The sequence below is a fragment of the Sulfurimonas sp. NW9 genome (assembly GCF_051132275.1).
Lineage (GTDB): Bacteria > Campylobacterota > Campylobacteria > Campylobacterales > Sulfurimonadaceae > Sulfurimonas > Sulfurimonas hydrogeniphila.
The window spans coordinates 1,659,108-1,774,450 of record NZ_CP093236.1 but is presented as its reverse complement, the minus strand read 5'-3'; the positions used below and the strand labels follow the sequence as shown (position 1 = coordinate 1,774,450).

106 protein-coding genes, 7 tRNA genes, 3 rRNA genes and 13 pseudogenes (2 of these 129 cut by a window edge) are annotated in these 115,343 nt (G+C 38.0%); 101 read left to right on the top strand and 28 right to left on the bottom strand.

Annotation, left to right across the window (positions count from 1 at the left end; all coding sequences use genetic code 11):
* Both purL and MLC44_RS10035 read left to right on the top strand, forming a co-directional pair.
* Nucleotides 1-126, top strand: partial view of a phosphoribosylformylglycinamidine synthase subunit PurL gene (purL, locus tag MLC44_RS10040; protein WP_418640554.1) — the 3' portion only. The gene continues 2,091 nt to the left of window position 1, outside the view; 126 of the gene's 2,217 nt are visible here — the last part of the coding sequence; its start codon lies beyond the left edge, outside the window; its stop codon occupies nt 124-126.
* 76 nt (nt 127-202) lie between these two features.
* Nucleotides 203-790 carry a DUF302 domain-containing protein gene (locus MLC44_RS10035; RefSeq protein ID WP_151899850.1) on the top strand — a complete coding sequence of 196 codons (588 nt, stop codon included), beginning with the start codon at nt 203-205 and terminating at the stop codon, nt 788-790.
* Here the strand turns inward: MLC44_RS10035 and MLC44_RS10030 are convergent.
* The gene (locus MLC44_RS10030) at nt 787-1,764 is read right to left on the bottom strand and encodes a 6-phosphofructokinase (protein ID WP_434657168.1); all 978 of its coding nucleotides are present in this window, start codon (nt 1,762-1,764) and stop codon (nt 787-789) included. The two genes, MLC44_RS10035 and MLC44_RS10030, sit on opposite strands and share 4 nt — an antisense overlap.
* 90 nt (nt 1,765-1,854) lie before the next feature.
* Between MLC44_RS10030 and purH the strand changes: the two genes are divergently transcribed.
* The 3 genes from purH to MLC44_RS10015 all read left to right on the top strand — a co-directional run bounded on the left by purH (nt 1,855) and on the right by MLC44_RS10015 (nt 4,784).
* Nucleotides 1,855-3,393: a bifunctional phosphoribosylaminoimidazolecarboxamide formyltransferase/IMP cyclohydrolase gene (gene purH / locus MLC44_RS10025; RefSeq protein WP_151899852.1), complete on the top strand. Its 1,539-nt coding sequence runs from the start codon at nt 1,855-1,857 to the stop codon at nt 3,391-3,393.
* Nucleotides 3,394-3,497: 104 nt separating this feature from the next.
* Nucleotides 3,498-4,394 (top strand): DnaJ C-terminal domain-containing protein, encoded by an 897-nt coding sequence (locus tag MLC44_RS10020; protein WP_434580117.1) that lies wholly within the window; start codon nt 3,498-3,500, stop codon nt 4,392-4,394.
* A gap of 15 nt (nt 4,395-4,409) precedes the next feature.
* Nucleotides 4,410-4,784 carry a heat shock protein transcriptional repressor HspR gene (locus tag MLC44_RS10015; RefSeq protein ID WP_151899854.1) on the top strand — a complete coding sequence of 125 codons (375 nt, stop codon included), beginning with the start codon at nt 4,410-4,412 and terminating at the stop codon, nt 4,782-4,784.
* 5 nt (nt 4,785-4,789) lie between these two features.
* On the opposite strand, the gene murA is transcribed toward MLC44_RS10015, so the two are convergent.
* Complete coding sequence (gene murA / locus MLC44_RS10010) at nt 4,790-6,052, bottom strand: UDP-N-acetylglucosamine 1-carboxyvinyltransferase (RefSeq protein WP_434657165.1); 1,263 nt, start codon at nt 6,050-6,052, stop codon at nt 4,790-4,792.
* 240 nt (nt 6,053-6,292) lie between these two features.
* Here murA and MLC44_RS10005 point away from each other — a divergent pair, with 240 nt between their 5' ends.
* The 22 genes and pseudogenes from MLC44_RS10005 to MLC44_RS09900 all read left to right on the top strand — a co-directional run bounded on the left by MLC44_RS10005 (nt 6,293) and on the right by MLC44_RS09900 (nt 27,023).
* Nucleotides 6,293-6,724 carry a hypothetical protein gene (locus MLC44_RS10005; RefSeq protein ID WP_434657163.1) on the top strand — a complete coding sequence of 144 codons (432 nt, stop codon included), beginning with the start codon at nt 6,293-6,295 and terminating at the stop codon, nt 6,722-6,724.
* Complete coding sequence (locus MLC44_RS10000) at nt 6,717-7,280, top strand: hypothetical protein (protein ID WP_434580111.1); 564 nt, start codon at nt 6,717-6,719, stop codon at nt 7,278-7,280. Before MLC44_RS10005 ends, MLC44_RS10000 begins: the two co-directional genes overlap by 8 nt.
* Nucleotides 7,274-7,975, top strand: a complete 702-nt coding sequence (locus MLC44_RS09995; RefSeq protein WP_151899858.1) for an exonuclease domain-containing protein — start codon at nt 7,274-7,276, stop codon at nt 7,973-7,975. Before MLC44_RS10000 ends, MLC44_RS09995 begins: the two co-directional genes overlap by 7 nt.
* A 4-nt stretch (nt 7,976-7,979) precedes the next feature.
* Entirely contained in the window at nt 7,980-8,354 is a 375-nt protein-coding gene (locus MLC44_RS09990) for a hypothetical protein (protein WP_151899859.1), read from the top strand.
* Nucleotides 8,344-8,943 carry a 16S rRNA (guanine(966)-N(2))-methyltransferase RsmD gene (gene rsmD, locus MLC44_RS09985; protein WP_151899860.1) on the top strand — a complete coding sequence of 200 codons (600 nt, stop codon included), beginning with the start codon at nt 8,344-8,346 and terminating at the stop codon, nt 8,941-8,943. The genes MLC44_RS09990 and rsmD overlap by 11 nt, the downstream gene beginning before the upstream one ends.
* Before the next feature lie 36 nt (nt 8,944-8,979).
* Nucleotides 8,980-10,026, top strand: a complete 1,047-nt coding sequence (locus MLC44_RS09980) for a flagellar basal body P-ring protein FlgI (RefSeq protein WP_434657160.1) — start codon at nt 8,980-8,982, stop codon at nt 10,024-10,026.
* Nucleotides 10,026-10,334 carry a rod-binding protein gene (locus MLC44_RS09975; RefSeq protein WP_151899862.1) on the top strand — a complete coding sequence of 103 codons (309 nt, stop codon included), beginning with the start codon at nt 10,026-10,028 and terminating at the stop codon, nt 10,332-10,334. Before MLC44_RS09980 ends, MLC44_RS09975 begins: the two co-directional genes overlap by 1 nt.
* A gap of 76 nt (nt 10,335-10,410) precedes the next feature.
* Entirely contained in the window at nt 10,411-10,617 is a 207-nt protein-coding gene (locus tag MLC44_RS09970; protein WP_151899863.1) for a flagellar biosynthesis anti-sigma factor FlgM, read from the top strand.
* A gap of 23 nt (nt 10,618-10,640) precedes the next feature.
* Nucleotides 10,641-11,069, top strand: a complete 429-nt coding sequence (locus MLC44_RS09965) for a hypothetical protein (RefSeq protein WP_346389917.1) — start codon at nt 10,641-10,643, stop codon at nt 11,067-11,069.
* 1 nt (nt 11,070) lies between these two features.
* Nucleotides 11,071-12,951, top strand: coding sequence for a flagellar hook-associated protein FlgK (gene flgK, locus MLC44_RS09960; protein WP_151899865.1), 1,881 nt, complete (start codon nt 11,071-11,073; stop codon nt 12,949-12,951).
* 4 nt (nt 12,952-12,955) lie between these two features.
* The gene (locus tag MLC44_RS09955; RefSeq protein WP_418640547.1) at nt 12,956-13,753 is read left to right on the top strand and encodes an ABC transporter permease; all 798 of its coding nucleotides are present in this window, start codon (nt 12,956-12,958) and stop codon (nt 13,751-13,753) included.
* Nucleotides 13,754-13,764: 11 nt separating this feature from the next.
* Complete coding sequence (locus MLC44_RS09950) at nt 13,765-14,808, top strand: AI-2E family transporter (RefSeq protein WP_151899867.1); 1,044 nt, start codon at nt 13,765-13,767, stop codon at nt 14,806-14,808.
* A gap of 61 nt (nt 14,809-14,869) precedes the next feature.
* A complete protein-coding gene (locus MLC44_RS09945; RefSeq protein WP_151901488.1) occupies nt 14,870-15,436 on the top strand; it encodes an anthranilate synthase component II in 567 nt (188 codons plus the stop codon).
* Nucleotides 15,433-16,626 (top strand): hypothetical protein, encoded by a 1,194-nt coding sequence (locus MLC44_RS09940; RefSeq protein ID WP_434657156.1) that lies wholly within the window; start codon nt 15,433-15,435, stop codon nt 16,624-16,626. The genes MLC44_RS09945 and MLC44_RS09940 overlap by 4 nt, the downstream gene beginning before the upstream one ends.
* A gap of 87 nt (nt 16,627-16,713) precedes the next feature.
* Entirely contained in the window at nt 16,714-18,054 is a 1,341-nt protein-coding gene (locus tag MLC44_RS09935) for an ATP citrate lyase citrate-binding domain-containing protein (protein WP_151899869.1), read from the top strand.
* A gap of 9 nt (nt 18,055-18,063) precedes the next feature.
* Nucleotides 18,064-19,875: pseudogene (locus MLC44_RS09930) on the top strand (citrate/2-methylcitrate synthase).
* 85 nt (nt 19,876-19,960) lie between these two features.
* Complete coding sequence (locus MLC44_RS09925; RefSeq protein WP_418640545.1) at nt 19,961-20,671, top strand: prepilin-type N-terminal cleavage/methylation domain-containing protein; 711 nt, start codon at nt 19,961-19,963, stop codon at nt 20,669-20,671.
* Between the two features lie 445 nt (nt 20,672-21,116).
* Nucleotides 21,117-22,636, top strand: a 16S ribosomal RNA gene (locus MLC44_RS09920).
* Between the two features lie 142 nt (nt 22,637-22,778).
* Nucleotides 22,779-22,854, top strand: a tRNA-Ala gene (locus MLC44_RS09915).
* A 287-nt stretch (nt 22,855-23,141) separates the two neighbouring features.
* A 23S ribosomal RNA gene (locus MLC44_RS09910) occupies nt 23,142-26,029 on the top strand.
* 249 nt (nt 26,030-26,278) lie between these two features.
* A 5S ribosomal RNA gene (gene rrf, locus MLC44_RS09905) occupies nt 26,279-26,394 on the top strand.
* The 16S, 23S and 5S rRNA genes sit together here with 1 tRNA gene alongside, the layout of an rRNA operon.
* Nucleotides 26,395-26,507: 113 nt before the next feature.
* On the top strand, nt 26,508-27,023 hold the full coding sequence (locus tag MLC44_RS09900) for a uracil-DNA glycosylase (RefSeq protein WP_434657154.1): 516 nt from the start codon (nt 26,508-26,510) through the stop codon (nt 27,021-27,023).
* 141 nt (nt 27,024-27,164) lie between these two features.
* On the opposite strand, the gene MLC44_RS09895 is transcribed toward MLC44_RS09900, so the two are convergent.
* From MLC44_RS09895 to MLC44_RS09840, 12 genes are all read right to left on the bottom strand, one after another.
* Complete coding sequence (locus MLC44_RS09895; RefSeq protein ID WP_434580095.1) at nt 27,165-28,112, bottom strand: endonuclease/exonuclease/phosphatase family protein; 948 nt, start codon at nt 28,110-28,112, stop codon at nt 27,165-27,167.
* 53 nt (nt 28,113-28,165) lie between these two features.
* Nucleotides 28,166-30,118: a M3 family metallopeptidase gene (locus MLC44_RS09890; protein WP_434636582.1), complete on the bottom strand. Its 1,953-nt coding sequence runs from the start codon at nt 30,116-30,118 to the stop codon at nt 28,166-28,168.
* Between the two features lie 12 nt (nt 30,119-30,130).
* Nucleotides 30,131-31,219: a trypsin-like peptidase domain-containing protein gene (locus MLC44_RS09885; RefSeq protein WP_151899875.1), complete on the bottom strand. Its 1,089-nt coding sequence runs from the start codon at nt 31,217-31,219 to the stop codon at nt 30,131-30,133.
* A gap of 152 nt (nt 31,220-31,371) precedes the next feature.
* A complete protein-coding gene (locus MLC44_RS09880) occupies nt 31,372-32,535 on the bottom strand; it encodes a hypothetical protein (RefSeq protein WP_434657151.1) in 1,164 nt (387 codons plus the stop codon).
* Nucleotides 32,536-32,558: 23 nt separating this feature from the next.
* Nucleotides 32,559-33,395, bottom strand: a complete 837-nt coding sequence (locus MLC44_RS09875) for a serine/threonine protein kinase (RefSeq protein WP_434657148.1) — start codon at nt 33,393-33,395, stop codon at nt 32,559-32,561.
* Nucleotides 33,364-33,654: a hypothetical protein gene (locus tag MLC44_RS09870; RefSeq protein WP_434657145.1), complete on the bottom strand. Its 291-nt coding sequence runs from the start codon at nt 33,652-33,654 to the stop codon at nt 33,364-33,366. Before MLC44_RS09870 ends, MLC44_RS09875 begins: the two co-directional genes overlap by 32 nt.
* Nucleotides 33,624-34,196 (bottom strand): PP2C family protein-serine/threonine phosphatase, encoded by a 573-nt coding sequence (locus tag MLC44_RS09865; protein ID WP_434657142.1) that lies wholly within the window; start codon nt 34,194-34,196, stop codon nt 33,624-33,626. Before MLC44_RS09865 ends, MLC44_RS09870 begins: the two co-directional genes overlap by 31 nt.
* Before the next feature lie 58 nt (nt 34,197-34,254).
* Nucleotides 34,255-35,046 carry a formate/nitrite transporter family protein gene (locus MLC44_RS09860; RefSeq protein WP_151899878.1) on the bottom strand — a complete coding sequence of 264 codons (792 nt, stop codon included), beginning with the start codon at nt 35,044-35,046 and terminating at the stop codon, nt 34,255-34,257.
* Nucleotides 35,047-35,120: 74 nt separating this feature from the next.
* Nucleotides 35,121-35,678, bottom strand: a complete 558-nt coding sequence (locus MLC44_RS09855) for a hypothetical protein (RefSeq protein WP_434657139.1) — start codon at nt 35,676-35,678, stop codon at nt 35,121-35,123.
* Nucleotides 35,679-35,710: 32 nt separating this feature from the next.
* Entirely contained in the window at nt 35,711-36,823 is a 1,113-nt protein-coding gene (locus tag MLC44_RS09850; protein ID WP_434657137.1) for a hypothetical protein, read from the bottom strand.
* A 48-nt stretch (nt 36,824-36,871) separates the two neighbouring features.
* Nucleotides 36,872-37,039: a hypothetical protein gene (locus MLC44_RS09845; RefSeq protein WP_434657134.1), complete on the bottom strand. Its 168-nt coding sequence runs from the start codon at nt 37,037-37,039 to the stop codon at nt 36,872-36,874.
* Nucleotides 37,040-37,059: 20 nt separating this feature from the next.
* Entirely contained in the window at nt 37,060-38,340 is a 1,281-nt protein-coding gene (locus MLC44_RS09840) for an MFS transporter (protein ID WP_151899880.1), read from the bottom strand.
* 214 nt (nt 38,341-38,554) lie between these two features.
* Between MLC44_RS09840 and MLC44_RS09835 the strand changes: the two genes are divergently transcribed.
* From MLC44_RS09835 to MLC44_RS09765, 15 genes and pseudogenes are all read left to right on the top strand, one after another.
* On the top strand, nt 38,555-39,169 hold the full coding sequence (locus tag MLC44_RS09835; RefSeq protein WP_151899881.1) for a hypothetical protein: 615 nt from the start codon (nt 38,555-38,557) through the stop codon (nt 39,167-39,169).
* On the top strand, nt 39,166-40,854 hold the full coding sequence (locus tag MLC44_RS09830; RefSeq protein WP_434657132.1) for a cbb3-type cytochrome c oxidase subunit I: 1,689 nt from the start codon (nt 39,166-39,168) through the stop codon (nt 40,852-40,854). The genes MLC44_RS09835 and MLC44_RS09830 overlap by 4 nt, the downstream gene beginning before the upstream one ends.
* A 166-nt stretch (nt 40,855-41,020) precedes the next feature.
* Entirely contained in the window at nt 41,021-41,626 is a 606-nt protein-coding gene (locus MLC44_RS09825) for a hypothetical protein (protein WP_434657129.1), read from the top strand.
* Nucleotides 41,619-42,107, top strand: coding sequence for a hypothetical protein (locus MLC44_RS09820; RefSeq protein ID WP_434657126.1), 489 nt, complete (start codon nt 41,619-41,621; stop codon nt 42,105-42,107). The genes MLC44_RS09825 and MLC44_RS09820 overlap by 8 nt, the downstream gene beginning before the upstream one ends.
* A gap of 174 nt (nt 42,108-42,281) precedes the next feature.
* Complete coding sequence (locus MLC44_RS09815; RefSeq protein WP_434657124.1) at nt 42,282-43,847, top strand: DmsC/YnfH family molybdoenzyme membrane anchor subunit; 1,566 nt, start codon at nt 42,282-42,284, stop codon at nt 43,845-43,847.
* Nucleotides 43,844-45,112, top strand: coding sequence for a molybdopterin oxidoreductase family protein (locus tag MLC44_RS09810; protein WP_434657122.1), 1,269 nt, complete (start codon nt 43,844-43,846; stop codon nt 45,110-45,112). The genes MLC44_RS09815 and MLC44_RS09810 overlap by 4 nt, the downstream gene beginning before the upstream one ends.
* Entirely contained in the window at nt 45,109-45,738 is a 630-nt protein-coding gene (locus MLC44_RS09805) for a molybdopterin oxidoreductase family protein (protein WP_434658878.1), read from the top strand. Before MLC44_RS09810 ends, MLC44_RS09805 begins: the two co-directional genes overlap by 4 nt.
* Nucleotides 45,708-46,130 carry a molybdopterin dinucleotide binding domain-containing protein gene (locus tag MLC44_RS09800; protein ID WP_434657120.1) on the top strand — a complete coding sequence of 141 codons (423 nt, stop codon included), beginning with the start codon at nt 45,708-45,710 and terminating at the stop codon, nt 46,128-46,130. Before MLC44_RS09805 ends, MLC44_RS09800 begins: the two co-directional genes overlap by 31 nt.
* A 116-nt stretch (nt 46,131-46,246) precedes the next feature.
* A complete protein-coding gene (locus tag MLC44_RS09795) occupies nt 46,247-46,840 on the top strand; it encodes a GGDEF domain-containing protein (RefSeq protein WP_434657117.1) in 594 nt (197 codons plus the stop codon).
* A 66-nt stretch (nt 46,841-46,906) separates the two neighbouring features.
* A complete protein-coding gene (gene pyrH / locus MLC44_RS09790) occupies nt 46,907-47,617 on the top strand; it encodes a UMP kinase (protein ID WP_151899887.1) in 711 nt (236 codons plus the stop codon).
* A gap of 19 nt (nt 47,618-47,636) precedes the next feature.
* Nucleotides 47,637-47,858, top strand: coding sequence for a DNA-directed RNA polymerase subunit omega (locus MLC44_RS09785; RefSeq protein ID WP_151899888.1), 222 nt, complete (start codon nt 47,637-47,639; stop codon nt 47,856-47,858).
* Nucleotides 47,859-47,877: 19 nt separating this feature from the next.
* On the top strand, nt 47,878-50,016 hold the full coding sequence (locus MLC44_RS09780) for a RelA/SpoT family protein (protein ID WP_434581633.1): 2,139 nt from the start codon (nt 47,878-47,880) through the stop codon (nt 50,014-50,016).
* A gap of 19 nt (nt 50,017-50,035) precedes the next feature.
* Nucleotides 50,036-51,236 (top strand): annotated as a pseudogene (tyrS, locus tag MLC44_RS09775) (tyrosine--tRNA ligase).
* 1 nt (nt 51,237) lies between these two features.
* Nucleotides 51,238-52,329: a nitronate monooxygenase gene (locus MLC44_RS09770; protein WP_151899891.1), complete on the top strand. Its 1,092-nt coding sequence runs from the start codon at nt 51,238-51,240 to the stop codon at nt 52,327-52,329.
* A 6-nt stretch (nt 52,330-52,335) separates the two neighbouring features.
* The gene (locus MLC44_RS09765) at nt 52,336-53,721 is read left to right on the top strand and encodes an N-acetylmuramoyl-L-alanine amidase (protein ID WP_434657114.1); all 1,386 of its coding nucleotides are present in this window, start codon (nt 52,336-52,338) and stop codon (nt 53,719-53,721) included.
* 14 nt (nt 53,722-53,735) lie between these two features.
* Here MLC44_RS09765 and MLC44_RS09760 read toward each other — a convergent pair whose 3' ends face one another.
* The 3 genes and pseudogenes from MLC44_RS09760 to MLC44_RS09750 all read right to left on the bottom strand — a co-directional run bounded on the left by MLC44_RS09760 (nt 53,736) and on the right by MLC44_RS09750 (nt 57,435).
* Entirely contained in the window at nt 53,736-54,815 is a 1,080-nt protein-coding gene (locus MLC44_RS09760; protein WP_151899892.1) for a DHH family phosphoesterase, read from the bottom strand.
* Between the two features lie 10 nt (nt 54,816-54,825).
* Nucleotides 54,826-57,010, bottom strand: a pseudogene (gene flhA, locus MLC44_RS09755) (flagellar biosynthesis protein FlhA).
* A 20-nt stretch (nt 57,011-57,030) separates the two neighbouring features.
* Nucleotides 57,031-57,435, bottom strand: coding sequence for an RrF2 family transcriptional regulator (locus MLC44_RS09750; RefSeq protein ID WP_151899894.1), 405 nt, complete (start codon nt 57,433-57,435; stop codon nt 57,031-57,033).
* 162 nt (nt 57,436-57,597) lie between these two features.
* Here MLC44_RS09750 and rpsO point away from each other — a divergent pair, with 162 nt between their 5' ends.
* Nucleotides 57,598-57,873, top strand: coding sequence for a 30S ribosomal protein S15 (rpsO, locus tag MLC44_RS09745; RefSeq protein WP_151899895.1), 276 nt, complete (start codon nt 57,598-57,600; stop codon nt 57,871-57,873).
* Between the two features lie 63 nt (nt 57,874-57,936).
* Here the strand turns inward: rpsO and kdsB are convergent, their stop codons facing one another.
* Nucleotides 57,937-58,653, bottom strand: coding sequence for a 3-deoxy-manno-octulosonate cytidylyltransferase (gene kdsB, locus MLC44_RS09740; protein WP_418640534.1), 717 nt, complete (start codon nt 58,651-58,653; stop codon nt 57,937-57,939).
* Between the two features lie 55 nt (nt 58,654-58,708).
* On the opposite strand from kdsB, the gene MLC44_RS09735 reads away from it, so the two are divergent.
* The 39 genes and pseudogenes from MLC44_RS09735 (at nt 58,709) to MLC44_RS09545 (ending at nt 88,356) form a co-directional block, all read left to right on the top strand.
* Nucleotides 58,709-59,092 (top strand): methyltransferase, encoded by a 384-nt coding sequence (locus MLC44_RS09735; RefSeq protein ID WP_434657112.1) that lies wholly within the window; start codon nt 58,709-58,711, stop codon nt 59,090-59,092.
* 26 nt (nt 59,093-59,118) lie between these two features.
* On the top strand, nt 59,119-59,403 hold the full coding sequence (locus MLC44_RS09730; protein ID WP_434657110.1) for a hypothetical protein: 285 nt from the start codon (nt 59,119-59,121) through the stop codon (nt 59,401-59,403).
* Nucleotides 59,391-59,771: a YkgJ family cysteine cluster protein gene (locus tag MLC44_RS09725; RefSeq protein WP_151899898.1), complete on the top strand. Its 381-nt coding sequence runs from the start codon at nt 59,391-59,393 to the stop codon at nt 59,769-59,771. Before MLC44_RS09730 ends, MLC44_RS09725 begins: the two co-directional genes overlap by 13 nt.
* Nucleotides 59,764-61,059: a hypothetical protein gene (locus MLC44_RS09720; RefSeq protein WP_434657107.1), complete on the top strand. Its 1,296-nt coding sequence runs from the start codon at nt 59,764-59,766 to the stop codon at nt 61,057-61,059. Before MLC44_RS09725 ends, MLC44_RS09720 begins: the two co-directional genes overlap by 8 nt.
* A pseudogene (trpC, locus tag MLC44_RS09715) lies at nt 61,056-61,858 on the top strand (indole-3-glycerol phosphate synthase TrpC). Before MLC44_RS09720 ends, trpC begins: the two are co-directional and overlap by 4 nt.
* A complete protein-coding gene (locus MLC44_RS09710) occupies nt 61,845-62,195 on the top strand; it encodes a hypothetical protein (protein WP_151899900.1) in 351 nt (116 codons plus the stop codon). Before trpC ends, MLC44_RS09710 begins: the two are co-directional and overlap by 14 nt.
* Nucleotides 62,196-62,198: 3 nt before the next feature.
* Nucleotides 62,199-63,300, top strand: a pseudogene (gene dapE, locus MLC44_RS09705) (succinyl-diaminopimelate desuccinylase).
* On the top strand, nt 63,300-63,731 hold the full coding sequence (locus MLC44_RS09700) for a DUF255 domain-containing protein (RefSeq protein ID WP_434657105.1): 432 nt from the start codon (nt 63,300-63,302) through the stop codon (nt 63,729-63,731). The pseudogene dapE and the gene MLC44_RS09700 overlap by 1 nt, the downstream one beginning before the upstream one ends.
* Nucleotides 63,709-64,101 (top strand): RidA family protein, encoded by a 393-nt coding sequence (locus MLC44_RS09695; RefSeq protein WP_434657103.1) that lies wholly within the window; start codon nt 63,709-63,711, stop codon nt 64,099-64,101. Before MLC44_RS09700 ends, MLC44_RS09695 begins: the two co-directional genes overlap by 23 nt.
* A gap of 170 nt (nt 64,102-64,271) precedes the next feature.
* Nucleotides 64,272-64,607: a cytochrome C gene (locus tag MLC44_RS09690; RefSeq protein ID WP_434657100.1), complete on the top strand. Its 336-nt coding sequence runs from the start codon at nt 64,272-64,274 to the stop codon at nt 64,605-64,607.
* 71 nt (nt 64,608-64,678) lie between these two features.
* Nucleotides 64,679-66,061, top strand: coding sequence for a DUF3373 family protein (locus MLC44_RS09685; RefSeq protein WP_434657098.1), 1,383 nt, complete (start codon nt 64,679-64,681; stop codon nt 66,059-66,061).
* A 13-nt stretch (nt 66,062-66,074) separates the two neighbouring features.
* Nucleotides 66,075-67,520, top strand: coding sequence for an NAD(P)/FAD-dependent oxidoreductase (locus MLC44_RS09680; RefSeq protein WP_434657095.1), 1,446 nt, complete (start codon nt 66,075-66,077; stop codon nt 67,518-67,520).
* A gap of 322 nt (nt 67,521-67,842) precedes the next feature.
* Complete coding sequence (gene rplU, locus MLC44_RS09675) at nt 67,843-68,151, top strand: 50S ribosomal protein L21 (RefSeq protein WP_013326568.1); 309 nt, start codon at nt 67,843-67,845, stop codon at nt 68,149-68,151.
* A gap of 25 nt (nt 68,152-68,176) precedes the next feature.
* Nucleotides 68,177-68,434 carry a 50S ribosomal protein L27 gene (gene rpmA, locus MLC44_RS09670; protein WP_151899904.1) on the top strand — a complete coding sequence of 86 codons (258 nt, stop codon included), beginning with the start codon at nt 68,177-68,179 and terminating at the stop codon, nt 68,432-68,434.
* Between the two features lie 149 nt (nt 68,435-68,583).
* A pseudogene (gene obgE / locus MLC44_RS09665) lies at nt 68,584-69,684 on the top strand (GTPase ObgE).
* Nucleotides 69,685-69,688: 4 nt separating this feature from the next.
* Nucleotides 69,689-70,446, top strand: a pseudogene (gene proB, locus MLC44_RS09660) (glutamate 5-kinase).
* Between the two features lie 2 nt (nt 70,447-70,448).
* Complete coding sequence (gene fmt / locus MLC44_RS09655; RefSeq protein WP_434657093.1) at nt 70,449-71,363, top strand: methionyl-tRNA formyltransferase; 915 nt, start codon at nt 70,449-70,451, stop codon at nt 71,361-71,363.
* A pseudogene (locus MLC44_RS09650) lies at nt 71,308-71,978 on the top strand (biotin--[acetyl-CoA-carboxylase] ligase). The gene fmt and the pseudogene MLC44_RS09650 overlap by 56 nt, the downstream one beginning before the upstream one ends.
* Nucleotides 71,975-72,757: a ParA family protein gene (locus MLC44_RS09645; RefSeq protein ID WP_151899909.1), complete on the top strand. Its 783-nt coding sequence runs from the start codon at nt 71,975-71,977 to the stop codon at nt 72,755-72,757. The pseudogene MLC44_RS09650 and the gene MLC44_RS09645 overlap by 4 nt, the downstream one beginning before the upstream one ends.
* Nucleotides 72,757-73,603 (top strand): annotated as a pseudogene (locus MLC44_RS09640) (ParB/RepB/Spo0J family partition protein). The gene MLC44_RS09645 and the pseudogene MLC44_RS09640 overlap by 1 nt, the downstream one beginning before the upstream one ends.
* Nucleotides 73,604-73,687: 84 nt before the next feature.
* Nucleotides 73,688-74,110 (top strand): FoF1 ATP synthase subunit B', encoded by a 423-nt coding sequence (locus MLC44_RS09635; protein WP_151899911.1) that lies wholly within the window; start codon nt 73,688-73,690, stop codon nt 74,108-74,110.
* Between the two features lie 9 nt (nt 74,111-74,119).
* A complete protein-coding gene (locus tag MLC44_RS09630; protein ID WP_151899912.1) occupies nt 74,120-74,632 on the top strand; it encodes a F0F1 ATP synthase subunit B in 513 nt (170 codons plus the stop codon).
* A 1-nt stretch (nt 74,633) separates the two neighbouring features.
* Nucleotides 74,634-75,167 carry a F0F1 ATP synthase subunit delta gene (locus MLC44_RS09625; protein WP_151899913.1) on the top strand — a complete coding sequence of 178 codons (534 nt, stop codon included), beginning with the start codon at nt 74,634-74,636 and terminating at the stop codon, nt 75,165-75,167.
* Nucleotides 75,168-75,190: 23 nt separating this feature from the next.
* Nucleotides 75,191-76,708 (top strand): F0F1 ATP synthase subunit alpha, encoded by a 1,518-nt coding sequence (gene atpA, locus MLC44_RS09620; RefSeq protein WP_151899914.1) that lies wholly within the window; start codon nt 75,191-75,193, stop codon nt 76,706-76,708.
* A gap of 10 nt (nt 76,709-76,718) precedes the next feature.
* Complete coding sequence (gene atpG / locus MLC44_RS09615) at nt 76,719-77,609, top strand: ATP synthase F1 subunit gamma (protein ID WP_151899915.1); 891 nt, start codon at nt 76,719-76,721, stop codon at nt 77,607-77,609.
* An 11-nt stretch (nt 77,610-77,620) separates the two neighbouring features.
* Nucleotides 77,621-79,015, top strand: a complete 1,395-nt coding sequence (atpD, locus tag MLC44_RS09610) for a F0F1 ATP synthase subunit beta (protein ID WP_151899916.1) — start codon at nt 77,621-77,623, stop codon at nt 79,013-79,015.
* A gap of 27 nt (nt 79,016-79,042) precedes the next feature.
* Nucleotides 79,043-79,435, top strand: coding sequence for an ATP synthase F1 subunit epsilon (gene atpC / locus MLC44_RS09605; protein ID WP_151899917.1), 393 nt, complete (start codon nt 79,043-79,045; stop codon nt 79,433-79,435).
* A 7-nt stretch (nt 79,436-79,442) separates the two neighbouring features.
* Nucleotides 79,443-79,994: a MotA/TolQ/ExbB proton channel family protein gene (locus MLC44_RS09600; RefSeq protein WP_434657091.1), complete on the top strand. Its 552-nt coding sequence runs from the start codon at nt 79,443-79,445 to the stop codon at nt 79,992-79,994.
* A gap of 18 nt (nt 79,995-80,012) precedes the next feature.
* The gene (locus tag MLC44_RS09595; protein ID WP_346389010.1) at nt 80,013-80,405 is read left to right on the top strand and encodes an ExbD/TolR family protein; all 393 of its coding nucleotides are present in this window, start codon (nt 80,013-80,015) and stop codon (nt 80,403-80,405) included.
* Nucleotides 80,398-81,114 (top strand): TonB C-terminal domain-containing protein, encoded by a 717-nt coding sequence (locus MLC44_RS09590; RefSeq protein ID WP_434657088.1) that lies wholly within the window; start codon nt 80,398-80,400, stop codon nt 81,112-81,114. The genes MLC44_RS09595 and MLC44_RS09590 overlap by 8 nt, the downstream gene beginning before the upstream one ends.
* 3 nt (nt 81,115-81,117) lie before the next feature.
* On the top strand, nt 81,118-82,368 hold the full coding sequence (gene tolB / locus MLC44_RS09585; protein WP_151899920.1) for a Tol-Pal system protein TolB: 1,251 nt from the start codon (nt 81,118-81,120) through the stop codon (nt 82,366-82,368).
* A 72-nt stretch (nt 82,369-82,440) separates the two neighbouring features.
* A complete protein-coding gene (pal, locus tag MLC44_RS09580) occupies nt 82,441-82,998 on the top strand; it encodes a peptidoglycan-associated lipoprotein Pal (protein WP_151899921.1) in 558 nt (185 codons plus the stop codon).
* 9 nt (nt 82,999-83,007) lie between these two features.
* Complete coding sequence (locus MLC44_RS09575) at nt 83,008-83,913, top strand: tetratricopeptide repeat protein (RefSeq protein WP_151899922.1); 906 nt, start codon at nt 83,008-83,010, stop codon at nt 83,911-83,913.
* Between the two features lie 75 nt (nt 83,914-83,988).
* Nucleotides 83,989-84,512: pseudogene (locus MLC44_RS09570) on the top strand (FKBP-type peptidyl-prolyl cis-trans isomerase).
* Nucleotides 84,475-85,263 (top strand): Fis family transcriptional regulator, encoded by a 789-nt coding sequence (locus MLC44_RS09565; protein WP_434657086.1) that lies wholly within the window; start codon nt 84,475-84,477, stop codon nt 85,261-85,263. The pseudogene MLC44_RS09570 and the gene MLC44_RS09565 overlap by 38 nt, the downstream one beginning before the upstream one ends.
* The gene (gene fabD / locus MLC44_RS09560) at nt 85,260-86,198 is read left to right on the top strand and encodes an ACP S-malonyltransferase (protein WP_418640527.1); all 939 of its coding nucleotides are present in this window, start codon (nt 85,260-85,262) and stop codon (nt 86,196-86,198) included. Before MLC44_RS09565 ends, fabD begins: the two co-directional genes overlap by 4 nt.
* 1 nt (nt 86,199) lies before the next feature.
* Nucleotides 86,200-86,922: a nitrilase-related carbon-nitrogen hydrolase gene (locus tag MLC44_RS09555; protein ID WP_151899925.1), complete on the top strand. Its 723-nt coding sequence runs from the start codon at nt 86,200-86,202 to the stop codon at nt 86,920-86,922.
* Nucleotides 86,923-86,924: 2 nt separating this feature from the next.
* Nucleotides 86,925-87,617: a 5'-methylthioadenosine/adenosylhomocysteine nucleosidase gene (locus MLC44_RS09550; RefSeq protein ID WP_434657084.1), complete on the top strand. Its 693-nt coding sequence runs from the start codon at nt 86,925-86,927 to the stop codon at nt 87,615-87,617.
* 16 nt (nt 87,618-87,633) lie between these two features.
* The gene (locus tag MLC44_RS09545; RefSeq protein WP_434658877.1) at nt 87,634-88,356 is read left to right on the top strand and encodes a tRNA 2-thiocytidine biosynthesis TtcA family protein; all 723 of its coding nucleotides are present in this window, start codon (nt 87,634-87,636) and stop codon (nt 88,354-88,356) included.
* Here MLC44_RS09545 and MLC44_RS09540 read toward each other — a convergent pair.
* Entirely contained in the window at nt 88,340-88,843 is a 504-nt protein-coding gene (locus MLC44_RS09540; protein WP_346389002.1) for an RDD family protein, read from the bottom strand. The two genes, MLC44_RS09545 and MLC44_RS09540, sit on opposite strands and share 17 nt — an antisense overlap.
* Before the next feature lie 86 nt (nt 88,844-88,929).
* Here MLC44_RS09540 and MLC44_RS09535 point away from each other — a divergent pair.
* From MLC44_RS09535 to MLC44_RS09520, 4 genes and pseudogenes are all read left to right on the top strand, one after another.
* Nucleotides 88,930-89,301, top strand: a pseudogene (locus MLC44_RS09535) (TonB-dependent receptor); the annotation flags it as partial.
* Between the two features lie 521 nt (nt 89,302-89,822).
* Nucleotides 89,823-90,980 carry a TonB-dependent receptor domain-containing protein gene (locus MLC44_RS09530; protein WP_434658876.1) on the top strand — a complete coding sequence of 386 codons (1,158 nt, stop codon included), beginning with the start codon at nt 89,823-89,825 and terminating at the stop codon, nt 90,978-90,980.
* On the top strand, nt 90,974-91,270 hold the full coding sequence (locus MLC44_RS09525) for a hypothetical protein (RefSeq protein WP_434657082.1): 297 nt from the start codon (nt 90,974-90,976) through the stop codon (nt 91,268-91,270). The genes MLC44_RS09530 and MLC44_RS09525 overlap by 7 nt, the downstream gene beginning before the upstream one ends.
* 104 nt (nt 91,271-91,374) lie before the next feature.
* Complete coding sequence (locus tag MLC44_RS09520; RefSeq protein WP_434657079.1) at nt 91,375-92,316, top strand: PepSY domain-containing protein; 942 nt, start codon at nt 91,375-91,377, stop codon at nt 92,314-92,316.
* Here the strand turns inward: MLC44_RS09520 and MLC44_RS09515 are convergent.
* The 7 genes and pseudogenes from MLC44_RS09515 to ileS all read right to left on the bottom strand — a co-directional run bounded on the left by MLC44_RS09515 (nt 92,309) and on the right by ileS (nt 101,496).
* Nucleotides 92,309-94,795, bottom strand: a complete 2,487-nt coding sequence (locus MLC44_RS09515) for an EAL domain-containing protein (RefSeq protein WP_434657077.1) — start codon at nt 94,793-94,795, stop codon at nt 92,309-92,311. The two genes, MLC44_RS09520 and MLC44_RS09515, sit on opposite strands and share 8 nt — an antisense overlap.
* A gap of 80 nt (nt 94,796-94,875) precedes the next feature.
* On the bottom strand, nt 94,876-96,321 hold the full coding sequence (guaB, locus tag MLC44_RS09510) for an IMP dehydrogenase (protein ID WP_151899932.1): 1,446 nt from the start codon (nt 96,319-96,321) through the stop codon (nt 94,876-94,878).
* A gap of 65 nt (nt 96,322-96,386) precedes the next feature.
* Nucleotides 96,387-96,677, bottom strand: a complete 291-nt coding sequence (locus MLC44_RS09505) for a hypothetical protein (RefSeq protein WP_434657075.1) — start codon at nt 96,675-96,677, stop codon at nt 96,387-96,389.
* A gap of 145 nt (nt 96,678-96,822) precedes the next feature.
* Nucleotides 96,823-97,023 (bottom strand): hypothetical protein, encoded by a 201-nt coding sequence (locus MLC44_RS09500; RefSeq protein WP_434657073.1) that lies wholly within the window; start codon nt 97,021-97,023, stop codon nt 96,823-96,825.
* Between the two features lie 2 nt (nt 97,024-97,025).
* Complete coding sequence (locus MLC44_RS09495; protein ID WP_434657071.1) at nt 97,026-97,229, bottom strand: hypothetical protein; 204 nt, start codon at nt 97,227-97,229, stop codon at nt 97,026-97,028.
* A 51-nt stretch (nt 97,230-97,280) separates the two neighbouring features.
* A complete protein-coding gene (gene gatA, locus MLC44_RS09490; RefSeq protein ID WP_434657069.1) occupies nt 97,281-98,621 on the bottom strand; it encodes an Asp-tRNA(Asn)/Glu-tRNA(Gln) amidotransferase subunit GatA in 1,341 nt (446 codons plus the stop codon).
* A 108-nt stretch (nt 98,622-98,729) separates the two neighbouring features.
* Nucleotides 98,730-101,496, bottom strand: a pseudogene (gene ileS / locus MLC44_RS09485) (isoleucine--tRNA ligase).
* Nucleotides 101,497-101,610: 114 nt separating this feature from the next.
* Here ileS and MLC44_RS09480 point away from each other — a divergent pair.
* The 7 genes from MLC44_RS09480 (at nt 101,611) to MLC44_RS09450 (ending at nt 103,811) form a co-directional block, all read left to right on the top strand.
* A complete protein-coding gene (locus MLC44_RS09480; RefSeq protein ID WP_434636541.1) occupies nt 101,611-102,699 on the top strand; it encodes a CinA family protein in 1,089 nt (362 codons plus the stop codon).
* 74 nt (nt 102,700-102,773) lie between these two features.
* Nucleotides 102,774-102,849: transfer RNA gene (locus MLC44_RS09475), tRNA-Lys, on the top strand.
* A 15-nt stretch (nt 102,850-102,864) separates the two neighbouring features.
* Nucleotides 102,865-102,940, top strand: a tRNA-Val gene (locus tag MLC44_RS09470).
* A 252-nt stretch (nt 102,941-103,192) separates the two neighbouring features.
* A tRNA-Asp gene (locus MLC44_RS09465) sits at nt 103,193-103,269 on the top strand.
* 32 nt (nt 103,270-103,301) lie between these two features.
* Nucleotides 103,302-103,377, top strand: a tRNA-Glu gene (locus MLC44_RS09460).
* 28 nt (nt 103,378-103,405) lie between these two features.
* Nucleotides 103,406-103,481, top strand: a tRNA-Val gene (locus tag MLC44_RS09455).
* Nucleotides 103,482-103,734: 253 nt separating this feature from the next.
* A tRNA-Asp gene (locus tag MLC44_RS09450) sits at nt 103,735-103,811 on the top strand.
* Nucleotides 103,812-103,950: 139 nt separating this feature from the next.
* On the opposite strand, the gene MLC44_RS09445 is transcribed toward MLC44_RS09450, so the two are convergent.
* A complete protein-coding gene (locus MLC44_RS09445; protein WP_434657066.1) occupies nt 103,951-105,033 on the bottom strand; it encodes a glycosyltransferase family 9 protein in 1,083 nt (360 codons plus the stop codon).
* Between the two features lie 92 nt (nt 105,034-105,125).
* Between MLC44_RS09445 and MLC44_RS09440 the strand changes: the two genes are divergently transcribed.
* Entirely contained in the window at nt 105,126-106,838 is a 1,713-nt protein-coding gene (locus MLC44_RS09440; RefSeq protein ID WP_434636537.1) for an ABC transporter ATP-binding protein, read from the top strand.
* Nucleotides 106,839-106,847: 9 nt separating this feature from the next.
* On the opposite strand, the gene MLC44_RS09435 is transcribed toward MLC44_RS09440, so the two are convergent.
* Entirely contained in the window at nt 106,848-107,960 is a 1,113-nt protein-coding gene (locus MLC44_RS09435) for an FtsW/RodA/SpoVE family cell cycle protein (RefSeq protein WP_151899939.1), read from the bottom strand.
* Between the two features lie 53 nt (nt 107,961-108,013).
* Here MLC44_RS09435 and MLC44_RS09430 point away from each other — a divergent pair, with 53 nt between their 5' ends.
* The 7 genes and pseudogenes from MLC44_RS09430 to thrC form a co-directional block, all read left to right on the top strand.
* A complete protein-coding gene (locus tag MLC44_RS09430) occupies nt 108,014-108,988 on the top strand; it encodes an RluA family pseudouridine synthase (protein ID WP_151899940.1) in 975 nt (324 codons plus the stop codon).
* Entirely contained in the window at nt 108,936-110,321 is a 1,386-nt protein-coding gene (locus tag MLC44_RS09425) for a fibronectin type III domain-containing protein (RefSeq protein WP_434657062.1), read from the top strand. The genes MLC44_RS09430 and MLC44_RS09425 overlap by 53 nt, the downstream gene beginning before the upstream one ends.
* Entirely contained in the window at nt 110,321-111,493 is a 1,173-nt protein-coding gene (gene trmB, locus MLC44_RS09420; protein ID WP_151899942.1) for a tRNA (guanosine(46)-N7)-methyltransferase TrmB, read from the top strand. Before MLC44_RS09425 ends, trmB begins: the two co-directional genes overlap by 1 nt.
* Entirely contained in the window at nt 111,486-112,157 is a 672-nt protein-coding gene (locus MLC44_RS09415; RefSeq protein WP_151899943.1) for a cell division ATP-binding protein FtsE, read from the top strand. Before trmB ends, MLC44_RS09415 begins: the two co-directional genes overlap by 8 nt.
* A complete protein-coding gene (locus MLC44_RS09410) occupies nt 112,144-112,956 on the top strand; it encodes a cell division protein FtsX (protein WP_418640514.1) in 813 nt (270 codons plus the stop codon). Before MLC44_RS09415 ends, MLC44_RS09410 begins: the two co-directional genes overlap by 14 nt.
* Nucleotides 112,956-114,182, top strand: coding sequence for a murein hydrolase activator EnvC family protein (locus MLC44_RS09405; protein WP_346388989.1), 1,227 nt, complete (start codon nt 112,956-112,958; stop codon nt 114,180-114,182). Before MLC44_RS09410 ends, MLC44_RS09405 begins: the two co-directional genes overlap by 1 nt.
* A gap of 40 nt (nt 114,183-114,222) precedes the next feature.
* Nucleotides 114,223-115,343 (top strand): annotated as a pseudogene (gene thrC, locus MLC44_RS09400) (threonine synthase) (it continues 351 nt past the right edge of the window).

The following is a 115,343-nucleotide window of genomic DNA, read 5'->3' as shown; positions in this document are numbered from 1 at the left end:
TCTGTTGAAAAAATTGGAACAGTCGGCGGAGATACTGTACGAATAAATGATGTAAATATGAGTATAAAAAGCCTCAAAGAGAATTATTTTACTACTTTTAGAAAAATAGTTGAACAAGATTTATAGTAATAGCAAAATCTTATAAAACTTTAATCCGTTTAGGTATATAATAATCACGAAAATATCACAAAGGAAAAGATAAATGAGAAAAAACATAATTACTGCAATAATTGCACTGAGTGTTGCATTTTTTGCAACAGGATGTTCTACAATGCATATGGGCTGGGTGGCAGTTACGAGTCAACACAAACTTGACGACAAAGCTATGGATGCGTATGATGAAATGTTTACAAAAGTTGCAAAATACGGTGACCCTGCACGTGCAATGATGAAAGAGTGGAAGGTTGAAGAAGGTGTGAGCGGTGATGATGTAAAAGAGTCAATAGCTGCACTTACTGAAGAGTATAACATGAGACTTACAGGCTATGTTAAGATGTATACAAAAGAGGATGCAAAACCAAATGAAGTGGCAGAAGCAAGAATCTGGTCTTTGTGTAACCTTACGACTGCAAAAATATTCTTGAATTATTCACGTTATTATGGTGGTTTTATGCCATGTAGAATTATGTATGTTCGTTATGGTAATGGAGACGCTTTCTTAATCAGTATGGATATGACTCTTGCAATTCATGGCGGATACCCGTTACCTCCAAAAATGCTGGAAGCTGCTTTAAAAGTAAAAGACGCAATGGAAGGAATTCCTGCTCGTGCTGCACAAGGTGATTTCTAGTCACCTGTTGCTTCTGGAGAGTTTATAAATTTTATAAGCTCTTCATCTAACTGATAGGGTGTATTCACAACCGCATCAATCTCTTTATACCTGAACCCCTCTTTTGTATAACAAACAATAGTTTCGTTTTTATTACCCAGCAAAGCATCTATCGCATACGTAATAAATTTATATGCCATAAGTCTGTCTTTTACTGTCGGATTTCCTCCGCGCTGCAGGTGACCAAGTACATTTACTCTTGATTCAATGCCGATTTTTTCTTCAAACCATCGTGCTATCTCTTCAGAATCCTCATTTATCCCCTCTGCTACAATAGCAATAAAATATCTTCGTCCGTTTTGTATCTCTTGTTTGAATTTTTGCTCATACGCGTTTAAATTATAGGCTGTTTCAGGAATTAAACAAAGCTCAGAACCGGATGTCAAATGAGATACAAGTGCAAGGTAACCGCATTTGTTTCCCATGGTCTCAATAATGAAAGCCCTTTTGAAAGAAGATGCCGTATCTCTGATGGAGTCTATTGAGAATTTTATCATATTGAGTGCCGTATCTACTCCCAAACAGTAGTCTGTGCCTGAAATATCATTATCAATAGTAGAGGGAATACCGCAAAACTTTATGTTATGCTCTTTGTAAAACTGATGTAAACCACGAAAAGAACCATCTCCCCCAAGCACAATAAGCATTGTTACATGTAATGCATCAAGGTTTTGTTTTGCTATGTTTCTATACTTCGCCTGCATAAATCTTTTGCTTCTGGCACTTCCTATTTTAGTGCCTCCACGGTTAATAATGCCCGAAACATCACAATAACTCGCTTTTTGAATATTGTTGTCAATCAGTCCTTCGTATCCGTCATACACGAAGTAGGGCGTTAAATTATTTTGTAAACTGTATTCAACAAATCTTTTCAATGCCGGATTCATGCCGGAGACATCTCCGCCAGAACAGAGTATGGCAATATTTTGCTTCATTATAGCTTCCTTAAATTGTTTTTTTAAGTTTACCATCTTCTAAACTCTATTTGGATAAAATAGCAGTAATATTTTAAATCAAGGCGTCAAATGAAAAAAAGAGCATTAGTAAGTGTAAGTGACAAAAACGGTGTTGTAGATTTTTGTAAATCATTGGTAAAAAATGAGTATGAGATAATTTCTACCGGCGGAACATACAGGTTGTTGAAAGAAAATGGGGTGGATGCTATTGAAATTGATGAGATAACAAAGTTTCCCGAATGTTTTGAAGGGCGTGTGAAAACTTTAAATCCTTTTGTTCACGGTGGGATTTTGCATCGTCGTGACAAACAGTCACATTTGGACCAGGCAAAAGAGCTTGGGGTTGAAGCGATTGATCTGGTATGTGTCAACCTTTATCCGTTTAAGGAAACAATAGAAAAAACGGATGATTTTGATGAAATTATAGAAAATATTGACATCGGCGGTCCGGCAATGGTTCGCTCGGCTGCAAAAAACTTTGATGCTGTTCTAATTGTAACAAATGTACAAGATTATGACATCGTTATTGATGCGATTGAGAATGAAAAAAATACAAAAGAGTTTCGCCGCGGTTTTATGATTAAGGCGTATGAACATACTGCAGCCTATGATTCAATGATTGCAAACTACATGAATGAACGTTTCAACGAAGGTTTCGGCGAAAAACAGTTTATTGTAGGCAATAAAGTAATGAACACTCGTTATGGTGAAAATCCTCATCAAAAAGGTGCCCTCTATGAATTTGACAAACATTTTTCAAATAATTTTAAGACACTCAAAGGCGAAGCAAGTTTTAACAACCTAAATGATTTAAACGGTGCGGTTAAAATTGCAGCTGCCTTTGGGAATGAAAATGCTGTTTGTATCTCAAAACACGGTAATCCCTGTGGCTTTGCAATTAAAGATACATTACTTGAAGCATATACAGAAGCACTCAAATGTGACCCTGTATCTGCTTTTGGCGGTGTGGTTGCCGTTAATGGCACAGTTGACAAAGCATTGGCAGAAAAAATGAATGAAATATTTATTGAAGTGATTATAGCAGGACGTATTACCGAAGAAGCACAGGAAGTATTTGCAGCAAAGAAAAGAATTAAACTTTTTGAGATGGGTGCGGATAACTTAATATTGGCGAATGATAAAAAAGACTTTAAACACATTGACGGCGGATTTATTTTCCAGGATGCGGACAAGGTGCAGGATGATGAAGTGAAAAATGCAAAACTTATGAGTAAAAATGCAGCAACACCTGAAGAGATGAAAGATCTTGAAATTGCCTATAAGGTAGCATCCCTGACAAAATCAAACTGTGTCGTTTATGTGAAAAATTCCGCAATGGTTGCTGTCGGTATGGGAATGACCAGCCGTGTAGATGCTGCACAGTGTGCGCTTAAAAAAGCAAAAGATATGGGGCTTGACGTAACAGGCGCAGCCCTTGCCAGCGAAGCATTCTTTCCGTTTCGTGACTCTATAGATGCAGCCGCGGCAGCAGGGGTCAAAAATATTATAGAACCAGGAGGCTCTATTCGCGACGAAGAAATAATAGCTGCAGCCGATGAATTTGGTATGAGTCTCTACTTTTCAGGTATCCGCCACTTCTTACATTAAATCTATCAAGGTTTCTTTACCTTGATTGACATGCACTCAAGTAATATGATATAATTCCACTAATGAGAATCTATGAATAATTAAATAAGTTAGAAGGAATAAATATGAGCAAATCATTATACGAAACATTGGAAGTATCTCCAAATGCAAGTGAATCAGAAATCAAAAAAGCCTACAGAAAGTTAGCCCGCAAATACCATCCGGATGTTAATAAGGATCCGAGTGCGGAAGAAAAATTTAAAGAAATAAATGCAGCCTATGAAGTGCTGAGTGACAAAGAAAAAAAAGCACAGTATGATCAGTACGGTGATGCGATGTTCGGTGGTCAGAATTTCCATGATTTTTCTCAAAGTCAGGGTGGAAATGTAGACCTTGATGAAATACTGCGTCAGATGTTTTCAGGTGGCGGCGGATTTGGAGGTTTTAGCGGTGCAGGAGGCGGAGCCTCTGGCTTCAGCAGTTCCGGATTTGGCGGAGGGCAACGCTATCAAGAACCGAACCTTGATATAGAAGCAAATGTAACCATCCCGTTTGCCGTAGCAATCTTAGGAGGATCTCATTCTGTTTCTGTAAACGGCGAGCGTTTTGACATCAAAATTCCTGCCGGTGTAAAAGACGGTGAGAGAATGCGCGTCAAAGGCAAAGGCCATGCACAAAACGGCAGAGTCGGAGACCTCTTTTTGCGCATACATGTAGCACCGAGTCCGGAGTATGAGAGAGAGGGAGATGATTTAGTCAAAACTATTGATGTGCCTTTGTATGCGGCACTTTTTGGTGACAAAATATCTGTACAGACTCTGGAAAAAGAGATTAAACTTAAAATACCGCAAAATACGAAAAACGGACAGCGCTTTCGTGTCAAAGGCATGGGGGCTATGAATCGTAAAACGAAACAAAGAGGTGATTTGTATCTAAAAGCAAATATTGTATTGCCAAAAGTTGAAGATCTGGATCCTGAATTAGTAAAAATTATGAAAGAAAAATTACCAAAGACAGTATAAAAGGAGGGTATTGCTATGCACCATTATGATGAACCAGTCTATTTAATAAGCATTGTTGCAAAAATATTAGATATACACCCTCAAACTCTACGACAGTATGAGAGGGAAAACTTAATAAATCCATCTCGTTCTGACGGACGAATACGACTCTACTCGCAACGGGATATAGATAAAATTAAATTAATTTTGCGATTGACACGTGAACTGGGTGTGAACCTTGCAGGTGTGGATATTATTCTTAATTTGAAAGAAACAATAGATGCAATGGAAAAAGAGATAGCAGAACTTCGTCACGAAGTTGAAGTAGTCAAAAATGCACATTCTGTTGCTCCGGAAAAGTCACTTGTCACGAAAAAGAGTTTATATGAGATGATAGTTTTTAAAGAGTAGAAGATCTACTCTTTGAGTCTTTGTATATTGGCACCGACTTGGTAAAGTTTTTTCTCAAGTGAGTCATATCCACGATCCAGGTGGTAGATGCGGTGTACATGTGTTTCTCCGGTTGCAACAAGTGCAGCGAGAACCAATGCGCTTGATGCACGTAAATCCGTTGCCATGACATCAGTCCCACACAGGTTGCTTTTTCCACTCACTGTTGCAATATGACCGTTTAATGTTATATCTGCACCCATACGCTGTAATTCACTGACATGCATAAATCTGTTTTCAAAAAGTCGTTCTTCTATAATTGAAACACCGTCTGCCTGTGTTGCAAGTGCCAAAAACTGTGCCTGCATGTCTGTTGGAAATGCGGGATATTCCTGTGTGACAATTTTAACAGGTTTGATATGCGCGGCAGGGTGAATTGTAATTGTGGTGTCTGTGAGGGTAAAAGTACTGCCCATCTCTTCGAGTTTGGATATAACTGCGCCCAAATGTTTCGGTTCAACATTCGTCAATGTGAGTTGCGATTTTGTAATGGCCCCCGCACAAAGGTATGTTCCGGCTTCTATCCTGTCCGGAATGATAGAAAACTCATTGATATTGAGCAGTTGTCCGTCTGTACCGTGTATTTCGAGTATTGCTGTGCCTATACCGTTGATTTTCACGCCGCTGGCATTGAGTACTTCGCATAATTGGACAACTTCAGGTTCTCTGGCTGCATTTGTAATCGTTGTTACCCCCTTGGCAAGAGCGGCGGCCATAACAATATTTGCAGTACCTGTAACGGTGACTTTGTCAAAAATTATTTCACATCCGTGCAAGCCATTTGGCGTTCTTGCTTCGATGTATCCTGCTTTAATAGCTATTTTTGCACCCATCTGTTCCAAGGCTTTAAGATGCAGATCAATTGGACGCTGTCCAATTGCACATCCTCCGGGTAAAGAGACTTCACAATGCCCAAAACGTGCTAAAATCGGTCCTAAAACCAAAATAGAAGCACGCATGGTTTTTACTATATCATAGGTGGCTTTTGTTTCGTGTAGATCAAATGTATTGACGATAACACTGTCTTGCGAAAATTCACAGGTTGCACCAAGATTTGACAGGAGTTTTAAAAGCGTTTTTATATCTACAACCTGTGGTAAATTTTTCATATGTACACTGTTTTTGGCCAGTATGCACATAGCAATAAGAGGTAGAGATGCATTCTTTGCACCTGAGATATTTATAGTACCTTCGAGTGAAGCACTGTTTTTTATTTTTAAATAATCCATAGGTCTCTTTGTATTTTCATAAATTTTATAATTGGCATTATATCTAAGGGCACCTCTAAAAACCCTGATATATCTCAACATTATAGCAAAAGTGCTAATGCAAGGCAAAACTATGCAGGAGCTACGAGTAGCTTCTCTTTTTGGTTTTGAGGTATATCAGGGTTTTTAGAGATGCCCTGATTAATATGATTATATAAACAGTTTATTTTTGATATACTTAATTTTTTAAAGGATTTACACATGAGTTCCGCATTAGACAGATTGAAACATTTAACAAATAAAATTTCCAGTTATGAGACGGCGAGAAAGCAAAATTTAAAAATATTACAAAAGCTGTTTGGGGAGTTGGGTATAGACAAAAAAGTAGCAAAATTTGAAGATTTATTTCATTTTAAAGCTGTGAACCTTTCGGGTGTATCGCTAAATGAGGAGGATCTTGGTACAATTAAAAAAGGAAAATATTTACAGATTTTAGCAATTCATTATGACAAAAACGCAATACAAAAAAGTAAAAATATCTCTTTGGCCTATTTTGGAAGAGTTGAGAATGTTGCCACTGAACTAAAAGAGAAGGTAGTGGAATTTGTCATTCGCTACAGGTTTGAAAAAAGTTTTATGACACTTGAACATTATCATGATATGCTAAATAGATTCGGGCAGGAGAATGAGTAGATTTTATTTTTTTATATGGTTGCAGTGGGCGGTAAAACTGACATTGTATACAGCGTTGCTGACTTTTTTTATTGCTGCTTTTATAACACTGGTAATATATATAAGCCAGGGAACAACAGGTACATTAGACAATGAAATAACAAGGGCACTTTTGACTATATTTAAATTCTGGTTTATGGTGTCATGGAATTTTGCGCTTTTGATTGTTTTATTTAGAAGTCTGAAATATATTTTTAATAAATGCATAAAAGGGTATGTGTTTGTCCTGTTAGGTTGTCCCAAAGAAGAGACGAATGAAGAAACAGGAGAAATTATAGATGAGATTGGATATGGTGATTTGTTGAAAGTATGGCGAAAATGGTTTATGCTGATGATATGGACAGTTGCAGGAGAAATGATTGTGGCAGTGATTGTTATGAAGCTTTTTAGCTCATATGAGAGCGTGTTTACATGGTTTAATATGTATGTGCTGCATATATTTATACTAATTGCCGGTTTTTTTTCTTTCATTGTACTCAGTGTAAAATGTAAAAAAGTTCAGGTAAAAAAATGTTGATTTTTACAGATGTTCAGACTACAGGGATTGAAGCAGGCGATGTTGTGTGCTCCGTTGCATTATTAAAAGATGAAAAGGTATTTTACGAACTTATAAACGAAGGAAAAAAGATACCGCCGTCAGCTTCAAGTATTCATCATATTACAAATGAAATGATCAAAGATAAAAAGCTTTTTAAAATGACGCAAGTATATGAAATATTACAAAAAAACAATACTTTTGAAAATACTTTAATTGCACATAATGTACAATTCGTTTTGGAAAAATTTGCTGTTTCGGGTCTGCAATGGCAAGGAGCTGTAATAGATACATTAAAAGTCACAAAACATCTTATCAAAGAGTGCGAACAGTTTTCATTGCAGTTTTTACGCTATGAACTCAAGCTGTACAGACAAGAGAATGCGCTTAAACAGCAGTATGGAATTAAAGATGCTTTATGCTCCAATAATGCACTCAATGATGTATTTGTAACAAAATTATTGTTTGAATATCTGCTTGAGTATGCAACAGTAGAAAAGATGAAAGAATTAAGTTTTCAAAAAGTGCTTTTAGAAAAATTTCCCTTTGGAAAATATATGGGAAAATATATAGAAGAGATAGTCCAACATGATATTAATTATGTGAACTGGATGTTGTGTCTGGAAGATTTGGATGAAGATTTAAAGTACTCGCTTGAGTATTATTTGAGAGGATAGTTTTATGAAAGTAGCTGTTGAATGCCAGTCTCCGCTTTTGCAAAAGTCATTAGAACTTTTTTTGGCAAAGTATTTAAGTTCATCAAAAAAAAGTGACATAATCATTCGTGATGAAGAGTGTTTGAATGAGAGCCGATGTTTTTATATTTCAACGAAAGAAGGAGCAGACTTATTGAAACCTTTTTCAAAGTCACAGCTTATTTTGGCCTTGGAAAAAAAATATAATGAACTCTATCCTGAGAGTACAAATACTCAGCCTGAAGATGAGAACACAAGTGAGAGAATGAACTTTGAAGTATTGGAAAAAAGAATTGAGTTGTTAACAAAAGAGTATCAGGAAAATATTCTAAGAGCGGTGAAAGCATTTTATGAAAAGTAAACAACTGAGCAAGAAGATTATTGCAGGAAAATATAAGGGAAAAAAACTTTTGCTCCCGTCAAAAGTCACTACACGAAGTTCCAAGTCTATAGTTTTGGAATCTTTTTTTAATACTTTACAGTTTGATATAGTTGATGCAAACTTTGTTGAAGTTTTTTCAGGGAGTGGATCAATAGGTCTTGAAGCACTCAGCCGTGGTGCAAAAAAAATATACTTTATGGAAAAAGATAAAGAAGCATTAAAAACACTTCAAAAAAATATTTCACAGACAGACCCGTCTGCCTGTGAAGTCTTTGCCGGAGACAGTTTTGAAAATATTGAGTTAGTTCTCTCAAGACTGAAAAAATCGAATGAAGATGCATTCTTCTACATTGACCCTCCGTTCAGCATCCGTGAGGGTATGGAAGAGATTTATGAAAAAACTATGAAACTTATAGAAAAACTGCCTGCCTTACATGTAAAGATGATTATTGTAGAACATATGAGCGGTCTGAAGATTCCTGAATTCTTAGGCATATACAAGGTGAAAAAATCAAAAAAATTTGGGAATACTACGTTAACATATCTTACAAACAATAATATGGAATAAAATTTGCTGGTTTATCTTTACATGTAAGGATTGCTAATGAAATTTATTTTACTGTTTATACTTTTTTTCTCTACTCTTTATGCTACAAAGATATCGGATGTGTCAAATATTGTAGGAGTAAGAGACAATCAGGTTATAGGCTATTCCCTTGTTGTCGGATTGAAAAAAACCGGAGACGGGACTACCTCAAGGTTTACTCTTCAGTCTATCTCCAATATGCTTCGTGCAATGAATATAAACATGGATCCAATTGACATTATGTCGAAAAATGTTGCTGCTGTTGTGGTAACTGCTACTATGAAACCTTTTGCCAGACAGGGTGATAAAATGGATGTGACCGTTTCTTCTATAGGAGACTCAAAATCTTTAGAAGGGGGAACACTTCTGATGACACCTTTAAAAGGGGTTGACGGAAAAATTTATGCTTTGGCACAAGGAGCCATCAGTATAGGCGGACTGAACACAAGAGGTGCAGGAAATGCGTCACACCCTACTACAGGAATTGTTTTTAACGGAGGGATAATTGAAAGAGAAATCAATATTGATCTGTTTCATCAAAAATATGCAACATTATCTCTTAAAGAATCAGGATTCAGGAATGCTGTTGGAATTCAAAAGGCAATTAATGATTATTATCATACACAGTTAGCAATAGCCATGGACTCAAGAAGTATAAAACTGAAATGTCCACAAAATCGTTCTATGATAGAGTTTTTGGCTGAGGTTCAGGAGATCGACATGGATTATCATCCAAAAGATAAAATCATAATAAATGAAAGAACAGGAACAATTGTTGCTGGAGTAAATATAGAACTCAAACCGGTAGTTTTAACACACGGAGATATTACGATAAAGATTGTTGAACAGAAAAAGATTTCAAAGCCTGCAGGTTCAATGAGTATTGATAATAATCTGGTTATCGGTTTAAACGAGAATGAAGTCTATACCAAAGAGGGAACAACAACAGTGGCAAATCTTGTAAGATCTTTGCAAAAACTCGGAGCTTCACCAAAAGATATTATATCTATACTTGAAGCGATGAAAAGTGCAGGGAGTATATCTGCAGAATTGAAGGTGATATGATGAGTTACTCAATGAATGCTGTCAATGCCCAGGCACAAATGGCTACAGCGAATAAAGCAATACCCAGGATTGACGAAAAGGCGCAGGATAAGGCTCTGAGAGAACAGACAGATGCTTTTGAAGCCGTTATAGTAAAAATGCTGATGGATAATGCGATGAAAGATGATAAGAATCTTTTTTCATCACAAAATGATCCGGGAGATAAAATATATAAATCAATGTACAGAGATGAGCTTTCTAAAGCAAGTGCCGGAAGTTTCGGATTTTCGCAAATGCTTTATGATTATTTATCTCAAAAGAATTCATAAAATCAACTTAATAAGTTCTGGTTATTGCCGATATAACAATAGCAATAAAACAAACTTATTATATAAAGGATGAATTATGATTTCAAAAGTAAATAATTCAGTGTTGGGGAGTGCCTATGTGAACAATACACTTTCAAACACACAAAAAAAAGAGAATACTTCAGTAACTGCTGTGGAAAACAAGAGCAGCAAAGTCGAACAACTCAAAGAGTCTATAGACTCAGGACAATACAAAGTAGATTTGTCTGCATTATCTAAAAAAATGGCAGATGAGTTACTTTAGAAATAAACTAACAGGAGAATGGCATGTTGAGTCATCATTTGCAGAGCGCTTTACAGGATTTAAAAGATTTAATTTCAATAACAAAATCAGATATCAAAGATATCCAAAAAGCGCAACATGACCATCAGTTTGAAAGACTCTCCATAAAAGAAGAAAAACTAAAAAGCTTTGAAGCAAAAAAAGCAATGATAGATTACGAAATTTCTGCGTTAATTACATCCCATCCGGATGTTGAACTTCCCCAATTATTAGATGAAACACAGCATCAACTATTGGATGAATTAAAACAAAGCTTGTCAGAACTCAGAACAGTGAATAAACAGTATGCAAAGTTAGTAGTTGTCGTGAGTAATTTATACAATACCTTCCTGGAAAGATTAGTACCGACTGAAATGCAGGGGTACAACAAGGTTGCATCCAAAGACTCTACAATATTGGAAGTAAGGGTTTAAAATGGCTTCAATTTTTAATACACTCAGCATCGGATACAGCGGATTAAGCGCAGCACAAGTCGGAATAAATACAACAGGAAACAATATAGCAAATGCGGAAAATGAAGGATATACCCGTCAAAGAGTGATCACTTCAGCTGCAAATCCTTTGATTACGAGTGCAGGAAATGTTGGAAATGGCGTTGAAATCCAGGATATCAAAAGAGTATTTGACAATTTTGTGTTTGACAGATACAGCAGTGTTTCTGCAGATAAAGAATACAGTGATTTTGAAAGACAAACACTTGAAGAACTCTCAACATATTTTCCTGAAATAGATGGTGTCGGAATTAAAGCGGACCTGGCCGAATACTATAATATGTGGCAGACTTTTGCTGATAATCCAAATAATGATTCCATAAAAATTGCATTGGCAAAACAGACCGAAACACTGACACAGCATATAACCCAAACACAAAACCAGGTTTTAAATTTACAAATGCAGGTAAATGACCAGCTTGATGTTAATATTACTGAGGTAAACAGTCTGGCTCAGCAGTTGGCAGATCTTAACAAGTCCATTGATGTTGCTGAAGCGGGTGGAGGATACACTGCAAATGATTTACGGGATAAAAGAAATGTTATAGAAAGAAGTTTATCCAGATTGATAGGCGCTGAAGTAAATCAAGGACAGTTGGAATCAAATATTCAGATAGATTCCAATTCAAATACAAGAACCGGAAGTTATACACTTAGTGTTAACGGTTTTAATCTTGTTGACGGCAGTACATATCATCCGCTCACTATTGAAAAAGGGAATAATCCGTATGGATTTTATGAACTCTCCTATGAACGACAGGACGGTACACTTATTCCTATGGAAGAAGAGATAACCAATGGAAAGATAGGAGCAATTTTCAATCTGAGAGGTCGGGCTGTTGATACAACAAGTGGTATGCCGACAGATGGTGTATTGCAAAATGTTGTTTCAGATCTTGATGCTTTTGCCAAGGGCCTCATAGAATCAACAAACAACCTGTATGCAAAAAGTGCCAGATCCCGAATGGAGTCAAATAACATTAATATTAATCCGGCAACTCCTTTGGTAACTTCCTCTTTAAATATTAATCCCGGTTCTTTTGATGTGACAGTGTATGATATAGATGGCAATGAGGTGGCAAAAAGGACGATAAACATTGATGCTGCAACTTCTATGTCAGGTATCAGTGGTTCCAACTCAATTGAGGGGCAAATCATCGCAAATAAAGATGACAACAGTGATGCAAATGCCAATAATGATGTTGATGATTATATGATTTTTAATTATGCACCAAATGCGAATGGTGATATAAAACTTGAACTCAGCATGAATACAGCTGCCAATTCGCAAGGCTATACATTTGCCGTTGTTGACAACTTACCTGATAATACATTTGCATCAGGAACAAATTTTGCAGGTGCTATAGGGCTTGGTTCCTTTTTTGAGGGGACTAATGCAAGAGATATTCGTCTCAATACACAATACAGGAATAATCCGACACAATTACATGCTGGCTATTCATCCAATGCAGGTGATAACAGAGTCGCTCTTGATATGGTTCAGCAACAGTTTGAATCCTATAAATTTCAGGTAGGAAATGAGCAGTATGATACGACAACATACGGGATGTTTGATATTACCAGTACCTATGTAGGCATCTCAACAAATTCAGCCATAACAAGGAATGAAACTGTTTCTACGCAATTTAATGCGACAGAGATGGAATATAATTCTATTACAAAAGTAAGTATTGATGAAGAGATGACAAATCTCATCAAGTATCAGACTTCTTACGGTGCTGCCGCAAAAGTGATTACTACTGTTGATCAAATGATGCAGACACTTTTAGGCATTAAACAATAGCTTTATGCCTAAATTCAGTATATTTATACTCATCTTTATTTTCCTGTTTTCGTTTTTCGGATCACAACTATACCATGCCAGCCCCTATGCTTTAGATGCAAAAGCAATTTTGTTGGCGCCTTCCTTGATGCACCCTTTAGGCACGGACAGGCTGGGAAGGGATATATTGGCTCGCCTTATTGCCGGAGGAGAAGTTTCTCTTGTTATTGGGGCAGGGAGTGCTTTTGTCGCTTCTTTTATTGGACTGATTCTGGGTTCGATGGCCGGATATTTCAAAGGAAGCGTGGACAGGATCTTTGTCATTACAGTCGATCTTTTTTTGACATTTCCGACATTTTTTTTACTGCTTGCATTGGTCAGTTATGTCAATGCCTCTGCTTTGGTTCTGATTGTTATTATATCAATTACAGGGTGGATGACAACCGCCAGGCTGATACGCTCTGAGAGTTTTAAAATTACTTCCCAGCCTTATATTAAAATACTCAAGATCGCAAAGGTAAATACATTAAAAATTCTTTTAAAATATTATGCCCCTGTTTTGGCTCCGATCTATTTTGTAAGTTTTACTTTCGGCGTGGGCGGTGCTATTTTGGCAGAGTCAGGATTGAGTTTTTTAGGATTGGGAATTGTCGCACCTCAGATGAGCTGGGGGACAATTTTAAGTGGAGGAAAAGATGTTATTGACATTGCCTGGTGGGTGAGTTTTTTCCCAGGTTTAATGATTTTTTTAGTCACTTTTTCACTTATTAATATTTCAAACTATTTACAGCAGATTACAAATCAGCAAGAGATTCAAAGCTAAAGGGAAAACGTATGAAAGAGCATAAAATAGGCTATTATTTTATCGTTATGGCAAGTGTGGTGATTGTCCTGGCAGGCATAAAAAGTGCATCAGTCATTATTATTCCGTTTTTACTCTCTTTGTTTATTGCAATTATCCTCTCTCCTTTGTATAATTATTTTAAGTCAAAGTCGATACCGGATATTGTGTCTGTTACTTTGGTAATAACAGTCTTTATTCTGTTTTTGGCGCTGATTGCAAAACTTGTGGGTAATTCAGTGCATGATTTTAGTGCCAATATTGATACATATGCACAAAAACTTGCGCAATATTATCAGCTTATTTCACACTATACCGCTTCTTTCGGTATAGAAATTTCAACTGAGGATATAGCAAACCTGATAAATATGAAACAGGCGATGAAATTCGCAACAAGTATTATTCAAAGTATGGGTGCTATGTTTACAAATGGTTTTATCATTATTTTAACAGTGATATTTATGCTGCTTGAATCACAATATTTTGTAAAAAAAGTGGAACTGGCTGACGGACATCAAGAGACAATGGCTCATATAGAAAGAATTTTTTCTAAAATAAAAAACTATATGGTACTCAAAGCACTCATCTCATTGTTTACCGGTGCCATCATATGGATGAGTCTCTATTTTTTAGGTACAGATTATGCCTTTTTATGGGGAGTATTGGCTTTTATGTTAAACTTTATCCCAAATATAGGTTCAATAATTGCAGCCATTCCTGCAGTTTTAATTACTTTAGTGCAGCTGGGAGGCATGAGCGCTTTGGTAGTCATGGTGTTGTACACTGTGATAAATATAGTCATAGGCTCTATTCTTGAACCTAAAATTATGGGAAAAGGTTTAGGACTGTCCACCCTGATAGTTTTTCTTTCACTCATGTTCTGGGGATGGCTTTTGGGCATAGTAGGCATGCTTTTGTCAATTCCTTTAACAATAATGGCAAAGATTATTTTTGATGCCAATCAAAATACACAATGGATAGGCGTCCTGCTTGGAACAGGTGACAATATTGCATTGAATGAAGAAACTAATAAGTAAAATACAAGAGCAATATAGCTATACTACAAAAAAATATATAGATTACTCAGTAGGAAAAATTTTGATATTAATGATAGATAATTATGACAGTTTTACATACAATATTGTTCAGTATTGCAGGGAACTTGGAGCGGATTTAAAAATTATACGCAATGATGAGATGAGTGTGCAAGAGATAGAAAATCTTCATCCGGAAAAAATTATAATTTCTCCCGGACCGGCTTCTCCTGATGAGGCAGGTGTAACCTTGGAAGTGATAAATTATTTTCAGGACAAATTGCCGATTCTTGGTATATGCTTAGGGCACCAGAGTATTGCACAGGCTTTTGGTGCAGATATCGTGCGTGCCAAAAATATGATGCACGGTAAAACATCAAAGATTAAACACTCTACATGTAAACTCTTTGACACTCTGCCGGATGAATTTACGGCAACACGTTATCATTCTCTGATAGTCGATAAAAAGAGTATACCGGAGAGTATCGAACCGACAGCCTTCAGTATGGATGATGATGAAATAATGGCACTAAAAATAAAAGATAAAGATATTTACGGCGTGCAGTTTCATCCTGAATCTATAATGAGCGAATACGGACATGAAATTATTGGAAATTTTCTAAAATTATGAAATATCGAATCATCTTATTCCTGATACTTGGATTGGATGCATCTATTCTTATTTTTCAAACTACGCAAATTTCCATCTCTCCCTCTGAAGCATCACTTTTGTACGGAGATGCTTCCTTCTTGCAGCAATTAGTGAAACTCTCATTAAAAATATTTGGACAAAATGATTTTGCATTACGGTTTGTGATGATACTTTTACATCTTTTAAGTGCATGGCTTTTATATGCGATTTCTGCAAAATACTTGGCATTAGAGAGAAACAGGTTATGGCTAGTAACAGTATTTGTACTTTTGCCTGGAGTTGTCAGTGCTGCTCTTGTTGTCAGTCATGCCGGTTTGATTATTTTTGGACTGTTTCTGTACATATATCTGAGTCAAAAACTGAATGATTATTACTTGAATGTTCTGTTGTTTTTGTATGCACTGCTAGATGCGGGTTTTGTTTATCTGTTTGCAGGACTTGCAATATTTTATTTATTTCAAAAAAATAAAATATTGTTTTTATACAATCTTTTTCTTGCAGGTTTATCTGTTTATATCTACGGTTTAAATATATCGGGTGTACCAAGTGGTCATTTTTTAGACACAATCGGAGTTTACAGTGCTATTTTTACCCCTGTTATATTTATATATATTTTTTATACGCTGTATCGTGGTTACCTTAATGACGAGAATGACAAAATATGGTATATAGCATCAACTGCTTTATTGTTTTCTTTACTCCTGTCATTTAGACAACGTGTCGAACTTGAGTTATTTGCACCTTATCTGATTTTAGCGCTGCCCTTGGCGGCGAAAACTTTTGCACATTCATACAGGGTGAGACTGACAAACTTCAGGAAAAGATACAGAGCAATATTTGTGTTGGCCTTTGTATTTTTAATTTTTAATACTCTAATTGTAATGTTTAACAAAGAACTGTATTTACTTTTAGACAATCCAAAAAAACATTTTGCATATAAAATGCATATTGCCAAAAAACTTGCAACCGAGTTAAAAGCAATGAATATATTGTGTGTGAAAACCAACCAGGATATGCAGAAAAGATTAAAATTTTATTTTATTGATAAATGTGATGAAAATGTTTTACAAGAATTAAAACCTCATTCAAATATTAAGAGCGATGTTACTATACGTTACAAAAATAAAATACTGTATAAGGCTAATGTTACTAAAATAAACAATAAATAAATCTATTTAATGCTTAATATAAACCAAAGATATTTGTTGGATACTTTATGCTAGAATAATCCACAAATATCAAAATAGGGAGTTTCTATGGCTCAAAAAGCGATACGAGAATATGACGCGAAGTCAATTTTAGCAAAACATTGGAATAAATACTTTCCAGATTTCACTTATGCATACGAGACGGTTCTGGTAACATCAGGTGCGGAACTGCTTGAAGCTGCAAAAGAAAAACCATGGTTAAAAGAAAAACCATTAGTTGTAAAACCGGATATGCTGTTTGGTAAACGTGGTAAAAACAACTTGGTGCTTTTTAAAGATCAAAAACCGGGTGATGTTACTTTAGAAAAAGCTGCAGCATGGATTGACGAAAAAGCGAAAGAAGATGTGGCAGTCTATTTTTCATTTGAGGGAGATACTCCGACAGGTGAGCCAAAAGTAGACAGATTGACTCACTTTATTGTTGAGCCGTTTACTCCGCATGATCAGTCTGAAGAGTATTATATTTCGGCAACTGTGGTAGGAGATGAAGATGTTCTCTACATGTCAGCTGAAGGCGGTATGGAAGTTGAAGAGGGATGGGATGAAAAAGTTACCGAAGTTGCATTCCCGATTACTGCTACAGAAGAAGAGATCGCCGAGAAAATAAAAGCAAATATTCCTGCAGACGTAAAAGAAGAAGATAAAGAAAATTTTGCAAAATTTGCAATCGGTTTCTTTAAAGCGTATCGTGAACTAAATTTTGCATACCTTGAAATTAATCCATTTGTTATGCAAGGAACAAAAATTGAGCTTTTAGACATGGTTGCAAAACTGGATGATACTGCCGGATTTATGATGGTAGAAGAGTGGGGTGATGTTGAGTATCCAACTGCATTTGGTATGGAAGCAAAATCTCCGGAAGTTGAAGCAATCGAGGAAGCAGATGCAAAAACAGGTGCTTCACTCAAGCTTACATTACTGAAGCCTGAAGCCAGAATATGGACTATGGTTGCCGGTGGTGGTGCTTCAGTTGTATACGCTGATACTATTGCTGATTTTGCAGGTATTGAAGATTTAGCGAACTATGGTGAATACTCAGGTGGTCCAACTACGGGTGAAACAAAATTTTATGCTGAAACACTTCTTGATTTAATGACAAGAGAAAAAGATCCTCAAGGGCGTGATAAAATCTTAATCATTGGTGGAGCGATTGCAAACTTTACAGATGTTGCAAAAACATTTACAGGTATTATTCAGGCTTTTGAAAATTACGCCGATAAAATGAAAGATGTAGGTATAAAAATTTATGTCAGACGTGGTGGTCCAAACTATGAAAAAGGTTTAAAAGACATCAAAGAAGCTGCTGACAGATTAGGTTTAAACATTGAAGTATATGGTCCGGAAACACATGTAACAGACATCGTGCGTATGGCATTAGAAGAGAAGTAAGGAGAAAAGATGGGAAAATTATTTACTAGAGATACACAAGCAATTTTTTGGAATAACAACAAAACTGCTATCCAGAGAATGCTTGACTATGATTACACAATCAAAAGAGAAACACCATCTGTGGCGGCAATCGTTGCACCTACGAGTTCAAACAAATTTGAAAAGTTTTTTTGGGGTGCGGATGAGATTATGGTCCCTATTTACAAAAGTACAGCAGAAGCAAAAGCTGCTCAGCCACAAGCTGATGTACTTTTAAACTTTGCATCATTCAGAACGGCTTATGATGTAACTATGGAAGCCTTAAACCTTGGCGGCTTTAAAACAATCATGATCACAGCTGAGGGAATTCCGGAAAGACTTGCCCGTGGCATGAATGCCTATGCAAGAGAACTCAATGTAACTGTTATAGGACCTGCAACTGTTGGTGCTATTGTTCCGGGTGCATTTAAAATTGCCAATATCGGTGGTACTATTGAAAATATTATCAACTCAAAATTGCACCGTGCAGGTTCATGTGGACTTGTGACACGCTCTGGTGGACTTTTTAACGAACTTTCAAATATTATTGCAATTAATGCTGACGGTATTGCTGAGGTGTTGCTATCGGTGGTGACAGATTCGTAGGATCAGTTTTTATTGACAATTTATTGCGTATGCAAGAAAACCCGGATGTAAAATATATGATTTTACTGGTGAAGTCGGTGGTACGGAAGAGTATAAAGTAATCGAAGCAGTAAAATCCGGAAAAATTACTAAGCCAATTATTGCATGGTGTATCGGTACTATTGCTAAGTATTATGATTCCGGTGTTCAGTTTGGTCATGCTGGTGCTTCAGCAAATGCTGAGCGTGAAACTGCTGAAGCTAAAAACAAAGCGATGGCTGAAGCTGGTATACATGTACCGGCTACATTTAACGATTTACCGGCAACTATCATGGAAGTTTATGATGATTTAAAAACAAAAGGCATTATTGGGGAAATTGAAGAACCTGAAATCAATGTTATTCCTAAAATGCGTCGTTCTAAAAACTTTATCTGTACTATTTCTGATGACAGAGGGGAAGAGGCTACATATGCAGGCTTTCCTATTTCATCTGTTGCGACTCCGGATACAGGTAAAGGTATCGGTGATGTTATTTCACTTTTATGGTTTAAAAAACAGTATCCAAATGGGCGACAGATTTTATAGAAACTGTTATAAAAACAGTAGCAGACCACGGTCCTGCGGTTTCTGGTGCGCATAATGCAAAAGTAACAGCACGTGCAGGTAAATCAGTTGTTGAATCACTTGTAACCGGTTTATTGACAATTGGTCCGAGATTTGGTGGTGCAATTGACGGTGCGGCAAAATATTTTAAATATGCTGATGATAACAATCTTTCTCCAAAAGAGTTTTTAGCATATATGAAAAGTGAAGGCGTACCAATTCCAGGTATCGGTCACCGTATTAAATCTCTTAAAAATCCGGATCTTCGTGTTACGGGTCTTATGAATTACGCAGCAGAACATTTTCCAAGTACTCCACTGCTGGATTATGCAAAAACTGTTGAAGCGTTAACAACATCAAAAAAAGAGAACCTTATCTTAAATGTTGATGGTACTATAGGTATCTTAATGGTTGATATGTGGAGAGCACTGGGATACTCTGAAGAAGAAATCAATGAATTTATCGAATCAGGTACTCTCAATTCATTCTTTATCGTCGGCCGTTCAATAGGTTTTATCGGGCATGTTCTTGATGAAAAACGTCTTGCTATGCCAATGTACAGACATCCGATGGATGATATTCTTTACGATGTAAAAAAAGCAGAAAAAATTTAATTATTCTGCATGAGACAAAGAGGTTACTCTTTGTCTTATCTTCATTCCTTTCCCCTTTTTTATTCTATTTTGATATACTACACTCATGAAAAAAGCTTTTACTCTTTTAGAAATTGTTTTTGTGGTGGTTGTAATTGGTATATTGGCAGCAGTTATAATTCCGCATACCAAGACCAATCCTTTACAGGAAGCAGCTATACAATTGGTTTCCCATATAAGGTATACGCAGCATTTGGCAATTATTGATGACAAGTTTGATGCGAATGAGCCATACTGGTTTAGGCAAAAGTGGCAATTGGCATTTTCCACGGCTGCCGGAACAAACTCTTACATGATATTTTCGGATTCTCCTGCTAAAATTGGTGGAGCGTATGATGGTAATCCAAGCGCGAACAATACATATACTGATGTGGAAGTAGCACAAAATCCGCTAAAAAAAGGTAAGTATTTGATTGGTGTTGCAAATAATAATTTTGACAATTCTGAAACAAAACATCTTTCAAAAGAGTTGGACATAGGCAAGAAATATGGTATTGCTGCTATTACAGTGACAGGAGGAAGCACAGGTTCAGGAGCAAGAAGAATTTTGTTTGATCATATAGGCAGACCATACAGAGGGAATACAAGTTCAACTTCTATGGTTGCTTTAAATTCTGCTGTTGATAGAATTGCGACATCAGCAATTTATATAAAGCTTTGTTTGGATGTTTGTATTAATCCAAAAACGAGTGCGAACAACAGGAATGAGATTGTAATTAAAATAGAACCGGAAACCGGGTATGCACACATATTATAGCTATAGACGTGAAAAAAATATTAAGAAACAGTAACTTCAAAAACTTTTTAAAAAACCCACCAAACATTAAGCAGTCTCTAAGCAATACTCCCCTATAATTCCCATCCACAAACAGAGAGACCTGATTTAAAAGGCCTGAAGAGACTTCGAGTAGAAGCTTTTAAAAATGTTTGAGATCATTGAAAACTAAGCAAGTAAGAGACTTTTTAGCTTTAGAGTTAAAGAGATAAATTACTTAGAAATAACTAATAAACAACAACCGTCTATTCTATTTTGAAATCCATACAGGCTTGCCTGTATGGTTCCCTTAATAGTAATAGATAACTATACAGTCTAGTAATAGAACCTTAAGCAGTTTTATTAAGACTTAAAATAACAAAGCCAATGATTTAATAATCTTGGGCAAAAGATCAGTAATAAGTTTACTTATCTTTCTGTAATAACAATTATGGAGAGTTTGATCCTGGCTCAGAATGAACGCTGGCGGCGTGCTTAACACATGCAAGTCGAACGGTAACAGATAGTAGCTTGCTACTATGCTGACGAGTGGCGCACGGGTGAGTAATATATAGATAATGTGCCCCTTGGACCGGGATAGCCATTGGAAACGATGATTAATACCGGATACTCCTTCTTATCACAAGATAAGTCGGGAAATGGATTCCGCCAAGGGATCGGTCTATATCCCATCAGCTAGTTGGTAGTGTAAGAGACTACCAAGGCGATGACGGGTAGCGGGTTTGAGAGGATGATCCGCCACACTGGTACTGAGACACGGACCAGACTCCTACGGGAGGCAGCAGTGAGGAATATTGCACAATGGGGGAAACCCTGATGCAGCAACGCCGCGTGGAGGATGACGCATTTCGGTGTGTAAACTCCTTTTATATGTCAAGAAAATGACGGTAGCATATGAATAAGCACCGGCTAACTCCGTGCCAGCAGCCGCGGTAATACGGAGGGTGCAAGCGTTATTCGGAATCACTGGGCGTAAAGGACGCGTAGGCGGGTTGGCAAGTCAGATGTGAAATCCTACAGCTTAACTGTAGAACTGCATTTGAAACTGCCGACCTAGAGTATGGGAGGGGGAGATGGAATTAGTGGTGTAGGGGTAAAATCCGTAGATATCACTAGGAATACCGAAAGCGAAGGCGATCTCCTGGAACATAACTGACGCTAAGGCGTGAAAGCGTGGGGAGCAAACAGGATTAGATACCCTGGTAGTCCACGCCCTAAACGATGTTCACTAGTCGTCGCTCTGCTAGTCAGGGCGGTGATGCACTTAACAGATTAAGTGAACCGCCTGGGGAGTACGGTCGCAAGATTAAAACTCAAAGGAATAGACGGGGACCCGCACAAGTGGTGGAGCATGTGGTTTAATTCGAAGATACGCGAAGAACCTTACCTAGCCTTGACATTGAGAGAACCTGCCAGAGATGGCGGGGTGCCCTTCGGGAGCTCGAAAACAGGTGCTGCACGGCTGTCGTCAGCTCGTGTCGTGAGATGTTGGGTTAAGTCCCGCAACGAGCGCAACCCTCGTCCTTAGTTGCTAGCAGGTTAAGCTGAGCACTCTAAGGAGACTGCCTTCGTAAGGAGGAGGAAGGTGAGGACGACGTCAAGTCATCATGGCCCTTATGGCTAGGGCTACACACGTGCTACAATGGGGCGTACAGAGTGTTGCGATACCGCGAGGTGGAGCTAATCACTTAAAGCGTCTCTCAGTTCGGATTGGAGTCTGCAACTCGACTCCATGAAGCTGGAATCACTAGTAATCGTAGATCAGCAATGCTACGGTGAATACGTTCCCGGGTCTTGTACTCACCGCCCGTCACACCATGGGAGTTGATTTCACCCGAAATCGGGAAGCCAACCTTCGGGGGGCTACCGCTTACGGTGGAATTAGCGACTGGGGTGAAGTCGTAACAAGGTAACCGTAGGAGAACCTGCGGTTGGATCACCTCCTTTCTAGAGTAAAGAGCACTCATTCGATTGAGTGGCTCAACACAAGAAAATCTCACACGAGAAATAGTTTATTAGTTGTTTCAAAAGTTAACTTACTTGCTTAGTTTTCAGTGATCTGTGTTCATTTGAATTACGATTATAAAATGGGGAATTAGCTCAGCTGGGAGAGCGCCTGCCTTGCACGCAGGAGGTCAGCGGTTCGATCCCGCTATTCTCCACCATTTCTTAGCGATTTGCACTTAAAAAAGAAACTCACATACTAAAGTATGCTTCGCTTCTTTTTTAAGCACAACTCATCTAAGAAACAAGTTTCTAAATTAAATATAAGTTCTTAAAGTCATAAGAATTTATATTTGGTTTAAAAACCAAACGATCATTAAATTACAATTGTTAAAGTCAACAACTTTAATTATAGAGATATAATTAAAAACTAAATAACTACAATAACAGATCATTCATCTTGTTTAATGTATTCATACATTAAATAAGGTAGTGAACGCAAATAGAATAAAAAGATATTAAGGGCCATAGGTGGATGCCTTGGCTAGTAGAGGCGATGAAAGACGTACTAGGCTGCGAAAAGTCTCGGGGAGCTGCCAAGAAGCTTTGATCCGGGAATTTCTGAATGGGGCGACCCACGGAGCGATTCGTGTTACCACCTTCGGGTGGGGCGAACTTGGGAAGTGAAACATCTCAGTACCCAAGGAAGAGAAATCAAACGAGATTCCGAGAGTAGCGGCGAGCGAAATTGGAATAGGGCGCATACATTTAGCATATTTGTTAGCAGAACATTCTGGAAAGGATGAGCATAGAGGGTGATACTCCCGTAAGCGAAAACATTTATGTGGAACTAAGGTATGGAACGAGTAGGTCGGGACACGTGTTATCTTGACTGAATATGGGGGGACCACCCTCCAACCCTAAATACTACTACTAGACCGATAGCGAACAAGTACCGTGAGGGAAAGGTGAAAAGGACCGCGGTGAGCGGAGTGAAATAGAACCTGAAACCTATGGCTTACAATCATTCGGAGCACTATTAAATAAGTGTGACGGACTGCCTTTTGCATAATGAGCCTGCGAGTTGTGGTATCTGGCAAGGTTAATCGAACGAGAAGCCGTAGCGAAAGCGAGTCTTAATAGGGCGACATAGTCAGATGCTGCAGACCCGAAACTGAGTGATCTATCCATGAGCAGGTTGAAGCTGGTGTAAGAGCCAGTGGAGGACCGAACCCGTAGAAGTTGAAAATTCTTGGGATGACTTGTGGATAGGGGTGAAAGGCCAATCAAACTCAGTGATAGCTGGTTCTCTCCGAAATATATTTAGGTATAGCCTCGAGCATTAGCGTATAGGGGTAGAGCACTGACAGGGCTAGGGCTGCTTACCGCGGTACCAAACCCTATCAAACTCCGAATACTATACGTGTAACCTCGGGAGTCAGGCGTAGGGTGATAAAATCCTATGTCGAGAGGGGAACAACCCAGACTAACAGCTAAGGTCCCAAAGTTTTATCTAAGTGGAAAAGGATGTGGAGTTGCTGTGACAACCAGGAGGTTGGCTTAGAAGCAGCCATCCTTTAAAGAAAGCGTAACAGCTCACTGGTCTAGCGATTCTGCGCCGAAAATATAACGGGGCTAAGATAAACACCGAAGCTTTAGATTTACAGTTTACTGTAAGTGGTAGGAGAGCGTTCCATTCAGCGCTGAAGGTATACCGGTAAGGAGTACTGGAGCGGATGGAAGTGAGCATGCAGGCATGAGTAGCGAGAAAAGAAGTGAGAATCTTCTTCGCCGTAAACCCAAGGTTTCCTACGCGATGCTCGTCATCGTAGGGTTAGTCGGGACCTAAGTCGAGTCCGAAAGGGGTAGACGATGGCAAATCGGTTAATATTCCGATACCGACATTACATCGTTTGAGTGATGGGGGGACGCATAGAGTTAAAGGGGGTCACTGATGGAATAGTGGCTCGAAGGACGTAGGTCGTAGCGTAGGCAAATCCGCGCTACATGAGACCGAGATCTGACAGGCTGGTCAATCTTTTCGGAGAGCGACCAGAACCCTTGATACTGTCGTGCCGAGAAAAGCCTCTAAACGAGATGTAATGTTGCCCGTACCGTAAACCGACACAGGTGGGTGAGATGAGTATTCTAAGGCGCGTGGATGAACCCTTGTTAAGGAACTCTGCAAACTAGCACCGTATCTTCGGTATAAGGTGTGCCCTAAGTGTTAGGAGATTTACTCTCCAAAGCACTGACGGGTCGCAGCAAAGAGTCCCTCCCGACTGTTTACCAAAAACACAGCACTCTGCTAACACGTAAGTGGATGTATAGGGTGTGACGCCTGCCCGGTGCTCGAAGGTTAAAAGGATTGCTTAGCATTAGCGAAGGCATGAATTGAAGCCCGAGTAAACGGCGGCCGTAACTATAACGGTCCTAAGGTAGCGAAATTCCTTGTCGGTTAAATACCGACCTGCATGAATGGCGTAACGAGATGGGAGCTGTCTCAACAAGGGATCCAGTGAAATTGTAGTGGAGGTGAAAATTCCTCCTACCCGCGGAAAGACGGAAAGACCCCGTGCACCTTTACTATAGCTTGACACTGCTATTGGGATATTCATGTGCAGGATAGGTGGGAGCCGTTGAATCTAGGACGCCAGTTCTGGAGGAGGCATCCTTGAGATACCACCCTTGAATATTCTGATAGCTAACTCCGTACGATTATCTCGTGCGAGGACAATGTCTGGTGGGTAGTTTGACTGGGGCGGTCGCCTCCTAAAAAGTAACGGAGGCTTACAAAGTTCGGCTCAGAAGGGTTGGAAATCCTTCGTAGAGTATAATGGCATAAGCCGGACTGACTGTGAGACATACAAGTCGAGCAGAGTCGAAAGACGGTCATAGTGATCCGGTGGTTCTGTGTGGAAGGGCCATCGCTCAAAGGATAAAAGGTACGCCGGGGATAACAGGCTGATCTCCCCCAAGAGCTCACATCGACGGGGAGGTTTGGCACCTCGATGTCGGCTCATCGCATCCTGGGGCTGGAGCAGGTCCCAAGGGTATGCTGTTCGCCATTTAAAGCGGTACGCGAGCTGGGTTCAGAACGTCGTGAGACAGTTCGGTCCCTATCTTCCGTGGGCGTAGGAACGTTGAGGAGAGCTGACCCTAGTACGAGAGGACCGGGTTGGACGTGCCACTGGTGCACCAGTTTGTCCTGCCAAGGGCATAGCTGGGTAGCTACGCACGGATGAGATAACCGCTGAAAGCATCTAAGCGGGAAGCCAACTCCAAGATGAACGTTCCCTGAAGTACGCTTGAAGACTACAAGCTTGATAGGCTGGATGTGTACGCACAGCAATGTGTTTAGCTGACCAGTACTAATAGTACGTTTGTCTTTTTACCAAGTTCTTAAATGAACACAATTGCTTCACTACCTTATTTAGTGTATATATACTAATAAGAGATATGTTAGTAGTTATTTGGAACCGGTACTTTAGTGCCGGCTGTTGTTGATTTTACCAATTCTAACTTAATGAGCAATCATTTATTCTATGTTTCGAAATGACATAGAACATACAAAAACTCACTCAACTGGTCCTTGTAAGATCAGATATAAATACATCAGTCAGATGTCTTTATATCTGATCTTGTCTAGGTGGCTATAGAGAGAGGGAAACGCCTGGCCCCATTCCGAACCCAGAAGCTAAGCCTCTCATCGCTGATAATACTGCAGGTTTCACTTGTGGGAATGTAGGTCGCTGCCTAGTTGATCAGATTTCTTACTCTTTAACTATTTTATAATCATTGATACTCTTTACATCTAACGAATAATCTTATCCATAGTATTATTTTTATATAATTGTAAAAAAATGGAAAGAGAATGTTATTGGAAAACGGGTGGAAAAATTTTCTCAATGATGAAATTCATAAAGAATATTTTATCAAACTTCTTAAAAAAGTATCTTTGGAATATAAATCAAAAACTGTATTCCCCAATTTTGAAAATATATTTAGAGCTTTTAATTTAGTAAAGCCTTCTGAAGTAAAAGTTGTAATTATAGGACAGGATCCATACCATGGAATAAATCAGGCTACCGGTCTTGCTTTTTCTGTTTGTCCAAAATGTAATATTCCACCTTCGCTAAAAAACATATACAAAGAGTTAGTCGATGATATAGGTTGTAAATATCCGAAAAACGGGGATTTGACACAATGGGCAAAAGAGGGAGTTTTGTTGATAAATGCTGTTTTAACTGTTGAACAGGGGAAGGCAAATTCTCATAAAGATTTTGGCTGGCAAAAGTTTACTGATGCCGTTATCAAAAACTCTCTGATGAAAAAGAACATTTGGTTTTTATATTATGGGGTGGACCGTCACAAAAAAAAGAATTTCTAATCGATACAACAAAACATTGTATTATTAGATCTCCTCACCCTTCTCCGCTCTCGGCATACAGAGGTTTTTTTCATTCAAAACCTTTTTCCAGAGCAAATGAGTATTTGATCAAACATAAGAAAAAGCCTGTTGAATGGTGTCTCAGTGCAGAACAAACTCTGCTATGACAGGCAGATGGTCTGAATAGCCTTTCCCTTTGTGACGTCTTAATTTGCTCCTGGTTGTCTGCCATCTGTAAATCTCTTTTCCTTTAAACAAATAGGGCTTTTCAAAAGCAGCGATACTATGTGGTTTATAATCAATGCCTTTTTTATCAAGAAGTGCGGCTGTGACTAAAATACTGTCCATTGCTTCTTTTTTGCCTCTATAGATATAGCTGTATCTTTTTTCTAATTCAGTGTCATACCATAAGTTGTAAAAATCATAAGGTGCCAGATGTATATTTAGTGATGAATTCTGATACTTTATAGTACCCAGTATATGATTGATACCTGTTATTCCATCTGTGTCATTATGTTTTCTTTTTCTTTTAAAAATTTCATACTCTTCATAATCAGAATTAAAATCACCAAGTGCAATTATATTTTTATTTTTTCCCAGTTCTTCAATTCTTTTTCTGAGTTTTTTTGCAGAGACTATACGCATGCTTTCCGGACCTGCTTTTGATTTCCAATGATTAATTAAGATATACAAATCTTCATTGCCTATTTTAAATTTCACTTCTAAAATATTTCTATATCTGTAGGAAGATGTGACAGCAATTTCATGTGTATATACAAACGGAATTTTACTCAAAATGGCTACTTTGATTGTTGTAGATTTTAAATTGGCAATTTTATAGTACTGGTAATAAACTCCTTCTCTTTTTAAAGTATATCGTAGATCTTTGAGTGCCTGAAGAGATTCTATCTCTTGGAGTCCAATGATATCGGGATTGATATCTTTGATGACTTTTGCAATATTTTTAAGTTTTTTTCTATAATTTTTATCATTCCAATTTGATTTTGCATAAGGAATATATTCTTTATACTCATGTCCGTTTCGTTGCAAATCAAAAAGATTTTCAACATTATATGTTGCAATTTTCAAAGTTGTTTCTCCATACATTAATGTGATAAGCAGAGTTAAAAGAAAGAATACTCTCACTTTATTATACCGTTGAGTCTTAATAGTTGCGTTGTATCGGCATCTCTGCCCATCAGTTCATGAAAAAGTTCTTGCATACTTTGTGAACCGCCACGGTGTAAAATGATATTTTGATATTTTTTTGCTGTAGGGGAATTGAAAATATTTTCATCTACTACGGTGTAAAAAGTATCTGCACTCAGAACTTCGGCCCATTTGTAGCTGTAGTATCCTGCAGCATACCCACCTGAAAATATATGTGAAAATCCGTTTTGGAACTTGTTGTATTTTGGTGGTTTTATCAGTGCGGTTTTTTCTCGTATGGTGTCAAGCAGATTTTGCACTTCATCTCCCTTGTAAACTTTAGTATGCAGTTTAAAATCAAAGAGTGAAAATTCCAATTGTCTGAGCATACCCATTGCAGATAAAAAGTTTTTACTTTTTACGAGTTTATCTATCATTTCATCTGAAATAGTTTCATTTGTTTCATAGTGTTTTGCAAACATTTTGAGAACCTGAGGCTCATAAGCAAAATTTTCTAAAAACTGAGACGGAAATTCAACAGCATCCCATTCTACTCCATTGACACCGCTTACTTCATTTTCATTTACTTCACTCAGGATATGATGCAAAGTATGTCCTGTTTCATGAAAAAGAGTGACAACATCATCATGACGAAGCAGTGAAGGATTTGTATCATTTGATGGAGGAAAACTGCATACTATAAAGGCTGAGGCCAGCTGTTTTTTGCCTGCTTCATCTATGCAGTGTGTTTGCCAGTTATGCATCCATGCTCCGCCCCGTTTTGATTCTCTTGCTTCTAAATCAAGATAGATACGGGCTTTGAGTATGTCATTTTCATACACATCATAGGCATAGGCTTTTTCATGCCACAATTTTTCTTTCACCTGTTTACATGTAACATTAAAAAGCTTATCCAAGAAAGTAAACATCCCTGCAATAACATTTTTTTGTTCAAAATAAGGGCGATACTCCTCTTCATCTATGTCATATTGCTCTTTTTTTAATATTTCTGCATAGTAAGAGGTATCATGACTCTCCAGTTTGTGTGGAGCGATATTTTGAAGTTCCTGCAGTTCATTTTTTGCCTGGGGAATTGAATTTTCAAGTAAATTTTCTAAAAACCCTAAAACACTTTTTGTATCTTCGGCCATTTTTGTAGCAAGAGAAAGTTCTGCATAGTTTTTGAACCCTAAAAGCTGACTCATCTCCTGTCGCAGTGCCAACAGTTCATCAATTATTTTTGCATTCTGGGGTGCGCGTGAAACATAGGCACGGTAGAGTTCCTCTCGAATTGCTCTGTTCTTTCCATAGGTCATATAGGCTATGTATGATGGCATTTGCAGTGTCAATTTATATTTTACAACGCCATCGTCTTCAAATTTGGCATTTTCTATTTCACTTTTTGGCAAACCTTCTATATCTGCTTCATCAGTAATTATATATTCGTAGGCATTTGTTGCATCAAGCAGATTTTGAGAAAAGTTATTGGAAAGTTCACTTTTTTTCAAGTTTATTTCCTGGAGCCTCTGTTTTGTTTTTTTATCTAGATGGGCACCGCTTAATTCAAAATGTAAAATATTTAATGCTAAAACTCTTTTTTGTTCACTGTTGAGGGATGTTTGTTCTTTTTGCATTATTTCTTTATATGCATTGTATATTTCAATGTTTTGTGAAAGCTGTGTCGAATACTCTGTAATAAGAGGGAGTGCTTCTGTATAGACCTTTTGTGTTTTTTCAGAGTTGTTTACCGCATTGAGATGAGACAGGGGTGTAAAAAACTGTTCAAGATACTCATCCATCATTTCCAGTGGTTTGACAAAGTTTGCATAGGTTTTTTCTTTTTGCCCAAGTAAGGTTTCTATCTTTTTGTTATTTTTATTGAGATGTTTTTGCAGTTCTTCTATAAAAGTATCTAAGTCACAATCAAATTGTAAAAATTTTGTCATCTATGTTTTCCTTTAGTCCTCAGTGTCTTTTTTCTGTCGCAGAGCACCGTATTTGTTTATGAGAATATTATCATACTTATTTGCATCTTTGATTAACTTTTCTATTGCAGTTTTTCCTTCTTCTTTTGTTAAGGAGGAGTCTACAACCAGATAGGAAAGATATACGCTGTTTTCATTGATAGAAAACTGTAAATAGGAGAGTTTGTTGTTCTCCTGGAGCAAAAAATCATACATCTTTTCAATGTTTTCTTTGGGAATACCGCAAAGCTTGGCATCTCCTATAATAATGCCGTTTTCATAATAGTTTATATTGATTCTTGCAGTTCCCTTGTCTATTCTCCAGGATGATTGGCTTCTTCTTGCCAGGGTAACATTTATGCCCAGGGACTCCAGTATATCTTCTATGAGTTTTGTCGGGCCTATAGGTGTGTAGCCTTTTCGTCTGAGTCTGGCTATTTCAAGTTCTGCTCCACATTTTGGGCAGTAGTCATTTTTTATATCTTTTTCTTGGATAAGATTTTTGCACGAAGGGCATTTAATGACATTTTCTACTCCGAGCTGTTTAAAAGCGGTGAGTGCATCTTGAAGATAATGTACAGGGAGTGCAAAACCCAAATTATTTGCATTTTGAATAATGAAAGTATTGACTCCTGTAACTTCCCCTTTGTCATTTAACAGAGGACCTCCGCTGTTTCCCGGGTTAATGGCAGCATCAATCTGAATATATTCAAGGTCTCCCATAAGTCTGGCTGCACGGGAAACAATTCCCTCTGTCGCTGTATAATTAAGACCGTAAGGGTGCCCAATGGCTATGGTGGTATCACCGTTTTCTACGTTGGTTTTGGCAAGTTTAAGCGGGTTTTTTGGTTGTTTGAATTCATATTTTATAAATGCCAAATCATAATAGGGGTCATCATAAATAACTTTTGCAATACTTCGCTCAAAGTGCTCTGCTTTGATTACAACTTCTCTCAGCCCCGAACATACATGCGAATTTGTAATAATAAGATTATCTATAATAAAACCTGTTCCGCTGCCATAGGGTGTCATTATCTGTATAATATTTTCAATGTAGGTTTCTAAAAGAGTTTGCGTATTCATTTGCTAGGCCTCATGAAAATCCAGATTTTTTAATGCACTGAAGTAACTGTTTGAAAAATCATTGAGTGAACTGAAATCAAGTTCATCACCAAAAGCGCTCAGCAGTTTATACTGATGTCTGTACCTGGAAACTGTTTCGTCAATTTGAGAGATTATCTCACTTCTAAAAACTGGTTCTTTTGCGTATCATAATATCCTTTGCATCCCAGCGCATTCATATACTCAGCATAAATGACACAAATATAAATATGGAGTAATTTTCTGGCCGCAGGGTTCAATCCGTAGTTATACAGAGCATACAAGGCTATATAACTGTAAATGGTTGGTATGATTTGAGGATGGCGGTTGTTTTTGTACCATCTGAGCTTTATAAGTGATTCTTCTATAAAGTCAACAAACTCATCATAAGAACTTTTTTCAATTTGGCTGAATGTGTATTTGGCTTCATAAAAGTTTTGACTGAAGTCATCAAAATCAAGCTTTTCAAGACTTAAAATATATTTTGCAAGTTCCGCATTTTTTACTTCTGGCAGTGCTTCTTCATCTGCAAAATAATTTTGAAGTTTTTTTGTCATTTTTTGATAGATTTTAGACTTTGGTACCAAAAGATAGTCAATTTTAAATAAAAAGTTTAGATATAGAAATGCCTGCATACCTATACTGTCCTCTGCCGGCAATGTCCGTATTTTTGCATTAAGCTCTTCTATCCAAATATGTAAATACCTATACTTTACATGTAACTCGGCAGTGTCAAGTTTTTGAATGTGGTCGATGTCCTCTAACTCTTTTTGTTCGAATTCACTAAGCATGTGTTCTTTGTCATAATCTGCATTCAGTGCCAGTTCTCTTAAAGGATAAAAAGCTTTCTTGGGGGTCATAGTAATATTGTCAAGATTGAGTTTTAATTTAATATGGTCGCCGTCACTGCAGTAATTTACATAGGTAAACTGGTAATTTCTTTCAAGTGCGTAGCGTTTGAGTGCAACATTTGCATTTTTTGCCTTGACCATAGTCACTTCGGCGTAGAGTTTTTTGTTTGTTGTGAAGCCGTTGATCTTTGCACTGCCTTGATACAGGATAAACTTCAAAGACTCCTTTTCCCGGGTGAGTATAATATTTTGATTGGGAAGACCGTTTTTGTAATTCATCAGAGAGTTGAAAAAGAATGTATAGGCATTTAAAATTTCTTTTTTTTCAAAGGCTTCGTAGGCTTTGTTAAAGAGTTCTTCTTCATTTTCTGCGATATCTGCATGAATACCTCTTCCAAAGCTTTTTGAACAATAGGACTTTGGCCGGAAAAAGTGGAACCAGTTCATAAATTTCCTTTTAGGGATGCCCTTTATTTTAATACCAAATAGATAAGTATAAAGTTTATAACTGTCATTATAGTAAAAGCCCTCTTATAAAAGAGTAAGGGTGATTTTTCAATGAGTGGTGCATTTTTAATAAAGTAGGGTTTTACCTTCTGCGGATGTGTAAGTTCATATTTCATCTCAGAGTAATGCTCATACCTTTGGTCTTTTTGAAGTGCAATAGCACGCATGATAACACTGTCAAGCCAATCAGGTATATTTGAATTGTAATAACTCGGTTTTTTGGCTTCCTTGAATGTCGGGTTTTGAAAGGGTTCTATCTCGCCGTAAGGATATTTCCCCGTAAGACTTAAATAGAGTGTCACACCAATGGCAAAAATTTCGCTTGTTTCACTTATGGACTCTCCTTGAAATCGTTCAGGTGCCAAAAAACTCGGTGTACCGGCGCGGGACTCTTCTGAAAATATCTCTGTAATACTGCCAAAATCAATAACCTTGTATTCTGTATTATCATCGTCAATTTTGGCAATCATGATATTGTTTGGCTTGATATCACCGTGTACAAGATCATATTTAAGTAAAAACTGAGACATGTTTAAAAGTGTTTGCGCAAGTTCCACAGCATCATCTATCGTTACATGTAAGTGTGATGCCAGGTAATTATTTAAATCTTCTCCATCAAAGAGCTGCATAACATAGTATCGGGCACTTCTGTTTTTTGGAATGACAGCCTTTGGGAAAAACTTTGCTTTGAGACGTTTGGCATTCCATGCTTCTTTGACAAACAGATCTAAGATCTGATTATCTTCTTTGGATTCAACCGGTGCAAATTTAATGACGTATTGCTTTGTTTTTTTCTGCAAGCCAGGTCCTTTCGTTTTGTATGAGAGGTTTTTCAAGTTTATAGCCGTCTATGGTCTGACCTGCTTTGAGTGACCGTGGAATATCCAGTTTTTGCTGTTTGAGTATCTCTATCTCATCAGCATTGAGTACTTCCAACACAACTGCTGTTGTATCATCAGGAAGATGGTCTTTTGTATGGTTACTTGCTCGCTTGACAAGAGCAATAGCTCCTTTTGAAATATTGTCTTTTATTTCATTTTCAGAAAGTACATTGTACAAACCATCGCTGCAAAGAGAATTTTATCATTTTTCTGAATAATATTTTCAAAATAGTAGGGTTCTACATCCTCACTGATACCAATAGCCTGCGTCAGGACATTTTCATATCCTTCTTCTTGCATGGCATGGTCAGATGAGAGCTGTGTCAGTGAAGCATCTCTTAGGAGATATACTCTGCTGTCTCCGACATTTACGCCGTATAAACGGTTTCCTTCTATAACAACGAGAGCAAGGGTTGTGATAAGTTCACTGCGTTCATAATTGAGTTGTGATTCTTTATAAAGAATTGTATTTATGGAATTGATAAATGTTTTTATAGATTTTTCGATTGACCATGACTTTGGGCGAATCTTAAAGTTGTTTATAAGATAGGAAGTCACTCTTTTTGCTGCTTGGGCACCTTCTTCGGCACTGCCGACACCATCACAGACTATGGCAACACTCAGGTTGCCGATAGTTGCCATATCATAAAAATCATCTCCGGTCAGTTCTTTGGTCTTTGCAAGTGAGAACCCGGAAGTTTTAATATTACCTTTTGCCATATTGCCCCTTTACATGTAAAGTAGATTATAGCAAAACGGTATTTATTTTAAAGAGTTTTTATGCCTGATTTTTTCTATGTGTGTAATATAAAGCCATACCTGTACAAATCGCTCCGCCAACAATATTTCCCAAAGTTACCGGAATTTCATTCCACAGCCACCACTGTGACACACTTACATTTGCACCAAGCATTATGCCTGCAGGAATAACAAACATATTTACAACGGCGTGTTCAAACCCCTGTCCAAAGAAAGTAAGAATCGGGAGCCACATAGCTGCAATTTTTCCTATTGTTGTTGTAGCTGTCAATGCCATAACGACACCCAAAGACACCATCCAGTTACAAAAAACAGCTTTTAAAAAGACGGTATAGATACCGTCTGCACCTATTTTTTCATATCCGATTGTTTTTGCTTCTGCAATATGCTTAATCATGTCTATGACAGGAGATGATTCCACATGTCCGAATTTTGTAGCAACCAGGCTGTAAAGAGCTGCAAAAAGCAGGCTGCCCAGCAGATTTCCTGTAAAGACCCAGAACCAGTTTACAGAGAGTTTTGCGAACCCGATTTTTTTGTCAAACAAAGATGTCGTCAATAAAGCAAAACTTCCGGTTACAAGCTCCAATCCCAGCAAAACAATCATAACAAAACCGACAGGGAAAATAAGCGCTCCGACAATAGGCAGATGTGTCTGAGTAGAAGCAACAATAGCCAGGGTTGTAGCAACCCCAAGAAGAGCACCCGCAAGGGAACCGCGTATCAATAAATCTTTTACACCCAATCCTGATTTGTATACTCCGGCTGTTACCATTCCATCTACAACTATCTCTGGTTTTACATAACTCATATGAATTCCTTATAATTTTATTTAATAAGTATAGCTTAAATCTGTATACTTAATAGGTTTATAATGATTAATTTTTAATCATTGTCAGCCAAGTTGATTAATGGAAGCAATTCAGAAAAAACAACGGCTCTTTTTGCTTCAACATCCAGCATCTTAAAAACGAGTTCATTGATGTTCTTATCAATATCGGAAACTATTTTATTGAGAGGTATCAGTTTTTCTCTTGGATTTTCATTTGTAAATCTGTTGTATGCCGTATACGGTTCTTGTTTGGAGAGAGCAAAATAGAGCTTACGTCCAAGTTCAAAAAGTTCAAACTCTTCAATATGTCCTGTTTTTGGAATTTTATTGATATTTAAATCAATAGAAATGTTTTTTAATCGTAAATAAGCTTGGAGTTGCATATAAAAACCGATATATGCATGAGAATACTGTGCTAAAATTCTGTCATGAAATGCTTCAAATGATTCGTTTTTTAAACGCAGTTTTTTATATTCCAACACAAGAGTCTCAACAAAGTATTTAGAAAATTTCAGTGGAGCAGATTTGATAACGGTATACCCGTTCTTCCCCTCACTGACGATTTTTCCGCCTATGGTTATGTGGACACCGTCCTCGGTTTGTCCTTTCACTTTTGCTTTACAGCCTTCAAAACCGATGTCTCCTATTCATGTGTTCCGCAGCCTTTGACACAGGCAGACCAGTACATTCGTACTCTCCCTGATTCAAGAGGAACGGCCTTACTTAAATATGCAGCCATTTCTATAGCATCCTCTTTGTTTTCAATAACGCCAAATGCACAGTGTTTGGTTCCTGCACAGGCGACAAGGTTGTTAAAGTAAGGCGTGTTTATATTTTTATATTTTGTAAAAAAAGAATCTTCTAAAAGTGCAGCCGTGTCTTTGACACCTAGAATGTAGATATTTTGTTCAACACTGAATCTGATTTCGTTATTGCCGTGATTTTGGCTTAACTCGGATACTTTTATCAGATCGCTACCTGTAAATATTCCCGAAGGTACAATAATCTGTACTCCAAATGAACCGTCTCGAAGTTGGATTTTTCCGTGTTCTGAGTCTACAGGATCTATTTGTGTCATTGTGTCACCGGCGGTGGCAAAATTTACGCCTGCAACATCACGAATGGCTGCAGAAATTTCAGCCATGCCGACAGCCTCAATGAGAAAGTGCAGTCTGTTTTTGTTTCTGTTGTCACGGAAACCATACTTTTGAAAGATTGCTATAAGTGCACCGTAGGCCTGTAAAACCTCTTCTTCGTTTGCCAAAAATATGTCTGCATTTTTTGCAATCATACCGACTCTGCCACCAAGAAACATATTGTAGCCGTATACTCCGTCTTTTTGTGCAAGTACGAGAGAACAGTCATGTCCAAAAACATTACATCTGTTTGCGAGGGAGCCTGAAATCCCGGTATTGAATTTTCTTGGCAGTGTTGAGATCCAATCCGGATTTTTTAAAAATGTTTTTTCGATTTTTTTAAGTAAATCATACGAAGGAAGCACATTGTCAAAACCGTCTTTGTCAAATGGGTCTGTGACGATATTTCTAAAGTTGTCCACACCTGTCTGGTAGGAGGTGAGTCCAACTTCTTCAAGTCCGTTTAAAACAGCAGGCATATCTTCGATATTTAAAAAACGAAGTTCAATTTGTGCTCTGGTTGTGATATCAATATAATCCTGACCGAAATTTTTTGCAATTTCTCCGATTTTTTTTGCCTGAATTGCGTTGAGGTGTCCCCCTGCAACTCTGACTCTCATCATAAACTGTTTAGGTGAGACCGTCTTTGTCAAAGATCCCAAAACATTTCAAAAATATTTTTTGTCTTCATCCTCAATTGCATCATATCCCTCTCGTGCATACTCTGTTATCTTTTCAAAAGCCTCCATAGGATTTTTAAGGTTTTTGACTGTTTCAATTTTATTAACTTTTTTACTTCTAGCTTCATATGCTTTTTCTAATACTTGTAATTGCAAAATATTCTCCATTTTCTCATTTATATTCTTCCGCCGGCTGCAACGCCCCAGGTTGTTCTCCATCGTGTTTTTACCAAACTTATTCCCATGATAGCTACAAGTACAACACCGGCAAATATCATAAAACCAGCCGAATAGCCGTCAAAGGCACCTTTTGACCATCCAAGCGTTTTAATAAGGGCTGTACCCCCGAGTCCGCCGGCTGCACCGATAATCCCTGTCATGATTCCAATATCTTTGCCAAATCGCTGAGGCACAAGTTGAAAAACTGCCCCGTTCGCCATGCCAAGGTTTGCCATTATTGCAAAGAGTACTGCAATTGCAACCCAAAACGGCAGAGTGACAGTTGCATTTACAATTGCCAATGCGGCTACAATACCAAAAAAGATATAAAGTGATTTGACACCACCCATTTTATCTGCAACAGCACCCCCGACAGGTCTCAAGACTGCACCGGCAAAAATTGTAAGCGCTCCAAAATAACCGGCAATGACTTTAACATTGGGTTCATTAAATACACTGAGTCCAAAACTACTCATATCGGCTTGATAGGTGTTCATAAGATAAACTTTCATATATCCTGCAAATCCGACAAATCCTCCAAAGCTTACTGCATAAAAGAGGTTAAACCACCAAGTGTCTCTGTCACGTAAGAGTTTGGCATAATCTTTGAGTTTTTTAGGACGGGGCGTGTAAACCTCTTTTGGTGCATCTTTTGCCAAAAAGATGTATGTTACAAAGATTAAGGTTGATAATGCTCCACCAACTAAAAAGACTGCCTGCCACCCCCAAAGTTCTGCTATTTTTGGAGCAAACATAAAGTCAACAACAACACCAATATTGCCGGCACCTGCAATTCCCAAAACGACTCCCTGCAGTTTTGGCGGATACCACTGTCCTGCCTGTGGCAATGCAACCGCAAAAGAAGCACCTGCAAATCCGAGACCGACAGCTACAATCAGGAGTTCATTATAGGTAATGGTCTCTCCTCTGAAATAGGCGTAAAACAGCACAGATATAACAACTGCCTGACTCATAAGCGCTGTTTTTTTCGCACCGAATTTATCAACACCGAATCCAAGTACAATACGAAGCAGTGCTCCTGCCAAAATCGGAATAGAAAGCAGTGTGGCTTTTTGTGAGGCACTCATTATAAATCCGTGCATTGCCAATGATTCACTGATTTCTGTTGCCAATGGGCCTAGCATGGTCCAGACCATAAAGCTAAAATCAAAATAAAGAAAAGCTGCAAAAAGTGTTTTTGCATCGCCTTGACCTTTGAGGGCTTTAAAACTTGCCATATTATACATTCTCCAATGAAATTTAATAGTGTAATTATAGTGAAAAATATTTCCGATTTAAAAATATTATTGATTAAAAAGTAATCAATTTAGAATTTTCAAAAGATTAGAAATTATACAATTTTCATATTAAAGAGTGATTTTCTTGATATATATCAATTTTATCAATTCTCGTTTTTTATACAATTTGTGAAAATTTAAGGAGAGCATTATCATGACATTTACAAATTCGGCTGAATTGTTGTCTTTTCACTGGGTTGCTTACTCTATATATGCTGCAATGATTATTTCTGTTGTTGCATGGTTTGGGTATAACCTGACAAAAAAAGATGCCAAGTCAGTTTTTCGTATTCCATTTTACTGGTATATGGCATTTTTGGTTGCAGGCGGTGTGGGACACCATATTTTTACATACAATACAATTCCGTGGGTGTCACAGGATATTGACAGACATAACATCAAACCGGATGCAAAGTATGAATTTGAGATTAAAAATCATAAGTGGCTGGGTTTGCCAAAACAGATAGTTATACAGTGTGGACAAACGGTTGAGTTTGATGTACACAGTAGAGATCTGGTGTATGGGTTTGGACTCTTTCGTCAAGACGGTTCCATGGTGATGCAGATGCAGGTCAATCCCGGCACGGATGTCAACGGTATCTTGGACTCCAATGATATTTTATGGACATTTAATCATAACGGTGTTTTTGATTTAACATCCACTGAATATTCCGGACCCAGACAGTACAGCGAAGACGGTAAAGATTTAATGCTGGTGAAAGATTTCGTTAAAGTCGTAGGCTGTAAAGATAATGGAGGCATTCAATGAGTTATATAAATACATTAATAAATGGTACAAATTTTGACCATAAAGGCTTAAATGCTTTGCAAAAGGTAACACTCAGACCGGTTGTCATGGCATTTTTATTTTACGGACTGGTCGCTTTGGAGGGTATGATTATGAGAATGGTTGAGGTCGGACATGTGCCGCTTAATCCTCTGCCTGAGCAGTTTTTTCATCCGGAACATTTCTTTTCCATCATGACGGTACACCCGATTGTCGGTATATTCGGTTCGACCTATCAGCTGGTCTTTGGTGCTTTTACCTTTTTGGTGCCATATCTTACGAAAAAACCGCTTTACAGTGTAAAACTTGCCAACTGGACCTGGATATTGATTACTTTAGGGACTGCTTTGGCATGGATAGCCGCATTTGTATGGCAGTATGCACCGTTATATACATTGTACTGGCCGCTTCCTGCCGATACACACCAGTTTAATGTTATTGGCGGTATTGTCTTTATTCTGGGTATTGCTCTCATTATGGTTGGAACTTTAGGCTTTATCTACAATATATATGCAACAATTTTTGCGCGGGTAGGTATTCATAAAAACAAGACAACAAAAGAACTTTTAATCTCAGGATTTGGTATAGACGGATTTTTAAATCTTATCAACAAGCTGAGAGGAAAACAGCCTTATACAAAAGAGCCGGCTTTGGCACTTCCTGTTGTGGCAATCTTCCGCGGTACGGTAGATACTTTCCTGGATGCACTGGTGATTTTGGGTGCAGGTATTTTAATCCTGGTTTATTTGGTTTTTGATGCAAGCGGACATGCACTTGATGTCACGGCGATTGATGCCCTTTTGTACAAGAACTTTTTTTGGTGGGGGCTTGATTTGGTTGCGGATGGTCTGGTTCTGATTTATGTGGCAGGTTCGTGGTATTTGCTTGCCACATTAATCACCGGACAAAAGCTTTTTATGGAAAATGTTGCCCGTGCGGCGTTAATGCTTGAGCTTTTGGTTTCCTGGATGGTCTGGTCGCATCACCTTCTTGGTGATCAGGGACAACCTGAAATGATGAAACTTATCTCCGGTGAGATGGTGACTGCCTTTGAACTGCTGACCCAGGGACTGGCACTCTTTATTACCCTTGTGACACTTTGGAAGGCCCGTCCTCTGAAAATGACTATGGAACTAAAATATCTTCTCGGCGGACTTGTAGGGTTTGGTCTGGCTGTGCCTGCTGCAATTATCCAGGCAGATATGGGGATGAACAGAGTGTTGCACAATACACAGTGGATTATCGGTGCGCATGTGCATATTGCTTTGATTGTCGGATTGTATATGACACTCTATTCGGCTCTGTATGTTTTATGGCCATTGGTAACAAACAACACAAAACTCTATTCTCACAAACTGGCAAATACACATTTTTGGCTGCATCTTATTGGCGGTATCGGTATGGGCGCATTTATGGGAATGGCAGGACTTGACGGGATGCTCCGTCGTCACCTTTATGTGGATGGGCAGTTTAATCCAGACATGATATTTGCCGCTATTTTTGGAACGATGCTGCTTGTCGCCTGGGCAGTATTCTTATACAATATTATTATGAGTGTGGGTATCAAAGGCTTAATCGGTATATTTTTGCCTGCAAAAGATGCAACGGCTTCTTATGGGATAGAAGAAGAGTTGGAACCGGCAGATGATCCGGCATTTGCGCAGTAAAAGTTTCATATTTTTTTCGGAATTCAGATAGGGCTTAGTCTTTACAGACACAAAGCCCGTATTAAAGTACGGGTTCCGAACAGATTGCAAACATAATAATCTTGTTTGGAAAGTTTTAAGATTTAGAATTTATTCAGTAAGAGATTAAAATAATAGGAAAAAACAGTTGATAAACTTAGACCGGGTTGCACGTGAAATCAAGACTATAGGACTGTACGATTTGGTTTTGCAGGATGTGCAAAGAATTGCCGGGAAAAACAGAGTAGATGAAGAAGAAATTCTTCAGATATTAGAGAAAAATCCGGAAATTCTGCAAGATTACATGCAGACAAATGTCGAATACAATTTGAGCAATATCCATCTCAAAGATATCAATGTGCAAAATCTCAAAGATGAATGCAAACAAGAAGCGCAAACCTTTAATGAAAATCTGGCAAAATTGCGTGTCTTGGAAAAATATACACTTGATTTTGAACAGAGTGCCACGCTTGTCATCATTTTTTCCATTGAGTTTTTTGTTCTTTTTTCTGTGCAGTATTTTATAGTATTGCTAAATCTCAAAGCGTGGCAATGGTGGATATATACACTCTTTGCCTCCTCTGTTGCTTTTGCCTACTGGTATGGTAAAAAGCAGAGCAGACTGTATGCAAAAAACAAACAGCGTTACGAAATGCTTTATCTGCAGACATTACAACTCTTGGAAGCACTGGAAGAAAAAGAGTGTATCAAAAAAGAGGACTTATTGATTCATGAGTGTGAAGAACATGTCTAAAACAATCAGTGTTGATTATATTTGGAACAAAGAACTGGCGCTGCAGACAAGCAAGCTTTTTTATGATTATGATATGCGTCATTCTGCCAAAAGATATATAGGCTGGTTTTTTGTCGCTTTGGTGCAGTTTGGTATTGTCGGTGCTTTGAAGCATGAAAGTTACGGTATTTTGTATCTTTCAACCTTTTTGGTCTTTTACTGGTATTTTGGAAGATGGTTTCTGCGAAAAAGAATGTTGTTAAATTTTTACAAAAAAAATATGCCTCAAGATACACAAGTGCATTTTATTATTGACACAGAAGGCTTGCATAAAGATAAAAAGCGCATTCCCTGGGAAGAAATTGCAAGGATAATAGAACTTGAAAACGGGATTTTGGTACAAAGCCTGCATGATACACTTTTTTTTCAAAATTCTGCCTTTGGATCTGTTGATGAACGCAAAGAGTTTTTGGCGCTGGCCAAAGACAAAGGAAAATGCTAATGCACTATTTTTTTATTGGAGCAGTAAGCCTGTTTGTCATAGGATTGCTCATTGTCGGGGCAGTTATGGACAAAGAGGATATAGAAGATGATGATTAAAAATTAAACAAAGAATTATAAAAATATTCATTTGCATAGAGTATAATTTCATCACTTTTATATGGAGATACCTTACATGCAGACACCTTTAGAAAATTTTATAGAGTATAAAGCCGATACAGGTATGCAATGTGGGAATTACTCTATAGATATACCGCCGTTAAAAGAGGGGGAACAGTACCGTTTTCATTTTGATGCTGTTGCCTGTGTCGGGTGTCGGTGCTGTGAAGTTGCCTGTAACGAACAAAACAACAATCCTGCCGATATAAAATGGCGTCGTGTCGGGGAGATGGAAGGCGGAGATTTTCCGGCTTTTACCCAGATGCTCAATTCTATGAGTTGCAATCACTGTATAGATCCTGAATGTCTCACAGGCTGTCCGACGGAATCATATATAAAGATAGCCGAAACAGGCATAGTCGTGCATGATGACGATACCTGTATCGGCTGTCAGTACTGCACATGGAACTGCCCGTACGGTGTTCCTGTTTTTCATGAAGAGAGAAATATTGTTACAAAATGTCATATGTGTCATGAACGGCTTGATGTCGGAGAGTCTCCTGCCTGTGTGCAGGCCTGTCCTGCAGGAGCTATTGAGATTGAGGTTGTCAATGTCAAAGAGTGGCTGGAACGTGACATAGACGAACAGGCAAACATGCCGTTTTTGCCGGATGCACGCATAACAAATTCTACAACGCGCTACACGCTTCCCGAGAATCTGCCGGATGATATGAAAGAGATGGATGAACACATCTTAAAACCTGCACATAAAGAACTGCCTCTTGTTTTTATGACAGTTTTGACGCAAATTTCACTCGGTGGGTTTTTGGCGCTCTTTTTAGGAGACTTTATGAGTCTGTTCGGATTTGAGAGTACCAACTGGATTATGGCACTGCTTGTGATGCTTCCCGCGGCAATCGGGCTGCCTCTCTCAGCCTTGCACCTCGGACGTCCGTTTTTGGCGATGACAGCCATGAAAAATATAAAAACCTCGTGGCTCTCCCGCGAGGCTTTGGCTTTGGGTGTTTTTACGGGGCTTATGAGTGCTGTGGTGGCAGTATACTTTTTCGATATCTCCAATATATTGCGTTTGTTCCTTGAAGCACTGACTTTAGCTGTGGGAATCTATGGAATTTATGCACAAAGTATGATTTACCGTATTCGTGCCCGTCCTTCCTGGAACAGGATTACAACGAACTTCAAGTTCTTCGGTGTGGCATATATCGGAATCTTTTTGGTTGCATTTATCAGCTCCGTATCAAGCGTGCATGAAGCGATTATTCCTTTGACAACCTTGGGTATGCTCGGTGCTTTGGCACAGCTTTTTTTCTCTTATGAAGATATAAGAACACTTGATGTCAAAGAGAATGCATACCAACTGCAACGGACAAAAAGACTTTTAAATGAAAATTTTCATAAGCTCAAAATGATTCGTTTCGTCACGTTGATACTCGGTGGTGTGGTACTGCCGCTGTTTACTTTGGTCTTTGTAAGCGCTTCGTTACATGTAACGGCTTCTGTGATGCTTTTTTTGGCAATCATTATTGCCTTTGTGAGTGAAATAAGTGATAGATTTTTATTTTATACCACGGTTGTTCCTCTTGGAATGGCAGGTGGATTTTTTGTAGGGAAACAACGATGATAAGTAAATTAAAAGATTTTTTAGGGTTTGATATAAAAGAAGAGAAATACAAACTCTCACATGATGAAACATTCGGCATGATAGCCGATGCAAAAAAACCCGATAAATGGGTCTTTTCAACCTGTGGATACTGCGGGGTCGGCTGTGGACTTTACATCGGTGTCAAAGACGGTAAAGCTGTTTACACAAAAGGCAATCCAAAACATTTTGTCAATCAGGGAACACTCTGTCCAAAAGGTTTGAGTGAACATCAAATGCTTAACTCTCCCCATAGAATTCAAACCCCGTTGATAAAACAAAACGGTGAGCTGAAACCTGCAACTTGGGATGAAGCCTTCACGAAAGTAAGCAGTGAATTTAAGAGAATTCAAAAAGAACACGGAAACAAAGCCGTTGCTGTCATTGGCACAGGGCAGTTTTTGACAGAAGAATTTTACACTTTGGGTAAATTTGTCCAGCTTGGTCTTCGCACAAATAATTATGACGGCAATACAACCTTGTGTATGGCATCTGCTGTTATGGGTTACAAACAGTCTCTTGGCAGTGACGGTTCGACAAGCTCATATGAAGATTTTGCACTTGCCGATACTATTTTTTTGGTGGGAGCCAATATTGCGGACAATCATCCGATACTTACCTTACATGTAAACAAAAACCCAAAAAAGAAAGTCATCGTTATAGACCCCAGGGCCTCGAAAACATCCCAAATGGCAGATGTGTATGTGCCTGTAAAACCGCGTACAGATCTGGCGCTTTACAACGGTCTGGCTTACATTGTGATGGAGCAGGGATGGGAAGATGAAGGTTATATAAAAGCAAATACAAACGGATACAAAGAGCTGAAAAAGCATTTGCAGGATTATCCGCCCCAGGAGGTGGCAAACATTACAGGCATTGATGTCAAAACCCTGTATGAACTCGCACGTGAATTTGTCTCAAGTAAAAGTGTTATCACCGGTTGGACAATGGGTGTGAACCAGTCTTTTATGGGAACAGATACTGTCAGTGCCATCATTAATCTGCATCTTTTGACAGGGCATATCGGTCGAGAGGGAACGGGGCCTTTTAGTATAACAGGGCAGTGTAATGCGATGGGAACACGTGAGACAGGGTTCACTTCATCTCTTCCGGGATACAGAAACTTTGGGGATGAAAAGGCTTTAAAAGAATATGCGGAAATTGTCAATGTTCCTCAGGAAATTATTCCGCGTGAACGTGGCTATAAATATGCCGAAATTATTGATGCCATAGACAGAGGTGAATAAAAGCGCTTTGGATAACGGCGACAAATCCTCTGGTCTCTTTTGTCAATCAGGACAAACTGCGAAAAACACTGAAAAAACTTGATTTGCTTGTCGTGCAGGATGCTTTTTTAGGCGATACGGCACAAATAGCAGATGTTGTTTTCGCTGCTGCGACCTGGGGTGAGAAAGAGGGCGTTTATACGAATTCTGAACGTCGCTGCAACAAGGCGAACAAAGCAGTAGAACCCATAGGTGAGGCAAAAAGCGATTTTGATATTATTCTTGAATTTTCAAAATATTTTGAAGGTGTGAATGAAATGCTTTTTCCAAACTGGAGCCAGCCTCGTGATGCTTTTGAGGAGTGGAAAAAAGTCTCAAAAGGACAGTTGTGTGACTACAGCGGTATGAGTTATGAGCTTATAGAAGAGTTGGGCGGGATTCAATGGCCATGTAACGAACAGTTCCCAAAAGGGAGTAAAAGACTCTACACCAAAGATATTCCTTTTAGAACATCCGATAAAAAAGCGAAACTTGTATGTGTGCAATGGCATCCGATGGCAGAGCCTGTAAGCCCTGAGTTTCCTGTTATTTTAAACACTGGAAGGACGGTTGAACAGTGGCATACACGAACAAAGACAAGGATATAGCAATTCTTGACAATTTGGCTCCTGAAGCCTGGGTGGACATAAATCCAAAAGATGCGGTCAAACTCAAAGTAAAAAGCGGTGACAGAATGAGTCTTTCATCTCCAAGGGGGCGCATTGATGATGTTATTGTACGGGTGACATCAAGTGTACGCGAAGGCACGGTATTTGTCCCGTTCCATTTTAATGAACAGCTTGTCAATACGTTGACTAATGAAAGTTTTTGTCCAAAGTCAGGGGAACCTAATTTCAAACAAACGGCAATACAGCTTCACTCAGAAGAGGTACCGGAGGGTCTGATACTTGAAGAGGAACAATCAAGCGGAGCGATTGCACATCACAAGGTCGTTTATGAAGGGGTTGCCTATAAAGAAAAAGAGGCTTTTTTGCAATAATAAAAATTATGTTATAATCATTTATGGGTACCTTCAAATCCCATTAAGCTAAACATTTTTTTTCTTAACTTAATGGCGTTGCCTCCCAAAAACTTCAAAGAACGGCGGTCATAATTATGCAGGAATGTGAACTGTATCAATACACTTTTTTTACAGGCAGTATACTTTTGCTTGCAAGTCTGTTTTTTAATATAAAATACAGAAAAAAGATAAAAAAACGCTTGGAAGATGAAAACAGACTCATAAAAAATGCCTACTATCATCCTGTCACCTCTCTCCCAAATAAAGAAAATGTTAAAATAGTAATTTCTGAACAGATACAAAGAGCTTTGCGACATAATAAATCTTTTTTGGTTATGGTAATAAAAATAAAAAATTTTCATGAAGTTCAGCTGCATTCCAAAGTGCTGGCAGAGGAATTTATGCTTGAAGCAAGTAACAGACTGCTGCAAAGTACACGGAGTGAGGATATAATCGGACATATCAGTGATGACTCTTTTATAATTGTTTTTAATGAATATTTACAAGAAGAAAATTACAGGAGAGTATGTCAAAGAGTAGAGGAATCATTTGCACAGGCTCCCGAACTCAATACAAAATATACTATAGATTTTAAGGTTTCCATAGGTACATCTGTGTATCCGGATGGGGCTGCAAATCCGGATGCCTTAATGGAAAAAGCGAGAAAGGCTGCAATTGATAGAGATTGAATAGTTCAAAGCAAAACAAAAGCCAATTTTAAGTATAATTCACGGATTTTATAAAAAGGTATATGCATGGCAAACAAACGTGTTTTAGTTAAATTTTCGGGTGAAGCTCTTGCTGGAGAAGCAGGTCATGGAATCGATACAAAGATTTTAAAGTATATTGCCCAGGAGATTAAAACTCTTGTTGATGCAGGTATAGAAGTCGGTATAGTCATTGGAGGCGGGAATATCATTCGTGGTGTGACTGCTGCCCAAGACGGAATTATTAAGCGTACATCCGGAGATTATATGGGAATGCTTGCAACTGTGATAAACGGTGTAGCAATGCAGGAGGCCTGTGAGCATGCCGGAATGCAGGTACGTATGCAAACCGCTATAAAAATGGAACAGATTGCTGAACCGTATATTAATCGTAAAGCGACACGCCATCTTGAAAAAGGACGTGTTGTTATTTTTGCAGCAGGGACGGGAAATCCGTTTTTTACTACAGATACGGCAGCAACACTTAGAGCTGTTGAAATCGGTGCAGAAGTTATTATCAAGGCCACAAAAGTTGACGGTGTCTATGACAAGGACCCTGCCAAATACCCGGATGCGGTGAAATTGCCCGAACTGACCTATGACCAGGCATTGCAGGATCATATAAAAGTTATGGATGATACCTCAATAGCACTGGCAAAAGACAACAGTCTGCCTATTATTGTCTGCGATATGTCCAAGCAAGGTAACTTATTGGATATTTTAAATGGCAATATGAGCAACTGCTCAATAGTAAAATAAACTAAAGGAAAAACAGAGAATGAAAGTTGAAGAATTAACAGCGAAAGTTTTAGATGAAAATCCAAGTATGGATAGATATCAACTGGCAATTGCAGTTGCAAAAAGATGTGATGAACTGGAAAACGGTGCTCCAAGCAAATTAAATGTCAATACAAGCAGTATCAAGTCAACTGATTTGGCGCTTATGGAAATAGCTGAAGGACTTATTAGAGTCAAAGGCTTTAGCGACAAAGAGAAATAAGTTTTTGCCTTTGAGTCAAATGGATATAGAACAGGTAAAACACATCAATGATGTTGAATCTGCAATAGCTTATCTTTTTTCTCAAATACCCCAAAGTGAACCACTTGAAAAAGCATTAGACTTTTCTATAAAAGCACACGAAGGGCAGTATAGAAAAAGTGGTGAAGCTTACATAATCCATCCCATTTTAGTAGCCTCCATTGTTGTTTCTATAACAAATGATGAGTCGATGGCTATTGCTGCCTTATTGCATGATGTAGTTGAAGACACTCCTGTTACTATTGAACAGATAGAAGATTTGTTTGGTAAGGATGTTGCCCATTTGGTGGAGGGACTTACAAAAATAGATACGATTAGAGATCATGAACTCATTCCCTCCAATTCTGATGAAAAGCTTGTTGTATCGGCACTCTCTTTTAGAAAAATGCTTATTGCCAGTATTCATGATGTACGGGTGCTTGTTGTCAAACTGTGTGACAGACTGCACAATATGCTCACCCTTGATGCCTTGCCCGCTCACAAGCAAAAACGAATTGCCGAAGAGACATTGGTTGTGTATGCCCCTATTGCACACAGATTGGGGATTTCATTTTTAAAAAATATACTTGAAGACTTAAGTTTCGGCTATTTGTTTCCCAAGGAAAAGCAGGAAATAGAAAATTATCTTCAGACAAACTATCATGCAATTGAGATGAAACTTGATGCAATCAAAGAATCAATAATGAAGATTCTTGTGAAAAATGGCTTTTGTGAAGATGATTTTGAGATTTTGTCCAGAATAAAACATAAATATTCTATTTATCTGAAGATGCAGAGAAAAGGTGTGAGTATTGATGAGGTGCTGGATCTTTTGGCTGTTCGGATTCTTACAAAAGACCCTGTAAAGTGTTATACGATTTTGGGGCTTATTCATCTTAATTTTCGTCCGCTTGCCTCACGTTTTAAAGATTATATTGCTGTTGCAAAAGACAATGGATACCAGACCATTCACACAACTGTTTTTCATGATGCTGCAATTTTTGAAGTACAGATTCGAACCTATGATATGCATAAAACTGCTGAACTCGGAGTTGCCGCACACTGGAAATATAAAAGCGGCGGCAACAATATCAAGCTGGACTGGTTAGACAGTCTGCAGTACCAAAATGAGTCTGTAGAGGATTTTTATGCACTCATTAAAAATGATTTGTATTCTGAAGATATTTCGGTTTTTTCTCCGTCCGGTGATGCTTTTACCCTTCCCCGCGGAGCAGTGGCACTTGATTTTGCTTACGCTGTACACTCAGAAGTCGGAAATAAAGCTGTGAGCGCTTTAATCAACAAAACAAAAGCCTCTTTAATGAGCGAACTCAATAATGGTGATATAGTAAAAATAATTACCGGAGATGAAATTGTTACAAGATGTTCCTGGATTGATGCGGTCAAAACATCAAAAGCCAAAACAAATATGAAACTAAACTGCAATGCAAGAATACGCGATCTTAATGCAAAAGTGGCTGTGAGTATTGTTGCAACTGCAATGAAGCTGAATTTCGCGAGAGTGCAGGAATGGTTTTTGAAACATCATTGTGACAGTGTGACCTCTATTCCTAACGACATAGAACATTTTAAGAATGTTATTCATAAATATATAGTAGAAATCAGTAAAAACAACAGATTTAAAAAGTTTATTTCCCGACACAGATTCAAACTCAAAGGGTATGAAATTGCAGGTATTGAGATATTCTCTACAACAAACATTACCGATATAGTGTTTGATTACTGCTGTCATCCTAAACACGGGGATGAAATTATGGGATTTTTGGATAAAACAAAGGTGCATGTCCATCACAAACTGTGCAACAATGCTACAAAAATGCTCGATGCACATGATCCGATGGTCTTTGTCCGCTGGAAGCAGGAAAAAATTTACCGATACAAACTGATTGCCTCTTTGCATAATGAAAAAGGTGCTTTGGCTGAGTTTTTAAGTTTCCTGGTTAAATTGGATGTGGATATCAATGCAATTGAGCTGGGTAAAGAGAGTGCTGATTATATTAAGTACTGTGAGCTTGTTTTTGAGGCAAAAGAAGCTGATATTAATTCACTTCGTGCTAAAATAGAGTCTAAAATAAAAGTTGTCAATTTGGTGAGAACTGATGATGCTTATAAAAATTAAATAAATATAGAGAGAAAAAATGATAGATGAAGCTTTAAGAGAGATAAACAGAGGTTGTGCAGAGATTATTGACAACGAAAGAATAGAAAAACTTTTAAAAGCTTATTTTCAAGAGGGAAAGACATATACGGTAAAAGCCGGTTTTGACCCGACTGCACCGGATTTGCATCTTGGACATACTGTTCTTTTGCAAAAACTTGCAACCTTTCAGAAATATGGTGCAAGAGTACAGTTTCTTATAGGAAGTTTTACGGCAACAATTGGTGATCCGACAGGGAAAAATGCCACACGAAAAGTATTGTCAAAAGAAGATATAATCAAAAATATTGAGAGTTATACGACACAGGCTTTTAAAATTTTAGATGAGAGTAAAACTGACATAGTCTACAATGATGACTGGCTGGGAAAAATGAGTGCAGCTGATTTAATAGCGCTTGCCTCAAATTTAACAGTGGCACGTATGCTGGAGCGTGATGATTTTTCAAAAAGATTTAAAACAAATGTCGCAATTGCCACAAGTGAGTTTATGTATCCGTTGTTGCAGGGTTATGACAGTGTACACTTGAAATCAGATATAGAAATAGGCGGAACAGATCAAAAATTTAACCTTTTAATGGGAAGACAGCTGCAAAAAGTATATAATATTAAGAAGCAGCAGGCTGTTTTAATGATGCCTATTCTCGAAGGTCTTGACGGTGTCCAGAAAATGAGTAAGTCTCTGGGAAATTATATTGGTGTTTCAGATGAACCAAATGATATGTTTGGTAAAGTTTTAAGTATATCCGATGAGCTGATGTGGAGATATTTTGAGCTTTTGAGCGATAAAAGTCTTGATGAGATTGCAGCACTTGAGAGAGCAGTAAAAGAAGGAAAATTACATCCGAAAAAAGTAAAAGAAGACTTGGCATTGGAAATCACAAGCACGTTTTCATGATAAAGAAGCAGCACAAAATGCAAAAGAAGAGTTTGACAAGGTCCATTCAAAAAGCCAAATTCCAAGTGATATTGCAGAGTTTAGCTGTGAGGGACCGATTTGGATTGCAAAAGCTTTGGTTGACTGCAAGATGGAACCCTCAACATCCCAGGCCAGAAGAGATATCAAGCAGGGTGGTGTTAAAATAGACCAGAAAAAAGTATCTGATGAAAAGTTGGAATTGTCATCAGGAGAGTACCTGTTACAGGTTGGAAAAAGAAAATTTGCAAAGTTAAAGGTTAAATAAAATGAGTTTCAAGTCTTTAAAAATTGGTAAATATGAGATTGAAAAACCAATAGTACAAGGTGGTATGGGCGTTGGGATCAGTTGGGATCAGTTAGCTGGTACTGTTTCAAAAGAAGGCGGACTTGGAGTTATCAGTTCTGTCGGAACAGGTTACTACAAAGATAAAGAGTTTGCAAAAAAACTGGTAGCAGACAGGCCTTTGAGCGAAGCAAACTTTTACTCAAAAGAGGGCTTTACCGAAATAATAAAAAATGCCAGAAAAATCTGTGGTGACAAGCCTTTGGCCGCAAATGTTTTGTATGCTATCAATGACTACGGACGTGTTGTTCGCGATGCCTGCGAAGCCGGTATCAATATTGTAATAACAGGTGCAGGGCTGCCGACAAATATGCCGGAGTTCACAGAAGGCTATCCTGATGTAGCGCTTGTACCTATTGTATCTTCTGCAAAAGCTTTGAAAATTATTTGTAAAAGATGGCAGAAACGCTATAACCGTCTTCCTGACGCAGTTATTCTTGAAGGTCCCAAAAGCGGTGGGCATCAGGGCTTTACATACGAACAGTGTTCAATGCCGGAATATCAGTTGGAAAACCTTGTAAAACCTGTTGTAGAAGAAGCAGAACAATGGGGCGGCATGCCGGTAATTGCTGCAGGTGGTGTTTGGGACAAAAACGATATAGAAGCCATGATGGAACTCGGTGCGAGCGGTGTTCAAATGGGAACACGTTTTATCGGCACTTATGAGTGTGATGCGCATGCAAACTTTAAAAAAGTCCTTCTTGATGCAAAAGAGGGTGATATTAAACTGATGAGTTCTCCTGTGGGATACCCTGCACAGGGAGTTGTGACAAATCTCACTCATATGGTAGAAAAAAGAGAAGGTCCTGCAATTAAGTGTATTTCAAACTGTGTTGCACCGTGTAACCGGGGAGAAGAGGCTAAAATTGTCGGTTTTTGTATTGCAGACAGATTAAGTGATGCCTATGAGGGTAACCTGGAAACAGGACTCTTTTTCTCTGGAACCAATGGCTATAAACTAAATGAAATTATTACAGTAAAAGAACTTATTGACAAGCTTATGCATGGTGAATAATACTGTATGGTAAAAGTTTTTGCTCTCATACTTTTTTTTATTACTGTTTTACATGCTGTCAATGATCAGGAGATTTTAAAAAGGGCAGATTCTTTTTTAAAATCTTCGAGTAAAAGCAATCAGTTTCGTGCATATAATGATTATAAAAATCTGTATTTAAGAGCATTGTTGAACGGGGACAAGAAACTCAAACACTCCGCTCTAAAAGGGATAATCTCCAGTGGACATAAGTTACATATTGATGTAAAAAGATATGAACAGGAGTATAAACACCTCTCTCCTGCGTCCAGAAAAAATTACAAAGCAAAAAAAAACATTAAAGTCACATCTTCACATAAATTAAAATCAGTTCGCTTTTATAATAAAAGACTGGTATTACAGTTTGATAAAAATCTTCAAAAGAAACAGGTGAACTATTTTACGCTCAATGATAAACAAAAGAGCATCTATAAATATGTATTTGATATACATGCTTCCATGTTGAAGAAGTCAAATACTCTCAAACAAGAGGGGGTTGATAAAATTAAACTGGCACAGTTCAATCCAAATACATTGCGGTTGGTTATTCAAAACAAAACTCCTTTAAAAATCCGTTTTTTCAAAAAAGGCAAAGAGCTTTCTATAAAAATTATCAACAAGTCAGTAAAAACAAAGAGTGTTGCAGTATTTAACAAATACAGGAAAAAGTCACCCAAAAGACTCGACAGAAATAAAATCATAGTCATAGATGCGGGGCATGGCGGAAAAGACCCGGGAGCCATAGGATACAGAAAATACAGAGAAAAAATTGTGGTCTTAAGTATAGCAAGAGAGTTAAAGCGTATACTTCGTGCAAGAGGTTTTACAGTGTACATGACACGCGACAGTGATCGCTTTATAAAATTAAGAAACAGAACAAAATATGCAAACAGAAAAAATGCAGATATCTTTATCAGTATCCATGCCAATGCAGTTGGACGCAAAGATGCCAAAAAAGTTTGTGGACTGGAATGCTATTTTCTTTCAACATCCCGTTCAAGCAGGGCAAAAAAAGTGGCAGAAATGGAAAATTCGGCAGATTTGGATGAGATGGACTATTACGGAAAGCAAAGCTTTTTAAACACCATAAATTCACACAATATTGTTGCATCGAACAAGCTGGCAATTGATCTGCAAAGAGGGGCGTTAGCAACACTCAAAAGCAGATATAAGAATGTGAAAGATGCAGGGGTCAGAGAAGGACCGTTTTGGGTGCTTGTAGGGGCACAAATGCCTTCTGTTCTGGTAGAAGTCGGATTTATAACACATCCGACAGAAGCCAGACGGCTTGTAAGCAGAAGTTACCAAAAAACAATGGCACAGGGGCTTGCCAATGGAGTGGAACGCTATTTTATAAACTCTCAAAAAAGATAAAGCAGCCTTGAGGCTTAGTCCTCTTTTTTATATTCCAAATCCCCGGCAACAGCTTCTTTGTCGTTGATGACTTTTTCAATCTGCTGTTTGACTTTGTCATAACGGAACTGCTCTTTGAATCCCATAATTCTTCCTCCGGCAGCATTTGGGTGCCCTCCGCCGTTTGCCCACTCTTTGGATATCTGTGCAACACTTACCTTGTCGCTTGCACGCAGACTCATTGTTCCCCGATAGCTGACATCCACAATGAAATCATATTCAGGGTAGGCTGTTAAAAATCCGTTGCCGACTATGGAGGTGTTTCCTATTCCATAACTCAGGTAGCCTCTGTATCCCTTGTAATAGATTGTTTTTTCACTTCTGGCTTTGCCCATAAGTTCAACGACATACCGTGTGGCAAGATTGTCGAGTGTATCATCTTTGTCGCGTCTGAAAAAATTCTTTTTCAAAGAGTGGATTTTTTCATCAAGTAAAATAGGAGCATCAGGTTCATGAATGAATTTTGCCGCTTCATGCAACAGTGTGAGTTTGTAGTTTGAATCTTCATCAGGAAACATAATTCGGTTGAGCTCTTTTGTTTCTGTCACAAGACGCATACAGACTTTCCCGTATTCAAAATTGTCATGTTCTTCCTGTTTCCATAAATCTACTGCATTAACAACATCAACATACTTCTCCATCCATGCAGGTTCGTTGAGCTCAAAGTGTTCTTTTGCATAGTCATAGGTGATTTTTGTAGCGCAGCGGCTGGTATCAAGATAGTACCATTCATGTTTTTTTGCACTCTCTTCTCCGCTTCCATGGTGATCAAGAAGTTGTAATTTGACATCAAATGCACCGTCATTCATTTTTTTTACTTCATGGCTGAGCCAACGGGATTCATCCGCTGTAAGATTCAGGTCCGTAATAAGAATGTAAGCTTTTTCTTTTGCTTTTCTGATGTTTTCCAGCATAAGGTCGAGCTTTTGTTTCACTTCTGCTCCGTAATTGGAGTTGTAGTTAAATCTTTTGTACGGTGTGTACTGCATGACCAGCTGGCAGCTGTAGCCATCCAAATCAATGTGTGAAAGATGATGAATAGTTCTGTTTTTCATTTGTACCCTTTTAGTTATTTGTTTCTTGTGTTTGAATTGAAATAGAGCCCATCACTTCAAATGTAGCACTCGAATCAATTTCTGCATGAGAGAGTGTTACAACATCAAGAGAAAATCTCTCAAATATTTCTGCAACACTGCGACGGATTTGTGGATCGACGATAATAATAACAGGGGAAATCCCTTTTTGCAGTAAGTCTGCAGCCTTTGTGCTTGTTGCCTGAATCAGGGCATTTATTTCTCCTACATTGAGCATGAGGTTTCTCACACCGTCTTGTTCTTGTGATTTTTGCAGTAACAACTGCTCAGTCTGTGTATCAAATGTCAAAAGGCGTATCACCCCGTCATCCCCTGCATACATTTGGGTAATGACGCGAGAAAGTCTGGCTCTTACCTGTTCTGTTATAAGGTCAACATTTTTTGTGTATTCGGCAATATCTGCAATTGTCTCTAAAATAGTAAGCATATCTTTGAGCGGAATTTTTTCATGCAACAGTGCTTTGAGAACTCTTTGAATAAGACCGATAGAAGCCACTTTTAAAACGTCATCAATGATTACAGGATAATCATCTTTTATTTTATCAATAAGTGACTGTACTTCTTGACGGGTTAAAAGCTCTTCGGCATTGCGTTTGATGAGTTCGCTCATATGTGTGGAGATGACTGTAGCAGGATCAACAACGGTGTATCCGTTGATAATGGCATCTTCTTTTTGTTCCGGTGCTATCCACAGGGCGTCGAGTCCAAAAGCAGGTTCTTTTGTCGGTTCTCCCTGAATCTCTCCTGTAGCCATACCACTGTCCATCGCAAGAAATTTATCAGGCATGATCTCACCCTCACCGATTGCGATGCCTTTAAGCAGTACCTGATATTGGTTAGGTTTGAGATGTAAGTTGTCACGTATTCTGACCTGCGGCATTAAAAATCCATAGTCATTTGCTATTTTTCTTCGCATGGAACGGATACGTTCAAGCAAATCACCACCCTGGGAACTGTCGGCCAGTTTTATAAGTTGATATCCCAAAGTCAGTTCAAGCATTTCTACTTTGAGTATGTCATCAAGCGCATTTTCTCTTCTTTTGCAATTTCTTCGTTCGTTTTTTTCGGTTTGATTCTCTCTTTCTCTTTTTCTGTCTCTTCTTTTGTCTTGACACCAAGGAGATTCTCAACATCCAAAATGGAAAGTTCCCCTTTTTCATATTTGTAGATAGACCACCCAAGCAGGGCGAATATTATTCCGACAAATCCCATAGAGGCAGTAGGCAGGCCAGGAACAAGAGCAAACAGGAGCATGATAAAGCCGACTATCATCATAATCTTTGCATTTCCAATCATCTGTGAAATAGTGCCTTCGGCAAAATTGTCACCGTCACTTGAGGAACGGGTAATGATAATACCGGTTGCAGTTGAGGTAATGAGTGCCGGAATCTGGCTGACAAGACCATCTCCGATTGTAAGGAGTGTGAAGGTAGAAGCGCTGTCTGCAACGCTCATATCGTACTGAAAAACACCGATGAGAAAACCGCCGATGATATTTATAAGAGTAATAATAATACCTGCAACAGCATCGCCTTTGACAAATTTTGAAGAACCGTCCATCGCCCCGTAAAAATTGGCATCCTGAAGAATTTCTGCACGGCGTTGTTTTGCTTCGGCATCATCAATGAGTCCTGCATTTAAATCCGCATCAACCGCCATCTGTTTTCCGGGCATAGAGTCAAGTACAAAACGTGCTGCAACTTCTGCAACCCTTGTGGAACCTTTTGTAATAACCATAAAGTTAATAAGAACCAAAATGGAAAAAACGATAATTCCGATAACATAGTTTCCCCGACAACAAAATCACCAAAACTTGTAATAACATCACTGACCTGTTCCGGTCCCTCATAACCGTGACTTAAAATCATTCTGGTTGTCGCAATGTTGAGTGAAAGCCTAAAAAGGGTGAGAATCAGTATAAGTGTCGGGAAGGTAGTCAAGTCTGTCGGTTTTGGTACATATAATGAAATAAGCAAGATTAAAACAGACAAGGCAATTGAAATTGTCAGCAAAACATCCAATATCGAAGAAGGCAGAGGAACAATGATAATGGCGAGTATTGCCATTACAAAAAAGACAACACCAAGATCACGTTTGCCTAGTAAAAAGTTAAGGGAGGTTCCGATTTTTTGTTTTGTTGTCAATTTTCTTGCCAAGTGTCAGTGTCTCACCAAATTTAGTCGTCGAGTAAGTCTGCCAAAGTCAAGTTTGCCAAAAACAAATCTATTTTCCCCTGGAGTTTGTGTAAAAAAGGCCATATTGTACATGTACTGGCTTTTTCGGAAGGACAGTCTTCCAAAGAGGGAGCACACTCAAAAACAGTAGGTGCTTTGCCTTCTACGCAGGACGCGACACTAAGCATATTGATATCTTTGGGATCTTTGTTGAGTGCAAAACCACCATTGACACCTTTGTATGAGTTTAAAATCTGCGCTTTTGCCATAGACTGAAGAATTTTTGCCAAAAAACTTTTGGAGATAGAAAGCTCTTTGGAAAGAGTATCACTGTCCATTGGCGCTTCTGCTTTGCAAAGCAGTATAAGTGATAAGATGGCATATTCGCTGGCACGGGTTATAAGCATGTATTTACTTTCATTATTTAAACTTTTAAAATGATATTATATCCAAAATTACTGCTGAAATAAACAAAAATAAAATTTAAAGAAAAGTTTTGCTATAATCACGCTTCAATTCTTCTGCATTGTGCATTTGAGTTAGATTATTATACCTATCAGGAGGCTATTATGGCTTTAGATTCGGCTAAAAAACAAGAAATAGTTGCGAAATACGGTCGCAGTGAAAATGACACTGGTTCAAGTGAAGTTCAAATTGCACTTTTAACTGAAAGAATTAAAGAGTTAACAGAACACTTAAAAGTTTTCAAAAAAGATCACGCATCTCGTTTGGGATTACTGAAATTAGTTGGTCAGCGTCGTCGTTTGATGAAATACTTCAAAAGAAAAGACAAAGACGCCTATATGAAACTCATCGAAGATTTAGGCATCCGTGACAATATCTAAGTTTTAAACTTTTTCTTTAAAAGTCCCTTTTAAGGGACTTCTTCCTTACATGTAAACTAATTTTTATAAAAAAATCTCAATCGCCCTTTGTAAATCATCTTTTGTATCTATACCAAAACCCGTACTCGCCACTTTGACCATAGCTATATTTTTTCCATGGTATATTGCACGAAGCTGCTCTAGTTTTTCTATGTCTTCAACAGGGGCATCAGGGAGTGAACAAAACTCTTTTAAGCTTTTTTTAGAAAAACCGTAAATACCGATATGTCCGAAATAGACAGCTTCTCCGCTTTGATTGAATGGTATTTTAGCACGGGAAAAATAGACGGCATTGCTGTTTGCATCGAGCACAACTTTGACGAGATTGGAATCCTCTGCCGCTTGTGCATTAACAGCGTTGTAGCAGCTTCCCATAATAAAATCTTTTTTTTCTTTTTGCAGTTCTTTGAGTTTTTGTATAAGGGACTCAACAACATCAGGCTCTATAAAAGGTTCATCTGCCTGTACATTGATAATAAGTTCTTCATCCGATAAATTTAAAATAGTGGCACATTCATGAATTCTGTCCGTACCGCTTTTATGTGTTGTGGATGTCAGCATAGCTTTGATTCCATGCTTTTTACATGTAGTAATGATACGTTCATCATCGCACGCGACAACTACATCATCCAAATGTGATACTCTTTGTGCCGTTCTTACCACCATAGGCAAGCCTCCTATGTCTGCTAAAACCTTTTGCGGAAACCGTGTGGATGCCAATCTTGCCGGAATAATAATCATATTAATCTGCCCTTATGATATAATTGCAATATTATAACCCAAGGGACTTTAATTCATGCTTCTTTACCAACCGGATTCTGGTTACTGCTATAACAGCGACTCTCTTTTTTTGTACGATTTTATCAACTCTTTTCATCCCAAAGGGAAAGTTTTGGATGTAGGTGCAGGTTGCGGAGTGGTAGGACTGCTTGTTGCAAGAGACAATGAAAAAATAGAACTTGAAGCAGTGGAAAAGCAGGAAGTTTTCAGGCATTTTTCAAAAACGAATGCCCGAGTGAACAAAATAGCGTACAGACTGCATGAGTGTGATTTTTTGGATATGCAAGAAGTACAGAAATATGACTATATTATTTCGAACCCGCCATTCTATCCGGCTGGTGTACAAAAAAGCCAAAATGAGATATTGTTTAATGCACGCTATAATGTACACCTCCCTTAGAGAAGTTTTTTAAAAAGGTATCGCGTTTGTTGCGGCCACATTCACATTTTATATTTTGTTATGATGCGACTCAGTTTGGAAATGTCTGCGTTGAACTTGAGAGAGTCAAAATGAAGATAGTGGATGTGCAGTTTGTCCACCCCAAAATTGACAGGAGTGCATCACTTGTAATGATACATGCAAGAAACGGTTCAAAGGCAATGATGAAGGTCTGGCCTCCATTGATAAGTTTTGAGGGAGACAATCCTTCACAAAAAGTACAAAACATTTATAAAAAAGCCAATACACAGAGTATAAAATGTCAAATATAATAAAAAAAGAAAATTATCCCTATGCTTTTGATGCCAGTGCATGTGCTGCATGCGAAGGCAGATGCTGTACAGGCGAGAGTGGTTATATATATGTCACTAAAAATGAAATATTTGCAATTGCAGAAGTTTTAGCAATGGATGTTAATGAATTTGCGTTAAAATATCTCTTTAAGAAAGGGTATAAATACTCTATCAAAGAAAATAAAATCAATGACTCCTATGAATGTGTTTTTTATGACAGAAAAACAAATGGGTGTAAAATATACAGTGCCCGTCCAAATCAGTGTAAAACATTTCCTTTTTGGGATTATTACAAAACCAGAGTTGATGAGCTAAAACTTGAGTGTCCAGGAATAATAGATGATTAGAATTCTCCTTTTAGTAACAGTGTCGCTGTTTTTTGTTTCATGCTCAACGCATCCCAGACCGATAAGTCCAAATGAAAAAGCTTTTGAGGGTGAAGATCTCTATATCATGCTTGCGTTAAATGCTGAACTTACAAAACATTATGATGTGGCGGCAAAGCGTTTTGAAGAACTTTATGACAAAGCATCCAAAAAAGAGTATCTGTATCGCTCTTTGCATAACTATCTTTTGGCAAAAAAGAATGAAAAAGTGATTGAAAAAGTTGATGAAATAACAGAGGGTACTTTCTCTGATCCAGCGCTTATCCGTCTAAAAATCATTGCTTTGACGGAAATGGGAAAACTCGATTATGCAAAAAAACTCTCAATCGCACTTGCAAAAAAAACACAAAAAGCAGAGGATTACCTTTTAGCCAGTGATGTGTATATCAAAAACCAGGAATTTGATGTAGCTTTAAAGTATCTTAACAGTGCATATATGAAAGAGTATAACGAAAAAATACTTGATAAAATGGCAATTATTCTGTATGTTAATCTGCACAGGAAAAAAGATGCGATTGCCTATCTTGAGACACATACACGCATGCACGGATGCTCACAGCTTATTTGTAACCGTTTGATCGGAATTTACAGTAATGAAAACAATATTGAAGGTTTGCTCTCTGTATATAAAAGACTCTACAATTTAAAAAAAGACAAATCAGTCGCACAAAAAATAATCCGTATATATGCCTATAAAAGAGACTATGTCAAACTTATTGACTTTTTGGAAGAGACACATGCAGATGATACGGTACTTTTAGAACTCTATACGACAGGGAAAAATTATGCAAAAGCAAGTGCTTTGGCGCAGAAACTTTATGAAAAAAGCGGGGATATAAAATATTTGGGACAAAGTGCTGTTTATGAGTATGAAGCACACAGCAAGAAAATGACAAAAAAGCTTTTGGCGTCTATAGTAAAAAAGTTGACAAAAGTTACCAAAGAGACAGATGAACCACTCTATCTAAACTATTTGGGCTATATTCTGATTGATCATGACCTGGATATCAAAAAAGGTATGTACTACATCAAAAAAGTGTTAAAAACAAATCCGGATTCTGCATTTTATCTGGATTCGCTGGCATGGGGCTATTATAAACTTGGAAAGTGCGTTGAAGCGAAAAAAGTGATGGACAGGGCAGTCAATATGGAAGGCGGAGACAATCCTGAAGTACTCTTACATGTAAAGAAAATAGAGGCATGTTACAAAAAGAGTTTAGAACACAAAAAGGGGAAGAAAAAAAGATGATTTTAGATGATATTATTAAAAAAACAAAAGAAGATCTGATACAAAGAGAGAAAGAGTTTTCTCTGGACTGGTTAGGACGTTCTCTTGCATTCAATGCCAGACAGCCGCGTGATGTAATTCCGTTTTTAAAAGCTACAGAGGAAGACCCGTACAGAATTATTGCTGAGGTGAAAAAGGCCTCGCCTTCAAAGGGTGTCATTCGTGAAGATTTTGATCCGCTCGCCATTGCTCAGGCGTATGAACGGGGAGGGGCAAGTGCTATTTCTGTTTTAACGGAACCGCACTTTTTTCAAGGTTCTCTTGATTATCTTGCAGGTATTCGCAGATATGTTTCTGTTCCTCTTTTAAGAAAAGATTTTATTATTTCAAAATATCAGGTACTTGAAGCTCTGGTTTTTGGGGCTGATTTTATTTTGCTTATTGCAGCAGCTTTAAGCAAGAAAGAGCTCAAAGATTTGCTGGGCTATGCAAGACACTTGGGATTGGAAGTTTTGGTTGAGGTGCATGACAAAAAGATTTGGTAAAAGCTATTTATGCCGGGGCAGATATTATCGGAATAAATCACAGAAATCTGCAGACGTTTGAGATGAATATGAACCTTTGCTATGAATTGATTCCTTTAATACCAAACGGAAAAATTATTGTGGCGGAGAGTGGCATATACGAGCATGGACAGCTTGAAGATTTAAGCAAAGCAGGGGTTGACGCATTTTTGGTCGGTGAATCATTAATGCGGCAAGAAGATGAAGAGTTGGCAGTAAAGAAACTGAAATTCGGAGAAAATTATGAAAAAAAATAAAATTATTATTCTGCTTTTTACACTCACAGTGTTCTTTTTGAGCGGATGTACGCAAGAAGCACAAAATAAAATAGGACGCTCTATCCAAAACTGGACAGGAACAAACGGTGTGCTTGATATTTATATGGGCGGCAAACTGGTGCAGAGATTTATCAAAATTGACAAACTTACCACAGCGACGAGTACAGACGGAAATACACCGAGAAACTACCGCTACGGGTATGGTTATATAGATACAAACAGAAATTTTGTAGTTGATAAAGGGGAGAAAAAAGTCTACTTTGAAATCAGTAATTATTCAACACCCTATGTGTTTTATGAAAACCCAAAGAATTAAATGATGGATGTGATTCAACTTTTTAAATATCTGATCAACTCAAAAAGTGAAACACCGGATGATGGCGGTATTTTGAATTTTGTTGAGGATTATCTTCCCGGTTTTGAAGCGATAAGAATTGATATTGAAGATGTTAAAAATCTTTTTATCTATAAAAGATTTTCCGAGGGTGAGCATCTCTGTTTTGCCGGGCATGTTGATGTTGTTCCTGCAGGAAAAGGATGGGATACAAACCCGTATGAAGCTGTGGAAAAAGAGGGCTTTATATATGGTCGCGGCGCACAAGATATGAAAAGCGGTTTGGCGGCATTTATACAGGCCGTCAAAGATACGCAAAATTTTCAAGGCACACTCTCTTTGATCTTAACATCAGATGAAGAGGGTGAGGCAACAGCAGGCACCGTAAAAGTGTTAGAGTATTTACAGCAACATAATATGCTTCCGGATGCCTGTGTGGTTGCTGAGCCTACATGTGAAGATAAATTTGGAGATGCCATAAAAGTTGGACGTCGCGGTCTCTATTAACGGGTATCTTACAGTTAAAGGCAAGCAGGGACATGCTGCATACCCTGAGAAGGCAATAAACCCTATTCATAATATAGCAAAAGTATTGGGTGATATGGCGGGCGTTGATTTGGATGAAGGTGACGAGTTTTTTGCTCCTTCAAAGTTTGTCATTACAGATATACGTTCAGGTATGCAGGTGACAAATGTAACCCCAAATGAACTCCAAATGATGTTTAATGTCAGAAATAATACAAAAACCACGCAAAAAGAGGTGCGTGACTTTGTAGCAAAACATTTACAGGGGCTTGATTATGAACTTCGTCTGACACAAGGTTCATACCCTTTTAAAACAGATACAGATACAAAACTGGTCAAAAAGATAGATGCAGCTATAAAACAGGTTACATGTAAAGAGCCAAAACACTCTACTGCCGGCGGAACGAGCGATGCAAGGTTTATAGCGCCTCTTGGTGTGGATGTTATAGAATTTGGTGTACGTAATGACACGATTCATTCAATAAATGAGAGGACAACAAAAAAAGAGGTAGAAGATTTATATAGAGTTTTTAGCTGTCTAATAGAAAATTGGAATAAATAATGAAATTTATTTTGATGCTTCTGTTACTCAGTGAAATGATTTTTGGAGCAGAACTGAAATGGCCGTGCGATTATTCTAAAGCACTGCTAACTGCCAAAAAAGAACATAAACTTGTCTATGTTTTAATAGTTTCAGATACATGTAGATGGTGTAAAAAGTTTGAAAACACAACTTTGCAAAACAAAAAGATTAAAGAGAGAGTTAATAAAGAATTTGTTACAGTTTTACTCTCTAGAGACCGCCATTTTATACCAAAAGGTTTTAAAACGTCACCGGTTCCAAGACACTATTTTGTAGATGCAAAGGGGAAGATACTTTACTCATCTTTGGGTTACAGAGATGAAGAACTATTCGATTCATTTATGGATAATGCACAAGAAAATTATATAAAACTAAAGGATACAAACAATGGAAGCAGTACAAACAAATAAAGCACCATCGGCAATCGGACCATACTCACAGGCAATAGTGGCAAATGGAGTAGTATACACATCAGGGCAAATTGCATTAACACCAGAGGGTAGTGATGAGTTGTTAAAAGAAAATGTAGGTGTTCAGGCTGTTGCCGTGTTGCAAAACCTTAAAGCTGTTTTAGAAGAAGCTGGAAGCTCTTTAAATGATGTTATTAAAACAACAATTTTTTTAGCAGATATGGACTCGTTTGCAGCAGTGAATGCAGTATATGAAAAAGCATTCGGTGAACATAAACCGGCACGTTCAACTGTAGCAGTAAAAACACTTCCTAAAAATGCACTTGTCGAAATAGATGCAGTTGCATTAGTGACAAATTACTCTTTTTAAACTTCCTCCTCTTGAGGAAGCTTCTTCCTTCTTATTCCTTTTGATCTTCATTTGACGTTTTTATTGTAATTATAATCACTATAAATACATATGTTAAGTTTAACTTATTTTAAAGATTGAGGTTGTATAATCTCATCTTATCAATTAAATAAGTCAACAAAGGAATTAAAATGAGAACATATAAAAAAGTGGCATTAGCTGCCATAATTGGTTTAGGTTTACTATCTACTGCAGCCAGTGCAGATGCGGATAAAGGTATGAGAATTTATCAGAAAAAGCTTAAAAGTGTTTGTGGTTTTTCAGGTGCAGTATTCGCAGCAAAACATACACAAGATGAATGGGCAGAAGCAAAAGAGAATGGTGAACTTGGAAAAGTGATGACTGAAGCATGTCCGGCGGGAGCTGACTTTTTTGACAGTGCAAAATTTAAGAAAAAATTCTCTTCACATTTATATGACTTTGTTCATGACTTCGCAAGTGACAGTGGTAACATCCCTTCTTGTTAATTAAAAGTATAAGTGCACCTGCACTTATCTTATTTTACATCTAACATAAATTCTACATGTAAGGACAATATATGAAAAAAGTATTACTTTCACTTGCCGTTATTAGCGGTTTAGCACTCAATGCTTTTGCTGATGATATTTCTGATTTAAAAGAACAAATCAAAGCATTGACTGATAAAGTAAACAAATTGGAAAAGAAACAAACACGGACTAATAAGTCACTTGCTAAAGTTAAAAAACATGATGCATATGACAATATTAAATGGAATATTGATTTTCGTACAGCATATGATAATTTAAATTATAAACTTAAAGGTGGAGGAAGTGTGAGTAATCCATCTCTGTTAACCAGTCGCTTATGGCTTGGAATGGGGGCTGCACCGACATCAAAACTGTCTTTTAAAGGACAAATAGCTGTTTATAATACTTGGGGTGGAAATAACCTTCCTGCAACAGATCAATTTCAAAATGTAAATTGGCGTGCAAGTTCAAAAGCAGATGATATTACTTTAAAATTAAGACGGGCATATTTTGTGTATAAGATCACAAATGGAAAACATCCTGTAAGTATTAGTGCCGGACGCCGTGCAGCTTCTGACGGATTCTTGGCAAATCACAGAGAAGGGCTTAAAAAACCTGGTTCTCCTTTAGCACATATTACCAATATGGAAGTTGATGGTGCGATGCTTAGAATCGGTAATGCATTTGGACTTGAGGGTTCGTATGTGAAATTTGTACTTGGAAGATCATATACAAATATAAATCAAGCTTCGTACAGTGGAACACCATATACGGATGTAAATTCGACGGATGCAAATGTTAATTTCTTTGTTATTCCGATGAGTATTTACAATGATGGACAATATAATTTAATGGCTCAATATACTGCAATCTTCGATTTTATGGGAACTAATCAGAATTTAGTTTCTACACAAAATCCTAACGGTGCAACAACAGGAGCAGGTTTAAAACATATGGGTGCGGTATCATTGCAGGTAGACGGCTTAAATGAAGATATAGACTTTTTAGATGATTCAACATTTTTTGTTTCAGTCGCATTCACGACAAGTGATCCTAAAAGTGGATATAAAATGTTAGGCAGTGATAAAACGCAAACAGGTTATAGTTTTTGGACTGGTTTTATTTTCCCGGACACATTTACTGAAGATGGTAGAATTGGTTTGGAATATAACTATGGTACAAAGTACTGGGCTCCAATGACATGGGCTGAAGATACGATGAGTAGTTCAAAAATTGCCACTCGCGGTAATGCGTATGAAGCATATTGGAATTTACCTTTAGAAGGTGGTCATTTTTCTACGCAGTTGCGATATACATATATGGATTATAAATACAAATCAAATATAGAAGAGTTTTGGGCATCACCTGATTTACAAACAGGTGATGCAAAAAGTGCGCAGGATGTAAGATTTTATTTGAGATATAAATATTAAAAATAGGGAAAAAATGAAAGAAAATAAAGAGATAGAAAATTTTTTAGATGAGAAGGTAAGCAAGACTGGTCTATCGCGTCGTGATGCCATTAAACTTATGGGAATCTCGCCAATTGCAGCAGGTGTACTTGCAAGTACCGGAAGCAGCTCTTTTACAAAAGCTGAGGCATCTGATGCTACAGGAAAAATAGTTATTGTTGGTGGAGGTGCTGGTGGTATTATGGCTATGGCTCGCCTGCACCGGGCTCTGTCTAATCCTGATATTACACTCATTGCGCCAAATGACAAGCATATTTATCAGCCGGGTCAAGTTTTTGTTGCCGCTGGTGAGATGACAACAGACGACTTACTAAAAGAGAACAAAGATTTTATCCCTGATGATGTGAAATGGATAAAAGATGAAGTAAAAACTTTTGATCCTGATAACAACAAAGTTGTGACAAGAGCAGGAGAAGAAGTAAGTTATGATTATCTTGTTGTGGCAACAGGATTACAATACCATTATGAATGGATTGAGGGACTTACAGAAGATATGATAGGAAAAAATGGTATTTCATCTGTATATCTGAACAATCCTGAAGAAGGAACTGCTGTAGGTGGAGAACTGACTTGGAAGTGGTTTAATGAGTTAAAAGATGCAGCTTCAAAAGGAAAGCCAAAAGTTATTTGTACGCAGCCTGCAACTCCAATAAAATGTGGTGGTGCCCCTCAAAAAATTCTTTACTTGAGTGATGATTATTTAAAAGAAAAGGGTCTCACTGCTGATTATACATTTGCAACAAACGGTTCTAAACTTTTTGGTGTTCCTGCGGTAAATAAAACGCTTGTAGAAGAAGTACAGCCTAGATATGGAAATATTACAAATAAATTTAAGCATAACCTTATAGCAATTGATGCCCAAAAAAAGATAGCAACTTTTGAACATAAATATGAAGTAAAAGGTGAGTATGATGAAGATTTAGAAGAGTATGATATCATTAAAAAAACTGAAAAAGTCACAATGGCATATGATTTTATTCATATTGTTCCGCCAATGGCTGCTGTTGATGCGGTGGCAAATTCTAAACTTGCATGGCAAAAAGGTACAGGAAAAGGCTGGTTAGAAGTTGACCAGTATACACTTCAACACAGACGTTATAAAAATGTATTTGGAATTGGAGATATTTGTGGTGTACCAAAAGGTAAAACAGGCGGATCAGCTCGTCATCACGGGCCAATTGTAGTTGGCAACCTAATTTCTGTAATGGAAGGTAAAAAGCCGAAAGAAAAATTTGACGGCTATACTGTATGTCCACTCAAAACGCAATACGGAAAAATTATTCTAGCAGAGTTTAACTATAAAGGAGCAGCACCGTCATTTCCATTAGCTGTAGGTGAACAAAGATGGATATGGTGGGCATTTGACCTTTATATGTTAAAACCTATGTATTGGTATTTAATGATGAGAGGTTTAATGTAGCATGAAAAAAGTATTGATAAGAGAAGCAGTTATATATACTGTTTTCCTTATCTTACTCTCTTTTTTAATGCACCCTGATTTGTTGTTTCACGTTGGCAACAGGTTAGCTCATATACACGAACGAGGTAATTATTATCACCCTTTTATATATGCATTTATTGTGTATATTTTGCTTTTTTTTGTACGAATTGTTATTAAAAAGGTAATATTTCTGGTAAAGAAGTTTAGATTTAAATAAGAATTAAACAAAACTTAAAGCTTGAATGGGTATAATTCCGCACTTTTTGTAGAAATACAACCTAAAAATATTTAAGGACCATAGATGTATGCAATTATTAAAAATGGTGGTAAACAGTATAAAGTTCAAGAGGGTGATGTTCTTTCATTAGACAAATTATCTTTAGAACCTGAAGCTACTATCGAAATCAAAGAAGTTCTAGCAGTTAATGCTGGCGAACTTAAAATGGGAGCTCCGTATGTTGACGGTGCTGTTGTAACTGCTGAAGTTATCAGCGAGGGACGTGACAAGAAAGTTGTAATTTTCAAAAAGCGTCGTCGTAAAGATAGTAAAGTGAAACGTGGTTTCAGAAGAGATCATACTCGTGTTCGTATCACGAAAATAGCTGCATAAGCTAAAATAACTTAAGGAGAATAGTATGGCACATAAGAAAGGTCAGGGTAGTACACAGAATAATCGTGATTCGGCTGGTAGAAGACTTGGTGTAAAAAAATTTGGTGGAGAGGCTGTAGTGGCCGGTAACATCATTATTCGTCAAAGAGGAACAAAAGTTCATCCAGGCAAAAATGTAGGTATGGGAAAAGATCATACTATATTTGCTTTGGTTGACGGTGTTGTTGCGTTTGAGCGAAAAGACAAAAAGCGTCAACAAGTTTCCATTATACCTGCTGCGTAATTTCTACAGTATAAAACCTCTTGTTTCCATCATATCCGATGGAAACATATTCCACAAAGAAAATTCAAAATATTTAATAAGTTACTTTATAATTCATAGTATTTTCTTAAGTATTTACAATGGCATAAAGCCATAAAAAGGATTCACGAATGTTTACAGATAGTGTCGAATTAACAGTTAGTTCTGGAAAAGGCGGGCAAGGGTGTGTGGCTTTTCGCCGTGAAAAGTTTGTACTCAATGGTGGTCCAAACGGTGGCGACGGCGGAAAAGGCGGTGATATATGGTTTAAGTGCGACAACAATACGCATACACTTTCACACTTCCAGAGAAAAATGCATATAAAAGCTGAAAACGGCAAACCCGGCGAAGGTTCAAACTGTACCGGAAAATCAGGGGCAAAAAAAGTCATTATTGTCCCACCCGGAACACAGATTATTGACCAGGAAAGCGGTGAAGTTCTTTTTGATATGGTTGAAGACGGACAGGAAGTGAAATTTCTGCAAGGCGGAAAAGGCGGACTCGGCAATACACACTTTAAGTCACCGACCAAACCAAAGACCGACGTATGCACAGCCCGGTGAAAAGGGTGAAACGAGAAATATCAAGCTTGATTTGAAACTGATTGCAGATATCGGACTGGTCGGTTTTCCAAATGTCGGAAAGTCTACGCTTATTTCTACTGTGTCCAATGCAAGACCTGAAATTGCAAATTATGAGTTTACAACATTAACGCCGAAACTCGGTCAGGTAAATATCGGAGATTATGAATCATTTGTTATGGCAGATATTCCCGGAATTATCGGCGGAGCGCATGAAGGCAAGGCCTTGGAATAGAATTTCTTCGTCATATCGAAAGAACAGAGATATTGCTGTTTATGATAGATTTGGCATCGTACAGAGATCTCAAAGAACAGATAGAGGTACTCAAAGACGAAGTAGCTTCTTTTTCACAAAAGTTGGGCACTTCGCGATATGCAATAGCATTAACACGAACAGATATAGTGCCTCAAGAAGAAGTTTCCCAAAAAATCGCCGAATTTATCAAGATGCTTGATCTTGAGTCCAGCAAGGGAAGTGAATTTGATTTTGATGAGGATTTACCTTATTTTATTCAGGGGAGTGTTGATGAAACATTAGGGTATGATAGAGAAAAACCTTATTTTGTTGTGCCTATTTCTTCCGCGATTAACAAAAATATTGAACCTTTAAAGTACGCACTCTTTAATTTAGTACAGCAAACAAGGCAGTAATTCCATGCGTGTTGTAGTCAAAGTAGGCAGTGCCGTTTTAACCCAGGATGGCAATATAGCACTTGATCGTATGCGTTCTCTCGTAGAATTTCTAAGCGAGTTAAAAAAAGAGCATGAGGTGATTTTGGTCTCTTCCGGTGCAGTTGCGGGTGGTTATACCGAGCTGAAACTCGATAGAAACAATATTGCAAACAAACAGGCTTTAGCCGCAATAGGCCAGCCTATTTTGATGAATAAATATGCGAACAAGTTTTCAAAATACGAAATACTGACAGCACAGGTGTTAGTGACTGCTGCAAATTGAATACTCCTCTGATATTAAGCGTGTGCGCGCAACTGTTGAAACGCTTTTGCAAAACAGTGTACTTCCTATTGTCAATGAAAATGATGCAACGGCAACAGATGAACTTGAACTTGGTGACAATGACCAGCTCTCAGCATATATAGCAAAAGACATGCAGCCGATATGCTTGTGATTCTTTCAGATATTGATGCCTATTATGACAGCGATCCGAGAAAAAATCCCGAGGCAAAAGCATTCAAAACAGTAAACAAAATCAGTGAGGAAGAACTGCATAAAGAAGTCACTCCAAACAATGTTTTTGCAACAGGGGTATCGTTACGAAACTAAAAGCCGCAGAATATCTTCTGCAGGCAAACATAGATACATTTCTTGCCAGTGGTTTTGATTTAAGTGATGTGAAAAGTTTTATGCTTGAAGGTTCCCACAAGGGCGGTACTCTCTTTACATGTAAAGGTTAGCAATGAAAAATATAATATTTATGGGGACACCTGAGTATGCCCAGAAAATTCTTCAAAAAGTAATAGCAACAGAAGATATAAATGTTGTTGCCGTCTATACACAGCCTGACAAACCTGTCGGGCGCAAAAAAGTACTTACGCCTCCTCCTGTGAAGCTTACTGCGCAAGAGCATAACATTCCGCTCTATCAGCCAAAAAAACTTCGGGATGAGGAAACTGTAAAAGAGATTTTGGAAATTCCCTGTGATTTTATAGTAGTGGCTGCATACGGGCAGATTTTACCACGAGAAATTTTAGATCATGCACCCTGTATCAATCTTCACGCTTCGGTGTTACCGCAATATCGCGGAGCAAGTCCGATACAGCAAACCTTGTTAAACGGTGACAAGACAACCGGTGTAACTGCCATGCTTATGGAAGAGGGGCTTGATACGGGTGACATTTTAAAAATCGAAAAAGTCTCTGTCGGTGAGGAGATGATGGTTGAAGAGTTGTTTGAAAAGCTTACACAGACTGCTGCTGATCTGACGATAGATGTGCTGCGCAATTTTCATATATATACGCCCAAAAAACAGGATGATGCACATGCTTCTTATTGTAAAAAAATAACAAAAGCAGACGGTGCAGTTGTCTTTGACAATGCGCAGGAGATTTATAACAAATACCGTGCTTTTACACCATGGCCGGGAATTTATCTTGCAAGCGGACTGAAACTAAAAGAGATACAGCTTGAAAAAAAAGATGAAGAACATGCTGATGCCGGCAAAATAACTGCAATAGACAAAAAAAGTATTGTCGTTACATGTAAGCAGGGGGCTCTTCGTATTTATAAGGTACAGCCACAGTCAAAAAAAGAGATGGATGTTATCTCTTATATTAACGGGAAAAGACTCGGACTTGAAGATACATTACTATAATACACTGCCATCAACGCAGCTTTTTTTAAAAGAACAGTTGAAAAACAAGAAGCTGACTGCTCCTGTGGCTGTGGTTGCAGATATTCAGACAAAGGGAATCGGCAGTCGAAATAACGAATGGAGTTCCCAAAAAGGAAATCTTTTTTGTCCTTTGCCCTGGATACAGAACAATTGCCTCATGATTTAAAATTAGAATCTGTGTCACTGTACTTTTCTTATCTGCTCAAAGAAACTTTATCTGAATTTGGTTCAAAAGTTTTTTTAAAGTGGCCGAATGATTTTTATATCGGTACAAAAAAAACAGGCGGAATGATTACAAACAGAGTAGACGATACACTTGTCTGCGGTGTGGGAATAAACCTTGTAACAGCACCACAGGGCTTTGCATCATTGGATATTACGCTCAACAGAAAAATATTAATTGCAGCATATTTGAAAAATATAGAAAAAAAGGTTTTATGGAAGCAAGTTTTTAGCAAATATAAGTTAGAATTTGAAAACAACAAGGAGTTTTTTACCCATAGTGATGGTAAAAAAATATCACTTGAGTCTTGTGTACTCGAGAGTGATGGCAGTTTGAATATAAATGGTGAGAGGATATACAGCAGGCGATGAGTGAAGTAATAGTAATTGCAAATCAAAAGGGCGGAGTAGGCAAAACGACTACCGCTGTAAACTTGGCAGCGTCACTTGCTGTTGCAGAAAAAAAAGTGCTTTTGATTGACTCAGATCCGCAGGCAAATGCCACGACATCATTGGGCTTTCACAGAAATGATTATGAGTTTAATATTTATCATGTGCTTATAGGTACTAAAAAGCTCAAAGAAATTATTCTCAAATCAGACCTGCCTACCCTGCATTTAGCACCTTCAAACATAGGTCTTGTGGGAATAGAAAAAGAGTATTATGATGCAGACAAAGCCAAAGGGCGTGAACTTGTTTTGAAAAAAGCGATTGCAAATGTACAAAAAGAGTATGATTATATTATTATAGATTCTCCGCCGGCGCTTGGTCCGATGACAATCAATGCACTTTCAGCGGCAAACTCGGTCATTATTCCGATACAGTGTGAATTTTTTGCACTTGAAGGGTTGGCACAGCTTCTCAATACTGTCAAGTTGGTAAGAAAATCAATTAATCCGAAACTTGCGGTAAGAGGCTTTCTTCCAACTATGTTTTCATCACAAAACAATTTGTCCAAACAGGTATTTGCAGATTTGCGTCAGCATTTTAAAGGCAAACTGTTTAAAGATGCTGCAGATAAATATATAGTGGTACCGAGAAATGTAAGACTTGCAGAATCTCCGTCATTCGGAAAACCTGCAATCTTGTATGATGTAAAATCAAGCGGTTCTATTGCATACCAAAATTTAGCACAGGCGATTATACGATAATGAAGTCACAAAAACTAGGCAGAGGGCTGGATGCCTTCTTGGAGAAATAGACGAGGCATATGAAAATGAAGGAAGCCAGTATGATGCTGTATTGGAGATTCCGCTCAAGGACATCCGACCGAATCCTTTTCAGCCAAGAAAATCCTTTGACGAAACTGCCTTCTGGAACTTGCCGAATCCATAAAAAATGACGGACTGATTCAGCCTATAGTTGTAACAGAAGATATTGACGGCTATATCTTAATTGCAGGAGAGCGGCGACTACGCGCCTCAAAGCTTGCAAAACTCAAAGAGATACGGGCAGTAGTTCTCAACTCTGATGAACAAAAAATGCGGCAATTCGCGTTGATTGAAAATATTCAAAGAGAAGAATTAAATGCTGTAGAACTGGCAGAAGCATATACAGAACTTATAAAGCTGCATGATGTAACACATGACGAACTTGCCAATATTATTCATAAAAGCAGAACCCATATAACAAATACTCTGCGTCTGCTGCAGCTTGCTCCAAAGACACAAAAGGCACTGGTTGAAAAAAAGATTTCAGCAGGACATGCAAAAGTAATGGTTGGGTTAAATGAAAAAGACCAGCAGCTGATACTCAATTCGATTATAGGGCAGAAACTGAGTGTACGCGAAGTTGAAGCTATGATAAAAAACATGAAAAATGTAGAGCCTGCACCAACTGAGTCTGTCAAAAAGAGCGATGCCGATTATGATTTTACACAGATAAAAGAAAAATTCAGTGCACTTGGATTCCATGTAAAGGCTTCTAAAAATAAAATAACCGTCAGTTTTGCATCACAAGATGAAATTGATGAATTTTTGACACATTTTAGAAACTAATCACGCAAATAACAAATTTATACCTCCATTTAACTATCGTTTCAATTTTATAATAGTATAATCACGCAACTTTTAGGAGGTGCTATGTTAGATATAAATCCAATACTACTTTTGGCTACATTTGTTGTATTTGTTTCCCTTATAGCCGTTCTGAACAGTTGGCTTTATAACCCATTACTTTCTTTTATGCAAAAGCGTGATGATGACATTAAAAAAGATCTTGAAAAAGTAGGATCAAATGACAATGAAATCAATGAGCTCAAAGCAAAAGCAGAGTCAATAATTATGAATGCCAAGCTGGAAGCTGCGGCCCTAAGAGAAAAAGTTATCGCGGATGCTAAGGAATTAGCTGACAGTAAGTTAGAATCAAAACGTGCTGAACTCGCGGCAGAGTATTTAGAGTTTGAGCAATCACTTGCAAAATCTAAAGATGAGTTGACTTCTGACTTAATGTCACAAGTTCCGGTATTTAAAGAAGCTGTAAAAGCTAAATTTAGTCAGATATAAAGGTGTAATGTGAGTAGAATTTTAGTATTAATGCTAATGATATCAACTTATGCATTGGCATCTGGGCACGAGCATGCAGGAACAGACATAGTTCAAAGAACTGTAAACTTCCTGTTATTTGCCGGGCTTGTTTGGTATCTAGTTGGGGAACCTGTAAAGAATTTCTTTGCATCAAGAAGTCAGGCAATAGCTGACGAATTGAAAAAGGTTCAGGAAAAGCTGAATGAATCAATCGCTCTTAAAAAAGAGGCATTGGCAAAAATTTCTGAGGCTGAAAAGTTTGCTGAAGAGTTGGCGATTGTTTCTAAAAAAGAGAACAAAATTTTGAATGACACGATTATTGCACAGGCAGAAAGTGATATTGAAGCTATGGTGAAAAAATTTGCTCTCAAAAAAGAATTTGAAGAAAAGAAAATGATTCGCAGTGTTGTTGAAGATGTCTTAAAAGAGACATTGAAACAAAGCAGTGATAGTTTTGACAGAGAAACTATGGCTAATATCATTTTGAAAAAGGTTGCCTGATATGGAAGAACTGATTGCAAAACGATACATAAAAGCTTTAGGTATGGGTTCTGACTTAGCATCTATGCAAAATATGACAACAGTATTTTCTGCCTTGGCAGAGTCATTTAAAAATGACAAGTTTGTCAGTATTATTGCTAACCCAAGCATAAAAGCTCAAGAAAAATCAAAGATTTTGTTAGAGGCGGTAAAAAGTGCCAACTCTGATAAAATCAACAACTTTATCAAGCTGTTGGTAGAAAACAAACGTATCAATATTATTCCGGCAATTGCACAGGAATTGAAAAGTGATTTGGCAAAAGCGGCTAAAACTTATGAAGGTGTTATTTACAGTGATACAGATATCAATTCAAAAGTAATAGAAGAATTGAGTGCCGGCTTAGGCAAAAAGTATGATGTAACTATCAGCCTGACATTTGTTAAAAATGACTTTAACGGTATAAAAGTAGAAGTAGAAGGTCTTGGTATAGAAATTAATTTTTCTAAAGACAGAATAGACAGACAAATTATAGAACATATAATAAAAGCAATTTAACTTTCAATGAGAGGAGAACAATAGTGGTAGCAAAAATTCAAGCTGATGAAATCAGCTCAATAATTAAAGAGCGTATCGACAACTTTGAACTAAGTGTTGATATCAATGAAACAGGTAAAATTGTTTCTTATGCCGATGGTGTTGCGAAGGTTTACGGACTGAGCAATGTTATGGCGGGAGAAATGGTAGAATTTGAAGAGGGAACAAAAGGTTTGGTTCTAAACCTGGAAGAGAGCAGCGTTGGTGTTGTTATTCTCGGTTCTGGTCCTGAACTTCGTGAGGGAATGAGCGTGAAGCGTTTGGGAACACTTCTAAAAGTTCCTGTAGGGGATGCCCTTCTTGGCCGTGTTGTAAATGCACTTGGCGAACCGATTGACGGTAAGGGTCCGATTGATACTACAGAAGTTCGTTTTGTAGAAGAAAAAGCACCTGGAATTATGGACAGAAAATCTGTACATGAGCCACTTGCAACGGGTATCAAAGCAATTGATGCACTTGTTCCGATTGGTCGCGGGCAACGTGAACTTATCATCGGTGACAGACAAACCGGTAAAACTACAGTTGCGTTAGATGCAATCATCAACCAAAAAGGCAACGGTGTTGTATGTATATATGTTGCCATCGGTCAAAAAGAGTCGACTGTTGCACAAATCGTTCGTCGTCTGGAAGATCACGGAGCAATGGAATATACAATTATTGTATCTGCTACTGCTGCTGAAGCTGCTGCACTTCAATTTTTAGCTCCGTATACCGGTGTTACTATGGGTGAGTATTTCCGTGACAATGCAAGACACGGTTTGATTGTATATGATGATTTGTCAAAACATGCGGTTGCATATCGTGAAATGTCACTGATTCTTCGTCGTCCTCCGGGTCGTGAAGCATATCCTGGTGATGTTTTTTATGTTCACTCCCGTTTACTTGAGCGTGCTGCAAAAATGTCTGACGAAAACGGAGCCGGTTCTTTAACTGCTCTTCCTATTATTGAAACACAGGCCGGAGACGTTGCGGCATATATTCCTACGAATGTTATCTCTATTACCGATGGTCAGATTTTCTTGGAAACTGACTTGTTTAATTCAGGTGTTCGTCCTGCGATCAATGTCGGTCTTTCAGTATCTCGTGTTGGTGGTGCTGCGCAAATTAAAGCTACAAAACAGGTAGCAGGTACATTAAGACTTGATCTTGCATCATTTAGAGAATTGCAGGCATTTGCCCAGTTCGCATCTGATCTTGATGAAGTTTCACGTAAACAGTTAGAGCGTGGACAAAGAATGGTTGAAATCCTAAAACAGGGGCCTTTTTCACCACTTCCTGCTGAAAAACAGGTTGTTATTATATTTGCCGGAAATGAAGGTTTCCTGGATGATATGGATGTATCAAATGTTGTTCGTTTTGAAGCAGAACTGTATCCGTTTATAGAAGCATCATATCCTCAGATCTTTGAAAATATCAGAAGTACTAAAAAAGTAGATGATGAAACAAAAACACTATTGATGAAAGCACTAGAAGAGTTCAAAGCCAGCTTTGTAGCTAACTAAGGAATAACTTATGGCAAACTTGAAAGATATTCAAAGACAGATTAAGAGTGTTTCAAACACTCAAAAGACGACTCGTGCGATGAAGCTTGTATCGACTGCCAAGCTTCGCCGTGCAGAAGAACTTGCAAAACGTTCTCGTCTTTATGCTCAAAAAATGAATCAGGTCATTGCCGAAATAGCTGGACGCATAGAATGCAACAGAGTTGGAGGGTTGGAAAATCGCTTTTTTACAGCAATTGAAAACCCAAAAATGGTTGACATTATTTTTGTAACTGCAGATAAAGGTTTATGTGGCGGTTTTAATATTCAAACAATTAAAGCTGTGAATAAACTTCTAAAAGAGTACAAAGAGAAAAAAGTAAAAGTGCGTTTACGCGGAATCGGTAAAAAAGGGATAGAATACTATAAGTATAATGAAGTTGAAATGTTTGATACTGTCATAAACTTAAGTTCTAAGCCGAATAAAACGAGATCTGATGAATTTATAAAAACTTCTATCGAAGATTACAAAGAGGGTAAAACGGATGCTGTTCATATTATTTATAACGGCTATAAAAACATGATAACACAAGAGTTACATGTAAACAATGTTTTACCTATTGATGTAAATGATTTTGATTGTAAAGAAGTAGAATCAAAATCAATGATGGAAATTGAAGCAGAAGATGAAGATAAAATGCTTGAGTCTTTAATTGAAAAATATGTAAATTACAATATGTACTACTCTTTGATTGATTCAGTTGCTGCAGAGCATTCTGCACGTATGCAGGCTATGGATACAGCAACGAACAATGCAAAAGAGATGGTAAAAAGTTTAAATGTACAATACAATAAAGCGCGTCAAGCCGCTATTACTACAGAGCTGATAGAAATTATCAGTGGTGTGGAGTCTATGAAATAATGGAGAAAAATATGATTGGAAAAATTAGCCAGGTAATGGGTCCTGTTGTTGATGTTGATTTTGATGGTTATCTTCCAGTAATTAACGAAGCAATTGAAGTGAATGTTAATTTAGAAGGTAGTGAACATCGTTTGGTATTAGAAGTTGCAGCACACTTAGGTGACGGTCGTGTTAGAACGATTGCAATGGATATGAGTGAAGGTTTGGTTCGTGGTATGGACGCAAAAGCTACAGGTGCACCGATCAGTGTTCCGGTTGGTGAAAAAGTACTCGGCCGTATCTTTAACGTAATTGGTGAAACAATTGATGGAGGAGAGCAGGTTACTGATGCTCCAACATGGTCAATTCACCGTGATCCTCCACCGTTGGTTGATCAGTCAACAACTACAGAGATGTTTGAAACAGGTATTAAAGTTGTTGACTTGCTTGCTCCATATGCAAAAGGTGGTAAAGTCGGACTCTTTGGAGGGGCAGGTGTCGGTAAAACAGTTATCATCATGGAACTTATCCATAATGTTGCACACGGGCATGACGGTCTTTCTGTATTTGCCGGTGTCGGTGAGAGAACTCGTGAAGGAAATGACCTTTACTACGAGATGAAAGAATCGAACGTACTTGACAAAGTTGCACTGTGCTACGGTCAGATGTCTGAGCCTCCAGGAGCACGTAACCGTATTGCGCTTACAGGTCTTACTATGGCTGAGTATTTCCGTGACGAAAAAAAACTTGATGTATTGATGTTTATTGACAACATCTTCCGTTTTGCACAGTCAGGTTCAGAGATGTCTGCACTTCTTGGACGTATCCCTTCAGCTGTTGGATACCAGCCGACATTGGCTCGTGAAATGGGTGCACTGCAGGATCGTATTACATCAACTAAAAACGGTTCAATTACTTCTGTACAGGCAGTATATGTACCGGCAGATGACTTGACTGACCCTGCTCCGGCTTCAGTTTTTGCCCACTTGGATGCAACAACGGTTCTTAACCGTAAAATTGCGGAAAAAGGTATCTATCCTGCGGTTGATCCATTGGATTCAACTTCAAGACTGCTTGATCCGCAAATTTTGGGTGAAGAGCACTACAATGTAGCTCGCGGTGTACAGCAAACACTTCAAAAATATAAAGATTTGCAGGATATTATTGCGATTCTTGGTATGGATGAACTTAGTGAAGATGACAAAAATGTTGTTGAACGTGCCCGTAAAATTGAGAAGTTTCTTTCTCAGCCATTCTTTGTTGCAGAAGTTTTCACTGGTGCTCCAGGAAAATATGTTAAACTTGAAGACACAATTGCAGGTTTCAAAGGCATCCTAAACGGTGACTATGACCACATGTCTGAAAGTGCATTCTATATGGTCGGAAATATGGATGAAGCTATTGCTAAGAATGAGAAAAATAAATAAGCATATTGCTTAAGACAAAGGACTGTAATGGATACATTTAAACTTGAAATCCTAACGCCTGACGGTGAAATCTATAATGGTAAAGCTGTCAGTGTTGTTCTTCCTGGAAAAGAGGGAGAGTTTGGTGTTCTGGCAGGTCATGCATCTCTAACTACATTGTTAGAAGCTGGCGTGGTAGATATCGAAAAAGAAGATAAATCAGTCGAGTCTATTGTTGTTAATTGGGGTGTTGTTCAAGTTGATGAAGAAAAAGTTGTTATTTTGGTTGAAGGTGCTGCTGCAATTCGCGGTGAAACTGAATCTGAGATTGCGCAGGCACTTGATGCAGCAAAAAAACTTATTAATGAAATTGCAGATTCAAGCACTGCTATCGCATCAGTATCAGCAAAAATAGAATCTGCCGCACAAAAGTTAATATAGTAACCGTATGATTAATAATTTAATAGATTTTTATCTAAAAAGCCACCCTGTGACTCTCGGAGTATTGCTACTGCTCTCTTTATACTTTATAGTATTGAACTGGGTGTTTTTTTACCGCTATTTTTCTCTTAATAACTGGCTTTCTCGTGAAAGTGCTTCTCTTGAATCACTTTTACTTGGAGCTACTACTGTCAATGAAAACTCTTTTTTAAATAATTTTATAAAAACCAGTAATGTTGTTTCAAAAGAAGTTTTAGGACTCGGTATGCTTGCTGCGACAAAAGATGCGACAAAAGGACTTTCTGTACTTTCTGTTTTTGCTTCTACCTCTCCTTTTATCGGACTGTTTGGTACAGTTGTTTCTATTTTAGATACATTTTCTCATATCGGACAAAACAGCGGAGGTATGTCAATTATTGCCAGTGGCGTTTCGGATGCATTAGTCGCAACCGCTTCAGGTATATTTGTAGCCACATTCGCCTATACATACCATCAGGTTTTAAAAAGAAAGTCATATGAACTTATAAGCTATCTCAAATGCAAAGTGATGCGATTTTAGCACGCAAGGCGTAAAACAGTGCTGTATGATTGGGAAGAAAAACCAGAGCTTAATATTACTCCCCTTGTGGATGTAATGCTTGTATTGCTTGTCGTTTTAATGGTTATCGCTCCAAATATTATATATGAAGAAAATATAAAACTGCCGCAGGGCTCAACAACTGAGCAACTCTCGAAGATTCCTCCTGTGCATATAACAATAGACAAAGACAGAAATATAAAAGTCAATAAAGACAACTATCTCTTAAATGCTTTTATGGATAACTTTTCCTTGTATGCAAGAAAGTTAAATAAAAAAGCAACTGTATTAATCAGTGCAGATAAACGTTTGGACTATGGTATAGTTATGTCAGTGCTTGCTGCGGTTAAACAGGCAGGTTTCACTGAGGTATCTTTAGCTACAAATGGATAACAACAGCCGTTATTTTTACATAAGTGGCTTTTTGTCACTCTTCCTTTTTGCATTTTTTTTATTCTCATTTCTTTATATGATGTTTCATGCTTCTAAAACAAAAGCATATGGCTATAAAAAAGAAAATTATATTTCTGTTTCAATTAATGTCACAAATACAAAGCACCCGATGAAAAAGAAAAGTTCCAAAACAGTTCCCGCAACTAAAAAAGTTGTAAAAAACATAGATATCAATAATCTGTTCAGTGATGTATGGACAAAAAAAATAGACAACAGTGTAAAAAAAGTTAAAAAAACTGACAATAAAAGACGGATAGAACAGATTACAAGAAAAATCAGGCCCACAAAACAAGAAGACAGAGAGTCTGTCACACAAAAGATCAGTACACTTCAGGCAAGTCATGACCCGTCAAAAAGTGAAGCAACATCTGCTGCGAATGAAGTTAATGAATATTTGGCTAAAATTCAGGATATTGTTTATCAACATTTTAATGTGCCGCAAAACAGTGAGGGCAACAGTGTAAAAACAGTAATCGAACTTGACCCTTTTGGTAAACTTATTGATTTTAGAATACTGAGTTATTCTAAGAATGAAGCACTCAATGAAGAAGCAGACAGGATTAAAGAACGATTAAAAGATGTTGTATTTCCTGTTAACCCGAAAAACAGACCGAGCAGAACGATTGTTATATTAATTTCTAAGGAGTAGATTTTGAAAATATTTTTTTCTTTGTTCATTTTAATCAGCCTTGCTTTTGCAGGTGATGCAACTATAGAAGTAGTGAAAAAAGCAGACTCTTTGCCTTCCTTGGCAGTTGAAGATGCGTCGATCAGCTATAATGACACATTTAAGCTGCGTTTTTTTAAAGCTTTGATAGCAGATTTAAATGTTATTTCTTTATTTAATGTTGACAGACATCACAGGTTTGCCGATTTTGATGATACAAATGTACTTGTTGCCAATAAAGATATGAATTATGTTTTGCGCTATAAACTGTTTGAGGATGACAACAAAGCTTTAAATATTGAAATGACTCTGTTTCACCAAAATGAAGTAGTCTTTTCAAAACGATACAGAGTAAACAACAAAAAAATCTATATGTTTATATCTCATGCAATGGCTTATGATATCAATGAGTTTATGGGTGAACCTTCTGTTGGATGGATGAAGAGAAAAGTTATATTTTCCCGTATAGTTGCGCCTAAAAAAAGTGAAATCATTATTGCGGACTATACACTCTCTTACCAGCATGTAATCATCTCAGGCGGATTGAATATCTTTCCAAAATGGGCGAACAAAGCACAGACCGCATTTTATTATACATCTTTGGATTCTTTTGAACCTACTTTGAAATATGTTGACATTAAAACTGCAAAAGTGAAAAACATTATATCTTCTGACGGGATGATGGTATGTTCAGATGTCAGCGAAGACGGAAAAAAGCTGCTGCTCACAATGGCAAGAGACGGTCAGCCGGATATTTATCTTTACAATACAGAGACAAAAAAATATAAAAGAATTACCACATACAGCGGAATAGATGTAAACGGACAGTTTATGGGAGATGATAAAATTATTTTTATTTCATCCCGTTTAGGCTATCCCAATGTGTTTTCCAAAAGATTGGACAACGGGCTTGTGGAACAGCTGGTCTATTATGGAAAAGCAAACTCTTCATGCAGTGCGCAAGGACATTATGTAGTCTATGAGGCCCGTGAGAGTTCAAATGCTTTTAGTGCAAATACATTTAATCTGCATCTTATCTCCACAGAGACCGATTTTATTCGCAGGCTCACTGCGACAGGAGTGAATGAGTTTCCAAGGTTTTCCAAAGACGGTGATGCGATTATATTTATAAAAAACTACAAATCGCAAAGTGCCATTGGCATTATTCGGCTGATGCACAATAAAAACTATCTTTTTCCTCTAAAATCAGGAAAAATACAATCTATGGACTGGTAAAGTTTTAAGTGTTCATCACTTATTACATTTTTTTGGTATAATATATCAATTTTAAAAGCAAGGAAATAAATAATGAAAAGTATAGTTCTCTCAAGTGTTGTAGTAGCACTTTTGGTTTTCAGTGGTTGTAGTACAAAAGAACCGGCAGTCGACACAAAGACTGAAGAAGTCACAGCACCGGTAGCACAAGAAGTTGAAGAAGTGATGACTGAAACTGTGACAGGTGAAAATGCGGAAATTAGTTCATCTTCAAATACACTCAACAGCAATCAGTTAAGTGCCAGTGCAATTGAATCAAAATTCCCTACAGTCTATTTTGATTTTGACAAGTATAACATTAGACCTGACATGCAGGAGAAAGTGGATACTGCAGCAGAACTTGGAAAAACTACTGCAAAGTCTTTTAATATAAAACTTGAAGGCAACTGTGATGAGTGGGGAAGTGATGAGTACAATTTTGCACTTGGACTCAAACGTGCAAACAGTGTAAAAAAAGCTTTGGTTGCCGAGGGCATTGACGCTTCTCGTATTTCTATGGTCAGTTACGGAGAGAGTAATCCTGTATGTACTGAGCACACAAGAGAATGCTGGGCTAAAAACCGTCGTGTAAATTTCAAACTTTTACCATAAGTTTTATAGATGAAAAGTAATATACGCACTTTATTACTTCTTACTTTTGTCTCTTCTTTATCGTTTGCTTCTGAACCTTCTGCGTTCGGAGCAGGCGACTTGACCGCACCGACACCCTACGGACTTACTCAAAGTGAAAAAGTTATTTTGCAAACAAAAGATACTTTAAAAAAAGTTGCCATAAATACAAAATCACAAGCCAGCAAACTTGATTCATTGCGTGAAAGGGTAGACGGTATACAAAGTGTTGTAGAGAATCTGAGTGTACGCTCTCATGAAAATAAGCGAGAATTACAAAAATTCAAAGAGCAAAACAGAGTAAATCTTGACAATATTCATGAGTTTCAAACCAGGCTGGCTGAAAAAGTACAGAAGAATCAAGATGAGATAGCAAAACTGCAAACCATGATCTTTGAGCTTTCAAAAGTCGTAGATAAAATAAATGCCCAGTATGTAAGCAAAGATACATTCAATACTCTTGTAAAAGATATCAATGATTTTAAAACATTGATTGCAAAAGAGATGCAGTCTAGAAAAAACAGTGTGAAACCGGGCAAAATAAGCAGTGCGCAGTTATACAACCAGGCAAAAGCAAATTTTGACAAAAGATACTATACAAAAGCGATTCAAAACTATAAAGAACTCATTAAAAGAAAATACAAACCGGCCTATGCACATTATATGATAGGTGAGATGAACTTTAAAAGAAAAAATTATGCAGAGGCAATTTCATATTTTAAAAAAAGTGCTTCTTTGTATGACAAAGCTTCGTATATGCCAAAACTGTTGTTACATACTGCAATTGCGATGGATAAAACAGGAGACAAGGCACATGCAAAGGCATTTTACAATGCTGTAATTGCAAAATATCCTCATTCAAAAGAAGCAAAAGAGGCTAAGAAACATTTAGACTAAACTGGGGTAAAAGATGCTTTTCAGCAATAATATAGATTATTATGATAAAATCCCAAAAAAATAAAAGGTAAAATAATGGCAATTCAAGACAATCAAATTGTATCAATGGAATATGAAGTACGTGATGGCGATCAAATCGTAGACAGTAACAAAGGTGGAGCTCCATTGGTATTTATGTTCGGAAAAGGACAAATTATTCCAGGACTTGAAAACGGAATCAAAGATATGAATACAGGTGACAAAGCTGACATTTAGTTAAAGCAGCAGATGCCTATGGTGAGTATAATGCAGATGCAACGCAAGAGGTTCCAAAAGAACAGTTTGCCGGAATTGATTTAACTGAGGGCATGACTCTTTACGGTCAGGGTGAAGATGGCGGAACTGTGCAGGTTATAGTGAAAGAAATCAAAGATGATACTGTTGTCATTGATTTTAATCATCCTCTTGCCGGAAAAGATTTAATGTTCACTGTTGCCATTAACAATGTAAGAGATGCCTCTGCTGAAGAAGCAATGACTGGTGTTCCGGAAGAAAACAAACCTTCTGATGAAGAGGGTTGTTGTGGAACAGGTGGCGGCAGCGGTTGTGGATGTAACTAAATTTCTAACTGCCTGTGAGGCTTCCTCCCAGGCTAAAAAGACAGCGACTCTTTTAAAAACACTTACGGTAAATGCACTTATTACAGGTGAACACGGTGTTGGAAAAAAGACCTTGGCTTCTTTTATTCTCCCTGATGCATTTATAATTGACGCATCTAATTTTGATGAGCTGCTTCTTTCGTTAGAAAACACACAAGCTATCATAATCACAAATCTTGACAATTCACCCAATATTGAACGTTTGGTACAGGCTGTAAAAGAAAACAATGTAAGAGTTATAGCAACGGCAAAAGACTCTTTTTCCCACCGGGCAATTGATGAACTTTTCAGTGTAAAGTTTAATATTCCTCCTTTACGAGAGAGAATGGAAGATGTCAAAGCATTAATCGAAAAGTTTGTGAGCGAAGCTATTGTGTTATTTGGTGAGTGCAGTAACTTTGACGTAAGTAATTTTAAGCCTGATTTGTCCCAAAATGCCATCTCTTTAAAAAGACAGGTGATGATAAATTATTTACTTCAAGATATTCAAGACAGTGAGCTAATGGACATTATTGAACATTATCTTTACGACAAACTTGGTTCCAAGAGTGATTACAGAAACTATTTGTATCTTTATGAAGTACCGCTTCTCAAAGCAGGTCTGCATAAGTTTAAATCACAGGTACAGTTAGCTGAAAGTCTGGGTTTAAACAGAAACACATTACGAAAAAAGATAACAGAAAATAAAAAATATATAGAAGGAAAAATATGAAAAAAATAGCTATGATATTTGCAGGACAGGGTTCTCAGGCAGTTGGTATGGGAAAAGATTTTTATGAAAATTCTGAAACTGCACGTGAAATGTTTGATAAAGCCGGTGAAAGAATCGGTGTGGATTTTAAAGAACTTATTTTTGAAGAAAATGAAAAACTGGGACAGACGGCCTATACACAGCCGGCAATTTTACTTGTTCAGATGATAGCATACAGACTTTTCAAAGAGGCTTGTCCCGATACTAAAGCCGAACTTTTTTTAGGACACTCTCTGGGTGAGTTTTCTGCTTTATGTGCAGCAGGTGCCATTGATTATGTAGATGCCGTAGAACTTGTGCATAAACGCGGTGCTTTTATGCAAGAAGCCTGTGAAGGAAAAAATGCCGGTATGATGGCAATTGTCGGCCTTGATGACGCAAGTGTGGAAAAAATCTGCAGTGATGCACAAAACGAAGGCAAACAGGTATGGCCTGCCAACTATAACCAGGACGGACAACTTGTAGTTGCGGGAAATAAAGAAGACCTGGCATCACTGGAGCAGACTTTTAAAGAAGCAGGAGCAAAACGAGCCTTGCTTTTAAATATGTCTGTTGCATCACACTGTGATATACTGGCACCTGCACAGGAATCTCTTGCCGAAATTATGCAAACACAGATACAAGAGAATTTTGAAGCCCCTGTGATTTCAAATGTTACAACAAAACCCTACAGTACAAAAGCGGAAGCAGTTGACCTTTTAAAAGAGCAGCTTGTAAAACCGGTAAAATACAAACAGTCAATTCAGGCAATAGCGCCTGAAGTTGACCTGGCCATAGAATTTGGCAACGGAGTTGTACTAAAAGGTCTTAACAGAAGAATTGCAAAAGAGTTGAAAACACTCAATATATCAGATATGGCATCATTACAAAAAGTGAAAGAGGAAATTTGCTCTTAATATGAGAGTCACACTTGCACAAACTTCACCGAAGTTAAACCGTACAAATATTACCGAGGCAGTTGTCTGGATAAATGATGTCAAAGAAAGTTCAGATCTTATAGTCTTTCCTGAACTCTCTTTAAGTGGGTATTTGCTTCAGGATAAACTTTTTGAAGATGCCTATTTGCTTGAAGAACTGAGTGTTTTTGAAGAGTTGAGCAAAGATATTGATATTGTTGTCGGCGCAGCACTCAAAGACGGGAATGTTTTTAGAAATACAGCACTGTATTACAGCGGCGGAAAACTTCTCTCCAAACATATAAAAGTACACCTGCCAAATTACGGAATGTTTGAAGAAGCACGCTATTTTGAAGGCGGTGACAGATTTGAATCATTTGTTGTGGGGAGAAAAAAAGTTTCGATGCTCATCTGTGAGGATTTGTGGCATACCAGTGTGCATGAAGAACTCACCAGCCTTGATCCGGACTTGATTATCGTTCTTGTGGCATCCCCTGCTCGCGGATTTAATGAAAAATCTTTGGATATTCAAGACAAATGGTATGGAATTATCAGCAATGTTGCAAAAGAGTGCCGTGCAGAGCTTCTTTTTGTCAACCGTGTGGGATTTGAAGACGGACTTGGCTTTTGGGGCGGAAGCTGTATCGTTCAAAAAGAGGGCAAAAGAGTGCATCAGTTGCCACTGTTTGAAAAATCAATACAGACATTTACAATCGAGGAATAAATATGATAATAGCAATAATGGGTGCAATGCCTGAAGAAATCGCACCGATTTTAGAAAAATTAGGTGAATACAAAACGACTGTATATGCAGGAAACAAATATTATGAAGCAAATTACAAAGGCACGGATCTTGTCATAGCCTATTCAAAAATAGGAAAAGTATTTTCAACATTGACGGCAACCACCATGTGTGAACATTTTGGAGCGCAAAAACTTCTGTTTTCAGGTGTTGCCGGAGCAATATCGCCAAAGCTAAAAGTAGGAGATTTGATTGTAGCTACAAAACTTGCCCAACACGATCTTGATATTACAGCCTTTGGACATCCTTTTGGATATGTGCCAGAGGGTGCTGTTTATGTTGAAGCAGACAAAGAACTGACAGCCCTGTCAAAAGAGGTTGCAAAAGAGATGGGCAAAAATGTCCAAGAAGGTATTATTGCAACGGGTGATCAGTTTGTAGCAGATGAAAAAAGAAAAAACTGGATTGGAGAGACGTTTCATGCAGATGCACTGGAAATGGAAGGGGCAAGTGTTGCTGTTGTATGTGATGCTTTGGATGTGCCTTTTTTTATTCTTCGTGCAATAAGTGATGCGGCAGACATGGATGCAAGTTTTTCTTTTGATGAGTTTTTAGAGACCAGTGCCGTGGAATCTGCTGAATTTATTATGAAAATGGTTGATAAACTTGTCGGTTAAACTTTCCAAAAAAATTATGTCAAAACTCGGTAAAACAAATGCCGAGTTTGCCTTGATAGAAGAGGGGGACAAAATTCTTGTCGGACTCAGCGGAGGTAAAGACTCTCTGACAATGATTCATGCGATGAAAGAGCAGCAGCGCCGGGCCCCTTTTGCCTTTGATTTTATTGCCGTTACCGTAAGCTACGGAATGGGTGAAAATTTTGACAAACTCTCCGCACATTGCAGGGAATATGGTATAGAACATATAGTAAAAGAGACCCAGACCTATGATTTGGCAAAAGAAAAAATTCGCAAAAATTCTTCATTTTGCAGCTTTTTTTCCCGTATGCGGCGAGGGTATCTTTACAGTGTTGCCAAAGAACTGGGATGTAACAAGGTTGCACTTGGCCACCATATGGATGATGCGGCAGAGAGCTTTTTTATGAATTTTATTTACAATGGACAGATGCGCAGTCTTGCTCCGAAATATACAGCCCAAAACGGGCTTGTTGTGATTCGTCCTCTGATTCAGATGCGTGAACGTCAGCTGCGTGCTTTTGTGGAAGACAACGGCATAGAAGCCATAGGCGATGAAGCCTGTCCTGCCATGCGTTTTGATGTCAAAATGCCCTATGCAAGAGCACAGATGAAAGAGATGCTCTCATCAATGGAAAAAGAACATCCTCAGCTTTTTACTTCACTGAATGCCGCTTTTAAAAACATCTCAGTCGATAGTTTTTTTATGAGTGAGGAGTAGCCTCTTCATCATAGATTACAATGGTTCCGGCAATTAAATCATGCAGTCCTCTTTTGTCTTTTCGAAAAGCCACCATCAAAAATCCGAGTCCGAACAACAGTAATGAGGGGATATAGGCCAAAGAACGTGTGATCGCCTGTTTGTTGTTTATATCTTTACATGTAAAGGCATCAACTATCTTTACATGTAGAAATTTTTTCCCGGGGGTCGCTCCGCGCCACTTTTCCCAAAAAAGAATTGTTACAAGCAAAACTGAAATCTCAAAAACAAATTCCCATGTTAAAGAGGTATGGGGCTGTTGGTCAAGAGCATGTATATTCCCGTTCATTGCCATTTGAATATTGTTTTGGTACTGTACAAAATCAAACCAGTTGCCATCACTTACAAAATAAATAATGATACCTACAGGCAGAGCCAAAAAGAGCGTATCAAAAAATGAAGCAAAAAAGCGTATCCAAAACCCTGCATATCTAATATTTTTTTTCATACCCTAAAGATAGCGTAAAAAATCTTACTTAATACTAATGTAACACTTTTTCTATACACTTTTACATATTTTGCGGGAGAAATGTAATGAATAGAAAAATTTTGTTTTTATCTTTGTGTGCATCGTTGGCATCAGCAGAGAGTGTGGTAGAAATCAGTCCTGTCAGTGTGATAGCAACAGGTGTAAAAGAAAGTGTTTTAGAACAGCCTCTGAGTATAAGCACGAAAGGGGAAAAGGAGATAGAGCTTGATCAGGTTATATTTCAAAAAGACCTGCTCAACTCCCTTTCCGGTGTGCGTATTGAACAAACCGGTTCTGTTATAGGACATATGACCTCCATTCGTATGCCTGTGAATACCGGTCCCTATTATCTCTTTATGCAGGACGGAATTCCTGTGCAGTCAAGCGGTTTTTTCAATCATAACGGGCTTGCCTATACTACATTTCAGAGTGCTTCGTCTGTTGAAGTGATAAAGGGAGCAGGAACTGCTTTGTATGGATCCGATGCCGTTGCTGCCACCATTGATGTACAATCCTTGAAAAAACCTTCAAAAGAGAAGGTTGTTTTACTCAAAGGTATGGGCGGAAGCTATGGATACGGCCTTGGAAGTGCGGAGGTGAGTGATGCTATAGACAAAGAGAGCGGATATCGTGCAAATATATCTTATATGCACAGTGACGGTTGGCGGGAGCATACAAAAACTGACAGAGTTGAATCCAATTTTCGTTATGACAAAAGAGTGAACGATGATAATGATATAAAAATTATTGCAAATTTTTCTAAAACTGTGGCGCAACAGGCTGACAGTTTTAATAACTATGCAAATATAACAAACGGCTCAACGGCTGCAAGTGATGATCCGAATTATTATACAGCCTTGCAAAAAACAGATGTAGAGAGAAAGTTTGACTATGCGAGGGTCAGTGTCCAACTGAATAATTACAGGTATAATGATTTGGAAATTTCTCTGATCCGTATCTGCGTTACAACAGAAACAGATATGTTGCAACCTGGGAAACAAATCTTCCAAGCAATGATAATGAAATTTATACCTTTGGCCTGCAACAGAGAAATACTTATGAAAAAGAATGGGGAAAAATAGTTTTTGGCTTTGATACAGAATATACACAGTCTTCTCTGAAATATAATCAGAATTTTGATATTACAACGACAGGATGGGGCGGTGCTACCTATCTTACAGGGGCATTGTATGACTATACGGTAAATTATTTTGCCATAGCCCCTTACATCCACACAGAATACAAACTGTGGAGTGCCCTGATTGTGAGTGCCGGCTTGCGATATGACTATAACAGTTACAGTTATGATAATAAACTCGCAGATAACAGTTATGACGCCTCGGGAACATATTACAGACCTGCAGACAGGGATGACAGCTATAATTATCTAAGTCCCAAACTGGCTTTGAGTTATTTTCCTGCGAAGGATTTAAATCTTTATGCACGGTATGCAAACGGTTTTAGAATTCCACAGGCAACACGTCTGTATTCTGTAAAGGCAGGATACGAACAGATAAATCTTGATCCCGAAACATCAAATACCTACGAGGTAGGATTGAAAAAATCTTTTTCCAAGAAGACATCTTTTGAATTGGCAGTCTATTATATGACTATAGAAGATACCATCATACGAGATAGAAATACCGGCGGTTACCGCAATGGTGGCAGTTCTATACACAGAGGGATAGAAGTGACACTCAAAGAGGAGATATCTCGGGAACTGGAGACGGCAGTTGCATATACCTATACAAAACACAATTATGACAATGATCCTGTTCTTGGCGATAATGAAATGGCAGGAGCACCGAACAATATAGCAAATGTACGTCTTTTTTATATGCCGGACGCTCTCAAAGGAGTTACCCTGCAGGGCGAATGGCAATATGTCGGTTCCTATTGGATGGATGATGCACATACGGTTGAGAAATATGACGGATACAGTATCGGCAATGTTAAAATGAATTATAACTACTCAAAGAGGGTAAGAGTTTTTGCCAAAATTACCAATATTACAGATAAAAGATATGCTGTCAATGCTCGGTATGCCTACGGAAGAGAAGACTATACGCCCGGTGATCCAAGACAGTTTTATGCGGGCTTAGAGTATAAATGGTAAAAATCTATAAACTTCATAAAATTGTCGGATTGAGTTTTGCCGCAGTATTGGCTCTTTTGGCTTTTACGGGATTTTTACTGGATCATGACAAATGGAGTTTTTTATATACGATAACTTTCAAGAGTGTGCCGCAAAAGAGTATAGAGGCGGACAAAAGGCTTTTTGAAGCGTATTATATTGATAAAAAAAACCCCGATACTGTCATAGCGGGCGGTAAACGGGGTCTGTTTAAAAGCACGGATGCAGGAAAGCATTTTGAAAAAATCAGTTCCTGCAGTGTAATGCGATAAAGGAGCAGAAACACACACTGTACATAGCAACATCGCAGGGCGTATACTGCTATGATTTTAAAAAACTGACACCGTTGGTCCTTAAAAACAGATATATAAGCTCCTTGGCCTTATATGAAAATAAACTGGTAGCGGTTGAAGAGAAAGAGAGAGTGTATGTAGTAGATATAAAGAGTAGAAAAGTTACAACAAGCACAGAAATACTTCTGCCAAAAGAAGCACTGCAAGAAGATATAAAACTTTCAAGATTTATACGGGATTTACACTATGCAAGAGGACTTTTTGACGAAGACCTTTCTCTTTTTCTCAATGATTACGGGGCACTGATTTTATTATGGCTCAGTATAAGCGGATATATCATTTGGTATTTGATACGCTCTAAACAAAAGGCACAGTTTGCAAGAAAAATGATAAAAACACATGCAAATATTTTTGTTATTTTTTCTATATTCCCTCTTTTTATTTTATTGACAACCGGAATTTTTTTAGATCATGCGTCAGCACTTGGAAAATTTATGAAATCTGTGACAATTCCACATAAAGTTTTACCACCAATATACAATACTCTAAAAGCTGACATCTGGGCTGTTGACTACGACGGGAAAGTGTATAGAATAGGGAATCGTTACGGTATCTACAAAAGTAGGGATTTAAACAAATGGCAATTGGAAAACAGAGGTTTTGCGTACAGAATGATACGAAGAGGAAAACGCCTCTATGTCAGCGGAATGGGAGCCCCCAACCGTATTTTGGATGCAAAGCATTTTGAAATTTTAAAAAATGCACCGCATATGTTCCGTGACATTATAGAAAAAGAGAACAGAGTAGAATATTTCAGCCCTGTGCAAAAGAGTGTAAAGTTACCACAGTTTCATGAGGCAACACTCTACTCTGTACTTTTAACACTGCATGATGGCAGTTTTTTCGCTTCCTGGTGGATATGGGTAAATGATGCAGCTGCTTTGTCTTTGCTGTTGCTACTGGTAAGCGGATTTCTACGATGGAGACACAAAAGAAAGCATTTCAAGTATCTTTTCTTTAAGTGAGCCCATAGTACTTTGGAGCCTGCGGTTCTCCATAGTAATAACCCTGTAAAAAATCGACGCCAAACTCTTTGACAAGCAGAGCCAGTTCTTCTGTGCTGACAAATTCGGCAACGGTACGAATATCAGCCTGTTTGGCATACTGTATAATCCCCCGTACCATATTGTTAATATTTTCATCTTTATTGAGCTGTGTTATCAGTGAGCCATCGAGTTTTATATAGTCAAGATGCAGTCTCAAAATATTTGTAAAGTTGGAATAGCCCGAACCAAAATCGTCAATAGCCACTTGGCATCCGTATTTTTTTACAAATAAAATAAAGGCTTCGACAACACCATAATCGTCAATATCTTCTGATTCGAGTATTTCAAATGTAATTCTTTCCCCTCCGTATTTTTCCAAACGGTTTTTTATATAATCAAGCATAGAGGCAGAGTTGAGGTTCTCATAACTGAGATTGATAGAAATTTGAATATTGTTTTTTGCATAGACATTAAATACTTTTTGCATCATCTGTCGTGTAAAAAATTCAAATGTTTTATCTTCTTTTGCCGCATCCAAAAAGTAATAAGGCGAGATAATTTCACCGCTGCTTGTCTGTATTCTTGCCAATGCTTCATATTTGACAGTTTTTCCGCTTTTTGCCTCTATAATAGGTTGAAAGTACGGAATGATGTCACCGTTGTAAAGTGCTGTTTTATAGACTTTAAGTCTCTGAATTTTCTGTGCTTTTTCATCTTTGAGGGACTGTCTGTTTTTATAGATTTTGTATTTTTTTTGTGAAATAAGTGCTTCTTGCAGTGCAATATTTGCATGTGCCAAAACAGTATCTATACCGTAGGCAATACCTGCTGTAAAGTCAGCCACTATAGATTCATTGCTCTCATTTTCCTCTGCTTCAGTCGGAAGCAGTAAAGAGTGCTGCATTAAAAGTAAATATTTCTCAAAAAGATTTTTATTTGTAATTAAAAATGCGAATTCCTGCAAATTAAGATTATATAAGGTCACTTCTTCGTCATGGACTATATTGTGCAGTTCTCTGGTTTTTTGTCTAATGATATCCTGGACAACAGCATTGCCGTAAAGGTCTTTTAACACATTCAGCTGGTTTACATGTAAAATTATCAGCATCGCCTCTTTTTTAAGCAGAGAAAGATCTTCATGCAGTGCGGTATGATTTGGAAGTTTTGTAAATCTATCCAGGCTTTTGAGATTTTTAATGGCATATTCGTTGACATCAAGCATCACAGTGTTTTTTTGCGCTTTATGCAGGTTTTCATCGGCTATGCTGTATAAATCATCACAGTTAAGATAAAATTTTGACGTATCAAGATTAATGCCACCTACTGAAAGATGTAAGGATTTTAGAGTATTCAATTCAAGAATATTCTTTGCTGTATCATTTATATATTCATCTTCTTTGTTGTGCACAGTCAGAGCAAATTCATTGTGTGCTATCCGAAATAATTCAGAATTTTGCGGGTTTTTGAGTTCTTGTAAAAAATGAGATACCTGCAGGATTGTCTCATCTTCAATGGGTTCATCATCGATTTTAATCAGTAAGAGGGCAAACAATTCCTCTTTCCAAATGGCACGCTTGTATTCTGTTTTGAGGTAGTTATGAAAGTATTGTTTGTTATATAAAGAGGTAATCGGGTCAAGAGTAGAAAAATATTCCAGTCTTTTTTGATAGGTGATGTCTTTTAACAAAGAGGTATAACCGATGATGTTTTTGCTTTTGTCATGCAAAGGTGTAATAACTGCATGTACCCAATACTCTTCACCTGTACTTTTTGTATTTTTTAAATCACCTTCCCAGGTATTATTGGCAGAGACAGTCTCCCACAAATTTTTTATGGTTTCTCTGTGGATATCATGGTTTTTAAAAATACTGTGGTTTTTGCCAAGTATTTCTTCTTTTGTGTAGCCTGTAAAATCCAAATAGGCCTGCGAAATATTTGTTATATTTCCATGAATATCCGAAACTGTCAAAAAGATATTTTCATCAATCATTTTCTCTTTTTGCAGTAACAAAAATGCTTTATTTTCCAACTCCTGTACAAGGAGAGATTTTTTTGCAAGTTCCAGTAGGGCAAGCAGTGTATCATCTGTATTTTTAAGAGGTTCACTGATATATTTGTCTATTCCTAAACCGATAGCCTCCGGAAAAAAATGAGAGCTTCCTTTTTGTGTTATAAGGGCAATAACCTGATTTTCATGCTGTTTTTTAATCTCTTTTGCCAGTTCTATGCCCTGGGAGTTTGTGAAATCCAGGCTAAGGACAACTATATCATAATATTTACTGTGTTTGGAATAGTATGTTTTATAAAGAGAAAGCGCCTCTTTGACATTATCACTTACCGTTACATGTAAAGAAAGGTTTTGCAGGAGAGAATAAATTTTGTTTCTTACCGAGAGTCTGTTCTCGACATATAAAATTCTTAAATCTGTGTACTCTCTTACATCTTGCAGAAGGTTCATACTTTAATTCCTCAGTGTTATAATCTATTATATATTATAATACATTGATTGAACATTAAAGTATGTATTTAAAAATTTAACTATACGTGATAGTTCGGTGCCTCTTGCGTGATGATGACATCATGAACATGAGATTCTTTGAGTCCTGCTGATGTGATTTCAACAAATTCTGCCTTGTCCCAGAAAGCTTCAATGCTTTCACTGCCGCAGTAGCCCATAGCGGAGCGTAATCCACCCATCATCTGATGCACAATTCCGGCGATTGAACCACGAAAGGGAACACGTCCCTCAATTCCCTCAGGAACAAGTTTGTCAGCGGCTGTACCTTCCTGGAAATATCTGTCATTGCTTCCTTTTTGCATAGCCCCGATAGAGCCCATACCGCGGTATGATTTGTACTGACGTCCCTGAAACATTATCGTCTCACCCGGAGACTCTTCCGTACCCGCTAAAAGAGAACCTGCCATAATACAGCTTGCACCGACAGCAAGTGCTTTTGCAATATCGCCGGAGTATTTGATACCTCCGTCTGCGATAACAGGCACACCGTGGGGACGGGCGACTTCCGCACACTCATCTATGGCGGAAATTTGTGGTACACCGACACCGGCAACGATACGTGTTGTACAGATTGAACCGGGACCAATTCCCACTTTTACAGCATCGGCGCCTGCTTCTATAAGTGCGAGTACCGCTTCTTTGGTTGCAATGTTCCCGGCAATTACATCAACTTCCAAAGACTCTTTAATCGCTTTGACAGTATCTAAAATACCTTTGGAATGACCATGTGCAGAATCCAGGACAAGAACATCCGCACCGGCATCCACAAGGGCTTTGGCTCTGTCCATTTGACCGACACCGATAGCCGCGCCAACTATCAGACGACCGAAGGCATCTTTGTTTGAGTTTGGATACTCTATGCGTTTTTTGATATCTTTGATGGTTACGAGCCCTTTTAAAAAGCCTTCATCATCTATGATAGGGAGTTTTTCTATTTTGTTCTGGTGCATTATATCAGCGGCTTCATCCAGAGAGATTCCTTTTTTTGCAGTAATGAGCGGCATTTTTGTCATCACTTCGTCTGCACGTTTTCGCATATCTTTTTCAAATCGCATATCACGGTTTGTTAAAATACCAAGAAGTTTGTTATGTCCGTCTACAACAGGAACACCGGAGATTTTAAACTCTTTCATCAACGCTTCTGCATCCGCTAAAGTAGCATCCGGGTGGACATAAATTGGATCAATGATAATACCGCTTTCAGATTTTTTTACTTTTTTGACCTGTTTGCACTGTGTTTCGACATCCATGTTTTTATGAATAATTCCGATACCTCCGAGTCTTGCCATTGCAATAGCCGCACGGTATTCTGTAACTGTATCCATAGCAGCTGAAACCATAGGAATTTTAAGAGTGATATTACGAGTGAGTTTTGTCTCAAGTGAGACCTCTTTAGGAAGTACTTCCGAATACTGTGGTACTAAAAGTACATCTTCAAATGTCAGGGCGCGTTTACGAATTCTCATGGGGTATCCTTTTGCAGAGTATAAAATTAATTATTAGAAATTTTTGCATTATACCTCTTTTGTGGTTAAAAAGAGGTAAAATCTAAAAACATAAACTGGGAAAGTAAAATGATAATAACGACAAGAACAAAAGGGAAAATATGGCTCTTGAATACCCATGGCTGTATACCGAAAAATACCTGATTGACACCGCGAAAACCAAGCCAAAGACCTAAAAAGGCTTTGATTGAAAGAGCTATCTGAAAACTGCTTAATCCATCAGGGGAAATTTTTCCAAAAACCTGTGAAAAAAGATACATTCCCGAAAGTACAGCAACAATAAGAGCCTTCGGTACAACTTTTCGTACATGTATCATAATGGCTTCACGTGCCTTTTTTATGTTCTTCTTCCGTTAATGACTGTTTCATCTTTGCCATAAAAAGATTATCGGTAAAGAGAAATCCTCCGTAAATAAAAACAGCAAAAATATGTATGGTATGAATGATTGTATATGTGATGACTTATCCTTTTTTAGGTGTTTTTCTAAAGAGATGATAGTTCTCAGATTCGAGCATATCTTCAACATAACTTGCCACACATTTTGTACAGTTTGTCCATATTCCCGAGGGCAGTCTGACTTCGAGCTTTTTCTTTTCCCGGAGTTTAATGATTTTTTTAGGACTCAATACTTTTGTGACAGGGGCAAAATCAACATCTGTCAAATCTATATCATCTTTGTAAAAATCGTCTGTTTTTTGAAATTTCCCCAGCCTGGTATACCGTCTTCTGTATAAGGAACCTCATGCCCGTTTTTAAATTTTACCATCATTTTGTAATGAGAATCTTCAAAAACCTGAGAAACCTTTCCCCGGCCAAAAACCAAGCCGTAGAGTTTGTCTTTTACTTTTACATTGTCAAAATATGCCATTTTACTTCCTTTTTTAAAATAGTAGCAAAAAATTATCTCATTGTCATTACATTATTTATAGGCAATCTCTTTTTCAAGGCTCATAGCACCGTCAAAGAGTGTCTGCTCTTCATAGGCGTTTGCTATAAGCTGCAGTCCGACAGGCATCCCTGCTGCATTTTTCATTATTGGCAATGAAAGGGCAGGCAGACCTGCAAGGTTGACACTGATTGTATAGATATCACTCAGGATACATCTCCATCGGATTTGCAAGTTCCCGAATTTTGGAGCAACATTCGGAGCAACCGGAGAGAGAATCAAGTCAACATCGTTAAAGATTTTTGCATACTCCTCTTTTATCAAATGGCGTGTTTTTTGTGCTTTTACATAGTAGGCTTCATAGTAGCCGCTTGAGAGCACAAAATTGCCAAGCAGGATACGGCGTTTGACTTCATCCCCAAAACCTTCGCTTCTTGTTTTGTAGTAGGTCTCTTCTAAATTTGCACCTTCAACACGGTTGCCATAACGTATACCGTCATATCGCCCGAGATTGGTTGTTGCTTCTGCTGTAGCCGTCACATAGTATGCAGAAATGTCATATTTTGCATCCATCATCTCTTTTTCAACAATGGTGTGCCCCTGTGCCTTGAGTGCTTCAACTGCTTTGCTGTAAGCCTCTTTCACATCATCACTCGCATTTTCTATATACTTTGGCAAAATGGCAATAGTGAGTTTTCTTTCAGGATTGAGATTGTCACTGACTTTGTCATCTCTCATGGCATTTGTTGAATCTTTGACATCACTCCCACTGATAATGTCATACAAAATAGCAGCATCTTCTACATTTTGTGTCATCGGTCCGATTTGATCCAGACTTGAAGCATAAGCCCCCAAACCGTAACGGCTGACTCTTCCGTAAGTCGGTTTCATGCCTACGATACCGCAATACGCTGCGGGTTGGCGGATACTTCCGCCTGTATCACTGCCAAGTGCAGCTATAGCCAAACCCGCTCCAACTGCAGCGGCACTTCCTCCCGAACTTCCACCGGGAACATGCTCAGGATTGACAGGGTTAAGTGTTTTGCCGTAGCAGCTTGTCTCAGTTGTCGAACCCATGGCAAATTCATCCATGTTTGTACGACCAAAAGGAGAGAGCCCGGCAGCTAAAAGTTTTTCTATGACAGTGGCATTGTAAGGCGCAATGTAGCCTTGCAAAATTTTTGAAGCAGAAGTAACAGACCACTCTTTGACCTGAATATTGTCTTTAATGGCAACAGGCACACCCTCACCAAAAGTATTTACATCTATATAAGCATTTAAATCTTTGTTTGCTTCTATTTTTGTTTGTAATTCATCTTTAAATTTATTAAGTTCATCTTTGCTCATTGCAAGCGCTTCTTTTAATGTAATCACTAACTTTCCTTTTTAAATTTTTTAACAGCTAAAATACCTATGCCAATCATAACAAATACAGCAAGTATGGTTGTTCCGATAAATGTTGTACTAACGGGCTCACTGTAATTAATCATTGACTACGCTTTGGCATCTTTTACAAAGGCACTCCTCTGCTTCAGCCTGGTATTTCCAGCATCTTGGACATTTGTGCAGTGTGGCTTTTGCGATGCTGAAGGTGTCTTCATCAACTTTAAAGCTGGCTATAATCTCTTCTTCCGGTTTGTCTTCAAAAATTCCGGAAACAACAAACCAGTCTTCTGCATCGGTACTGTTCATCTCAAGGACAGTTTTTGATTCTGTGTAAATGACAAGTTCAAGGGTGTTTTTGATGGTTTTTTCTTTTTTGAGTTTATCAACTTCTGCGCCGAAACCTTCACGGGCTTTTACCATATATTCAGCATCAAAAGGGATGTCACCGGCTTCAATTTTTTCATAGGTCATGTCAAAAATATCTTCGGCATCGCCTTTGATGATGGCAGGGGCATTATCTACTATCTCATCTGCTGTGTAGGTTATAACAGGAGCCATAATCAAAAGCAGTGTTTTTGTAATGATTGCCATTGCACTTTGGCTTGCACGTCTTCTCGTAGAATCTTTAGCATTACAGTAAAGATTGTCTTTTGTCATATCGATATACATGCCGCTGAGTTCGTTAACAATAAAGTTGTTGAGTGTGCTCATACCGTTGACAAAGTTATATTCACTAAAATGTTTATGTACTTCATCAAGCGTGTTTTGTGCAACATTTAAAATCCATTTATCCAAATCACCCATATCTTCGTACGGTGTCAGGTTCTCGAGGTCATTGATATTGGCAAGCATAATTCTAAAGGTGTTTCTCAGTTTACGATAGTTTTCAGAAGTCTGTTTTAAAATCCCCTGAGAAATTTTCAAATCACCCTGATAGTCCGATGAAGCAACCCATAGGCGTAAAATTTCACTGCCGTATTCTTTTAAAACTTTCTCGGGTGCGATGACATTGCCTTTTGACTTGGACATCTTTTCACCTTTTTCATCTACTGTGAAACCATGCGTCAATACACCTTTGTAGGGTGCTTTGTGCTCAACCGCAGAAGATAAAAAGAGTGATGACTGGAACCAGCCGCGATGTTGGTCAGATCCCTCGACATACAAGTCAGCAGGGTAGTCTCCCGCATCATAATTACGGGATTTCAGTACCGAATTCCAGGTAGAACCTGAATCAAACCATACATCCAAAATATCTGTTACTTTTTCAAGCTCTTCGGGCTTGTAACCGCTTCCCGGGTAGAGAAGCTGTGCGATGTCCATAGAGTACCAGGCATCACTTCCCTGCATTTCAAATATCATGGCTACAAAGTTGAGCACCTTTTCATCAAGTAAAACTTCACCAGTCTCTTTTACTCTGAAAAATGCAATAGGAACACCCCAGTCGCGCTGGCGGGAAATACACCAGTCAGGACGATTTGCAACCATAGAAGTCAAACGGTTTTTTCCGGTTTGCGGTATGAAAAGTGTTTTTTCAATCTCATCAAGGGCGATGTTTCTGAGTGTCTTCTCTCGTCTTGCGGTTTTTCATCAACAGAGATAAACCATTGTTTTGTAGCACGGTAGATAAGTGGTGTATGACTTCTCCAGCAATGCGGATACGAGTGCATAAATTTGCTTACATGTAACACGTTCTCACCCATCATCTCAATGATATCTTCATTTGATTTAAAGATGTGACGCCCTACAAAATCCTGCGCATTCGGAATCAAAGCATCACGCACAACAGTTGCATCATAACATCCTGTTTCATCCACAGGCATAACAACTTCAAGGTCATATTTCAGTCCGACACGGTAGTCATCTTCACCGTGACCCGGAGCGGTATGTACACAACCTGTACCATTGTCAACTAAAACATGCTCCCCTAAAACAATACGGGAATTTCTGCCATTGAGTGGGTTGATGGCGTTGAGGTTTTCAAACAGAGTCGCATCAAAAGTTTTGGCGACACCGCCTTTGAGAATGCCGTCTTCAACCAAAGCATTCAATAGTTTTTTTGCAACAATATAACCCTCAGTTGTAAGAACATACTCTTCTTCAGGGTTTAGCGAAATCCCCGTATTTGCAGGAATTGTCCATGGTGTAGTCGTCCAGATAACCGGTGCTGCTTTTGTTTCTTTGTCCAGTCCGAGTTTTTCTTTGGCTTCATTGCTGAGTTCAAATGCTACAAAAATCGAGTAGTCTTCTTTGTCCTCATATTCAACTTCGGCTTCTGCCAGTGCAGTTCGTTCAGCCCATGACCAAAAGACAGGTTTGCTGCGCTCAATCAAAAGACCTTTTTTTGCAACACTGCAGAGTGTTCTGAAAATATTTGCTTCAAATCTGTAGTCCATTGTCACATACGGTTTTTCCCAGTCAGCAATAATTCCAAGTGTCTTAAACTCTTCTTTTTGAATGTTTACAAACTTCGCAGCATGTTCGCGGCAAAGTTTTCTTATCTCGGCAGTTTCAAGCTGCTCTTTTTTCTGTTTTCCGCCAAGCTTTTTTTCAACCTGCTGCTCAATCGGCAGTCCGTGACAGTCCCAGCCCGGAGTAAAACGGACAGATTTACCGTTGAAATAGTTGTTTTTGATGATAATATCTTTGAGAATTTTATTGAGTGCATGACCTATGTGAATATGCCCGTTTGCATAGGGAGGACCGTCATGAAGGGTGAAGTGTTTTGCACCGGCACGTTTTGCCTTCATTTATGATAAACTTTCTTTTTGTCCCATGCAGCATAACGCTTCGGTTCATTGTTTATTAAGTTGCCTCGCATGGCAAACGTAGTTGTTGGTAAAAGTAGTGTGTCTTTGTAGTCCATTGAAACCTCAAAATATTATTATAAATTTTTGCAGTATACCTTTTAAGTGTTTAAAACCTAATAAAAGTGTTATAATAAGCCAAATAAAATTCTTCAAACAAGGCTGTACAGAGTATGAAAACACATCTGATAATCATTGGAAATAAATTTGTTTATAACAAATCGTTACAGGAATATATTTTGCGGGATATTGAAAAAAACAGTGGTTTTATAGATAATATAACTTATTTTAAGGACAGTGACAACTCCTTTTTTCTTTATCTTGAAGAAGAACTCCATGCATCCAACCGGGTTATTATCGTTACATGTAAACAAAACTTTTCAACTGTCGGAAAAGTGATATGTACTGCAACCAGTGATAATCAGATTTTAAAAGAGGGGATGCTCATACCGCAGAAAGCTTCATTGTTTGCAGAACGTTCCTATCTTTTGGAATTTCAAAGCTCTTTGATAAATGTACTACAGATGGATGAAGGACAAAAAATGCCCGAATTGCTTTTGAAAAATGAAGAGATAAGGGCAACCATACATATATTTGAAGAAGACAAATCCACTATAGTGACAATTTTGACTCCAATCGCACAAACATATGAAGTCAATATTGATGTAACACAGGAGGTGCAAGGGTGGCACAGAGTAGATGTGACGAGTAACAAGTACGGGGATATTACCAAATTTATTCATGCAGCAAAAAACCTGTTGCCTAAAAAGCTTATTGCATCATCAAATATTATTGAGTATATCATAGAAAAACTTTCACATTCAGGAAAAAAAATAACATTTGCCGAGAGTTGCACAGGAGGACTGCTCAGTTACTTTTTTACAAAACACAACGGCGCATCAAAAATTTTAGAGGGAGGCTTGGTAACTTATTCCAATACACTCAAAGAAAACTGGTTGGCGGTTGATCATGCCATACTTGAAGAAAACGGTGCAGTCAGTGCCGAAGTTGTCAGAGAAATGAGTGAAGGTGCACTCAATGTCAGTGGAGCAGATTATGCTTTGGCAGTAAGCGGAATCGCCGGAGACACAGGAGGTACACAATTTAAACCGGTCGGTACGGTGTATATAGGTGTACGAAGTAAAACGCAACACACTGAAAAGCATCTGCATTTTCACGGTGACAGGAATTATGTGCAGGAACAGAGTGCCCTTATGGCAGTAAAAATGTTGCTTTTGCTTGATAAAGAGACTTTTTTCTAAATTTAGGAGAAAATATCTTGACAATTAAAATCTATTTGTCTATAATTTCGACCTCTTAACAATAAGAGGCAAATGTCTTGTTAGCTCAGCTGGTAGAGCACGTCACTTTTAATGATGTGGCCGATGGTTCGAATCCATCACAGGACACCATTTATTTTATTGAATGGGCGCTTAGCTCAGTTGGTAGAGCGCTACCCTTACAAGGTAGATGTCACTGGTTCGAGTCCAGTAGTGCCCACCATTTTTGATTATTTGCACTCAAATTTTTAGTTCACGTACTTAAGTACGCTTCACTAAAAACTTAAGCACAACTAATGCAAAAAACAAGTTTTTTCTTTCTTTAAAAAAGAAAATGTGACAATTTTTTATAAAATTCTTGATTTTTGTTTTAATCAAGGCAGGTTCTAGAGTGAAAGAGGAGCATAGTTATACTATGTGACGATTGAGCGAAAGGTTCTAACGCCGAGTAAAGCAAAAAGCATAATTTTAGGTTGCGGTGGTAGTTCAGTTGGTTAGAATACCTGCCTGTCACGCAGGGGGTCGTGGGTTCGAGCCCCATCCACCGCGCCATATGTTTTAATAACCTTGTTATTGAAGAAAGTGACCCTTTCGTCTAGTGGCCAAGGACACTATCACTTCATGGTAGTAACAGAGGTTCAAATCCTTTAGGGGTCGCCATTTTAATTGGTGTTTGAAACATAATTTTGGGCGCTTAGCTCAGTTGGTAGAGCGCTACCCTTACAAGGTAGATGTCACTGGTTCGAGTCCAGTAGTGCCCACCATTTTTTGATTATTTGCACTCAAATTTTTAGTTCACGTACTTGAGTACGCTTCACTAAAAACTTAAGCACAACTAATGCAAAAAACAAGTTTTTTCTTTCTTTAAAAAAGAAAATGTGACAATTTTTTATAAAATTTTTGATTTTTGTTTTAATCAAGGCAGGTTCTAGAGTGAAAGAGGAGCATAGTTATACTATGTGACGATTGAGCGAAAGGTTCTAACGCCGAGTAAAGCAAAAAGCATAATTTTAGGTTGCGGTGGTAGTTCAGTTGGTTAGAATACCTGCCTGTCACGCAGGGGGTCGTGGGTTCGAGCCCCATCCACCGCGCCATTCTCTTTTCATTCATTCAGTATACTTATTCAATCATCAAATTCTGTTTTCACATCATCTATTCAAATGTATATTAATACTGTTACGTCAAACAGTTTTTTCGGAGCCCGTACTTCACTGCGGTGGCATTGAGACTCAATTAGTCCGGACTGACAGTACTGAGAAAGTCAATTGTAATGTGTGCAACATCCCCGGGGGAGAGTTTTTCTATGTTTATGGTTCTGTTCTGTTTTCCCAAAGCACCGTAGACTTGAATATCTGTCTTGTTGAAAAGTGCCAAAACTTTTGCACCTGAAGCGACTGCAAGATGCATAGGTCCTGTGTCCGCACTGACATACAGATCACATGCCTGAAAAAACGCCCCTAAAACTCTTAAATCTTTGTTGGCATATTCCAAAACTTTTTCGTTGAGTTTTGTAGGAATATCGGGTGAAAGGATATCTATGATAACAATATTCTCATCGAGTTTAAGGAGTGTATCTACCCATTCATTCCACCATTCATCACTTATTTTTTTGTCAAATCTTGCATTTCTGAAGATGGCTATAACCTTTGTATCGGTATCAATGTTGTTTACATGTAACAGTGAAAGCAAGTCTTGCTTTGCCTTTTCTTTCTCCTCTTGTGTCGGTTTTATATCAAGTGTTGGCATTTTTTTGGGAAAATCAATTTTGAAAAACCGTAAAAATTCCAGACTTTCAAGTCCCATATGCCTGTAGGTCTTTAAGCCTCTTTCTTGAATATGTGTGAAATTTGCCCAGAGTTTGTCACTTGCGAAGCTGGCTTTGTATTTTGCTCTTGTGAGTGCCGTGACGATCTGGGCACTGGTGGAACCACCGGAAACATTTAACGCAACATCATACTGTTTTGTTCTGGCCTGTTTGATATAGGCAAACATTTCAAGCGGATGTAAAAGCAGTTTTCGGGGGATGTCTATGACTTTGTCAACATTTGGCAGAGGTTCAAGAATTTTTCCGGCAAGTTTCATGCCGACAATGATGTCTATTTTGGCGTTTGGCATCTCTTTTGAAAGTTCGTTGATAAGAGGCGTTAAAAAAAGCAGGTTCCCTATTCGGTAATTTGGCCGTATTATGACAATGCTTTTGATGCGCTCTTTGTCAATATATTGAGCAGGCTGTGATTTGTGAGAAAATAAAGAAAGCACACCATTGAGAATACTCGAGAGTTTTTTTCTTAGGGTTACATGTAAAGGATATTTCATAGGAATCTTTGTTTTTTTTGTGTAATTATAGCCAATTAACATTTATATAGGATAGTTAGTGTAAAATGTCATATTAACTTAACGGAGTGCATTTGAAAGAGATTGTTAAACGGTTTTGGCCTTATATAAAAGAGTATAAACTCTACTATTTGCTTGTCATTTTTGGTGGGTTGCTCATTCTTGTGTCAACTGTGGGAACTGCACAGATTATGAAGCCAATGATGGATGATATGTTCATTAAAAAAGACAAAACAATGCTCTACATTATTCCTCTTGGGCTTATTGCCATTTATGTGACAAAAGCGATTGGAAAGTATATTCAGACAATTTTCATGGAGTACATCGGACAGAGTATTGTGACCCGTTTTCGTGAAATACTTTTAGACAAAATGATTCATCTTGATATGGCATTTTTGTATGCAAACCGGAGCGGAGAGCTTATTTCTCGTGTGACAAATGACATAGGCCGAATTCAGTATTTTGTTTCAAATATGCTTCCTGATATGTTTCGTGACCTTTTAACGGTTATTGCACTCGTGGGGTACATTGTCTATCTCAACCCTTTACTCTCTTTTTATACACTTATTGTTGTGCCTTTGATTATTTACCCTTTGATGCTTATTGCCAAAAAACTCAAAAAATATTCACACCGTTCCCAGAGTAAAAATGCCGATTTGGTATCGCGTTTGACAGAAGTTTTTAACAACAGTGAAATCATTAAAGCCAATGCAACAGAAAAATTTGAAGTCTCCCGTTTCAGTGTAGAAAACTGGAACTTTTTCAAGATAAATATGAAAGCCATTTATGTCGGTGCCCTTGTTTCGCCTATTATGGAGATCATAGCAGTTTCAGGACTTGCCATGGTCGTGTATGTCGGGGGTAAAGAGGTTTTTGACGGTAAAATGACTGTTGGTGAGTTTACAGCATTTATCACGGCAGTAGGACTTGTATTTGAACCGATTCGCAAACTTGGCGGAACCTATTCGAAAATTCAGGATGCGCTTGCGGCAAGTGAGCGTGTTTTTGAAATCATAGACAAAGAAAACAGTGTCGTCGAGGGTACAAAAGAGCTCAAAGAGGATATTAGGAAAATTGAATACAGAAATGTTGTTTTGCAGTATGAAAATATCAATATATTAGACGGTATTACTTTGACAATCAACCAAGGAGAGCATATTGCTCTTGTAGGGGACAGTGGCGGGGGCAAATCTACTTTTATGAATATGCTTTTGCGTTTTTATGATCCCGACAGCGGAGAGATTCTCATTAACGGCATCAATATCAAAGAATTCAAGCAAAAGTCACTCAAACATCATATTGCACTTGTTTCACAGCGTATCTACATTTTTCAAGACACCCTGGCTGCCAATGTTGCCTACGGTGAAGAAAGTATAGATGAAGCAAAAGTCATAGAAGCTCTGAAACTGGCGGATGCCTATGATTTTGTGATGCAGCTTGAAGAGGGTATCTATACTATGATGAGTGAAGCAGGGGCAAATCTTTCAGGTGGGCAGAGACAACGCATTGCCATTGCCAGAGCAATATACAAACACGCTTCACTGCTGCTTTTTGATGAAGCAACATCGGCACTGGACAATGAGAGTGAAAAACGTATACAAAAAGCACTCGATACCTACACGAAAGATAAAATCACACTGACAATCGCACACCGTCTCTCTACAATTGAGCATGCTGACAAAATTTTGGTACTGCAAAAAGGGCTTATAGTGGCGAGCGGTACACATAAAGAGCTTTTAGAGTGTTCTGCTGTGTATCAAAGACTGGCGGGAGAACTGAAAAAATAGTCTGTGAGACTATACAAAGCTTTTTGTCCCACCTTTGTCATACATATCTTTGTAGCGGAATGTTATGAGATTTTGCATGATGGCAAACAGTATCATAAAATTTAAAAAACTGCTGCCTCCGTAGGAAAACATAGGCAGAGGTACGCCGACTACAGGGGCATAGCCTATAGTCATGGCAATGTTGACACCCATATATATGAAAATCATAAAAGAGATAGCGACAGTTACAACTTTAATATAGTAGTCATTGTTAAATATACTCAGACTCAAAAGATGCAGGATGAGCATAGCATAGAGTAAAATGAGTGCTAACGCTCCTAAAAAGCCGGTTCGCTCAACAACAAAGGCAAAAATAAAATCACTTGTGGCGATAGGCAAAAATTTCATCTGTGTCTGTGTCGCATTCTCTTTGTCTTTTCCTGTCCATCCGCCAGAGCCTATAGCGATGATAGACTGCTGTACGTGATACGATGGTTTTTCACTTAAAAAATCTGTAATTCTCTCTTTTTGATAATCATGCAGCATAAATTTATAGGCAAGCGGGGACAGAATCAAAATTCCTGCAACAATAGTGGCTATTATTTTCCAATAAACACCTACATAAAACAAAACACTATAGCCTATAAGCAGTAAAACAAGGGCTGTACCCAAATCCGGTTCTTTTGCAATAAGAACAAAAGGGAGCAGTATGTAAAAGCTTATGCGTAAAAAATCTTTGAGTCTGTAGCCTTGTTGAGGAGGAGGATTTTTATGTATAAGATAGGCAAGCATTAAAATAAGCGCAGGTTTTACAAATTCTGAGGGCTGTATGGTGGCATTGATGAAGGGTATTTCTATCCACCTTTGGGCTCCAAGGCGTGAGTGTCCGAAAAGTTCTACTGCAAAAAGCAGGGCAATATTGCCCCAGTATATAAAAGGGATAAGCCAGCTCATCCGTCTAATAGGCAATAAAAATACAACCAAAAAAGCCAAAAGTGCAACACCGACATAGGCAAGCTGTTTTTCAGCAAGAGCAGGGACAGCTTCACCGATGAGCCAATGAGACATAATTATCAAAGGAATGATAAGAATGATGGAAAAAAAGTCAAATTGTGATAAAATACTCTTATCAAATCTCCACAAATTTGTAACTCCAAAATAAAATTATTATGATTGTATCATAAAGGCTGTAAAGAATGATAAACACACAAGAATACAAATGCGTAAATCCTGAACGACTGGATACTTTTTTGACTGCACAGATAGGACAGACCCGTTCGCAGATAGCAGGACTGATCAAACATGAATGTGTCTTTGTCGATGGAAAAAAAGTTCCCCGTCCGGGTGTAAAACTTAAATCAGGACAGACAGTCAGGGTAGAATTTCCTGAGGCGAAAGAGGAAAAAGCACTTGACGTAGATTTTGATGTTGAAATTTTATATGAAGATGATGACGTTCTGGTCATAAACAAGCCAAGCGGCGTGACAGTTCATCCTGCACCGAGTGTCAAAGAAGCAACACTGGTTGACTGGCTCAAGCACAAAGGTATCAGACTTTCTACTATAAGCGGGGAAGAGCGTCACGGTATCGTGCATCGTCTGGATAAAGGAACGAGTGGCACAATGGTTGTTGCCAAAAACAATGCTGCCCATGAATTTTTGTCAAAACAGTTGCAGGACAAAAGTATGGGGCGTTACTATATAGCTGTCATAGTGCCTCCTCTAAAAGAAGAAATTACCACAATAGAATCAAACATAGGCAGAAGTGCCCATAACCGTTTGAAAATGGCATCCGGACTGGAACATGCAAAGTATGCAAAAACGATGTTTAAACATCTGGCTTTGAGTGAAGATGAACAGACACAGCTTATAGCCTGTAAGCTTTTTACCGGAAGAACCCATCAGATAAGGGTACACCTTGAGAGTATGAACCGTCATATTTTGGGGGATCATATCTATGGATTGAGCCCAAAACAGGAGAACTCGGAACGTATTTTGCTGCATGCCTATATGATTTACTTTATTCATCCTTCAACAAAAGAAAAGTTAACTTTTCAAGCAGAGTTTGATGCTATAATGCGAGAAACAATTTATAAAAAATTTGATACGGAGATTTTAAATGAAGTTATTGAGCCTGAGTACATTATGCGCAGTTTCACTGCTGATTCTTAGTGGCTGTCAGGGAATAAGCCCGCTGCCAAAGAAAAAAGTTGCTATAGACTCTACGCTGCCTGTTGTAATGCTTACAAAAAACGGAATCATGCGTGATATGAAAACAGTAGCCTTTGAATGGAAAAGTATAAAAGATCCGCGTGTAAACGGTATTTATGTCTATAAAAGAATTCTAGGGAAAAAAGCCACAAAAGAACTGGATTATTATGACCGTATAGACAATAGATTTAAAACACATTATCTTGATGCAAAGAATGAACCAGGTACAAAATACAGTTATGCTTTCAGGGTGGTTTCCAAAGATGCCCAGGGCAAACTCAGTAAAGTATATAATGTCAGCACTCTCCCTGTCCTGGAATCTGTAGCCTGGATACACTCCATTGCCGGACTTCCTCGAAGTGCGAAAATTATATGGAGACCGCATGAAAATCAACGGGTTGCATCCTATATAATTGAACGCCAGAGTGTTGAAGATGAATCATTTAAAAAAATTGCAATACTGAAAGGGCGCTTGAATGCCGAGTATATTGATGAAGGTTTAAAAGACAATGCCGTATATCTGTACAGAATTCGGGTAAAGACCTATGATGGAATTATTTCAAAACCTTCACAGATTGTAAAATCTGTAACAAAGGCACTGCCAAAAGGTGTAGAACATATAAGTGCAAGCAAAAATTTGCCAAAAATGATAAAAATCAGCTGGTCTGCTTCAAAACAAAAAGATTTTCATCAATACTATTTATACAGAGGCGAAGACATAGACAGCTCTTTTGAACTGATAGCCAAACTGTATAACAACAGCTTTACAGATCATATTAACAAAGACGGGCAGGTTTATTTTTACAGAGTCAGTGTTGTGGATAAAGACGGGCTTGAAAGCGAACATGATAAAAATACCGTTATGGGGATGACACTGCCAAAGCCTGATGCTCCTGTTATTACCTCAATACAGCTTACTGATTCAGGAGTAGAACTTTCCTGGAAAACTGCAGACGCAAGAATCAAATCTTATGAAATTGTCAGAAAGCGCCAGATAGGCTGGTTTAAAGAGACAAAAAAAGAGTATAAGAATATTCATACAAACAGGTTTATTGATACAAACATTGCTGCAGACAGTATGTATGCATATACTGTTTACGGTATAGATGAAAACGGTATAGTTTCAAAACCGAGTACTGAAGTCAAAATAAAAGTTGGTGCATTTACCAAGGTGGTTGACGGAGAAAAGAGTGCGCCGGTGAAAGAGGCTCCTGTCAAAACTTACACAAAGAATACAGACAGCACACAAGAGAGAGTGACTCCTGTAAAAGATTTAGATTTAAACGAGATTTAATGCCACATTTACATATAGAAAAATTTAAACAAATTGATTTTCCAAAGCTTTGTGATGAGGTGAGTTTTAATTTTATTGCATCAAATGTTTTGCATGCCGATGAAAAACTCATTGCAACAACTGTAGAAGGTGAAGATTTTTTTCTTTTGGTTAAAGAAGAAGAGAACAGAAGCCTGCTCAAAACTGACAAGCTTACGCGTCCCGCTTCCATACACAATGTACATAAAGCACTTTTGGCATATGCAAAAGCTGCAGGGTTACATGTAATCGCTTCAAATGTACCCCAGGCACCGAAGAATATACATCTGCAGGAAGTAACGGCACTCAAAAAAATAGAATATTTTGCCAATGAATTTCCACAGGACAAAGAGGTCCGCATTGAAGTAGGCTTTGGTTCTGGACGGCATTTGCTGCATCAGGCAGCAAAGAATCCTGATGTGCTCTTTATAGGTTTGGAGATTCATCGTCCTTCCATAGAACAGGTACTCAAACAGAGCGTTATACAGAAGCTGGATAATTTACTTGTGCTTGATTATGATGCGAGGCTTTTTATGGAGCTTGTTCCTTCAAATATCGTCGGGGCTATTTATGTGCATTTTCCTGTTCCGTGGGATAAAAAACCGCATCGCAGAGTTATTTCAACTTCTTTTATCCAAGAGGCCCGTCGTGTATTGAAAGTTGGCGGGACTTTGGAGCTTAGAACAGACAGTGAAAACTATTATGTGTACTCTTATGAAACCTTTATAGCATTTGACAAAACAACACTGCAAATTAATAAAAACAAAGATATAGCCATCAGCTCAAAATATGAAGACAGATGGAAAAGACAAGAAAAAAACATTTATGATGTGACAATGATAAATGATGAGTTTTCTCAGGAATTGGCTATTGAAGGTGACTTTACTTTTACAAAACCCGGCTTGAGTGTGGAAGAAATCATTGCACTGCATAATAAGACTTTTCGTTTTGAAGGCGGTTTTATACATTTTGAACGTGTATACAGACTCAAAGAAGGGGTTATGCTGCGTTTGTCAATGGGGAGTTTTGACAGACCGGAACATTTGTATCTTATTATCAATAATGAAGAAGTTTTTTACTATCCAGAGTACCCATTAAAATCACGCAGTAATCTCAAAGCACACAAAGAACTGAACAAGGTGTTACATGGATAAAGTTATTATTGCTCAAAACCTCTCTCTTGCTTATTCCAAAGATGAAACCATTATAAACAAAGCAAATTTTTCTATAGACTCGGGAAGTTTTGTTTTTATAACCGGAGCAAGCGGTAGCGGAAAATCAACACTGTTAAAGTCACTCTATGGTGCGCTTAAACCCATAGAGGGAAGTCTTGTTGTCGGAGGTGTTGAACTCAAGGGTGTTTCAAATGCAAAGCTGAATTTTTTGCGAAAGCATCTCGGCATTGTTTTTCAGGACTATAAACTTGTAAAAGAGTGGACGATAGAAAAGAATATCATGCTGCCGCTGATTATAAACGGCTATGAAAAAAGTATCACACAGAGTCAGGTTGACTCTCTGCTTAAGCATGTAAGACTGCAGCATCAAGTGGGGAAGTATCCTTTGGAACTCAGCGGCGGAGAGCAACAGCGTGTAGCCATGGCAAGAGCCTTGGCACATAATCCGATCTTGATACTTGCCGATGAGCCGACAGGTAATCTTGATGATTACTCTTCACAGCTGATCTGGAATCTTTTAGAAGGTGCAAATGAGCAGCTTAAAACTACTGTTATTGTGGTAACACACCATATTCCTGAAACAATGAAGGTTGATTACAAGCACTATCATATAGAATTCGGAGAGGTACATGAAGTCATTTAAAAACCATATCTCTCTTGTCATTGCTCTTGTAAGTATACTTTTTTCATTGCAGATTTTTACTATAGTAGACAGATCTATCAATGCCTATAAAGAGAATCTGGCAAACAACTATTCACTTGTGGTCGTCAGTCAAAAAACATTGCAGCCAAAAGAGTTGACGGATAAAATATCAGCACTCTCTTCTGTCGAACAGCTTTCTCCTGATGAGATTATAAAAAAACTCAATACCGGGATAAACAAAAGAAATATAGAACTGTTGAAAATAACATTGCCGAAATTTTATAAATTTAAATTAAAAAGATATCCGACACCTGTTGAGTTGCAAAAAATAAAAAAAGAGCTTTTAGCATACCCGTATATTACAAAAGTGGAAACTTTTTCAAATACACATGACACAACCTATAAACTGCTGCTGCTTTTTAAAAATGTCATATCTGTTTTGGCTGTATCTATTTTGCTTGTTACGATACTTTTAATATTTAAAGAACTTCGCATATGGCAGTTCAAACACAATGAAAGAATGAATATAATGGGATTGTTCGGTGCGCCTACATGGTTGCGTTCAGCAGTTTTGTTTCGGCTTTCCATTGTTGATGCATTTATAGCTTTTGGTATTTCATTTATAGCTTTTTCCTATTTTGCCTCAAGTCCGTGGGTAAAAGAACAGTTTGCAAACATAGGCATATCTGTTGTGATTTTTGACAAAGTGTATGATTCACTGATTATGCTTGGTGTTTCTATAACAGTCTCTATTTTACTGGCAGGTTTTATAGTTTTAGGGCATAAAGAAGAGGTCTGATGAGAGCTGTATTATTTTTTTTACTCTTTATATGCAGCAGTGCTGTATTCGGATCAACAGCAATAGATAAAAAAATAAACAAAACAAGTTCTGCGCTGCAGTCTTATACGAAGAACTATTCTGTACTTAATGCGAAAATGGCACAGACGGCCAAAGCTATCATCAAACAAAAAACAGAGTTGGCAAAAAAAACGCGTTATCTCAAACAGTTGGAAAAAGAACTCTCTCTCAAAGAGAGCAGTCACAGTGAGAATATACAACAGTTGAAAATTTTAAAAAAATCCCAGGAAGCACTTCAAAAAAAACGACAAAAACTCGAAGAGGATCTGATTTTTGTTATAGCCAAAACTGTCTCTTTATCAGTTGTTCTGGAAAAAGAGTATCCTGAAAACGAAGAAGCCATCATGGAGTTTGAAGTTTTAAAAGCTATGCTGAAAGCTTCAAAAGACAAAGCAAAACTTTTAAGCAGAAAATTTTTTGAAAATGAAAAAAATATAGATTTAATCAGTTTACATGTAAGTTCACTCGAAGTGGCAATCGCAAGTATAGATCAAAAAAGAAAAGAAGTAATCCGAAGAAAAAAAGAGAACAAAAAAGCGTTAAAAAAACTGACTTTGGCAAAAGAGTCCTACAAAAAAGAGTTAAAAAGTCTTATCAGAAGGCAAAATGCTTTAAAAAGAACTCTTTCTAAGCTTAATCTTATAAAAATAGATGAAATTAAAAGAGCAAAAGAAGAAAAGATGAGAAAACTGGCTTTTGCAAAACGTCAGAACAAACTTGGAAAAAATCTGCCAAAAGTAAAAAAACACGGCAGCAGTTATCAGGCAATAAAGACAATCAGGTACAGAGGACGAAAAACGATTGCTCCGCTTAATGCGTATACAATTACAAAAAAATACGGTACCTATACAGATCCTATTTACGGTATAAAGATATTTAATGAGTCTATCTCTTTGAAACCAAAATATCCTAATGCAAAAGTAAAAACTGTTTTCAACGGTAAAGTGATTTATGCGGCAAAGACAGCGGTTTTAGACAATATTGTGATTGTCGAACACAAAAACGGACTCCATACGATTTATGCAAATCTTTCACAGATAGCACCAAATGTCAAAAAAGGGAAAAAGATTGCCAAAGGTGCAACAATCGGCAGGGTTAAAGATGAACTTGTTTTTGAAGTCACACAAAAAACAAATCATATTAATCCGATACGTTTATTTCAATAGATTTTGATATAATTGCAAAAATAAAAAACAGAGAAAAAATATGAACTTTATTCAAACACGCGGCGTAGATAAGAAAAAGTCGCAAACGGTTACCTTTTCGGAAGCAATATTGAGTCCTATAGCATCTTTTGGCGGTTTATATGTCCCGCAAAATCTTCCTGCTCTCGGAGAAGAATTTTTACAAAAGCATTTGAACTCTTCTTATAAAGAACTTGCAGCAGATATGTTGGATCGTTTTGAAATAGATATAGCAAAAGAAGTGATTGATGAGGCACTGAGTCTGTATGACAAATTTGATGATGCATCCAATCCTGTCCCTGTTGTAAAAGTCAAAGAAAACCTCTATATCAGTGAACTGTATCACGGGCCTACTCGCGCATTTAAAGATATGGCACTGCAACCCTTTGGTGTAGTTCTTTCTTCTATCGCACAGAGATTAAATGAAAATTATTTGATTTTGGCTGCAACAAGCGGAGATACCGGTCCTGCGGCACTTGAAACTTTTAAAAACAAAGCAAATGTAAAAGTTGCATGTCTCTACCCGGATGGCGGAACAAGTGATGTGCAGCGTCTGCAGATGGTGACAGAAGATGCACCAAACCTAAAAGTCATCGGGATAAACGGTGTTTTTGATGATGCACAAAGCGCTTTAAAACGTTTACTGGCTTCACAAAGTTTCAAGAATGCATTGCAAAAAAAAGATATGAAACTCTCAGCAGCAAATTCAGTCAATTTTGGACGTATAATATTTCAGATTATTTATCATATTCACTCTTATCTGGAGCTGGTTCGTCAAAATGCAGTCACAATGGGTGAAAAAGTGTATCTGAACGTCCCAAGCGGGAACTTTGGAAATGCTCTTGGGGGATATTATGCCTGGAAAATGGGTCTGCCTGTTGAAAAAATCATTATTTCATCAAATGAAAACAATGTGCTTACGCGTCTGATTCGTGACGGGAAATATGATTTGAGAAATTGTGAAGTTATCGGTACGACATCACCTGCTATGGATATTTTAAAGTCATCAAATGTTGAAAGAGTTTTGTTCGATCTGTTTGGAGAAGACAGAACAAAAGAGTTAATGCAAAATCTTGAAGAGAATAATTTCTATGAATTGACAGCGGATGAACTTACAAAGCTCGTGAGTGTTTTGATGCTGAT

Excerpts from the sequence above, each read along its gene's own strand:
- MLC44_RS10035 (WP_151899850.1), top strand. The coding sequence starts at position 203 with ATGAGAAAAAACATAATTACTGCAATAATTGCACTGAGTGTTGCATTT.
- MLC44_RS10030 (WP_434657168.1), bottom strand. The coding sequence starts at position 1,764 with ATGAAGCAAAATATTGCCATACTCTGTTCTGGCGGAGATGTCTCCGGC.
- purH (WP_151899852.1), top strand. The coding sequence starts at position 1,855 with ATGAAAAAAAGAGCATTAGTAAGTGTAAGTGACAAAAACGGTGTTGTA.
- MLC44_RS10020 (WP_434580117.1), top strand. The coding sequence starts at position 3,498 with ATGAGCAAATCATTATACGAAACATTGGAAGTATCTCCAAATGCAAGT.
- MLC44_RS10015 (WP_151899854.1), top strand. The coding sequence starts at position 4,410 with ATGCACCATTATGATGAACCAGTCTATTTAATAAGCATTGTTGCAAAA.
- murA (WP_434657165.1), bottom strand. The coding sequence starts at position 6,052 with ATGGATTATTTAAAAATAAAAAACAGTGCTTCACTCGAAGGTACTATA.
- MLC44_RS10005 (WP_434657163.1), top strand. The coding sequence starts at position 6,293 with ATGAGTTCCGCATTAGACAGATTGAAACATTTAACAAATAAAATTTCC.
- MLC44_RS10000 (WP_434580111.1), top strand. The coding sequence starts at position 6,717 with ATGAGTAGATTTTATTTTTTTATATGGTTGCAGTGGGCGGTAAAACTG.
- MLC44_RS09995 (WP_151899858.1), top strand. The coding sequence starts at position 7,274 with ATGTTGATTTTTACAGATGTTCAGACTACAGGGATTGAAGCAGGCGAT.
- MLC44_RS09990 (WP_151899859.1), top strand. The coding sequence starts at position 7,980 with ATGAAAGTAGCTGTTGAATGCCAGTCTCCGCTTTTGCAAAAGTCATTA.
- rsmD (WP_151899860.1), top strand. The coding sequence starts at position 8,344 with ATGAAAAGTAAACAACTGAGCAAGAAGATTATTGCAGGAAAATATAAG.
- MLC44_RS09980 (WP_434657160.1), top strand. The coding sequence starts at position 8,980 with ATGAAATTTATTTTACTGTTTATACTTTTTTTCTCTACTCTTTATGCT.
- MLC44_RS09975 (WP_151899862.1), top strand. The coding sequence starts at position 10,026 with ATGAGTTACTCAATGAATGCTGTCAATGCCCAGGCACAAATGGCTACA.
- MLC44_RS09970 (WP_151899863.1), top strand. The coding sequence starts at position 10,411 with ATGATTTCAAAAGTAAATAATTCAGTGTTGGGGAGTGCCTATGTGAAC.
- MLC44_RS09965 (WP_346389917.1), top strand. The coding sequence starts at position 10,641 with ATGTTGAGTCATCATTTGCAGAGCGCTTTACAGGATTTAAAAGATTTA.
- flgK (WP_151899865.1), top strand. The coding sequence starts at position 11,071 with ATGGCTTCAATTTTTAATACACTCAGCATCGGATACAGCGGATTAAGC.
- MLC44_RS09955 (WP_418640547.1), top strand. The coding sequence starts at position 12,956 with ATGCCTAAATTCAGTATATTTATACTCATCTTTATTTTCCTGTTTTCG.
- MLC44_RS09950 (WP_151899867.1), top strand. The coding sequence starts at position 13,765 with ATGAAAGAGCATAAAATAGGCTATTATTTTATCGTTATGGCAAGTGTG.
- MLC44_RS09940 (WP_434657156.1), top strand. The coding sequence starts at position 15,433 with ATGAAATATCGAATCATCTTATTCCTGATACTTGGATTGGATGCATCT.
- MLC44_RS09935 (WP_151899869.1), top strand. The coding sequence starts at position 16,714 with ATGGCTCAAAAAGCGATACGAGAATATGACGCGAAGTCAATTTTAGCA.
- MLC44_RS09925 (WP_418640545.1), top strand. The coding sequence starts at position 19,961 with ATGAAAAAAGCTTTTACTCTTTTAGAAATTGTTTTTGTGGTGGTTGTA.
- MLC44_RS09900 (WP_434657154.1), top strand. The coding sequence starts at position 26,508 with ATGTTATTGGAAAACGGGTGGAAAAATTTTCTCAATGATGAAATTCAT.
- MLC44_RS09890 (WP_434636582.1), bottom strand. The coding sequence starts at position 30,118 with ATGACAAAATTTTTACAATTTGATTGTGACTTAGATACTTTTATAGAA.
- MLC44_RS09885 (WP_151899875.1), bottom strand. The coding sequence starts at position 31,219 with ATGAATACGCAAACTCTTTTAGAAACCTACATTGAAAATATTATACAG.
- MLC44_RS09880 (WP_434657151.1), bottom strand. The coding sequence starts at position 32,535 with ATGAACTGGTTCCACTTTTTCCGGCCAAAGTCCTATTGTTCAAAAAGC.
- MLC44_RS09865 (WP_434657142.1), bottom strand. The coding sequence starts at position 34,196 with ATGGCAAAAGGTAATATTAAAACTTCCGGGTTCTCACTTGCAAAGACC.
- MLC44_RS09860 (WP_151899878.1), bottom strand. The coding sequence starts at position 35,046 with ATGAGTTATGTAAAACCAGAGATAGTTGTAGATGGAATGGTAACAGCC.
- MLC44_RS09850 (WP_434657137.1), bottom strand. The coding sequence starts at position 36,823 with ATGAGAGTCAGAGTTGCAGGGGGACACCTCAACGCAATTCAGGCAAAA.
- MLC44_RS09840 (WP_151899880.1), bottom strand. The coding sequence starts at position 38,340 with ATGGCAAGTTTTAAAGCCCTCAAAGGTCAAGGCGATGCAAAAACACTT.
- MLC44_RS09835 (WP_151899881.1), top strand. The coding sequence starts at position 38,555 with ATGACATTTACAAATTCGGCTGAATTGTTGTCTTTTCACTGGGTTGCT.
- MLC44_RS09830 (WP_434657132.1), top strand. The coding sequence starts at position 39,166 with ATGAGTTATATAAATACATTAATAAATGGTACAAATTTTGACCATAAA.
- MLC44_RS09820 (WP_434657126.1), top strand. The coding sequence starts at position 41,619 with ATGTCTAAAACAATCAGTGTTGATTATATTTGGAACAAAGAACTGGCG.
- MLC44_RS09815 (WP_434657124.1), top strand. The coding sequence starts at position 42,282 with ATGCAGACACCTTTAGAAAATTTTATAGAGTATAAAGCCGATACAGGT.
- MLC44_RS09810 (WP_434657122.1), top strand. The coding sequence starts at position 43,844 with ATGATAAGTAAATTAAAAGATTTTTTAGGGTTTGATATAAAAGAAGAG.
- MLC44_RS09795 (WP_434657117.1), top strand. The coding sequence starts at position 46,247 with ATGCAGGAATGTGAACTGTATCAATACACTTTTTTTACAGGCAGTATA.
- pyrH (WP_151899887.1), top strand. The coding sequence starts at position 46,907 with ATGGCAAACAAACGTGTTTTAGTTAAATTTTCGGGTGAAGCTCTTGCT.
- MLC44_RS09785 (WP_151899888.1), top strand. The coding sequence starts at position 47,637 with ATGAAAGTTGAAGAATTAACAGCGAAAGTTTTAGATGAAAATCCAAGT.
- MLC44_RS09780 (WP_434581633.1), top strand. The coding sequence starts at position 47,878 with ATGGATATAGAACAGGTAAAACACATCAATGATGTTGAATCTGCAATA.
- MLC44_RS09770 (WP_151899891.1), top strand. The coding sequence starts at position 51,238 with ATGAGTTTCAAGTCTTTAAAAATTGGTAAATATGAGATTGAAAAACCA.
- MLC44_RS09765 (WP_434657114.1), top strand. The coding sequence starts at position 52,336 with ATGGTAAAAGTTTTTGCTCTCATACTTTTTTTTATTACTGTTTTACAT.
- MLC44_RS09760 (WP_151899892.1), bottom strand. The coding sequence starts at position 54,815 with ATGAAAAACAGAACTATTCATCATCTTTCACACATTGATTTGGATGGC.
- MLC44_RS09750 (WP_151899894.1), bottom strand. The coding sequence starts at position 57,435 with ATGCTTATAACCCGTGCCAGCGAATATGCCATCTTATCACTTATACTG.
- rpsO (WP_151899895.1), top strand. The coding sequence starts at position 57,598 with ATGGCTTTAGATTCGGCTAAAAAACAAGAAATAGTTGCGAAATACGGT.
- kdsB (WP_418640534.1), bottom strand. The coding sequence starts at position 58,653 with ATGATTATTATTCCGGCAAGATTGGCATCCACACGGTTTCCGCAAAAG.
- MLC44_RS09735 (WP_434657112.1), top strand. The coding sequence starts at position 58,709 with ATGCTTCTTTACCAACCGGATTCTGGTTACTGCTATAACAGCGACTCT.
- MLC44_RS09725 (WP_151899898.1), top strand. The coding sequence starts at position 59,391 with ATGTCAAATATAATAAAAAAAGAAAATTATCCCTATGCTTTTGATGCC.
- MLC44_RS09720 (WP_434657107.1), top strand. The coding sequence starts at position 59,764 with ATGATTAGAATTCTCCTTTTAGTAACAGTGTCGCTGTTTTTTGTTTCA.
- MLC44_RS09710 (WP_151899900.1), top strand. The coding sequence starts at position 61,845 with ATGAAAAAAAATAAAATTATTATTCTGCTTTTTACACTCACAGTGTTC.
- MLC44_RS09700 (WP_434657105.1), top strand. The coding sequence starts at position 63,300 with ATGAAATTTATTTTGATGCTTCTGTTACTCAGTGAAATGATTTTTGGA.
- MLC44_RS09695 (WP_434657103.1), top strand. The coding sequence starts at position 63,709 with ATGGAAGCAGTACAAACAAATAAAGCACCATCGGCAATCGGACCATAC.
- MLC44_RS09690 (WP_434657100.1), top strand. The coding sequence starts at position 64,272 with ATGAGAACATATAAAAAAGTGGCATTAGCTGCCATAATTGGTTTAGGT.
- MLC44_RS09685 (WP_434657098.1), top strand. The coding sequence starts at position 64,679 with ATGAAAAAAGTATTACTTTCACTTGCCGTTATTAGCGGTTTAGCACTC.
- MLC44_RS09680 (WP_434657095.1), top strand. The coding sequence starts at position 66,075 with ATGAAAGAAAATAAAGAGATAGAAAATTTTTTAGATGAGAAGGTAAGC.
- rplU (WP_013326568.1), top strand. The coding sequence starts at position 67,843 with ATGTATGCAATTATTAAAAATGGTGGTAAACAGTATAAAGTTCAAGAG.
- rpmA (WP_151899904.1), top strand. The coding sequence starts at position 68,177 with ATGGCACATAAGAAAGGTCAGGGTAGTACACAGAATAATCGTGATTCG.
- fmt (WP_434657093.1), top strand. The coding sequence starts at position 70,449 with ATGAAAAATATAATATTTATGGGGACACCTGAGTATGCCCAGAAAATT.
- MLC44_RS09645 (WP_151899909.1), top strand. The coding sequence starts at position 71,975 with ATGAGTGAAGTAATAGTAATTGCAAATCAAAAGGGCGGAGTAGGCAAA.
- MLC44_RS09635 (WP_151899911.1), top strand. The coding sequence starts at position 73,688 with ATGTTAGATATAAATCCAATACTACTTTTGGCTACATTTGTTGTATTT.
- MLC44_RS09625 (WP_151899913.1), top strand. The coding sequence starts at position 74,634 with ATGGAAGAACTGATTGCAAAACGATACATAAAAGCTTTAGGTATGGGT.
- atpG (WP_151899915.1), top strand. The coding sequence starts at position 76,719 with ATGGCAAACTTGAAAGATATTCAAAGACAGATTAAGAGTGTTTCAAAC.
- atpD (WP_151899916.1), top strand. The coding sequence starts at position 77,621 with ATGATTGGAAAAATTAGCCAGGTAATGGGTCCTGTTGTTGATGTTGAT.
- atpC (WP_151899917.1), top strand. The coding sequence starts at position 79,043 with ATGGATACATTTAAACTTGAAATCCTAACGCCTGACGGTGAAATCTAT.
- MLC44_RS09600 (WP_434657091.1), top strand. The coding sequence starts at position 79,443 with ATGATTAATAATTTAATAGATTTTTATCTAAAAAGCCACCCTGTGACT.
- MLC44_RS09590 (WP_434657088.1), top strand. The coding sequence starts at position 80,398 with ATGGATAACAACAGCCGTTATTTTTACATAAGTGGCTTTTTGTCACTC.
- pal (WP_151899921.1), top strand. The coding sequence starts at position 82,441 with ATGAAAAGTATAGTTCTCTCAAGTGTTGTAGTAGCACTTTTGGTTTTC.
- MLC44_RS09575 (WP_151899922.1), top strand. The coding sequence starts at position 83,008 with ATGAAAAGTAATATACGCACTTTATTACTTCTTACTTTTGTCTCTTCT.
- fabD (WP_418640527.1), top strand. The coding sequence starts at position 85,260 with ATGAAAAAAATAGCTATGATATTTGCAGGACAGGGTTCTCAGGCAGTT.
- MLC44_RS09555 (WP_151899925.1), top strand. The coding sequence starts at position 86,200 with ATGAGAGTCACACTTGCACAAACTTCACCGAAGTTAAACCGTACAAAT.
- MLC44_RS09550 (WP_434657084.1), top strand. The coding sequence starts at position 86,925 with ATGATAATAGCAATAATGGGTGCAATGCCTGAAGAAATCGCACCGATT.
- MLC44_RS09545 (WP_434658877.1), top strand. The coding sequence starts at position 87,634 with ATGTCAAAACTCGGTAAAACAAATGCCGAGTTTGCCTTGATAGAAGAG.
- MLC44_RS09540 (WP_346389002.1), bottom strand. The coding sequence starts at position 88,843 with ATGAAAAAAAATATTAGATATGCAGGGTTTTGGATACGCTTTTTTGCT.
- MLC44_RS09525 (WP_434657082.1), top strand. The coding sequence starts at position 90,974 with ATGGTAAAAATCTATAAACTTCATAAAATTGTCGGATTGAGTTTTGCC.
- MLC44_RS09515 (WP_434657077.1), bottom strand. The coding sequence starts at position 94,795 with ATGAACCTTCTGCAAGATGTAAGAGAGTACACAGATTTAAGAATTTTA.
- guaB (WP_151899932.1), bottom strand. The coding sequence starts at position 96,321 with ATGAGAATTCGTAAACGCGCCCTGACATTTGAAGATGTACTTTTAGTA.
- MLC44_RS09505 (WP_434657075.1), bottom strand. The coding sequence starts at position 96,677 with ATGATACATGTACGAAAAGTTGTACCGAAGGCTCTTATTGTTGCTGTA.
- MLC44_RS09495 (WP_434657071.1), bottom strand. The coding sequence starts at position 97,229 with ATGGCATATTTTGACAATGTAAAAGTAAAAGACAAACTCTACGGCTTG.
- MLC44_RS09480 (WP_434636541.1), top strand. The coding sequence starts at position 101,611 with ATGAAAACACATCTGATAATCATTGGAAATAAATTTGTTTATAACAAA.
- MLC44_RS09445 (WP_434657066.1), bottom strand. The coding sequence starts at position 105,033 with ATGAAATATCCTTTACATGTAACCCTAAGAAAAAAACTCTCGAGTATT.
- MLC44_RS09430 (WP_151899940.1), top strand. The coding sequence starts at position 108,014 with ATGATAAACACACAAGAATACAAATGCGTAAATCCTGAACGACTGGAT.
- MLC44_RS09425 (WP_434657062.1), top strand. The coding sequence starts at position 108,936 with ATGAAGTTATTGAGCCTGAGTACATTATGCGCAGTTTCACTGCTGATT.
- trmB (WP_151899942.1), top strand. The coding sequence starts at position 110,321 with ATGCCACATTTACATATAGAAAAATTTAAACAAATTGATTTTCCAAAG.
- MLC44_RS09415 (WP_151899943.1), top strand. The coding sequence starts at position 111,486 with ATGGATAAAGTTATTATTGCTCAAAACCTCTCTCTTGCTTATTCCAAA.
- MLC44_RS09410 (WP_418640514.1), top strand. The coding sequence starts at position 112,144 with ATGAAGTCATTTAAAAACCATATCTCTCTTGTCATTGCTCTTGTAAGT.
- MLC44_RS09405 (WP_346388989.1), top strand. The coding sequence starts at position 112,956 with ATGAGAGCTGTATTATTTTTTTTACTCTTTATATGCAGCAGTGCTGTA.